We start from the raw sequence: 114705 nt of genomic DNA on the forward strand, positions 1-114705 counted from the left end.
GAGCGTCCCGGTCCGGATCGGCGTAGACGGCTACGCTCGCGATCCCGGCATCCCGGCAGGCACGGGCGACACGAACAGCGATTTCGCCACGGTTGGCGATGAGCACCTTGCGCACGATGGCTCCCTCACTCTCTTAGAGCCACAAGCCTCCTAGGAGCCCCATATCCGCTTCAATGGACCGCCCTCCAGAAATGGGACCGGATCGGCAAGAGAGCGCAACACTTCCCCACCGAGGACAGGGGAACGTCAAATTCTCGTCAAACGCGGAAAAAGAATCCGCGCAGGCCGAATTCCTCGCGGAAGCCGGCCTGCGCGGACGGGGGGCGGTGCGCACTCAGTAGCGGTAGTGGTCCGGCTTGTACGGGCCCTCGACCTTCACGCCGATGTACGCGGCCTGCTCGGGGCGGAGGGTCGTCAGCTTCACGCCGAGCGCGTCCAGGTGGAGGCGGGCGACCTTCTCGTCCAGGTGCTTCGGCAGCGTGTACACGTCCGTCGGGTACTGCTCCGGCTTCGTGAACAGCTCGATCTGGGCCAGCGTCTGGTCCGCGAACGAGTTCGACATCACGAACGACGGGTGACCCGTCGCGTTGCCCAGGTTCAGCAGACGGCCCTCGGACAGGACGATGACGACCTTGCCGCCCTCGAACGTCCACGTGTGGACCTGCGGCTTCACCTCGTCCTTCACGATCCCCGGGATCCGCGCCAGACCGGCCATGTCGATCTCGTTGTCGAAGTGACCGATGTTGCCCACGATCGCCTGGTGCTTCATCCGGGCGATGTCGGACGCCATGATGATGTCCTTGTTGCCCGTCGTCGTGATGAAGATGTCCGCCGTCTCCACCACGTCCTCCAGGGTGGCGACCTGGTACCCGTCCATCGCCGCCTGCAGCGCGCAGATCGGGTCGATCTCCGTCACGATCACACGCGCGCCCTGACCACGCAGCGACTCGGCGCAGCCCTTGCCGACGTCGCCGTAACCGCACACGACGGCCGTCTTGCCGCCGATGAGGACGTCCGTCGCACGGTTGATGCCGTCGATCAGCGAGTGACGGCAGCCGTACTTGTTGTCGAACTTCGACTTCGTCACGGCGTCGTTCACATTGATCGCCGGGAAGAGCAGGGCGCCGTCCCGGTGCATCTCGTACAGGCGGTGGACCCCGGTGGTGGTCTCCTCCGTGACACCCCGGATGCCGGCGGCGAGCGCCGGCCAGTCCAGCGGGCTGTTCTCCAACAGGGCGCGGACGACGGCGAGTTCCTCGTTCTCCGCCTCCGGAAGCGCCCCGGTCTTGCGGTACTCGACGCCCTTGTGGACGAGGAGGGTGGCGTCACCGCCGTCGTCGAGGATCATGTTCGGGCCGTCGCCGGCGGGCCAGGTGAGGGCCTGCTCGGTGCACCACCAGTACTCCTCCAGGGTCTCGCCCTTCCAGGCGAAGACCGGGATCCCGGCGGCGGCGATCGCGGCGGCCGCGTGGTCCTGGGTGGAGTAGATGTTGCAGGACACCCAGCGGACCTGGGCGCCGAGGGCGACGAGCGTCTCGATGAGGACGGCGGTCTGCACGGTCATGTGCAGGGAGCCGGTGATGCGGGCGCCCGCCAGCGGCTGGGACTCCGCGTACTCGCGGCGGATCGCCATCAGGCCGGGCATCTCGTGCTCGGCGAGGGTGATCTCCTTGCGGCCGAAGGCGGCCAGGGACAGGTCGGCGACCTTGAAGTCGGTGAAATCAGCGGGCGGCTGCGAGGACATGCGATGTGCTCCTTGGTTGCGTTGCACGGGAGTTCAGGACGTTGCGGTGGATCTCAAGCGTCGCCGTCGACTTGTTGAGCGTGATGTAGTGCAGGCCCGGAGCGCCCTCCCCGAGGAGGCGCTCGGCCATCGCGGTGGCGTGCTCGACGCCGATGCGGTGAGCGCGCGCCGGGTCGTCCTTGGCGGCCTCCAGGCGGTGCGCCAGGTCCTCGGGGAAGGCGGCGCCGCTGAGTTCGGCGAAGCGGCGGATCTGCCGGACGTCGGTGGCCGGCATGATCTCGGGGATGATCGGGGTGTCGCAGCCGGCGGCGGCGACCCGGTCGCGCAGCCGCAGGTAGTCCTCCGGGTCGAAGAACATCTGGGTGATCGCGTAGTCGGCGCCCGCCCCGCACTTGGCGACGAAGTGGCGGATCTCGCTCTCCCAGTCGGCCGAGCGCGGATGGCGCTCGGGGAAGGCGGCGACGCCGATCCTGAAGTCGCCGAGCGAGCGGACGAGTTCGACCAGCTCATGGGCGTAGGTGAAGCCCTCGGGGTGCGGGGTCCAGGGGCCCATGGGGTCGCCTGGCGGGTCCCCGCGCAGGACGAGCACGTCCCGGACGCCGGCGTCGGCGTACTGCCCGATGATGTGCCGGAGTTCGGCGACGGAGTGGCCGACGGCGGTGAGGTGGGCGACGGGCCGGAGCGTGGTCTCGGCGGCGATCCGCTTCGTGACCTCGACCGTCCGCTCCCGGGAGGAGCCGCCGGCGCCGTACGTCACGGAGACGAAGTCCGGCCCGAGCGCCTCCACGCGCCGGATCGCGTCCCACAGCGTCCTCTCCCCTTTGTCGGTCTTCGGCGGGAAGAACTCGAAGGAGAAGGTGGGTGTCGGATTCACAGGCGTCGGGTTCACAGACGCCGGGTTCACAGACGTCGGGTTCACAGGCGTCGGCCTCCCGCGTTGAAGTAGCTGGCCTCCGGGTGGTGGACGACGATCGCGTCCGTCGACTGCTCGGGATGGAGCTGGTACTCCTCCGACAGCTCGACCCCGATCCGCTCCGGCCGGAGCAGGCCGGCGATCTTCGCCCGGTCCTCCAGGTCGGGGCAGGCCGGGTAGCCGAGGGAGTAGCGGCAGCCCTGGTACTCGGTGCGGAGCATGCCGGCGAGACCCGCCGGGTCCGCGCCGCCGATGCCCCACTCGCGCCGCACCCGCGCGTGCCAGTACTCGGCCAGCGCCTCCGCCAACTGCACGGAGAGGCCGTGGAGTTCGAGGTAGTCGCGGTAGGCGTCGGCGGCGAAGAGCCGGGCGGTCTCCTCGCCGATCCGGGGACCGACCGTGACCACCTGGAGGGCGACGGCGTCGGTCTCGCCGGTCTCCTCCGCCCGGTGGAAGTCGGCGAGGCAGAGCCGACGGCCGCGCTCCTGCCGGGGGAAGGTGAAGCGGGTCCGCTCGCTCCCGTGCTCGTCCAGGACGATCAGGTCCTCGCCCTTGGACACGCAGGGGAACCAGCCGTAGACCACGGCCGCCTCCACCAGGCCCTCCCGCTCGACCCGGTCGAGCAGCGCCCGCAGCCGCGGCCGCCCCTCGGACTCGATCGACGCGGGGTCCTTCAGCCCCCACTGCCCCTTGAACAGCGCGCCCTCGTCGAGCCAGGAGGCGTAGTCCTTGAGCGGGATGCCCTGGACGACCCGGGTGCCCCAGAACGGCGGGGCGGGGACGGGGTTGTCGGTGGCCACGTCGGAGCGGCCGCCGGGCTCGGGCTCCCGCACCTCCAGGACCACCTCCCGCTTCGGCACCCGCCGCTGCTTCAGCTCGGGGAGTACGGCTCCGGGAACGCCCCGCTTGACGGCGACGAGGGCGTCCATGAGGCGCAGGCCCTCGAAGGCGTCGCGGGCGTAGCGGACCTCGCCCTGGTAGATCTCATGGAGGTCCTGCTCCACATATGCCCTGGTCAGGGCGGCGCCGCCGAGGATGACGGGGTACTTCTCCGCCAGCCCCCGGGCGTTCAGCTCCTCCAGGTTCTCCTTCATGATCACGGTGGACTTCACGAGGAGCCCCGACATGCCGATGACGTCGGCCTTGTGCTCCTCTGCCGCCTCCAGGATCGCGGAGACCGGCTGCTTGATGCCGATGTTGACGACGTCGTAGCCGTTGTTGGAGAGGATGATGTCGACGAGGTTCTTGCCGATGTCGTGGACGTCGCCGCGCACGGTGGCGAGCACGATCGTGCCCTTGCCGTCCGCGTCGGACTTCTCCATGTGCGGCTCCAGGTGGGCCACCGCCGTCTTCATCACCTCGGCCGACTGGAGCACGAACGGCAGCTGCATCTTGCCCGCGCCGAACAGTTCGCCGACCGTCTTCATCCCGTCGAGCAGCACCTCGTTGACGATCTCCAGCGCCGGCCGCACGCCGAGCGCCTCGTCGAGGTCGGCCTCCAGGCCGTTCTTCTCGCCGTCGATGATCCGCCGCTTGAGCCGCTCCTCCAGCGGCAGCGCCGCCAGCTCCTCCGCCTTGCCCGCCTTCAGGGACTTGGCCGTGGCACCCTCGAAGAGCGCCATCAGCTTCTGCAGCGGGTCGTAACCCTCGGCACGCCGGTCGTAGATCAGATCCAGCGCGGTGGTGACCTGCTCCTCGTCGAAACGGGCGATCGGCAGGATCTTCGAGGCGTGCACGATCGCCGAGTCCAGACCCGCCTTCACACACTCGTCGAGGAAGACCGAGTTCAGCAGGATCCGCGCGGCCGGATTGAGACCGAAGGAGATGTTCGACAGACCGAGCGTCGTCTGCACCTCCGGGTGGCGCCGCTTCAGCTCTCGGATCGCCTCGATCGTCGCGACACCGTCGCCCCGTGACTCCTCCTGGCCGGTACAGATGGTGAAGGTCAGGGTGTCGATGAGGAGATCCGACTCGTGGAACCCCCACTTCTCCGTCAGGTCGGCGATGATTCGCTCGGCGATCTCCACCTTCTTCTCGACGGTACGGGCCTGGCCCTCCTCGTCGATGGTGAGGGCGATCAGCGCCGCGCCGTGCTCCTGGGCGAGCCGGGTGACCTGCACGAAGCGGGACTCGGGGCCGTCGCCGTCCTCGTAGTTGACGGAGTTGATGACCGCACGGCCACCGAGCTTCTCCAGACCCGCCCGCAGCACCGGCACTTCGGTGGAGTCGAGCACGATCGGGAGGGTCGAGGCGGTCGCGAACCGGCCCGCCAGCTCCTCCATGTCGGCGACGCCGTCACGGCCGACGTAGTCCACGCACAGATCGAGCATGTGCGCGCCCTCGCGGATCTGGTCCCGGGCCATCTCCACGCAGTCGTCCCACCGGCCCTCCAGCATGGCCTCGCGGAACTTCTTCGACCCGTTGGCGTTCGTCCGCTCGCCGATGGCGAGGTACGAGGTGTCCTGCCGGAACGGGACATGGCTGTACAGGGACGCCGCGCCCGGTTCCGGCCGGGGCTCCCGTGCCGCGGGCTCCCTCCCCCGTACGCGCTCCACGATCGCCCGCAGGTGATCCGGAGTCGTACCGCAGCAGCCGCCCACCAGCGAGAGGCCGTACTCGCGCACGAACTGCTCCTGCGCGTCGGCCAGTTCGACCGGGCCCAGCGGGTAGTGGGCGCCCTCGGAGGTCAGTACCGGCAGCCCCGCGTTCGGCATCACCGACAGCGGGATCCGGGAGTGCCGGGACAGGTAGCGCAGGTGCTCGGCCATCTCGGCCGGGCCGGTGGCGCAGTTCAGGCCGATCATGTCGATGCCCAGCGGCTCCAGGGCCGTCAGGGCCGCCCCGATCTCGGAGCCGAGGAGCATGGTGCCGGTGGCCTCCACCGTGACCGAGACGATCAGCGGCACGTCGGCGCCGAGCGCCGCCAGGGCGCGGCGGGCGCCGATGACGGACGCCTTCGTCTGGAGCAGGTCCTGCGTGGTCTCGACGATCAGCGCGTCGGCGCCGCCGGTGAGGAGGCCCTCGGCGTTCTGCTGGTAGGCGTCGCGCAGCACCGTGTACGGGGCGTGCCCGAGGGTCGGCAACTTGGTGCCGGGACCGATGGAGCCCAGGACCCAGCGCTGCCGGCCGTCGACGGCCGTGAACTCGTCCGCGACCTCACGGGCGACCCGGGCCCCGGCCACCGACAGCTCGTGGACGCGGTGGGCGATGTCGTACTCCCCCAGCGCCGCGTGATTGGCACCGAAGGTGTTCGTCTCCACGCAGTCGACACCCGCGGCGAAGTACTCACGGTGCACCGAGGCCACGATGTCCGGCCGCGTGAGATTGAGGACCTCGTTGCAGCCTTCGAGGTTCTCGAAATCCTGGAGGCTGGGTTCCTGGGCCTGGAGCATCGTGCCCATGGCGCCGTCGGCGACGACGACCCGCTCGGCGAGTGCCTCGCGGAGGGCGGTCGCGCGGCTCGCGGTCATGACCGCGCTCCCCACGACGGTTCGACCTCCCGCGCGGCCTCCTGGCCGTACGCGGCGGCGAACACCTCCGTCAGCCGGGCCGCGTCGGTCTCGTACGCCTGCGAGCCGACCGTCTCCAGGGCCGCGCCCGCCACCACGCAGCCCAGCCTGGCGGCCGTCCGTTCGGACAGGCCGCGGCTGAGCGCGGTGAGGAACCCGGCCCGGAAGGCGTCGCCCGCGCCGGTCGGATCCAGCGAACGCACCCCGGGGACGGCGGGCACGACGAGCGGCTCCTCGCCCCGGCGGTCGATGCGGACTCCGGCCGCTCCCAGCGTGGTCACCCAGGCGCCGACCTTGTCGAGCACGTCGTCCTCCGTACAGCCCAGGCGCTCCAGGACCAGGGCCTTCTCGTACTCGTTGGTGAACAGCCACTCGGCGCCCTCGACCAGGCGGCGCACCTCCTCGCCGTTCAGCCGGGCCAGCTGCTGCGAGGGGTCGGCGGCGAAGGGCACGCCGTGGTCCCGGCACTCCTGCGTGAAGCGCAGCATGGCCGCGGGCTCGTTCGGGCAGACGAGCACCAGGTCGGGGCGGGCGGGGCCGGACAGCATGCCGTCCAGGCCGGTGTCCGCGGCCTCGGCCATGGCGCCGGCGTAGAACGCCGCGATCTGGTTGCCGTCCTGGTCGGTGAGGCACATGAACCGGGCGGTCTGCCGTGTCGTCGACACGTGGACCGCGCCGGTGTCGACACCGTGCCGCTTGAGCCAGAGCTCGTACTCGGCGAAGTCGTCGCCGACCGAGCCGACGAGCTGGGGGGTGAGGCCGAGGCTGCCCAGCCCGAAGGCGATGTTGGCCGCCACTCCTCCCCGGCGTACTTCGAGGTCGTCGACGAGGAAGGACAGCGAGAGGTGGGCGAGCTGGTCGGGGACCAGCTGGTCCGCGAACCGGCCGGGGAACACCATGAGATGGTCTGTTGCGATGGATCCAGTCACCGCGATGCGCACGTCGTCACTCCTGGGATAGGGGCTCTCAGGCCGTCAGGCACGTCACTGTCAAAGCCCTGCGGCGGCCTTCAGCTGCGCGGCCCGGTCGGTCCGCTCCCAGGTGAACCCGTCGTCGTCGCGGCCGAAGTGCCCGTACGCGGCGGTGGCGGCGTAGACGGGGCGCAGCAGGTCGAGGTCGCGGATGATGGCGGCCGGGCGCAGGTCGAAGACCTCGCCGATCGCCCGCTCCAGGTCCTTCTGGGGGACGGTGGCGGTGCCGAAGGTCTCCACGAAGAGGCCGACCGGCTCGGCCTTGCCGATCGCGTACGCGACCTGGACCTCGCAGCGCTCGGCGAGTCCGGCGGCGACGACGTTCTTGGCGACCCAGCGCATGGCGTAGGCGGCCGAACGGTCCACCTTCGACGGGTCCTTGCCGGAGAAGGCGCCGCCGCCGTGGCGGGCGTAGCCGCCGTACGTGTCGACGATGATCTTCCGTCCGGTGAGGCCGGCGTCGCCCATGGGGCCGCCGATCTCGAACTTTCCGGTGGGGTTCACCAGGAGGCGGTAGTCGTCGGTCGCCAGCTTGATGCCGTCGGCCGCGAGCTGCGCCAGCACGTGCTCCACGACGTGGAGCCGGATGTCGGGGGCGAGGAGGGAGTCCAGGTCGATGCCCGGGGCGTGCTGGGAGGAGACGACGATGGTGTCCAGGCGGACGGGCCGGTCGTCCTCGTACGCGATGGTGACCTGGGTCTTTCCGTCGGGGCGCAGGTAGGGGACGATCCCCTCCTTGCGGACCTCCGTGAGGCGGCGCGACAGCCGGTGGGCCAGGTCGATCGGCAGCGGCATCAAGGAGGGGGTCTCGGCCGACGCGTAGCCGAACATCAGGCCCTGGTCGCCGGCGCCCTGCTTGTCCAGCTCGTCGCCCGCGTCCTTCCGGGAGGCGCCCTCGACGCGCTTCTCGTAGGCGGTGTCCACGCCCTGCGCGATGTCGGGCGACTGCTGGCCGATGGAGACGGAGACGCCGCAGGACGCCCCGTCGAACCCCTTCGCGGAGGAGTCGTATCCGATGTCCAGGATCTTCTCGCGCACGAGGGTGGCGATGTCGGCGTACGCCGAGGTCGTCACCTCGCCCGCGACGTGCACCTGGCCGGTGGTGACCAGGGCCTCCACCGCGACACGGGAGTTCGGGTCCTGGGCGAGCAGCGCGTCGAGGATGGTGTCGCTGATCTGGTCGGCGATCTTGTCCGGATGTCCCTCGGTGACGGACTCCGAGGTGAAAAGGCGTCGGGACATGGCTCTCCTGAGTGACGAGGGCATGGGTGAGTCGGGGGACGGTGCGGTGAGCAGGGTCCGGCTCAAGCATGTGCGGGGAGTGCGGCCGGCCTCCAGACGATCCGTTGCAGGACTCTGTCGGGATCGGCAAGCGGCCGGTGGCACTTCCCGGTGCCGCCAAGTCGGGGTCAGATCTTTGCCAAGAGCTCCGGGTCCGGTGGCTGGTCCACCGGACCCGGAGCGTCGGTTCGCAGGCGGGGCGGTACGTCGTGGTGCCGGGGTTCGTCCGCCGGCGCCCTCACCCGAGTCGACGGCGTACTCGGCGACGGCGTACTCGGCGACGGGTACGCGTGCTGCGGGGCGGACGACGGATCAGCGGGTCCGGGGCGCCACGACGAGGTCGGTGGTGAAGACCGGCTTGCCCCGCTGGGTTCCTTCCACCCTGACCGGCACGCCGTCCGCGCGTTCGCCCGGAACGGTCCGGGCCTCGATCCAGCACGGCGCCTCGAACTCGGCGTAGCAGGTGAAGGTGCTCCTCAGGCCCAGCACCAGCGCGTCGGGCATGCCGCTGACCGCGTGCGCGGCCTGGCGGGCGGCCTCCAGGAGGACCATGCCCGGGACGTGGTCCACCGGGTGGTCGAAGTAGGTGGGGTGGGCGGTGTCGACCCGCAGTTGCCAGCGGCCGGCCGTGCCCGGCGCGGGCACGCCGAGCACGACGTGCCGGGGGCTGGTGTGCCCCACGAGGGCCGGCTCGACGGCCGGTGGCATCGGTTGATCGCTGTGGGTGGGCGTGTCGCCGCGCAGCCGCTGGAACACCTGCGGGCTCATGCACCTGAAGGACGCCTCGGCGGTGCCGAGTCTTCTGCCGTCCCGCTCCACGGTGACGACGTAACCCATGGAGGACAGCGCGCCGTTGCGGCGGACGATGTCCCGGCACTCGGTGCGCAGGACGACCTCGGTGGGCGTGTTCCCCGCCCGCAGCAGCTCGGGTTCGAGCGAGACCGACATGTCCCGCATCAGGAACTGGTGGCCGAAGGGGACGTCGAACTCGGCGTGGGCCAGCAGGGATCCGACCTGTCGCACCGACTCGATCAGGAGCAGCGGGTCCTGGAACTCGCCGTCGCGGGCGAACAGGGAGTGGCTGCGCGGCCATTGGGCGCGGACCACGAAGCTCTCGGAACCGCCCCGCGGGTCGACGGGGCCGATGGCGTCCCACCCCGTCAGGAAGACCTCGGAGACCGCCGCGCGGTGGACGTACTCCCGCGGGACCGTCGACGTCAGGCGCTGCGCCGGGACCCGGGTTAAGTCCTGCTCGACCACCGAGACCCGTCCCGTTCCCATGGCCCGTGCCGTGGACGACTGCTCAGCGAAGTGCGGCATGTGCAGGACTCCTGTCGTATGCGGGCAGGGGACACCTACGGCACGCCGTCGCCCCCCGCTGCGGCAAACCTTCCGTGCCCAACATACAGACAGGTCTGCGTGGTCCTGGTTAACAACTTCCCAAGCTTTTTGGATCACCTGTCCCAGACGCGGTGCCATCTAGCACGCCGCAGCCACTTCAGGGCACGTATTCACCCAACGGGGCCCTTGACACGCGGGGGTGGAAGCCCCTTGACATTCAGACACGTCTGTTTGTTATCTTCCTCGTCGCCGACTGCAGCGCCCCAGCCGCTGCGGCCACGCCACAGGAGGAACAGATGAATCGGCAGGCCGTGGATCTCCTCACTTCGCCGACCGAGCACGCCCGCCCCCGACATCCACAGGGCGGCCCCTCCCGGCCCCACTTCGCCGCCTCCCCGACCCCTCACCGGCAGGAAGGACTACGCGTCCTGGTCGTCGAGGCCAACACCCGGGACGCCGACACGCTCCTCCAGGGACTGACCAGGCAGGGATATGTGACGCAGAGTGCGAAGAACGGCGCCCAGGCGCTCCGCTCCCACTCCGACGCCGACCTCGTCCTGCTCGACCTCGACCTCCCGGACCTCGACGGGCTCGAAGTGTGCCGGGGCATCCGCACCGTCAGCGAGACGCCGATCATCACCGTGACGGCGCGCGACTCCGAGCTCGACCGCGTCCTCGGCCTGCAGGCCGGGGCGGACGACTACCTGGTCAAGCCGTACGGGTTCCGGGAGCTGCTGGCCCGGATGGAGGCCATCATGCGGCGGGTCCACCGCCAGACCACGCCGGCGCGCGTCGCCGTCCACCTGGGCCTGCGCGTCGACGCCGACGCGCGGACGGCCACGCTGGACGACGAGCCGCTGGACCTGACCCGCAAGGAGTTCGACCTGCTGTTCCTGCTCGCCTCGCAGCCGGACACCGTGATCTCGCGCCGCCAGATCATGGCCCAGGTCTGGGGCGACGCCTGGTCCCCCCGGGGCCGTACCATCGACACCCACGTCGGGACCCTGCGGGGCAAGCTCGGCTCCAGCGAGTGGATACACACCGTCCGGGGCATCGGCTTCCGCCTCGGGTGCCCGTAATCGGGCCGGGAGAGGCCGATCAGCGTCGATCCGCCTCCGTCCCGCCTCCACCCCACCGCAGCCCCGCGTCACGTTGCGTTAAGATACAGACAAGTACGTCAAAATTTTTCGCGGCGAGAGAGTGACATGGCCAAACAAGAACGGGCACAGCGGACGCGTCAAGCCATCCTCACCGCCGCGGCGGAGCTGTTCGACGAGCGCGGTTACGACTCGGCGAGCACCACCGACATCCTGGCGCGGGCCGGCCTCACGCGCGGGGCGCTGTACCACCACTTCCCGTCGAAGGAAGCGATCGCCCTCGCCCTGCTCGACACGCACATCGACGCGCTCCAGGTGGAGGAGCAGCCGGTGAAGCTCCAGAGCCTGATCGACCTGACCTTCAGGTTCGCCCAGCAGCTGCAGAGCGATCCGGCGCTCCGCGCCAGCGTCCGCCTCTCCGTGGAGCAGTCCTCGTTCGCCGCGTTCCAGACCGGCTACGAGCAGTCCATCGAGGTCATACGGAGCCTCCTGCGGCAGGCCATGGACCAGGGCGAGATGCTGCCCGGTCTCGACATCGACGAGGCGACACTCTTCATCGTCGGCGCCTACACCGGCGTCCAGACGATGGACCAGGCGTACAGCGGCCGCGCCGAGCTCATCGACCGGATCGGCTCCCTCTGGCGCTTCGTCCTGCCGGGCCTGGCCACCCCCGGCCTCATCAGCCGCCTGCGGACCACACCCCCGGCGGGCGCCCCGCGGCCTTCGTCGACCTGAAGGCCGCTCAGCCCTCCGCGGGCCGCGGCACCGACGGCCGAGCCCGCACCACGCCGCGACCGCCGGAATCACCGGAACCGCCATCGGAATCGAACAGCGCCTGCAGCATCGGCCACAGCCGGTCCACGCTGCGCCCCTCCCACCACCTGGGGTCACTGCGCCCCAGGGTCTCCACGCCCGCGGCGAGCAGCACGACGAGATCGGCGAGGTCCTCGACCGGGTACGCGGCCCGCCGCCCGGCGAGCACGAGGCGCTCGTGGAGCATGGCCAGCATCTGGTCCCGCAGCCGGGGCGACTGGAACGTCCCGTCGCCCGCCAGCTTCATCCCCGCCCGCACGATCGGATCCGTACGCAGCGACTCGCCCAAGGTGACGAGGAAACTCCGCAGGGCGTCCGCCGGCTCCCGGCCGAACGCCTCGTCGATGAGCGCGACGATCCGGTGGTGCGCCTCCTCGTAGACCGCGGCGGCCAACATCGCGGTGGAGGCGAAGTGGTGGTAGAGAGCACCCCTGCTCACCCCCGCCCTCTGGCAGACGTTGACCAGCCCCGCATCCGAGGCCGGCCCGTCCGCGACCAGCTCGGCCATGGCCCGCACAAGCGCTTGCCGGGTCCGGTGCGACCGGGTCTGCATGGCCCCTCATTTCATGGCATCAGTCGAATGTTCAACCCCCCGGGCGTGACAGCCACGCGGAATCATACAACACTGTCTCTTCTGTGGCAGCCCTCTCCCGCTCCTCCCCACCACCAGGCACAGCGACAGGACTCTTTCGCCGGAATCACGGCCACTTGTCGCCCGGCCTCCCCCCGATCCACCCCCTGCGCCGAGTAAACAAAACAGGGAAGTCGGTTTACACCCCTCCCCCACCGCCGCCAAGCTCCCCTCTCCGCCCCCAACCGACTGAACTCCCCCCGCTCGACAGCCCATCCCCACCCCCTACCCCCCCTCCAGCAAGCCTCAAGAACTCCTCAAGGGCGCCTCAAGCACAACTCCAGCGCGACACGACCACGCCACCCTCACGAGGCGGCCGAGGGCGGCGAACACGCCTTCGGAGACGGGGGCGACCCGACCTGGACGATGAGCCACCTCTCCCCGCCGTACCACCACCAAGGGCAGGGACTGGGACGCGGTTGCGGCGTCCCGGTTCAGGTCCCCGTACCGGATGCGCGGCCCGTTCCGGATCATCCTGTGGCGGCTCGCACTCGCCTTCGGGCTCATCGCCCTCGCCGCCGCCGTGGTCTTCCTCGGCCGGAGCGGCTACCGGGACTCGGCGGGGCACCCGGTCGGCCGGCTGACGAGCTTCTCCTACGCGGCGGTCACGCTCACCACGATCGGGTACGGGGACGTCGTTCCGGTCAGCGGGACGGCGCGGCTCGTGAACACTCTGGTGATCACACCGCTGCGGCTGGGCTTCCTGCTGATCCTGGTCGGCACCACGATCAGCGCGCTGACGGAGCGGACCCGGGCCGAGTGGCGTGAGCAGTCCTGGAGGCGCAAGGTGCGGGGACACACGGTGGTGGTCGGCTACGGCACCAAGGGCCGGGCAGCGGTGGTCACGCTGCGGGCCCGTGGAACCCGGCCCCGGGAGATCGTCGTGGTCGACGTCAGCGCGGCGGCGGTCGACGAGGCGAACCGCCACGGTCTGGTCGGCATCGTCGGCGACGGCACCCGTACCGACGTGCTCGAACGGGCCGAGCTCGGCCGGGCGGGGCACGTGCTGATCGCCACCACCCGCGACGACACCGCGGTCCTCGCCGCGCTGACCGCCCGCCGGATGAACGGCGCCGCCGTCATCACCTCCGCGGAGACCGCCGGCCATCTGCTCGGCGTCGCCTCGCTCAGCCCGGCGGTCGGCACCGTCCTGGAGGAACTCCTGTCCACCGGGCTGGGCCTGGAGATCGCCGAGCGGCCTCCGGCCCCGGCCGAGGTCGGCCACGCCCCCGGGCAGATCGCCGAGCCCGTCCTGGCCGTGGTCCGGGACGGCAGCCCGTTGCGCTACAACGACCCCCGGATCGGCGCGATCCGCCCCGACGACCGCCTGGTCACCGCCCGCGAACCGCGCCGGGGCCCGTCACCGGACTGAGCCACGGGCTGTTCCCCGGGCAGGGGCAGGGGGCAGGGGGCAGGGGGCAGGGAGTCGGCCGTGGAGGGGGCAGCCGTGGAGGGGGGTCAGCCGTGGAGGGGGGCGTCCGTGGCGTGTTCCCGTACCGCCCTTTCCGCCTCCTCCTCGGACACCCCGACGACGACGAGCAGGTCGCGTACCGAGAGTCCCAGGGCGAGTCGCGCCGCCTCGGCCCGCGTCCCCGCCTCCTGCCGAGCGCTTGCCCCGTTGCTCGTATCCGCACCGTTCCGCGTATCCGCCTCCGCGGGGAAGCGCGCGGCCACGGCGAGCGCGGACCGGACGCAACGGTGGCGCGCGGGGGCGTCGGGCGCCGCCGCCGCGTACGTCTCCAGCACATCGGCCAGCTCTTGGATGCCGGCGTCGAGCGGTCCCTCGGTGCCGGGTCCGGGCTCGGCGGCGAGACGGGCCAGGAGCAGGCAACTGTTGCCCAGCATGCCGAGCCGCAGCGCGGCCTTGCTCATGGCCTGGACCGAGCCCCGGTGCAGGCGCCAGCGCGGGGTGCGCCGGGCGACGTTCACCATGTCGGTACGGGCCTGGTCCACATCGCGCAGGAGCTGGTACAGCGTGCGTGATTCCAGCGGCAGCACCTCCTCGGGATCGCCGCCGTGGCCCCGGACACCGAGCCGCAGGAGCCTGGCCAGTCCCCGCAGGGCGGCGTTCTCCGCCCGGCGCAGCAGCTTCAGCGGGTGGACGGGGAAGAGGAGCTGGCTGAAGATCAGGGCGACCGCGGCCCCCACCAGCACGTCCTCGATCCGTTCGATCCCGGCCAGTTGCCCGGACGCGACGGCGATCACCGCGCTCACCCCGGCCTGCGCCATGGTCACCCGTTCGCCGTCGAGCACCAGGGCGGCCAGCAGGGCGACCAGCACCGCGCAGCCCACGGCCACGGCCCCCGCCGTTCGGCCGAGCAGTACGTACGCGGCCTGACCGATCAGCACGCCGCACACCACTCCGAACACCACACGCACGGCGTTGGTGCCGCGGCCGCCCAGCTGGGTGTTGAGCGCCACCAGCGTGGCGATCGGCGCGAAGAGCGGCACGTGGTGGTCGAAGAGGATGCGGGCGACCCACCACGACAGGCCGCACGCCACCCCCTGCTGCGCCACCGGCCACAGCTGGCCGCGGGCCCGCTCCCATGCTCCGGCGATCATGGTTCTCTGCCGCTCCGGTCCCACCGACGCCCTTCCCCGCGACCCCTCGGCCCGTCGCGGACGGACCTGGCACCAGAACCTTCCGCGTCCGCACCCCGGAACGCACCGGCCGGAAGCCGTACGGCCCAGGACGCTCACCCGATCTGTGGATGCCGGGCCCCGAGCCCGTGGGCACGCGGCCCTCCGGGATATCCATCGCTCCATGGACATAGCCACGACGGGGGAACAGTTCCGCCTGGAGGCGGGTGACTACCGGGCGACGATCACGGAAGCCGGCGCGGGCCTGCGTGAACTCAGCCATCAGGGGGAGCCCCTCCTGCTCTCCTACAGTGCCGACGAGCCGGCCCCGGCCGCGTTCGGCCAACTGCTGATCCCCTGGCCCAACCGTGTGGACCACGGCCGGTACACCTTCGACGGCGCCGAGTACCAGCTCGACATCTCCGAGCCCGAACTGGACTGCGCGATCCACGGCCTCGTCCGGTGGACGACCTGGCGCCCGGTCCAGCGGGATCCGCAGCGCGTCACCCTCACCTACGGCCTGCACGGGTCGACGGGCTACCCGTTCCGTCTCGACCTCGGCGTCACCTACTCGCTGGACGCCGACACCGGCCTCACCGTCCGGGTCGTGGCCCGCAACGTCGGCAGCCGTCCCGCCCCTTACGCGCACGGCATGCACCCCTATCTGACGGTCGGCGACCCCCTCGACGAGTGCGTGCTGACGCTGCCCGGCCGCCGCTACCAGCCGGTCGACGAGCGGATGATCCCTTCCGGCCCGCCGCTGGACGTGACCGGAACGAAGTACGACTTCACCACCGCGCGCCGGCTGGGGGCCCAGACGGTGGACCTCGCCTTCACCGACCTCGACCGCGATGCCGACGGCCGAGCCTGGGTCCGTCTGGAGGGTTCCCGGCGCAGCGTCCGCTTCTGGCTGGACGATGCCCAGCCGTGGTTGGAGATCTACACCGCGGACCGGGTGCCGGTCGCGTCACGGCGCGGTGGCCTCGGGGTGGAGCCGATGACCGGGCCGCCGAACGCGCTGGCCAGCGGCACCGACCTGATCCGCCTGGCGCCCCAGGAGTCGTACACGGGCAGCTGGGGCGTCGTCCACGGCTGACGCCGGCCAGGCATCGCAACCGCACGACGGCACAGAGTGTGAGGACACGAGATGGTGCAGGGCTTCTCCCGGGAACCGGGGACGCACGGACCGGTGACGACGCCGTCCCCGGCCGGAATCCGGAAGATCACATGGTGGGCGGCCGCGATCGCCGTGGGCGGCTTCCTGTTCGGCTTCGACACCGGCGTGGTCTCCGGCGCGCTGCTCTACATCCGGGACGACTTCGGCCTGAACTCCTTCCAGCAGGGCAGCGTCGTCAGCGTCCTGCTCATCGGCTCCGTGATCGGCGCCATGGGCGCGGGCAAGCTGGCGGACCGCTGGGGCCGTCGCCGCCTGCTCGGCGTGGCCGGCGGCGTCTTCCTGGCGGGGACGGCGGTGGCGGTGTTCGCGACCGGGTACGGGATGCTGCTGACGGCCCGCATCGTCCTGGGCCTGGCGGTCGGCACCGCGTCCGCGCTCGTACCGGTCTACCTGTCGGAGATCTCGCCCACGGAGATCCGCGGGCGGCTCCTGACGATGAACCAGCTGATGATCACCGTGGGCATCCTTGTGGCCTACCTGGTGAACCTGGTCTTCGCCGACGGCGGCGACTGGCGTGCCATGTTCGCCTGCGGGGCGGTACCGGCGCTGGTGCTCGTGGTGGCGGCAGCGTGGTTCCTGCCCGAGTCCCCGCAGTGGCAGATCGAGCACGGCCGGGCCGCCGAGGCCCGGGACGTGATCGCGTCGGTGTCGGATCCCGCCACGGCCGACCGGATCGTGGAACGGGTCCAGCGGCGCATCACGGACGACCGCGCCAAGCGGCCCGCGTCCGGGAACGGGAGCGGGAGCGGGAGCGGGAGCGGGCGGGGCCTGTGGGCGCCCGACTTCCGCCCCGCCCTGGTCCTCGGCCTGACGCTGGCGGCGGTGCAGCAGTTCGGCGGCATCAACACGATCATCTACTACGCCCCGACGATCATCGAGCAGACCGGCCTGAGCGCCTCGAACTCGATCTTCTACTCGGTCGCGATCGGCGCCATCAACCTGCTCATGACCCTGGTGGCGATCAAGTTGGTGGACCGGGTCGGCCGCCGGCCGATGGTGCTGGTCTCGCTGGCGGTGATGGCGGTCTCCGTCTTCCTGCTCGGCCTGGCGTTCGTCGCAGACTTCTCCTCGGGCCTCACGCTGCTGTTCATGGTGGTCTACATCGCGGCCTTCGCCGGCGGCCTTGGCCCTGTCTTCTGGACGCTGATCGGCGAGATCTTCCCGCCGTCGGTACGGGCCGAGGGCTCCAGCGCCTCCACCGCGGTCAACTGGGTCTCCAACTTCATCGTCAGCCTGGCCTTCCTGCCGCTCGCCAACGTGCTGGGACAGGGAGAGACCTTCTGGATCTTCGCCGGGATCTGCGCGCTGGCCTTCGTCTTCGTGTCGCGCTTCCTGCCGGAGACACGGGGGCGGGGCCCGGAGGAGATCGAACGCGACCTGGACCACCGCTTCGGCCGCGATCCGAACCCCCCGAAGACGGCCCGCGTCCCCTGACATCCCGCCCGTCCGGGCGGCCCGACATCGAGGAACGACCAGCCCATGACCGAAACCACCCTGCCCCCGGCCCGCCTGGAACCCTCTGACGCCCTGGTCCTTTACGGAATCTCCGGCGATCTCGCTCACAAGATGCTGCTGCCCGCGCTCTACCAGCTCGCCGCCGCGGGCCGGCTGGACGTGCCGGTGATCGGTGTGGCGGCGGCGGACTGGGACGACGAGACGCTGCGCACCAAGGCCCGCGAAGCCGTCACCGCCACCGGGACGGTCATCGACGAAGCGGTCTTCGCCCGCTTCGCCGCCGGACTGTCGATCGTCACCGGCGACTTCGCCGACGACGCCACCTTCGAGAAGCTGCGGAAGGCGGTCTCCGGCTTCGGGTTCGTCACCCACTACCTGGCGATCCCGCCGAGCCTGTTCACCACCGTCGCCGCCGCGCTCGCCCAGGCGGGCCTGAACCGCGACGCCCGTCTCGTCGTGGAGAAGCCCTTCGGTCACGACGGGGCGTCCGCCCGCGCCCTCCAGGCGGACCTCGGCCGGTACTTCGACGACGACCACCTGCTGAGGGTCGATCACTTCCTCGGAAACGCGGCGGTGGAGTCCCTGATGGTGGCACGGTTCGCGAACACCCTGCTGGCCCCGATCTGGCACCGCGCGTACGTCGACAACGTCCAGATCAGCCTGGCCGAGGACTTCGACGTCGCCGACCGCGGCTCCTTCTACGACGCGGTCGGCTGCCTCCGCGACGTCGTGCAGAACCACCTGCTCCAGGTCCTGGCCCTCCTCGCGATGGACCCGCCCAGCACCGCGAACCCGGCCGCGCAGGGCCTGGAGAAGTGGCGGGTCCTGCACGCGGTGCGGCCGATGGACCCGGCGACGACGGTACGGGGCCAGTACCGCGGCTACCTGGACGTCCCCGGCGTCAAACCGGACTCCACGACCGAGACCTACTTCGCCACCACCCTGTACGTGGACAACTGGCGCTGGGCGGGCGTCCCCTTCCATCTGCGCAGCGGCAAGTCCCTGGCCGTGTCGGCCACCGAGGTGGTGGTCGAACTGCGCCGGCCGCCCCTGGAGCTCTTCCGGGGCAGCGGCGAGCGGCAGGCCGCGCCGAACCTGGTCCGGTTCCGGATCGACGGGGACACCGGCATCCGGGCGGACCTGCTGATCCGCAAGGGCACGGAGGGCGCGGGCCCGGTCCAGGTCCCGATCGGGGTGGACTACGGAAAGCTCTTCGGACGCCTCGATCAGCCCTACGAGACCATCCTCGGCGGCGCCATCGGCGGCGATCCGGAACCCTTCGCGTTCTACCCGGCGGTCCTGGAGTGCTGGCGCATCGTCGACCCGGTGCTCGACCCGTCCGCTCCCCCGCTGCCGTACGACCCGGGCACCTGGGGCCCCGCCCCGGCGGCCCACCTCCCCGGCCCCTCCGGCTGGCACCCCCTGGGACCGACCCTCTTCCCCTGAACCGCCGACCCGCCTTCGCCCGGTGGATCACTGTTCGGGATCTCCGCGGCACGAGGGCACGCGCTCATTCACCGATGGCCGCGTCGCGAGGGCTTCCTCCAGCAGGGCCTTCCACCGCGCGCCGGGAAGCCTCGTCCGGGAAGTGGTAACCGTCTTCGATGGTGTGGTCGAGCGGAGCGCCGTGGGCTCCGAGCTGGTCGTAGAACTCCTGCGGAACGACCCAGTCCTCGGGGCTCAGGACGCCGACGTGCCGGCCCGCGTCGCGGAGGGCGAGCACCGCGAACGCCGCGATGCAGGCGCCGGTGGCCGCGGCCATCGAGTCCCAGGAGCCGGGCTTGGTGGCATCGGCGAATCCGCGCTTGTAGAGCGTGACCGGCTTGCCGTCCTTGAAGCCGGTGGCCCGGGCGACCAGTCCGCCGAGGAAGGGCGGGTGGTGTCCCCGCAGGCTGTCGGCGACGAACCGCAGCAAGGTGCCCCACGAGCTCTCCTTGTCCTTGACCTGTCGGCGCATCCCGCTCCAGGCGGCGCGCCAGCCCTGCACGCTGCCCTTCCCTCCGGCGAGGATGTCCTGCAGGAAGGCGACGCCCTCGTCCATGGTCATCCGGCCCTCGTGAACAGCTTTGGCCACGCCCTTCATCAGGCCGTTGACCGACTGGGGGTGGAAGCCGCCCAGGCAGCGGATGCTGCGGGCATCGGGGTAGCGGCGGGGCAGCGTCACGGACTCCGGGTGGCCGATCTCGTAGATCCGGAAGTCACCCAGGGCACGTCCCATCGGCCAGACCTCGCTGGCGACGTACGCCTCGACCGTGGTGGCCTTGCCGTCCCGCCAGGTCTCGATCGGGCCGGCGCAGGCGTGCAGGAGGTGTTCGAGGACGGCCGGCGCGAACGGTTTCTCCCCCTCGTCACCGGAACACCACACCGCGTCGAGCGTCTCGACGGTGTCCAGCCGGCCGGCGACATCGCCGGCGAAGACGTTGCTCAGCCCCGGGCTGGCGCCGCATCCGATGTAGCAGGCGATGCCGGCTTCACGGGCGCGCTGGTCCTGGGACATCGAGTGGATCGTGCTGCTGTTGTCGTCGTCGATGTCGAGGTAGTCGACTCCGGTCGCCAGGCAGACGTCCAGTACGGGCTGTGCCGTCCGCATGTAGGGACCGGCCGCGTTGATCACGAGGTCCGCCCCCTCGACGGCAGCCGTCAGGGCGGCGGCGTCGAAGAGGTCGACCCGAGCAGTAGTGGCCCGGCCCTGGGGCAGGGAGGAGGCCAGCGCGGCGAGCTTGGCGGTGTTGATGTCGCTCAGCGTGAAGTGCAGGTCCGGCTCGTACCGCACCATCTTCTTGATGGCCTCGCCGATCATGTCGCCGGCGGCACCGATCACGACCACGCGCTTGGGCTGGTTCTTCATGGCCTTCTGCTTCCTGTCACTGGTGGTCTCGTGCGGGACATGCGAGTTGGCCGAGGGCGGCATGCGCGGCGTTGTACCCGCACATGCCGTGCGCGCCCGGCCCGGGTGCGGTGGCGGCGGAGCACTGGAACATGCCCGGGATGCCGAGGGTGTACGGCGAGGCGGAGATCCGCGGTCCGAAGACGAGCCGGCGGACGTCCTTGGCGCCGGTGACGATGTCGCCGCCCACGTAGTTCTGGTTGTAGGCGGCCATCTCGGTGGTGCTCCGGACGGACATGCCCACGATCCGGTCGCGGAAGCCCGGGGCGAAACGCTCGAACTGCGCGATGATCGCCTCCGTGGCATCGCCGGTGTAGCCGTGCGGCACATGGGCGTAGCTGTAGACCGGGTGCACGTCCTGGGCCGAGCGCTGCGGGTCGGCGAGGTACTGCTGCCCCACCAGTACGAAGGGCCGCTCGGGCATCCGGCCCTGGGCGATTGCCTTCTCGGCGGCGAGCGTCGCCGCGAAGGATCCGACGAGGTGGACGGTGCCGGCCGAGCGGGCGGCGGTACTGGACCAGGGGACGCCGCCCTCGACGGCGAAGTCGACCTTGAAGGCCCCTGGGCTGCGGCGGAAGTGCCGAAAGGCGCGTGCGGTGCCACGCGGCAGCCGGTCGCCCAGGATGTCCGCGATCGACTCCGGGGTGAGGTCGAAGATCGTGATGTCGGCGCGGGGCAGTTGCTCGGCCCGCTCGATGCGGACACCGGTCTCGATCTTCGCTCCGAGGTCGTGGAGGAGAGCCGCCATCGCGTCCGGGATCGAACGGCTGCCGCCCGCGGCGACGACCCAGCCGTTGTGGTGGCCGCCGGTGATGATGCCGATGCCGATCGCCGAGCTGAGCGGGCGGGTCAACGGCTGGTAGGCGTGTGCGGCGATGCCGGCGAACAGCGCCCGGGCCTGCTCGGTACGGAACCCCCGGGCGAGCATCGCGGCCGGCAGCAGCGTGGGCAGCCCGAACCGGGCGAGCCGCACCGGGTGCCGGGGCACACGTACCAGCGGCCGCATGATGTCCTCGGCCAGGAGCTCGAAGTCCGCGGCGTTGCGCTCGAAGAGCCTCCTCCAGCGCGGACCGTCGACGCCGAGTCCCGCCGCGGTCTCTCGTACCGAGGTGCGCAGGACGCCCGCGGAGCCGTCGTCCAGCGGGTGCGCGCAGTCGATCTCCGGGCGAAGCCACCGCAACCCGTAGCGTTCGAGTCCCCGGGTCCTGAAGAAGGTGGAGGAGGGCGCCATCGGATGAAACGCCGCGCAGTGGTCGTGCAGCAGCCCGGGCAGGATGCTCTCTCCGCTGCGGGTGCCGCCGCCGATCTCGTCGGCGGCCTCCAGGACCGTGACCTCGATGCCCTGGGCGGCAAGCTCGACGGCCGCGGCGAGACCGTTGGGGCCGCTGCCCACGACCACGGCGGTCGTCATGCCGTCACCGTCCGGTCGGACCGCCAGGTGATGTCCAGGGGGATCGGGCCGTTGGGCAGCCACGGCTGCTCCGCCACGCAGTCGGCCACCTGCCAGGTGCCGCGCCGGGTCACCCCGAGCGCGCCGTCGAAGACGAACCACTCCTGATGGGACGCGTGCACCGGCTGGGACTCCACCCAGGCGACGACGAACTCTCCGGGCTCGAAACCGCAGTGCTCGCGCAACGCCTCCAGGAAGCGGATGCCGTGGAGGTGACCGTCGCCGAAGTTCCACCCCAACACCAGGTTCGCGCCCGTCTCGCCCTCCCAGACCTCCCGGGTGTCGAGGTCGTCCCCGAGGTAGTCGCGGAGCACCGAGATCAGGCCGCGTCCCTGGCTGTGCATCGAGCGCCAGGCCACGAACAGGTCGATCATGATTCTGGCCGTGTCCCGGGGGACGCGCAGGGCGGCGAGCTGCTCGGAATGCAGGGCCACGGGCATGCCGGCCTTCTTGAGCTTCTGGTCGGCCCCGGGCGTGAACGTCCAGACCGCGGAGGCCCAGTTGCCGGCGTACTGCCGCATCGACGGCAGGAAGGAGACCAGGTCGGGGCGCAGGTTGCCGAGAACCGGGAAGAACAGCAGAGCGGCCGCGAAGACCGGCAGCATCCAGGGCTCGCTGAAGTCGAGGATGCCGTAACCGTCGCCGTTCGGGTGTCCGGCGAACAGAGCGACCGCGATGAACCCGAAGAGGATGTTCCATTCGAGCGGGACCGCCAGCGGGAACGTCGAGGTGATGAAGAGGTGGAAGGCCACCATCGAAGCCACGCCGAGCAGCGTGACGGTCCGGTCGGTCGTGAACAGCAGCACCAGCGGCACCGCCCACTCGGCGATGGTGCCGAGGACATGAGCCATGAACCACCCCAGTCTTGAGGGGCGCAGGTCGCGGGGGAAGTCGCGGTAGTGCCGCCGCTTCAACGACTTCCACGCCCAGGGAGTGTTCGACACCATCGGGGGCACCACGTTCTCGAAGTGCTTGCCGATCTTGGAGAACGCGGCGCCGCACCAGATGACGACGATCAGCAGCTTGCCCGCGATCACCATGTCGTGCGGTGCGAGGATCGCGAAGAACACCATGGCGGGGAGGTACTGCTCGCCCCGGCCGCACAGGAAGACGACCTTGTCCCGCAGACCGAGGACGACGAGAAGCACGATCGGCGCGATCAGTGCCCCGTGCCGGATCACCCCACCGGCCGCGTCCGGGAGGGGCTCGCCGTACGGCACCCCGGGGAGGACGAGTGCGATCACGAGACTGGTCACGTACGCGACGTAGAGGACGGCATCGAAGCGGGTCCGACGCGTGCCGCCGGTGAACGGAACCCGGCCCGGCCAGGGCGCCATCCGCAGCAGGCCCGGCCGCACGAAGTAGCGCGCTCCCCCGTAGAACGGCTTGAAGTGGCCGGTCAGCGGCCCCCACGCGCCGCCGATGCCGACGACCTCGAGGAAGGCGGCCCAGAGCACCAGCTTCTGATAGACGATCGGCTCGTCCCACCAGGACCCGACGTCCAGGATGGAGCCGACGCCCGGAGAGGTGAGGGTGACCACGAGGAGACCGCCGAGCGACGACATCAGCAGGAACTTCGCGATGTAGATCAGGTGCAGGGCTTTCGGGCTCCCGTAGCCGTTCTCGGCCCAGAAGGTGGTCAGGATCCGCATCCGCTCGCCCAGCGGCAGCGTGACGAACTCGCCCGGGTCGACGGGCGGGAGGGTGGGCTTGGTGAAGGGCATGTCAGGCTCCTGCGCTCTCGGCCCGGTCCTGGACGAGTTCTCGACGCAGCGTCGGCTTGTCGATCTTGCCGATGGGGTTCTTCGGGAGGGTCTCGACCAGGTGGATCCGGACGGGGATCTTCACCCGGGTCAGGTGCTCCCGGCAGCGCTCCAGGAGAGCGGCCGTGGAGAGCCCGGCACCGGGCAGGCCGGCGACGAACGCGACCGGCACCTCCCCGAAGACCTCGTCGGGCTCGCCGACGACGGCCACCTCCATGACTCCCGGGTGGGCGCCGATGACGGTCTCGATCTCCTTGGGATAGAGGTTCTCCCCGCCGCGGATGATCATGTCCTTGATCCGGTCCACGATGCGCAGGTAGCCGTCCTCGTCCAACACACCGACGTCACCGGTATGCAGCCAGCCGTCCCGCAACGTCTCGGCGGTGGCATCGGGGCGGCCCAGGTAGCCGCGCATCACGATCGGTCCCTGGACGACGACCTCGCCACGCCGGCCGCGCGGCAGCAGCTCGCCCTCCGCCGACATCACCTCGACCCGCACTCCGGGAAGCGCCGGCCCGACCGTCCCGGCCTTGATCACCCCGTCGACGGGGTTCGAGGTCGCCGCACAGCTGCACTCGGTCAGGCCGTAGCCCTCCACCAGACGGAAGCCGAAGCGCGCCTCGGTCGCCTCGAGCAGCTCCTTGGAGGCCGGAGCGGCCCCGCAGACGCCGAAGCGCACCGAGGAGAAGTCGGCCTCGCGCTGCTCCGCACACAGCTTCGCGTAGATCGTCGGCACCGCCGAGAAATACGTCGGCCGCAGCTTCTCCACCGCGTCGAAGAACGTGTCCGGGGTGAACCTGCCCATGACGCTCAGCCGCGCTCCCACCCGGAAGGGCGCGAGGAAGCTGACGCAGATCGCGTTGACGTGGAAGAGCGGCAGGAACAGCAGGCAGTGGTCGTCCCGCGTCAGGCGCATCGACTCGACCATGATCCTGGTCATCGCGTCGAGGTTCGCGTGGTCCAGCATGACCCCCTTGGGCCGGCCGGTCGAACCGCTGGTGTACACGAGGAGCGCGAGGTCTCCGGGCTCGACGCCCGGCATCGGCAACGTGCCTGCCGACGTCCGCCGCAGGTCGTCGACCGCCAGTCGCCGGACGTTCGACGCGCACTCCAACCCGGACTGGGTCACCAGGAGCGCCGCACCGGCGTCCTCCACCTGGTATCCCGCCTCGCTGGGAGTGAAGGCCGGATTGACGGGGGTGACGGCGGCGCCCAGCCGCCAGGCCGCGACCATCGCGACCAGGAGCTCGACCCGGTTGGGCAGCATCACCGCCACGACGGAGCCCCGGCCGACACCGGCCTCGGCGAACTGCTCGGCGGCGGCCTCCACCCATCCGTCGAACTCGGCGAACGTGAGCGAGACGGAGCCGTCACCGGCACAGCGCCGCCGCGCGAGCCGGGCGGCGGACTCGGGGCTCCGCTGCCAGGGCAAATAGGCCAGGGAAGGCGAGTGGGACAAGGTCATCAGCACTCCACGTCTCGGAACGATGCCTCGACGGTAGGAGTCCGCCCTACGCGCAGCACTGTGCCAGCGGCACAGAATGAGCGGGGCCTCTTGTGTCAACGACGTATTCTTTGTGGTACCGGGTCAGTGGAAGGGTGCTGAGCATGATGGTGAACGCCGGCCTGCCCGAGGTGCCCGAGCCCGGCACCGCCCTGATCTCCCTGGGCGAAGAGCTGGCCGCCCAGACCGAGGCCTTCACCGAGACGTTGTGCTCGGCGATGCTCGCGGGAATCCCCGGACTCCCCCAGGACGAGCTCATGCACCGCCTGCTGTACGCCAGCGTGCGCTCGAACATCGAGAAGGCAGCGCAGATCTACCAAGGCACCGTGGACCTCGAAACGATCAGCGCGCCCTCTCCCGCACTCGAATACGCTCGCCACCTCGCCCGCAGGCAGGCACCGCCGTGGGCGCTGGCACGGGCCTATCGCTGGGGACAGTTCATGCAGACCCAGTGGGCCATCGACACCCTCGCCCGGATTCTCGACCACCCGTCCCGGGAGGTGGCCGCCTTGCGCGAGCTCAACGGGATCAACTTCTGGTACATCGACCGCGTCTCCGAGTTGGTCCTGGTCGAGTACCAGGCCGAGCGCGACCGCTGGCTGGCGCATCGCAGCACGGTGAAGGCGGAGGCAGTGACACGGCTGCTCGACGGCGGCGACATCGACGTAGTCGCAACGGAAGACGCCTTGGGCTACCGGCTGCGCGAAACCCACGTGGCGGGAATCATCTGGGTCGACGAGCGGCACGCCGGCTCGGCCGACATCGCCGGCATCGAGGGCGCGGCACGGAAGTTGGCCAGTGCGGTGGGCATGACGGCCGAGCCGCTGTTCTGGCTCCGGGACCCGACGACCGCGTGGTGGTGGATCCCGGTGAGCGGCGACCGTGCGGAGATGCTCGACGCGCTGCGCTCGGCCGTCAGCGAGATCGCTCCACACCTCCGCGTGGCCGTCGGTCCCCGGGGCCGCGGCGTCGAGGGCTTCCGCGAGAGCCACCGCGACGCGTTGCTGGCCGAGCAGGTGGCGCGCATCGCGGGCGACCGCGCGCCCACCCTCGTATCGGCGAGCGACCAGGGTGTCCGCGCCGCCGCCCTGCTCGCGGCCGACCTGGAGGGCACCCGCCGCCTGGTCCGCAGCACGCTCGGACCCCTCGCGGCCGACACTCGCGCGGCCGCCGACCTTCGAGCCACGCTCCAGGTCTACCTGGAGGAAGGCGGCAGTCACACAGCGACGGCCAAGCGACTGCACATCCACAAGAACACCGTCGGCTACCGCCTCACCAAAGTCGCCGACATCTGTGGCAGCGCCCTGCGGGACAGCCGGGTGGAGCTCGAACTGGCGCTGGTGGCCTGCCAGTGGCTCGGCGCCGCCGCCCTCGGCGAATGAGCACCGGAGGCGCTCCGGGCCCAACCGCCCGCACCGGTTGCGTCGACAAAGGCGCCCGGCGACGGCCCCCCACCAGCGGTATCTCCGTCTCCCTGACCGCCGGCACCCTGGCACCCTGGCATCGATCCGCGCGAGCGGGTCGGCAAGCGAGGCGTTCCCCATACTCGGGGAAAGCAGGGCGGCTCACGCCGTTGTGAGCGGTTGGTCCGGGGCGGCGCCGACGCAGGAGCGCGAGTCCACGCCGTGTGCGAGCAGGGCGTGGCTCTCGGCCACCACTCCGGTTCCGTCCCGGACGCGACTCCGCATGTGCTTTGGCTCGGCGAGCGCGTTGCGCAGGCGGTGGTACCGGCAGCCCGAAACGCTCCGGACGCCGCGGGGCCGTTCTCGGCGCCGGAGTTGCATACGAGCCCCTGCCCCGGCCCGCGCGTGGGCGGGGCGGCTCACGTCCCGGGGCGGAGAGCCACGCCGGACAGGCACCGGCGCCCGGGATTCGTTCCCCGGCGAGCGCTTGATCAGCTTCAGCGACATCGATACTCGGCCGAACGGCGCGCGGGGGGGGGGCGGGCGTATGCGCTGCGCATCAGGGATGCCGATACGGACCGATCCCCACGTGGTACCTGCCTCCAGAGTGCCGCGGTGGAGCCCGGCACGGACACCGGCGCGACGCCGTCGCCCGGCAGACGCCATGGCGCCGAACTCCCCCTGCGGACCGCCGCCCCCGTCTTCCTGCCCCTTCCCGAGCCCGCCGGGCCTCCGGCCCTCCGACGCGCTCGGTGCGACGACGAGGGCCAGCTGCCCCCGCCACTCGGTCTGTCCCCCGCGTCGCCCCTCGGGCCGATGGGCCGTCAGAGAAGGAGAGCGAGCTTTCCGCGCACCCGGCCCGTGCTGCTGATGCGGTGCGCCTCCGCGGCCTCCTCCAGGGGCAGGACCGCCTGGACCTCGACGTCGACGGCACCGGCGTCGATGAGCGCGCCGATCCGGCGCAGCGCCTGGCCGTCGGGCGTCACGATGATCCGGCGGGCCGCGATGCCGGGCAGGCGGTGTGCCTCGTCCACGGGTTCCGGGAGCGTGACGAGGCTGCCGCCGGGGCGCAGGAGCCGCCAGGACGCGTGCTGCACCGGGCCTCCGACGGTGTCCAGCACGATGTCGAACGGATCCGCGGCGGCGAGGTCCGTCGTCGCCCGGTCGACCGGCTCGTCGGCGCCGAGCCGGCGTACGAAGTCCAGGTTGCGTGCGGAGGCGGTGGCGGTCACGTGGGCCCCGAGGTGCCGGGCGAACTGCACGGCGAAGTGCCCCACGCCGCCGGCACCCGCGTGCACCAGGACGCGCAGACCCGCCCTCGCTCCGGCCGCCTCCAGCGCCTGCCATGCCGTCAGCGCGGCCAGCGGCACGGCGGCGGCCTCGGCGTAGGACAGCCGGGCCGGCTTGGGCGCCACGGCGGAGGCGGGCAGGGCGGCCAGTTCCTGGTAGGCGCCGCCGTAGGGCAGCGGCAGCATCCCGTACACGGCCTCGCCGACCGCCGGGCCGCCCGGCACGGTGGACCGCACCACGCCCGCCACGTCCCAGCCCATCCCCAGCGGGAACGGCCGGTCGTTGCGGACGGCTCCTTCGCGGTGCTTCCAGTCGACCGGGTTCACCCCCGCGGCCTTGACCTCCACCAGGATCTCGCCGTCCGCCGGGGCCGGCGCCGGCCGCTCCGTGAGGTCCAGAACGCTTTCGTCGCCGTACCGGGAGAAGACCACCGCGCGCATAGAGGATGCTCCTGTCGTCCGTGCATGTCGTGTGCCGCCCCACGGGGAAGGCGCGGGGCGGCGTGAAGTGCGGTCGCACTCCCCGTACCTTCGCGCCGCCGAGGACGCGGAGCCATGCCCCCGCGAGTACCTGGCACCGGGGACGGCGGGACCGGCGCTCCGGAAGGGGGTACCGGCAGGGACAGGCACGGGGCAGCCGCCTGTGCGCATACTGGCGCGCATGAACCCAGCCAGCGAACTCGGCAGCTTCTTGATGTCGCGGCGCTCCCGCGTGACGCCGGAGGCGGCCGGGCTCCCCGTCCTCGATCGGCGCCGGGTCGCGGGGTTGCGCCGCGAGGAGGTGGCCGAACTCGCGGGCGTCAGCGCCGTCTACTACACGCGCCTTGAGCAGGGCCGCGCCCGCCGCCCCTCCGACGCTGTACTGGAGGCCCTGGCCCGTGCCCTGCGGCTCGATGCGACGGAGCGCGTACACCTGTACGACCTCGCGCACGGGGCCCGCGTCGCCGGCCGTGTCCCGCCCGTGGCCGCCGACGCGGCGCAGGACGAGAAACCCGTACGGGACGGACTCCGGCGGCTCCTGGCCGCGGTGGGCGCCGTCCCGGCGTACGTCCTGAGTCCCGCGATGGACGTCCTCGACGCCAACCACCTGGCCGGTGCCCTTCTCGGGGCCCCGGACCGGACGCCCGCGGGGCGGCTCAACCTCGCCCGGCACGTGTTCCTGGACGCGGCCGCCCGGGGGCTGTACCCGCGGTGGGCCGACGTGGCCCGCCAGACCGTCGGCTTCCTGCGCTTCTCCGCCGGCCGCCGGCCCGGTGACGTGCGCTTGGCCGGGGTCGTCGGCGAACTGAGCCGTCACAGCCCGGAGTTCCGTTCGCTGTGGGCGTCGCAGGAGGTACGGGAGAAGTCGTACGGCACCAAGAGCTTCCGGCACCCGGTGGCCGGCGGTTTCGACCTGACCTACGAGACGCTCGCGCTGCCGGGCGGCGAAGGCTGGTCCCTGGTCGTCTTCACGGCCCTCGACGCTCGTTCGGACGCCGCACTGAGGTTGCTCGCCAGTTGGACGGCGCCCGTCCCGGCCCGCGCCGAGGGAACCGGCAGCGCTGTTCACGTACCCCGCTCATGAATTGACGGACCAAACGATAGGGCCGGCACGCCAGGGGGAACGCCCCGCGGCTCGTCGCGGGCCAGTCGTGCTGCCGCGCCTGTCATCGAGGAGAGTCGGTCGTGGACGGTAGGGGGGGCGGGGCAGGGCGGCTGTCGCGGAGCGCGCTACGGCCGCTGGGGCCCGGCGATCCGCGGGAGATTTCCGGGTACCGGCTGCTCGCCCGCATCGGCGAAGGCGGCATGGGTTCGGTCTACTTGACTTGCACGCGCGGCAAGCAGCCCCTCGCGCTGAAGGTGATCCGCCGCGAGTACGCAGGGGCACCGGAGTTTCGCCCTGCTGGTCGCCCCCCTAAAGGGCGCGCAGGTGCTGTGCCGGGCGAGCGGCAGCACGGAGGCCTTCGAACGAGCCGCCCGTGCCGCACTGACGCTCTTCGCGGAATCCTGACGCGCGACGCACACACCTGACCGCCGCCGAACTCCCCCCGACCGCCGACCCCCGACCGCCGATCGCCGACCACAGGGCCGCCGACACCCCCGTCGGCACGACGTGCACCCCGGCCGGCCGGTGAGCGCCGACTCCCCTCCTCATTCATCCGTGCGCCCCTTGACTGCCGGAAGGCCGGACGGCAGCCGCCCCGGGGGCGGCACATGTCACGCATTTGAAGAGCTAGTCCGTGACATATGCCAATCGAGAGATCTCATGCGCCCCGAGCGACCGGACAAGGGGGCCCTGCCCGTCGGCGAACTCGTCCGCAACACGCGACGCCGGTCGTGGCGCGCCCGGCGACCGGCGGGACAGGTGCAGGATCAGTCGATGCCGCCCGCCCGACGGGCGGCACGCGCCCGGTTGCCGCAGCCGATCGAACACCACGCCTGATCTCGCCTGCGCGCGAGGAAGAACATCCCACAGCTCGGTGCCGGGCACTGCCGCAACCGCGTCTGCTCCGGTCCGGCGGCCAGCACGAGCGCCTGCCGGGCGACCGACCCCGCGACCGGCCCGCCGGCCTCCCGCTCCGCGAGGTGGCCTGCGTCGTCGACCCGGAACGTCACCGGAGCCCGTGCGGCCAGCGCGTTGAGTCGCACCCTCGCCGGCTCCGGCAGCGGCGCCTGCCGCGCCGCCGCCTCCAGCACGGCCCGGACCGGCACGCGCAGCTCCTCCAGATCCTCCCGGGGCAGGCCGGCGAGTTCCCGGTCGAGCGCCTTCTCCCGCCAGGACGCCAGGAGCTCCGGGTCGGCCAGCAGGTCGACGTCCCCGCCCGCGCGACCGGCTCCGACGACGACCGTGTTGGCCAGGTCGAGGACCGGCCGCTCGCCGATCCACGGCATCTCGCGCAGGTTCTTGAGGGTCATGCCATCAACTTACCGGACCCACGGATTCCCAGCATCAAAACCGTGATAGCTTCCACTCACGGATTTGGCGACTCAAAGTCGTGAGTTGAGAGATGAAGAGGTTCCCATGAGCATGACCATCGAGTACGTCCGCTTCGCCTGCGCCGACCCCGAGCAGCTGGCCTCCCACCGGGACCGGCTGGTCTCCGTCCTGCGCGAGCGGTACGGGTCCGACTTCCTCGGCGCGCACCTCGCCCGCTACGAGGACGGCTCGCTGATCGACCTCATCCTCTGGGCCTCCCCGGAGGTCGCGGCCCGCGCGGCGAAGGAGATGCCCGGGGATCCGGCCGCCGGGGACTTCTTCCGCCTGATCGGCGAGGTCCACGAGATGCGGCACGCCGAAGTGCTGCACAGCAGCCGCCAGTAGCCGAACCGGCACCTGCGGCCTGCCGCCGCGTGGAGCGGCACGCCGCGGATGCCGCAGCCGGACGAGAAGGGAGAGCCGTGCCCACGGCCGACGAACTGATCAACCCTCGCACCACGGACCTGCTGGCCTCCGTCATGGCGGCGGCCGGCGCCGCACCGGCCACCGCCCTCCGCGGCTGCGGAGCCCTCCTGGAGGGCCTCGCCTTCAGCCGACGCGTCACCGCGGTGAAGGAAGCCGTCCTCGCCGACCTCCCGGACGCCTACCCGGCCTTCGCCGAGGTCGTCCGCACGGCCCTGAGCAGGTCCGACTTCACCGGATGGATGACCTTCCCCGTCAACGCGGCGGTCGCCGAACGCGCGCTGGCGTGCGACGTGTTCGAACCGGCCCTCGATCTGCTCACCGCGCTCACTCCGCGGCTCACCGCGGAGATGGCCGTACGTCCCTTCCTCCGCGAGGACCTTCACCGGGCCCTGCGACCGGCCCTCGCATGGACCGGCCACCCCGATCCCCACGTGCGACGCCTCGCAAGCGAGGGCACGCGCCCGCGCCTCCCGTGGGCGCCCCGGCTCACCGCGCTCGTCACGGACCCGACCCCCGCCCTGCCCCTCCTGGACGCGCTCCACCAAGACCCGAGCGAGTACGTGCGACGTTCCGTGGCCAACCACCTCAACGACATCAGCCACGACCATCCCGATACCGCGGTCGCCACCGCCGCCCGGTGGCTCGCCAGGCCCGCCCCCACCACACCGGCCCTGGTCCGGCACGGCCTGCGGACCCTCGTCAAGGCCGGCCGGCCCGACGCCCTGGCGCTCCTCGGACACGATCCCGACATCCGTGTCCAGGTCGTCGGCCCCGACGTCCACACGCCCGAGGTCCGCCTCGGAGAGCACCTCGTGTTCGGCCACGAGATCACCAACACCGGCACCCGTGACGCCCATCTCGCCCTCGACTACGTCATCCACCACCGCAAGGCGAACGGCGCCCTCACTCCGAAGGTCTTCAAGCTGACCACCCGCACCCTCGCCCCGGGAGAGCGCTGGTCGGCCGTCCGCCGGCACTCCTTCCGGGAACTCACCACGCGCCGCTACCACTTCGGCGTCCACCGCGTGCAACTCCAGGTCAACGGGCGGCCCCGAGGGTTCTCCGCCTTCACCCTCGGGCCTCCGTCGGACCCGGCCCTCGCCGCGCCGGACGGCAGCACTGATCATCGCCACGAGGGAGGGGCCCGATGAACGGCACGACCGAGACCTCCGGGGTGGGCGGAGTGATCTTCATGGCGGTGATGTCGGCCGTACTGTTCTGTGTCTTCGCCTTCGCGCATGTGGCCTTCTTCCTCACCCCCGAAGCCTGGCGGGAGAACTCGGCGGGGCAACGAGCCTGGGGCGTCGTCGGCGTCCTCGTCCTCGCCGCGATCGCCGTGCTCGCCGTGCTGTTCTTCGCCCACGGCATGGAAGCCTGCCGCGCGGACGAGGCAGCCTGCCCCCGGCCCGACTACCGGTGAGCGACGTGGCGGTCGACGGACCGCCCAGCCCCTGAACCGCGGTGACGCGCACCCGTACCACCGGCCGCGGAAGGACAGTGCCGGGCCGCCCCGTCGGGGTGGCCCGGCACTGTCCTTCCGGCTACGCCGCCTCGGTCACCATGACCGAAGCCCGGGCGGACGCCCGCAGCCGACGGGCGAAGACGGCCGCCAGCAGCCCCATGAGCAGCAGGATCGGCAACGCTTCCAGCGCGGCCAGTTCGGGACGGGCCACACCCGCGACGCTGACCAGCACGAAGGCGCCCGCCGCCACGATCGCCGCGCGGAGCAACCGGGTGCGCGCGGGAAGCCCCAGGGCGAGGAAGGCGACACCGGTGGTGGCGGCGGCCGTCTTGAGCTGAGCGATCACGTACAGGGTCATCATCGGCGCCGCCGGGACCGGTTCCATCACGGACGCCTGCGCCGCGTGAACGGCGAGAACGGCGTTCTCCACCATGTCCAGGGTGCCGGCCGTGACCATGGCGCCGAGGCTGAGCGTTCCGAGCGGGCGGGAGACGGTCAGAGCTCCGGCCGCGGCGAAGGTGGTCAGGTAGGCGACGACGAAGAGGGTGTCGACGGCCATCCACGACAACACGGCGTCCGCGCTGTGGTCGAGGGGCTCCATGAATGCGGCCGGGGACAGCGGCACGTCCGTGGGCTGAAGGTGCACATCCGCGTGAACGGCGGAAAGGACCGGGAAGACGACCGCGCACGCGAAGGTCACCAGAGCCCCGATCAGGCCGGCCCTATGGAGGGCACGGGCCGAGGGCGTCAAGGGTGTGCTCACCGGGCGTCCTCCGTCCCCGGGAGCGGCACGAGGCCGCCGGTGGTGAAGTCGTCGCCGTCCCGATGGGACTCCATCCGCTCGACGACGCGCACGAGCCGGTCGCGCAACCCGGTGAGTTCCTCCACCTGTCGCTCGACGGCCGTGATCCGCCCCCGCAGCACCTCGACGGCGTGCGTCACCGGGCAGTCCGGGACCTGCTCGCAGGCATCCGCCAGCTCCTTGATCTCTTCCAGCCTCAGACCCAGGCGTTGACCGACCCGGATGAAGTCGAGCCGGTCGAGCGCCTCGGGCGGGTACCGGCGGTGATCACCGGCGGTCCTCTCCACGGCTGGGAGAAGTCCCTCCCGCTCGTAGAAGCGGATGGCGTCCACCGAGACACCACCGGCGCGCGCCAGTGCTCCGATGCTGAACCGGGAAACTCCCGGCAGGATGGCTGTGGTCATGCACCCGACGCTAGATCCTGGACCGGACTCCAGATTCAACCCCTCCCCTCGTGACCTCCACCACACCGCATCGTGAACGAACCCCCTCCGACGCATGCCGGAGAGAGCCGCCGGGTCTTCGCGGACAGAGACTTGGACAGCAGATTCTCTGGAACCATGGCTCGATCGAGCCCGACCCGGTGCTCGGTTGTTCGTCGGCCGAAAGCGGAGGGCGAGGCGGCGGCGGAGGGCGAGCCGGCGGCAGCGTTGCTCGAGACGCTCTCCAGGACCAACCGGCTCCAGGATGATCTGGTGAAGGCCGGCCACCCTCAGGACCGACACGACGGCAGGGACGCCGCCCGTGCACGAGGCCGGCCTCACGACCGCACCGCCGCCCTGGCGCCCCGCGCCCCGAGCGACCTGGCCGACGCCCTCCTGATCTGCACTACTGGCAACGCGGTCGTCGGCAGAGGCACCACGCCCCTCTCCCTGCGGAGCATGGCGAGGGTCGCCGCCTTCGAGACGCTCACAGGCAAGCCTCACTCCGGCATGCTCGGCGGCACCATCCCGGACGCCCTCGCCGCCCCCGCCGCCCTCGTCGCCCAGGGCTGTCGGCGCTGATCACACCGGGACCATGGCTCCTTCGTCGTGTCCTACGTACGGGCCTCTGGTCCCGGCGCGCGCGACCCGGACCGGACCGGGAGGCCCTGACCACCGGGACCATGGTCCCGCGTCCTGCGTACACGAGGAGCAGGGCGGTCCTGAGCTGTTAAACCAGAGGGTGCCTGCCGCTGCCCAGCGGCAACTCTTCTCCGCTTCCTCTCTCAGGAGTGTCATGCTGTCTGCCGAGTCGGCCTCGCTGATCCGGGCCACCCTGCCTGCCGTCGGCGGGGCACTGGACGAGATAACCACCCGCTTCTACGCCGCGATGTTCGCCGAGCACCCCGAACTGCTGGACGGTATGTTCAACCGCGGGAACCAGGCCAGCGGCGCACAACGCCGGGCACTGGCCGGGTCGATCGCCGCCTTCGCCGGAGCGCTGCTGACCGACCCCGGCGCCCGCCCGGACACCCTGCTCGCCCGCATCGCCCACAAGCACGTGGCCGTCGGCGTCACCGAAGACCAGTACACGATCGTGCACAAGTACCTGTTCGCCGCCATCGCCGACGTCCTGGGCGAAGCGATCACCCCGGACGTCGCGGCCGCCTGGGACGAGGTCTACTGGCTGATGGCCGGGGCCCTCATCGCCCAGGAAGCGCGCCTCTACCTCGAAGCGCAGGTACGGCCCGGACACCCCTGGCGGCAGTGGACCGTCGTCGAGCGCCGCCAAGAGACCCCCGACACCGTCTCCTTCCTGCTGCGCCCCGCCGACGGCGCCCCCGCCCCTCGCGCCCGGGCCGGGCAGTACGTCAGCGTGCGCGTGCGGATGCCCGACGGAGTGCACCAACTCCGCCAGTACAGCCTCTCCTCGGCCCCTGGCGACCAGACGCGCCGCATCACCGTCAAGCGCGTGACCGGCGGAGGAGCCCCCGACGGCGAAGTGTCCAGCCTGCTGCACCACACCCTCCGAGCCGGCGACGAGCTCACCCTTTCCGCCCCCTTCGGCGACATCGTGCTGGACGATGCGGACACGCCGCTGGTACTGGTCTCCGCCGGCATCGGCTGCACCCCGATGGTCTCCATGCTCGAGCACCTGGCGTCCACCACACCCACCCGGCCCGTCACGGTCCTGCACGCCGACCGCTCACCCGCCGACCACGCGCTGCGCGCCGACACCCGCCGGCTGGTCGGCACGCTGCCGAATGCGCGCGCCACATTCTGGTACGAGCACGGCGCGGTGGAAGAGCCCGGCTCCCAGGCGGGGTTGATGGACCTCAGTACGCTCGAACTGTCCACCGACGCGAGCGTGTACCTGTGCGGCCCGCTCCCCTTCATGCGCGAGGTCAGGGCGCAACTGCTGCGCGGCGGAATCCCCGCCCGCACCATCCGTTACGAGGTCTTCGGCCCCGATCTGTGGCTGGCCGACGCCTGACGGCTGCCACCCGGATCGCGTTCCCGGCGAACGGCCCCCGGTGGACCGCTTCGGCCGCAAGGGGCCTGCAGGCCCCGAGCTGGTCCCCCACAGGTCCCTTGCCATCGTCTTGGGAAAGCGGAGGATCAGAGGGGGACAAGGAGGTGAGGACAGTGTCGCAACGCGTACTGATCACCTACGGGACGAAGGACTGGAGACGGGCCTGCGGCCACCCTCGGAGGTGGCGGACGGGACGCCCTACGACGCGGTTGTGATCGGTGGTGCCCTCTACACGGGCCGTTGGCACCGTGACGCCAGGCGCTTCTCGCGTCGGCACCGCCCTACGCTGCGGGGAAAGTCCGTCTGGCTGTTCAGCAGCGGCCCGCTTGCCCCTTCGGCATCGGAGCGGGAGATCCCGCCTGTGCCCGGCGCACGGCGCGCGCAGCGTCGTACCGGCGGACGGACCCGCTGGGGCGGCTCGGCTGCCCCGCCTGTCCTGGGCGCACGCGGAACGAGCGTGAATCGTCGGTGTGGGCCGCTCGGCCGACGGACCCGTTCAGTCGTGCGGGACGACCGCGACCGGGGCCAGGCAGTGGTGCAGGACCGCGTGCGTGACGGTGCCGATGTGGGTACCGATCCGCGCGCGCCGGATCCTGCGGCCGACGACGACGAGCCGGGCGTCGTGCGACAGCTCCATCAGGTCCTGCGCCGGCCGGCCCTGGCGGCAGTCGCGCACCACCGGCACGCCCGGGAACTTCTCGGTCCAGGGGGCCAGCGCCTCGTCGAGCGCCCGCCGCGCGTCTTCGGCGACCTCCGTCGTGAGCAGCGGCAGTACGCCGCCCATGTCGGGCCCGTAGAGCGCGGGGACGGCCCAGCTGTGGACCACCCGCAGGTCGCAGCCGTACCGGTCGGCCGCGGCGAAGCCGAAGGCGAGCACCTCGTCGCCGGGGGCGGACACGTCCAGACCGATGACCACCTCCCCCGTACGGTCCTGCTCGGGCTCCAGGGGGTCGTGCGGGCGGACGAGGACGACGGGGCGGCGCGTACGGGCGAGTACGGCCAAGGAGACCGACCCCGCGAGGAAGCCGGCCAGGCCGCCCAGACCGCGGGAGCCGAGCACCAGCGGTTCCGCTTTCTCCGCAGCGGCGCACAGCACCTCCACCGGGTCGCCGACCGCCCATTCCCCCTCGACGTCCAGGCCCGGGTGGTGGCGCCGCAGCCGCCTTTCGGCGATGGCGAGCGTCCGCTCGCCCCATCCGCGTGCCGTCGCCGGGTCGACCACACGGGTCCGGGGATCCTCGTCGACGCTCCAGGCGCGGAGCAGCCGCAGCGGCACGGCACGGCGCAGTGCCTCCCGGGCGGCCCACTGCGCGGCGGCGAGGCTTTCCGGGGATCCGTCGAGGCCGACGGTGACGGTACGGGACATGGGGACTCCGTGGGTGTGGCGGCCCGGGGGCCGGATGCGGCATACACGTGCGGCCTTCCGGGGCTCCCGAGGGAGATGGCCGGCCGGCACTTGAGGCGCCCTGTCGGGCTGGCCTGCCCCTCCACAGTGGTCGGCCCGGATGTCTTGCGCAGGGGGCCGAAGGTCCTGGTCGCGGGCCGGTGGACCTCGCGGCCGCGCATCACCGGCTGGACGGCCACGACGCCGTGACCGAACGGCCGGGAGACAGGGCCGATGGGCCCTCGGCGGATCGCTGCCCCTCACGGATGCTGAGGACAGGAAAGGGCGGCCGAAGCGGCCAGGCCCGTCGGACGTATGGAGGCACCCCCCATGACCAGCGTCATCACTGTAGGAGTGGACGGTTCCGCGGAAAGTCTGGCAGCGGCCGACTGGGCGGCGGGGGAAGCCGCACTGCGCGGGATGCCGCTGCGCATCGTGCACGCCTGGCTCTGGCAGCCGGTGGACGTCCCCGTCGTCCAGGACAAGGAGACGCAGGCCAAGTCCGCCCACACAGTGCTCCGCGAAGCCGAGACGCACGTCGCGGAACGGCACCCGGATCTCGAGGTCACCGCCGAAGTGGTCCAGGACACCGCGGTCGCCGCTCTCCTGAGGGAGGCCGAAGCGTCCGAGATGCTGGTGCTGGGTTCGCGGGGACACGGGGCGTTCGTCGGGTTCCTCCTCGGCTCCTACGGCCGGCAGGTGATCGCCGCCGCGAAGCGGCCCGTCGTCTCCGTGCGCACCCGTGACGGGCTGACGCAGACGGAAGGCGGCGAGGTCGTCGTGGGCCAGCAGGGCACGCCGGAGGACAGCGACGCGGTGCTCGGCTTCGCCTTCGAGGAGGCGGCCGCACGCGGCGCGGCCCTGCGGGCGGTACGGGCCTGGACCCTGCCGCCGATCTTCGCCTACAGCCCCGGCTCGATGATCCTCGCGAACGAGGCCGGAGCGCTGGAGCCGTTCGAGAAGAAGGCCCTGGCGGAGGCGCTCGCCCCATGGCGAACCCGGTTCCCCGACGTCCCGGTGACCGAGCACGTCGAGATCGGCAGCGCGGGGCAGGTACTGCTGTCGGCCGTGTCGAACGCGCAGCTGCTCGTGGTCGGCCGAAGGACGCGCCGCGCGCCCGTCGGTACCCGCATCGGATCGGTCGCCCACGCCGCCCTGCATCATGCCCCCTGCCCCGTCGCTGTCGTTCCGCACGACTGAGCCCGCCCGCTTCGGAGCGTGCCCCGGCCGGGGCGGTGGGCGGTGACGCCGCCGGACGGCCGAAAGGTGCAGAGGCCCGGCGGTCGCCCGCCGGGCCGGATGCGCACATCAGCCCCTGCTCGAGACCCGAGGGGTACCGAGGAGGGGCTTCGTCGTCGACTCGTCGCCGTGCGCGGAGGGCGACGTCAGATCCGCTGTCGGGCGTCGCGCCCGGCCGAACCCACCTGGTCGCCGTGGGCGGCCAGGGCCTGGGTGGCGATGACGGCGGCCTGCACGCGGCGTTCCACGCCCAGCTTGGCCAGCAGCCGGGAGACGTTGTTCTTGACCGTCTTCTCCGCCAGGTAGAGCCGCTTGCCGATCTGTCGGTTCGTCAGCCCCTCTCCCACCAGTGCGAGGATCTCCCGCTCCCGCTCCGTCAGCCCCGGAAGCCCCTGCGGCTGCTCCTCCTGAGGGGAGCCGCCACGAAGCCGGGCCATCACCCGGGCCGTGGCGCCGGGGTCCAGCATGGACTGGCCGGAGGCCACCGTACGGACGGCGGTGACCAGGTCGGTGCCGGTGATCTGCTTGAGGACGTACCCGGACGCGCCGGCCATGATCGCGTCGAGCAGTGCCTCTTCGTCGTCGAACGACGTCAGCATCAGGCAGGCCAGATCGGGCATACGCGAGCGCAGCTCGCGGCAGACGCTCACGCCGTCCCCGTCAGGCAGGCGGACGTCGAGGACGGCGACCTGCGGGCGCAGCGCGGGCACCCGCACCAGCGCCTGCTCGACCGTGCCGGCCTCTCCGACCACGGTCAGATCGGGCTCGGCGTCCAGCAGATCATGCACACCGCGGCGCACCACCTCATGGTCGTCGAGAAGGAAGACCCTGACCGGTTCCTTCTCGGTGAGGCCACCGCTGCTGTCTGTCATCGCATACTCCGTGTTCGCCGGATTCTCCGCCCCTAAGGGCGCGCCCCACGCATCGTGCCGTGCGCGTGGGACCATCGCCCAGGGCCGGATGGCCCTCATATCCCGGCCAGGCCCCGCGGATGCCGCGCCCGATGCCGCAGAGCCCCGTGCACCCCCCCCTGCGGCCGACGATCACGATCCGGGTGAACGGCGGGCGCCCGTCGGCGCCACCGTCGCGTCCGGCCCCATGTCCCCGCCGACACGACGAGGCACGGCCGCGAGGGACCTTCGACCCTCCGGGTACGGGCCCGCTTGGACCTGCTGCCCCCACCCGCGCTCTGGTGGACTTCCTCGCGTCGGTACGGCCGGGCCCATCAGGGCCCCGGGACGCCGCCTGGACCAAGAAAGCAGGGCTGCCGCCATGACGACGCCCCCGATCAGCCTGACCACGACTCCACTGGACCCCAGCACGACGACAGTCGCCCTGGCCGGGGAACTCGACGTCTACACCGTCGCCCATATCGAGGAGACGCTGACCCACCTCGCCGGAGGGACCGAGCGCGAATTGCTGCTCGACCTGGCGGACGTCACCTTCTGCGACAGTTCCGGCGTCGCCCTGTTCCTGCGCGTGCACCGCCGATGCGTGGCGGCCGGCGTGCGCTTGAGCCTCTGCCGCATCCAGCGGCTTCCCGCTCGCGTCATCCGCGGCCTGGGCGTGGACCGCGCCGTGTCCTGTTCCTTCGCCTGACCCATCGGAGGGATCCGGCCGGGGGCGGTCACGGAACCGCACGCCGAAAGGTCCGTTCGGCCCTACTGAGGCAGCGCGTGACGGGAGACGCTGGACGGAGGCGGCGAAGGCGCCCAGGACCGAGCTGGAGCAGAAGGTGGGCACGATGAAGGACGAAGCCACGCACACCGCGGTGGACGGCCGCCGTGAGGCGGTGGCGCCCCGGCGGATGCGACCGCTCGACCGTGCCGAGGCCCTGCGACTGCTCGGCAGCGTCTCGCTCGGGCGTATCGTCTTCACGCAAGCGGCCCTCCCCGCCATCCGCCCGGTCAACCACCTCATGGACGGCGAGGACATCATCGTCCAGCTGCACGACGGCGCCACGCTCGCCTCCATCGTGACGCCCACCCAGGCCACCGGCGTCGTGGTGGCCTACGAGGCGGATGCCATCGACCCCGAGACGCACATCGGCTGGAGCGTGGTGGTCACCGGATACGCCCACCGGGTCACCGACGAGGGCCAGCTCGCGCGCTTCGCCGCCCGTCTGCGCCCCTGGGTGCAACACCCCGCCATGAACTCCGCGTTGCGCATCCGGCCGGACCTGGTGACGGGCTTGCGGCTCACCGTATAGGGCAGGCCTGCCAGTCGTACCGGATGACCCGGTCCTGCGACGGCGGGACCGTCTCCGCCGCGATCGCTCACCCGCTCCGCGGCCGGGCCAGGACACCGGGTGAACCCTCGAGCGCGTCCCGCGCCCCGACTGCACCGGCTGTGCCCCGGCAGCACAGCCGGCGGTCACTCAGCGGGGCCGGAGGAGAGAGGCGCGCGCCACACCAGCCGGCTGCCGCCGCCGTCCGGACGTCCGATCTCCAGGGTCCCGCCCACGCCGCGGGCACGCTCTTCGAGGTTTCCCAGGCCGCTGCGCCTGCCGTCCGCGGGAATACCCCTGCCGTTGTCCGTCACGGTGAGGACGACTTCGTCGGAGGTGGCTTGCAGGGCGACCTCGACCCGCGTGGCGTGCGCATGGCGTGCGGCGTTGCTGAGCATCTCGGTCAGGGCCGCCGTGACGTGATCTGCCACCTGCGGGGGGACGTCGGTGTCCAGCAGGCCCTCCATGCTCAGGCGGGGCGGGAAGCCGAGCGTCGTCGCCGTCTCGCCCACGGCGCGGGCCACGCGTGCGCGCAGGCTCGGCCCGGTGTCCTCCTCACGTGCCCGCAGGCCGAAGATCGTGGAGCGAATGATCTTGATGGTTTCGTCGAGGTCCGCGACGGCCCGCGAGACCCGTTCGGCGGCGCCCTCGTGCTGCACGAGGCGGGCGGCGCTCTGCAGCGTCATGCCGGTCGCGAACAGACGCTGGATGGCCAGGTCGTGCAGGTCCCGGGCGATGCGGTCGCGGTCCTCGAGGAGCGCGAGCTGCTCGGCGTCGCTGCGGCGCTCGGCCAGCTCGAGGGCGAGCGCGGCCTGTCCTGCGAAGGCCAGCAGCGGCTCCAACTCCGCTTCGGTGAAGACCGGGTCCCCTTGGTGCCGGGCCAGCAGCAGGACACCACGGGTGTCCTTGGCGGCGGTGCCCAGGGGCACGGCGACCGCCGGGCCCAGTCCGTCGAAGCGGCGGGGCCCGGCGGTGTACCGGTCGTCCTCCGCGAGGCCGGCGGTGGTCACGGGCGCGCCGGCCTGGTAGGCGGCGCCGGAAAGGGTGCCTCCGACCGGTACCACCAGGCCGCGACGGGTTTCGCCGCCGGCGCCGATGGCCAGCTCGACGACGAGGTCGTCCGTCCCGGTGACGGGCACGGAGACGTCGGCGAGCGCTGCTCCGGTGATCTCCTGGGCGCGGCGGGCGATGAGTTCCAGCACCGCCAGCCGCGGGCTGCCGGAGAGCAGGCTGTTGGTGATCTCCGCGCTCGCCCGCAGCCATCGCTGCTGGCGCTGCGACGCCTCGTACAGGCGCGCGTTGTCGATGGCGACCCCGGCGGCGACGGACAGCGTGGAGATGACCGACTCGTCCTCGGCGTCGAAGTCCACGCCGCCGTGCTTGTCGGTCAGGTAGAGATTGCCGAAGACCTCGTCGCGGACGCGGATGGGCACACCCAGGAACGTCCGCATCGGCGGGTGGTGGGCGGGAAAGCCGTAGGACGCCTCATGGGCGCCGAGGTCCGTCAGACGCAGCGGCTCGGGGTTGCGGATCAACTCGCCCAGAATGCCGTGCCCGGCCGGCAGGGGACCGATCTTCGCGATCTCTTGCTCGGTCAGGCCGACGGTGAGGAACTGCGACAGCGTCCGACCGTCGGGCCCGATCACTCCGAGCGCGGCGTACTGGGCGTCGACGAGCAGCGCGGCGGCTTCCACGATGCGCCGCAGCACCTGGGCGAGGTCCAGTTCGCGGCCTACGGAGACGACGGCCTCCAGGAGGCTGTGCACACGGTCCCGGGTGCTGCGTGCGGCGTTGATGCGCGCCTGCAGCTCCTCCAGCAGCTCGTCGAGCCGCATCTGGGGCATCCGCGACAGCGGCTCCTCCACGCCCACTGGGCCTCCTCCGTCGATCACCCGCCCGTACCGTGACAGCCTAATGGCCGAGCGGGTGACCCGGAGCGTCAGATCGACGACAGTGGCCGGGGTCCGGCGTAGGAGGCGGTGCGCATGATGTCCTCCATGTCGGCCGGCATCGGCATGCGCGGGTCGCGCAGGTGTTCCACGGCGGCGTACGAGGCGACGCCTTCGGCGGCGTTCGAGGCCGGCAGTCCCAGGGCACGGGCGATGTCCTGGAAGCGCTCGGGCGCCCGGTGGCTCTCGTACTCGGGCCATCCCGTCAGTTCGGCGGGAACCGTGCCGTTGTAGCGGATCACGTGCGGCAGGAGGATCGCGTCGGTCCGCCCGTGGGCGACGTGGAAAGTGGCCCCCACAGGGGTCGGACGGGGGTGTCCCAGGGCCGTCGGGCCCTCGTCTCGCGCGCGCCGAGTGGCCCGCCGGAACACGGGCCGAACGGCCCGCGGTACAGGACCTGACCGGTTCTGTCTCCTCCTCGCGCCCCGCACCACTCTGGAAAGCAAGGACGAAACAGGAGGAGCGAGCCATGAAGGCTGCAGTGGTGAGGGCGCTGGGAGAACCGTTGGTGATCGAGGAGCGCCCCGATCCCGTGCCCGGCCCCGGGCAGGTCCGCATCCGCGTCGAGGCGTCCGGGTTGTGCCACACGGACATCCATGCCGCCCACGGCGACTGGCCCGTCAAGCCCACTACGCCGTTCGTTCCCGGGCACGAGGGCGTCGGCATCGTCGAGGAGCTCGGCGCGGGCGTCACGCACCTGTCCGTCGGGCAGCGCGTGGCCGTGCCGTGGCTGGGCTGGGCCTGCGGACGCTGTGAGCACTGCCTCACCGGCTGGGAGACGCTGTGCGAGAGGCAGGTCAACACCGGATACGGCACCGACGGCGCCTATGCCGAGAAGATGCTCGCCCACGCCGACTTCGCCCAGCCCGTCCCCGACGGCATCGACCCGCGCGAGGCGGCACCGCTCACCTGCGCGGGAGTCACCACCTACAAGGCCCTGAAGGTGGCCGGAGTCGGGCCGGCCGATCTCGTGGCGATCTCCGGCATCGGTGGTCTGGGGCACCTGGCCGTGCAGTACGCGAAGATCGCCGGCGCGACGGTGGCCGCGATCGACATCTCCGACGAGAAGCTGCGGCTCGCCGCCGACCTGGGCGCGGACATCCTCATCGACGCCCGCAAGGAGGACCCGGCCGCGGTGCTCCAGCGGCACGGCGGAGCCCACGCGGCCCTGGCGCTGGCGGTGAACGAGGAGACCTTCGCGACCGCCCTGGCCGGCCTGCGGCGTGGCGGCAAGCTCGTCATGGTGGCCCTCCCGGCCGACGGCATCGTCCAGGTACCGGTCTTCTCCACCGTACTCGGCGGCACATCGGTCATCGGGTCGATCGTCGGCACGCGGCAGGACCTGGCCGAGGTGTTCCGGCTGCACGCCGCCGGACGTACCCGGGTGGTCTACGAGACCCGGCCGCTCTCGTCCGTCAACGACTGCATCGACGAGGTCCTTCGCGGCGACGTCAAGGCCCGCATCGTCTTCGACATGTGAGGCGTCCCGGCTTCCCGCGGCAGCCGCATCGACGCCCCGACGCCCCGACGGTCGAGAAACGAGTGCCGAAGGCCCGTCGGGAGCGACGGGGCCGCCGCGGGCGGCGGCCGAGAACCACCCGAGCGGATGGAGATGAGAACCGTGGTGAAGCACCGGACCGTGGGCGAAGTCATGACCGGCGAAGTGGTCCAGGCGCACCCGGACACCCCGTTCAAAGAGCTGGCCCGCCTGCTCACGTCCCACCACATCAGCGGTCTGCCGGTGGTGGACGACGACGACAAGGTCATGGGCGTGGTCTCCCAGACCGACCTGACCCGGCGGCAAGCGGCACAGGGCCGGACCGGGTCCGGCCGGGGCCGCGTGCTCCGGGCCCTGAGACGGGTCGGCCTCGTTCACCCCACCGCCGCACCCTCCCTGACGGCCGGCGGGCTGATGTCGAGCCCCGCGGTCACCGTGCACCCCGAGCAGCGCGTGGTCGACGCGGCACGCATCATGGAACGCCGCCGCATCGACCGGCTGCCCGTCGTGGACGAGGAAGACCGTCTCATCGGCATCACCACACGCCGCGACCTCCTGCGCGTCTTCCTGCGCACCGACGAGGAGATCCGCGAAGACGTGGCCGGCGCCGCCGGCCTCCACGGTCCCGCTCACGACGCCGGCGAACTCCGCATCGACGTCCGGGACGGGATCGTCACCATCGAGGGTGTCTCCGGCCCGGAGATCGACACCACGGCGCTGATCCGGGCCGCATGGCGGGTCGACGGCGTCGTCGGCGTGGTCAACCGGCTGACAGCCGCCCGGCGTGACGTCCCGTCCGCACCGCCGAGCGGGCTGTAGTGGTCGAGCTTTCCGGAATGCCGGGGCAAACCGGCTCTGGCCGCTGGTACGTCACCCGTGGCGTCGCGTCTCGCCAGGGGATGTGCCGCTCTCGCTGACCACCGCGCGGTCGGCGGCCGTGTGCCGCTCCAGCAGGCTCCAGGTCCAGTCGGTGACTTCGGGCATGTCGGTGCCGTGTTCGCGGATCCACGAGTGGTGGCGGGTGCGGGCGTCCGCCATGGCCTGACGCACGCCCACGGCTCGTACGCCGAGCCCCGGCACGCGGTCGATCACGTCCATCACGAGGCGGTAGCGGTCGAGGTCGTTGCGCACGACCATGTCGAAGGGGGTCGTGGTGGTGCCCATCTCCTTGTAGCCGCGCACGTGCAGGTGGGGGTGGCCGGTGCGGCGGTAGGCCAGGCGGTGCACGAGCCAGGGGTAGCCGTGGTAGGCGAAGATCACCGGCTTGTCGCGGGTGAACAGGGCGTCGTATTCCGGGTCGGTCATGCCGTGCGGGTGTTCCTCGTGGGGCATGAGCCTGGTCATGTCGACGACGTTCACCACGCGTACGGCGAGCTGGGGCAGATGGCGCCGCAGGAGGCCGGCCGCCGCGAGGATCTCCTGGGTGGGTACGTCTCCGGCGCAGGCGAGCACGACGTCCGGGTCGCGCGTGCCGTCCTCGGTGCCCGCCCATTCCCAGACGCCGGCCCCTCGGGCGCAGTGCACGCGGGCCTCCTCCAAGGAGAGCCAGTCGAAGCACGGCTGCTTGCCTGCGATGATCACGTTCACGTAGTCGCGGCTGCGCAGCGCGTGGTCGGCGACGGACAGCAGGGTGTTGGCGTCCGGCGGCAGGTAGACGCGGACGACCTCGGGGCTCTTGTTCAGGACGTGGTCGACGAAGCCGGGGTCCTGGTGGGAGAAGCCGTTGTGGTCCTGCCGCCACACGTGGGAGGTGAGCAGGTAGTTGAGGGAGGCGACGGGTGCGCGCCAGTGCAGGGCGCGGGAGGTCCTGAGCCACTTGATGTGCTGGTTGACCATGGAGTCGACGATGTGGACGAAGGCTTCGTAGCAGGAGAACAGTCCGTGCCGGCCGGTCAGCAGATAGCCCTCCAGCCAGCCCTGACAGGTGTGCTCGGAGAGGATCTCCATCACCCGGCCGTGCCGGTCGAGGTGCTCGTCCGTGTCCAGGACCGGGGACTGCCATGCCTTGCCGCTCGCCTCGTACACGGCCTGGAGGCGGTTGGAGGCGGTCTCGTCGGGGCCGACGAGACGGAAGTCGCGGCGCTCACCGGTGGAGGCCATGACGCTTTCGAGGAGTCGGCCGAGCACCCCGGTCGGCTCGTGGAGGGTCGTGCCGGGCCGGTCCACGGGTACGGCGAAGCGTTCGAGGGGCGGCAGCGGCAGGTCCCGCAGCAGCAGACCGCCGTTGGCGTGCCGGGTCGCGCCGAGTCTCCGTTCGCCCTCCGGCACGCATTCCAGCACCTGGGGGCTCGGCCGGCCGGCCTCGTCGAAGAGCTCCTCGGGACGGTACGAGCGCAGCCACGCCTCCAGCTGGGCCCGGTGTCCGTCGTCGTCGCGGACGTGCGCCAGGGGCACCTGGTGGGAGCGCCAGGTGCCCTCGACAGGCAGGCCGTCGACCTCTGCGGGGCCGGTCCAGCCCTTCGGCGTGCGCAGGACGATCACCGGCCAGCGCGACCGTCCGGCGGGGGCGCCGGTGCGGGCTCGCCGCTGGATGTGCCGGATGCGGTCGAGGGCCGTGTCCATCGCGGCGGCCATGGCCCGGTGGACCTGGTGCGGGTCGTCGCCGGTGACGTGCAGGGGCTCGTGGCCGTAGCCGCGCAGCAGTTCGTCGAGCTCCGTCTCCGGCAGCCGCGCGAGCACGGTGGGGTTCGCGATCTTGTATCCGTTGAGGTGGAGGATGGGCAGGACCGCTCCGTCGTGGACGGGATCGAGGAACTTGTTGGAGTGCCAGGAGGCGGCGAGCGGGCCCGTCTCCGCCTCCCCGTCGCCGATGACGCACGCCACCAGCAGGTCCGGGTTGTCCAGGGCCGCTCCGTAGGCGTGCGACAAGGAGTAGCCCAGTTCGCCGCCCTCGTGGATCGAGCCGGGGGTTTCGGGCGCCACGTGGCTCGGCACCCCGCCGGGGAAGGAGAACTGCCGGAACAACCGGGCCATGCCCTCCTCGTCCCGGCTCACGTCCGGGTAGGTCTCGCTGTAGCTGCCCTCCAGCCAGGAGTTGGCGAGGACGGCCGGCCCACCGTGTCCAGGACCCCAGACGCACAGCGCGTCGACGCCGTGCCGCTTGACGACCCGGTTGAGGTGGGTGTGCACGAGGTTGAGGCCCGGGGAGGTGCCCCAGTGGCCGAGCAACCGCGGCTTGAGGTGCGCCGGTTCCAGCGGCTTCTTCAGCAGCGGGTTGTCCATCAGGTAGATCTGGCCCGCCGACAGGTAGTTGGCGGCCCTCCAGTGCGCGTCGAGCGCACTGAGCTCCTCGTCGGTCAGCGGTACGCCGTCCGGACTCTCGTCCTTTCGCATGCTTCCTCCGTCGTGTGTGGTCGCGGGCGGCGACCGGGCGCGGGGCCGGTCGGCCGAAGCGTGCGAGGCCCCGCGTCGCGGGGATCGAACCTCCTCGGCCCGCCCGGGGCATGGGGACTTCCCGCAATTCCGCGGGTCCTGGGTCCTGGGTCCTGGGTCCTGGGTCCTGGGTCCTGGGTCCTGGGTCCCATGGTCGTAAGCGCACCCGCCGCCCAAGACGCTGACACGGCAAAAGCGCCGCGGTAAGGGCCGGATGGCCCACTTCCGCAGCCCGTCCTCACACTGCCCCGGCAGGCCACGGGCCACCCGCGTCCCCGCTCTGCGCTGGTCCCTGGGCCGTGGGCCGAACGGCCCCTCTGGACGCCCGTACGTCCCTGATGGACAGGTGCTGCGGGGGCCGGTCGCACCGAGGCGGCGGCCCGGACGGCTCTGCCGGGAGCGGTCGGCGCCGGACAGGCTGAGAGCGACCGAGGAGGAGTTCCCATGAGCAGTCTCGAAACCAGCCGGGCAGTGGACGTCCAGGTCCGCAGCCGAGGGCGGGTGCCCCGCGGTGCGGACGTCTACGCACGGGAGAAGGTGCTCGCGGCCCTCGACCACGTCGGCGAGCCGGTGCTGGACGCCCAGGTGAAGCTCACTCAGGCGGTCAGTGGTTCGGCGGCTCGTCCCGCCGCGGCCCGAGCAGTGGTGGATGTGAACGGCCGGCTGGTACGGGCCCACGTGGCCGCGAGCACCATGTTCGAGGCGGTCGACCTGCTGCGAGAGCGTCTGACCGCGCGGCTGGCCCGGGTACGGCGGCACGGGCCGCGCGGGCTCCCCGGCACCGGCCGGGAGGCACGGTGGGACAGTGCGGGACACGACCACCGCCCGCATCGTCAGCACCTGCCGGTGGAGGAGCGCCGCATCGTGCGGTACAAGTCGTTCGGTCAGGCCCGGCAGACGCCCGAGGACGCCGTGATCGACCTGGAGGCCATGGACTACGACTTCTGGGTCTTCGTGGACCTGGCCTCCGGATGTGACAGCGTGGTCTACCGCGACGTCCCCACCGGCCGCCACCGCCTGGCGTCGCTGGGGCCCGTGACCCAGGAGCCGGAGTTCGAGGGGCTGTTGGGCGTGAGTACGGTGCCCGTGCCCGCGATGACGGTGCCCGAGGCCGTTCAGCGCCTGAACCTCGCCGGGCTGCCGTTCGTCTTCTTCGACGACACGGCCACCGGCCGGGGCAGCGTGCTCTACCACCGCTACGACGGCCACTACGGGCTGATCGCCCCGGCCCGTTAGAGCTCGCCCCGGGCCGGAAGCCCCGACCCGCTCCACCCCCGCCCTCGGCTTCCCGCTGTCGGCCGCCGCAGGATGCCGACTGCCGACGAGTGCCGCGGCCCGGCAGAGGGGTCCGGCCTTCGCCCCGGTCCGCGGCCACTTCCCCGACGAGAACGTCCCCTCACCCGGAGGATTCCATGTCACGACGTACTGTCATCGCCGCTGTGGACGGCTCGGCCGAATCACGGGCCGCCGCGCAGTGGGCTGCGCGAGAGGCGTTGCTGCGCGGTCTGCCCCTGCACCTCGTCCATGCCTGGCAGGACTGGTCACGGGGCTTCGCACACGCCCCGTTCACGGGCACGGACACCGCGCCCGGCGACACGGCCGTCACCCGGCACTGGGCCGAGCGTGTCCCGCGTGACGTCGCCGACCGGCTGCGTGAGGACCACCCCGGTCTGCAGCTCAGCGTCGAGCAGGTCTTCGGCCGTCCCGTCGACGTGCTGCTCTCCGCGGCCGGCAAGGCCGAGATGCTGGTGCTCGGTTCACGAGGGCTGGGTGCCTTGGGCGGCTTCCTGACCGGATCGGTGTCGATGCCCGTCATCGCGCACGCCGAACGCCCGGTCGTCCTCGTACGGGCCGGCGAGCGAGCCGAGGACGAGATGCGGACCGGGGATGGCGCGGCCCGCCCGGCGCAGTACCGCGATGTGGTGCTCGGTCTCGACCTCACCCGGCCGTGCGACGAGGTGATCGAGTACGCCTTCGCCACCGCCGCCGCACGCGGGGCCGCCCTGAGGGTGGTCCACGGGCGGGACGCACCCCTCGTGTACGGATACGACCCCGCAGCCGTCGATCCCGGACACGTCGTCGCGAGGGGACTGCGGGAAGCGAGCGCGCTCACCGACGCGCTGCGGCCGTGGCGGGGCAAGTTCCCTCAGGTCGACGTCAAGGAGCAGTGCGTGGTGGGCCGGGCCGCCGACCACCTCGTGGACGCCTCGAAGGACGCCTCGTTGCTGGTCGTGGGACGGCGTGTGCGCCGTGCGGCGATCGGCACGCACCTCGGCCCGGTCACGCATGCGGTGCTGCACCATGCTGCCGCGCCCGTCGCGGTGGTGCCGCATCTCTGAGCGTCGGTCGGAGTCGGCACGACAGAGCCGGACGACGTCTGCCGCACCCGGCCCCGGCCTTGGGGCGTTGCGGTTCGCGGATCCATCAGAAACCGTGCCGTCCGTGCGTCAGACGTGCGTCACGTGCGTCAGATATGCGTCACGATATCGCCCGTGACGCATATGACGCACCAAACGCACACCCGACAAAGTCGCAGGTCAGCGGCGCTTTTCAGCAGGCTCCAGGATCGCCACGCACTCCACATGATGCGTCATCGGGAACAGGTCGAAAGCCCGCAGCGTCCGGACCCGGTACCCCCGTTCCGCGAAGTACGAGATGTCGCGGGCCAGGGCGGCCGGGTCGCAGGCCACGTAGGCGATGCGGCGGGCGCCGAGGGCGGCGAGGTGGTGGACGGTCTGCTTGCCGGCGCCGGCGCGCGGGGGGTCGAGGACGATGAGGTCGACCTCGGTGATGCCGGTGCGCGGGAGGACCGACTCGACCTTGCCGTGTTCGACGCGGACGCGCGGGAAGGCGGCCAGGTTGTGGCGGGCGTCCTCGACGGCGCGCTTGCCGGACTCGATGCCGAGGACCGCGCCCTGCTCGCCGACGCGGTCGGCGAGGGCGCCGGCGAAGAGGCCGACGCCGCAGTAGAGGTCGAGGGCGGTGTCGCCCTTGCGCGGGAGGAGGCCCTGCATGACGGCCTTCATGAGGGTGTCGGCGGCCTTCGGGTGGACCTGCCAGAAGCCGCCGCTGCCGACGCGGTGGGTGCGCTCGTCGGCGCGCTCGCGGACGAAGGCGCGGCCGTGGACGCGGTGGACGCCGCCGTCCTTCTCGTCGACGCGCATCACCGAGACCGGCTTGTCGAGTTCGACGAGCGGGAGGCGGGCGCCGGGGCGGGGGGTGAGGATGACCTGGCGGTCGCTGGAGCCGGAGGCGGCGATCGCCTCGACGGTGGCCATGCCCTCCCACGTACGGGATTCGATGCCGAGCTCCGAGACGCCCGGGGCGGCGATCATGCAGTGGTCGATGACCTCGACCTCGTGCGAGCGGTGCTTGCGCAGGCCCGCGCGGCCGTCGGCGTCGATGGCGTACTGGACGCGGGTGCGCCACTGCGGGACCTCGCCCGCCGGGAGCTTGTCGCCCTCCGCGGGGACGACCGTGCCGTCCCAGCCGGCCTCCTCCGGGGTGAGGCCGGCGAGCCGCTGCAGCTGCTCGGCGATGACCTCGCCCTTGAGGCGGCGCTGGGCGCCCGGCTTGGCGTGCTGCCAGTCGCAGCCGCCGCACTTGCCGGGCCCCGCGAAGGGGCACGGGGCCTCGATGCGGTCCTTGGAGGCGTCGAGGACGTCGACGGCGTCGGCGCGCAGGAAGCGGCTGCTCTCGTCGCCCTCGGTGACGCGGGCCCGGACGCGCTCGCCCGGCAGCGCGTGGCGCACGAAGAGGACGCGGCCCTCCTCCGTACGCGCGATGCAGTGGCCGCCGTGGGCCACCGGGCCGACCTCGACCTCGTACTCCTCCCCGATCAGGGACTTCACAGGGGTGTTCTGCATGATCGGGGGCTCCAGAGACAGAGAGGGGCGAGAGGAAGAGAAGTGGGCTGCTGTTCGGACAGCAGCCCACCAGTCTAGTTGCTCTTCACGGCCGGTTCCTTCTTGGCCTTCTCGACCGGGCCGCGGCGGACCGAGCCCGGCGCGTTCCAGTCCTGCCGCTTCCGGGCCCGGCGCTTGGCGGCCTCGGAGGACTGGAGCTGGTACGGGACGGAGGTGACCATGACGCCGGGGGTGAAGAGCAGCCGGCCCTTGAGGCGGAGCGCGGACTGGTTGTGGAGCAGGTGCTCGTACCAGTGGCCGACGACGTACTCGGGGATGTAGACCGAGACGGCGTCGCGCGGGCTCTCCTTGCGGAGGCTCTTCACGTAGTCGATGACCGGCCGGGTGATCTCGCGGTACGGCGAGTCGAGGATCTTCAGCGGCACGTTGATGCCGCGCCGCTCCCACTCCTCCTTGAGCGCCTTGGTCTCCGCCGGGTCGACGTTGACGGTCAGCGCCTCCAGCTCGCTGGCGTGCAGCAGCTTCGCGTAGGCGAGGGCCCGGAGGGTGGGCTTGTGGAGCTTGGAGACGAGGACGATGGAGCGGACCCGGGAGGGGCGTACGTACTCGTCGGGGCGCTGCTCGGCGGCGGCGATCTCCTCGGCGACGGAGTCGTAGTGGCGGCGGATCGCGGTCATCGTCACGTAGAAGATCACCATGCCGAGCAGGGCGACCCAGGCGCCGTGGGTGAACTTGGTGGCGAGGACGACGACGAGGACGAGGCCGGTGAAGAAGGCGCCGAAGGTGTTGATCGCGCGGGAGCGGATCATGTGGCGGCGCTTGGCCGGCTCGCGCTCGGTCGTCAGGTGCCGGTTCCAGTGCCGGACCATGCCGATCTGGCTGAGCGTGAAGGAGACGAAGACGCCGACGATGTACAGCTGGATGAGGCGGGTGGAGTCCGCGCCGTAGACCCAGACGAGGAGGGCGGCGGCGCCCGCGAGCAGCACGATGCCGTTGGAGAAGGCGAGCCGGTCGCCGCGGGTGTGCAGCTGGCGCGGCAGGTAGCGGTCCTGGGCGAGGATCGAGCCGAGGAGCGGGAAGCCGTTGTACGCGGTGTTGGCGGCCAGGAAGAGGACGAGCGCGGTGGCGGCGGCGAGCAGGACGAAGAAGAACGTTCCGTCGCCGAAGACGGCGGCCGCGACCTGGGAGATGACCGGGTCCTGGACGTAGCCCGGGCCGACGGCGACGCCGTTGACGAGCAGGTCCTCGGCGGGCTCCTCGGCCATCCGCACGTCGGTGGCCAGGGCCAGGAAGATGATGCCGCAGAACATGGTGACGGCGAGGCCGCCCATGAGCGCGAGGGTGGCGGCGGCGTTCTTCGACTTCGGCTTGCGGAAGGCGGGCACGCCGTTGGAGATCGCCTCGACGCCGGTGAGGGCGGCGCAGCCGGAGGAGAAGGCGCGCAGCAGCAGGAAGACCAGCGCGAAGCCGGCGAGGCCCTGGTGCTCGGGCTTGATCTCGAAGTCGGCCGTCGGGGCCTTCATGGTGTCGCCGAGGACGAGTCCCCGCCAGGCGCCCCAGGCGATCAGGCAGAAGACGCCGAAGACGAAGACGTACGTCGGGATGGCGAAGAGGCTGCCGGACTCCTTCACGCCCCGGAGGTTCATCAGGGTGAGGATGACGATCACGGCGATCGCCGAGGCGACCTTGTGCTCGACGACGAAGGGGATCGCGGAACCGAGGTTCTCGATGCCGGAGGAGATCGACACGGCGACGGTGAGGACGTAGTCGACGAGCAGGGCGCTCGCGACGGTGAGTCCGGCCTTCGGCCCGAGGTTGGTGGTCGCGACCTCGTAGTCGCCGCCGCCGCTCGGGTACGCGTGCACGTTCTGCCGGTACGAGGCGACGACCGTGAACATCAGGACGACGACGGCCAGCGCGATCCACGGGCTGAAGTGGTAGGCCGACAGACCGGCGACGGAGAGGACGAGGAGGACCTCGCCCGGTGCGTACGCCACCGAGGACAGCGGGTCGGAGGCGAAGACGGGGAGGGCGATCCGCTTGGGGAGGAGGGTCTCGCCGAGCTTGTCGCTGCGCAGGGCCCGCCCGATCAGGATCCGTTTGGGCACGTCGGTCAGTTTGGACACGCAGAGGATCGTAAGCGTTCGAAAAGAGCCAAGCGCACCGGCACCCCCGATCGGCACCGAATCTCCCTGAGTATCACCTCGGATGAGGTCCGGGCCAGGGTTGCCGCTTAAGCTCGGACCGGGCAACCCGGCAGGGCGTTGTCCGCCACGGCCCGGGCCGATCGGGCGAGGAAAGTTGTGAGCAGGGTGTTTTCGCAGGTCAGCAAGGCGATCAGGAGTGCGGGGTAACGGGGACGTGCACATCGTCATCATGGGCTGCGGGCGAGTGGGAGCCGCTCTCGCGCAGACCCTGGAGCAGCAGGGGCACACGGTCGCCGTCGTGGACCAGGACCCGACGGCATTCCGCCGTCTGGGCTCCGGCTTCGGAGGCCGCCGCGTGACCGGCGTGGGCTTCGACCAGGACACCCTGCGCGAGGCGGGGATCGAGGAGGCCGGTGCCTTCGCCGCGGTGAGCAGCGGTGACAACTCCAACATCATCGCGGCCCGGGTGGCGCGCGAGATGTTCGGCATCGAGAACGTCGCCGCGCGGATCTACGACCCCCGGCGCGCCGAGGTCTACCAGCGGCTCGGCATCCCGACGGTGGCGACCGTCCGCTGGACCGCCGACCAGATGCTGCGGCGGCTGCTGCCCTCGGGCGCGGAGCCGCTGTGGAGCGACCCGAGCGGCCGCGTCCAGCTCGCCGAGGTGCACACCTCCCCGGCGTGGATCGGCCACAAGATCAGCCGGCTGCAGGACGAGACCGGGGTGCGGGTCGCCTTCCTCACCCGGCTCGGCGAGGCGGTCATCCCGACCTCGCAGACGGTCCTCCAGGAGGGGGACCTGGTGCACGTGATGATGCGGGTGGACGAGATCGCGAAGGTCGAGGCGGCCTTCGCGGAGGGCCCCGAGGAGGGCGGTCACTGATGCGGGTCGCGATTGCGGGCGCGGGCGCGGTGGGCCGTTCCATCGCCGGCGAACTCCTGGAGAACGGCCACGAGGTCCTGCTCATCGACAAGGCGCCGACCGCCATCTCGGTGGAGCGGGTGCCGCAGGCGGAGTGGCTGCTCGCCGACGCCTGTGAGATCACCTCGCTGGACGAGGCGGCGCTGCAGCGCTGCAACGTGGTCATCGCGGCCACCGGCGACGACAAGGTGAACCTGGTCGTCTCGCTGCTCGCGAAGACCGAGTACGGGGTGCCCCGGGTCGTCGCCCGGGTGAACAACCCGAAGAACGAGTGGCTGTTCAACGAGGCCTGGGGCGTGGACGTCGCCGTCTCCACCCCGCGTCTGATGTCGGCCCTGGTGGAGGAGGCGGTGAGCGTCGGCGACCTGGTCCGGCTGCTCCGCTTCAGCCACGGCGACGCCAACCTGGTGGAGCTGACGCTGCCGCCGGAGTCGGCGGTGGCCGGTACGCAGGTGGGCGAGGTCGCCTGGCCGCAGGACACCTCGCTGGTGACGATCATCCGCGGTTCGCGGGTGCTGACGCCGAGCCCCGAGGAGACCCTGGAGGCCGGCGACGAGCTGCTGTTCGTGGCGGCGCAGGCCCGCGAGGAGCAGCTGGAGGAGCTCCTCCAGGTCCGCCGGGAGCCGGCGGAGTAGCGCCGTACGGTACGCGGAAGGGCCCGGGACCCTCACAGGTCCCGGGCCCTTCCGCGTACCGGATGCGGCTACGCCTCGGGGGTGCGGGCGGCCGCGGCGCGGCGCTCCTTCTCGGCCTTCTCCTCCGCCTCCATCTCGGCGAAGACGTCGATCGGCGGCGGCGCCTTGGCCAGGAAGACCCAGGTGAGGTAGACCGCGAGCAGGAAGGGCGGGATCTTCAGGGCGACGAGGACCCAGCCGAGCTGGGTGGTGTCGGCCCACCAGTAGAGCGGGAAGAGGATCGCGCACTTGGCGAGCAGGATCAGGCCCCAGGCCCAGCTGGCCTTCGCGTAGGCCTTCTTCCGTCCGGGGTTCCGGGTCCGCCAGGAGAGGTTCTCCTTGAAGACCGGGCCGAGGATGAGGCCGATGAGCGGGACGCCGGCGAGCGTGGTGACGATGTACGCGAGGCCGAGGCCCAGCGTGTACACCATGCCGGGGAGGTAGAAGGCCTTGGCGTTCCCGGTCATCATCGCGAAGACGACGCCGAAGCCGACGCCGAAGACCCCGCTGAAGGCGTGCTTGACGGTGTCGCGGCGGACGAGCCGGACGACGACGAGCAGCAGGGAGACGGCGAGCGCGGCGACGGCCGAGCTCTTCAGGTCCTTGTTGATCGTGTAGACCGTGACGAAGAGCAGTCCGGGCAGGACCGTCTCGACCATGCCGCGGACGCCGCCGAACGCCTCGAAGAGCGCGGCCTCGGTCACCGCCCTGTCGGTCCGGGCGTCCTGGTCCGGGGGCGGCGCTGCGGTGGTCGGCTTGTCGACGGACGTCACCGGCTACTCCTGTCCGAGCGGTCGGAGCTCGTATTTGGGGTTGAAGAGGACCCGCCGGCCGTGGCTCATGGAGATCCGGCCGGAGGCGATCAGCTTGCGGCCCGGCTCGATGCCCACGATGGAGCGCCGGCCCAGCCAGACGACGTCCAGCGGCGCGGTGCCGTCGAACAGCTCGGCCTCCAGGGCCGGGACACCGGCCCTGGGGCGCAGCGTGACCGTGCGCAAGGTACCAGTGACCTTGACTATCTCGCGGTCGTCGCAGTCGGAGATCCGCGTGCAGCCCGAGGCGGCCGTGTCCTCCTGGAGCTCCTCCGACTCCAGGTCCTCCGTCGAGGAGGAGAGCCGGTCGAGCATCCGGCGGAACCGGCCTGCCGGCTTGTCGGTACGGGGTGCGGCACTCATACCCAAAAGCGTACCGGCCGCGGCCGACACGGGAGCCGGCCCGTCTCAACGTTCGAAGCGGTACCCCATCCCCGGCTCGGTGACGAAGTGGCGCGGGTGCGAGGGGTCGGTCTCCAGCTTGCGGCGCAGCTGGGCCATGTAGACCCGCAGGTAGTTGGTCTCGGTGCCGTAGGAGGGGCCCCAGACCTCCTGGAGGAGCTGCTTCTGGCTGACGAGGCGGCCGCCGTTGCGGACCAGGACCTCCAGGAGGTGCCACTCGGTGGGGGTGAGCCGGACGTCCCGCCCGTCGCGGTGGACCTTCTTGGCGGCGAGGTCGACGGTGAAGTCCGCGGTCTCGACCACGACGACCCCGTCCTCGGCGCCGCCGACGGGCTCGGCGCGGCGGACGGCGGCGCGCAGCCGGGCGAGGAGCTCGTCCATGCCGAAGGGCTTGGTGACGTAGTCGTCGGCGCCGGCGTCGAGGGCCTCGACCTTCTCGTCGGAGGTGTGCCGGGCGGAGAGCACGATGATCGGGACCCGGGTCCAGCCGCGCAGGCCCTTGATGACCTCGACGCCGTCGAGGTCGGGCAGGCCGAGGTCGAGGACGACGACGTCGGGGTGGCGCTCGGCGGCGAGCTTGAGGGCGGTGGCGCCGTCGGGGGCGGAGTCGACCTCGTACTTCCGCGCCTTGAGGTTGATCACCAGGGCGCGGACGATCTGTGGCTCGTCGTCGACCACGAGGACCCGGGTCATGTCGGGGGCCTTCCTTCTCTCTGTGCTGTACGAGGGCGGGTGCGGGCCGCTGGGACCGCTGGTACGGGAACGGGGGCGCGGGGTCAGGTCACCGCGTGGGCCGGCAGGTCGGCCGGGGGCGCCGGGGGCCCGCCCCCGGCGGCCCGCAGGGTGAGCACCATGGTGAGGCCGCCGCCCGGGGTGTCCTCGGCGCCGAGGGTGCCGCCCATGGCCTCCACGAAGCCGCGGGCGACGGCGAGCCCGAGGCCGACGCCGGAGCCGCGCGGGGCGTCGCCGAAGCGCTGGAAGGGCTCGAAGATGCCGTCCTTGGACTCGTCGGGGACGCCGGGGCCGCGGTCGACGACCCGGAGTTCGACCCGGTCGCCGAGGGTGCTGGCGGTGACGGCGACGGGGACGCCCTCGGGGCTGTACTTGACGGCGTTCTCGACGATGTTGGCGACGGCCCGTTCCAGCAGACCCTTGTCGACCTCGACCATCGGCAGGGTCTCGGGGACGTCGGCCTCGGCACTGCCGTCCGGGACGCCGCCCAGGGCCATGGGGACGACCTCGTCGAGGTCGACGGCGCGGATCAGCGGGGTGACCGTGCCGGTCTGGAGGCGGGACATGTCGAGGAGGTTGCCGACGAGGTGGTCGAGGCGGTCGGCGCCGGCCTCGATGCCCTCCAGGAGCTCGGCCCGGTCCTCCTCGGACCACTCGATGTCGTCGGAGCGCAGCGAGGTGACGGAGGCCTTGATGCCGGCGAGCGGGGTGCGCAGGTCGTGGCTGACGGCGGCGAGCAGGGAGGTGCGGATCTTGTTGCCCTCGGCGAGCTTGCGGGCCTCCTCGGCCTCGCCGACGAGCCGCTGCCGGTCGAGGACGACGGCGGCCTGGGCGGCGAAGGCGCCGAGCACCCGGCGGTCCTCGGCGGGCAGCACCCGGCCGTCGAGGGCGAGGGCGAGGTGGTCGCCGACCGGCATGTCCACGTCGGCGTCCTCGGGCCGGAGGGCGGGGTGGGGACCGACGGCGGCGGCCTGGGTCCAGGGCTCGGCGCCGTCGGCCCGTTCGAGCAGGGCGACGGACTCCATGGAGAAGGTCTCGCGGACCCGTTCCAGGAGGGCGTCGAGGCTGGTCTCGCCGCGCAGCACGCTGCCCGCCAGATAGGAGAGCACCTCGGACTCGGCCCGCAGCCGGGCGGCCTGGTGGGTGCGCCGGGCCGCGAGGTCCACGACGGAGGCGACGGCCATCGCGACGCCGAAGAAGACGGCGATGGCGACGATGTTCAGCGGGTCGGCGATGGTGATCCGGTGGATCGGCGGGGTGAAGAACCAGTTCAGGAGGAGGGAGCCGACGGCCGCCGAGGCGAGCGCCGGCAGGAAGCCGCCGAGCAGGGCGGAGCCGACGGTCAGCGCCAGGAAGAGCAGCATGTCGTTGGCGAGGCCGAGGTCCGCGTCGATGTGGGTGAGGAGCAGGGCGAGCGCCACCGGCCCCACGACGCCGACGACCCAGCCGCCGAGGATCCGGGAGCGGCCGAGGCGGGCGCCGCGGGCGACCGGGAGGCCGCGGCCCTTGGCGACCTCGCCGTGGGTGACGATGTGGACGTCCAGGTCGGGCCCCGACTCGCGGGCGACGGTCTGGCCGACGCCGGGCCCGAGGACGTACTGCCAGGTGCGGCGACGGCTGGAGCCGAGGACGATCTGGGTGGCGTTGACTCCGCGGGCGAACTCCAGGAGGGCGGTCGGTATGTCGTCGCCGATGACGTGGTGGAAGGTGCCGCCGAGGTCCTCGACGAGGGTGCGCTGGACGGCCAGCTCCTTCGGCGAGGCGGCGGTGAGGCCGTCGCTGCGCGCTATGTAGACGGCGAGGACCTCGCCGCCCGCGCCCTTCTCGGCGAGCCGGGTGGCGCGCCGTATCAGGGTGCGGCCCTCGGGGCCGCCGGTGAGGCCGACGACGATCCGCTCGCGGGCCTGCCAGGTGGAGCGGATGTTGTGCTCGCCCCGGTACTGCCGGAGGTACTCGTCGACCCGGTCGGCGGTCCAGAGGAGGGCGAGCTCGCGCAGGGCGGTGAGGTTGCCGGGGCGGAAGTAGTTGGAGAGGGCGGCGTCGACCTTGTCGGGGGTGTACACGTTGCCGTGCGCCATGCGGCGGCGCAGCGCCTGCGGCGACATGTCGACCAGCTCGATCTGGTCGGCCCTGCGGACCACCTCGTCCGGGACCGTCTCCTGCTGCCGGACCCCGGTGATCGCCTCGACGACGTCGCCGAGCGACTCCAGGTGCTGGATGTTCACGGTCGAGACGACGTCGATGCCGGCGGCGAGCAGTTCGGCGACGTCCTGCCAGCGCTTGGAGTTCCGCGAGCCGGGGACGTTGGTGTGGGCGAGCTCGTCGACGAGGGCGACGGCGGGACGGCGGGCGAGGACGGCGTCGACGTCCATCTCGGTGAAGACGGCGCCGCGGTGTTCGAGCTCACGGCGGGGCAGCTGCTCCAGGCCGTGCAGCAGCACCTCGGTGCGCGGCCGGCCGTGGTGCTCGACGAAGCCGACGACGCAGTCGGTGCCGCGCTCCACCCTGCGGTGGGCCTCGGCGAGCATCGCGTAGGTCTTGCCGACGCCGGGCGCCGCACCGAGGTAGATCCGAAGCTTGCCACGTCCCATGGACCGACCATACGTCCGGCTGATCGGACATTCCGCACCCGGAGGAACACCCCGATGCGGTATTGACGTGATTCTGATGCCCCTCGGCTCGGACGCGGCACCCGGCCCGGCCCGCCGCGCCGGCGGCGCGCCGCCGGCGGGCTCAGGCCTCGGCCATCTCCCCGTCGCGGAGTTCGAGCACCCGGTCGGCGAGGCCGAGGAGCTGGTGGTCGTGGGTGGCGACGAGGGCGGTGCAGCCCTCGCTGCGGACCACGGCCCGCAGCAGCTGCATCACGGCGAGGCCCGTCTCGGCGTCGAGCTGGCCGGTCGGCTCGTCGGCGATGAGCAGGGCCGGCCTGTTGGCAAGGGCGCGGGCGATGGCGACCCGCTGCTGCTGGCCGCCGGAGAGCTCTCCGGGGCGCTGGTCGGCGTGGTCGGCGAGGCCCACGAGGGCGAGCAGCAGGGCGACCCGCTCCTCCCGCTCGGCGGGGTCCGCCTTCCGCAGCCGCAGCGGGACGCCGACATTCTCGGCGGCCGAGAGGATCGGCAGCAGGCCGAAGGACTGGAAGATGAAGCCGATCCGGTCCCGGCGCAGCTCCAGGAGGCCCTCCTCGCCGAGGGTGGAGAGGTCGGTGCCGTCGATGACGATCCGGCCGCCGTCGGCGCTGTCGAGCCCGCCGACGAGGTTGAGCAGGGTGGTCTTGCCGGAGCCGGAGCGGCCCTTGAGGGCGACCAGCTCACCGCGCGGGATCTCGAAGGAGACGCCCTTGAGGGCGTGGACGGCGGCCTCCCCCTCGCCGAACGTGCGGCGCAGTCCCTCGACCCGGATCATCGGCCCCCCGGCCGGGTCCTCGACGACGGCCGTCGCGGACCGCGTGCTGTTCTCGCTCAACTGCGTCCCCCTCCTCGAACACCTGCGCACCAGTATGGTCGGCCGCCCGCACCGCGGCCAGAGCCGGGAACCCCGACCCGACCCCGATGCCCGGACGCCGCACCCCGCACTCCGGACGCCGGAAGGACCCGGGGGGCCCGGGGGGGGAACGCGGGGACCCCCGCGGAAACGGCCGGTGGGCCGTCACCCGTACGTCGTGCGTACGGGTGACGGCCCACCGGACCTCATGTTCTGCCAGGAGTCCTGGGATTCCCGGGCTCCTGGGAGTCCCGCGGTCCCCGGGACGCGTCAGCGGATCTCGGAGATCTCCGGGCCGCGCTGCAGCTGGCCCATGCCGCCGGAGAAGCGGGACCCGGCCTGCTCCTCCTGCTGGACGCCGTCCGGCACCATCTGCGCGTCGTTCGGCAGCTTGAGGACGATCGGGTCGCGCGGGGCCATCGGGCCGTCACCGCGGGCGACGACGGTGTCCCGGACGATCTGCTCCAGGAGGCCGGCCGCCTCGGGCTGCACCGCGCCCTGGCCGGAGATGACGCCGCGCAGGAACCAGCGCGGGCCGTCGACGCCGACGAAGCGCACGATCTGCACACCGCGGTTGCCGTCGGGCAGCTGGACGGGGACCTGCGCGCGCAGCTCCCAGCCGAGCGGGCCCTCGACCTCGTCGATCGCACCGCCCTGCTGGACGATGCCGGTGGCGATCTCCTCGCGGACCTCGCCCCAGATGCCTTCCTTCTTGGGCGCGGCGAACGCCTGGAGCTGTACGGCGCTGTCGCGCAGCACGACCGTCGCGGCGACGATCGCGTCGCCCGCCACCTCCACGCGGAGTTCCATGCCCTCGACACCGGGGACGTAGAGCCCGCCGAGGTCGACGCGCCCCTCCTCGGGCTTGGCGACCTCGGAGATGTCCCAGGGGCCGTCGGGCCGGGGAGCCGGCGGAAGGTTCACCTTGCGCGGCTGGTCGGCCGCCTCCGCGGCGTCCTCGCCGGCCACGGCGTCGACGACCTGCTCGGCCTCGCCCGCCGTGTCGGCGGCACCGCTCTTCTTGCGACGTCCGAACACGTCACTGTCCTTCCCGGTCGGATACGACCGAAGCGTATCGATTCCCACCCGTTGTGCCGTCCACGGCGGCATGACCGCCGGTGGACCCGAAGCCCCCCTCGGCCCGCGCCGAGCCGGGAAGCTCCGCCACCTCGTGGAAGCGCACCTTCTCGACCTGCTGGACGACCAGTTGGGCAATCCGGTCGAAGCGCTCGAACCGCACACTCTCGCGCGGGTCGAGATTGACCACGATCACCTTGATCTCTCCACGGTACCCGGCATCGACCGTCCCTGGGGCATTCACGAGCGCGACTCCGCAGCGCGCGGCCAGTCCGGACCGCGGGTGGACGAAGGCGGCGTAGCCGTCCGGGAGGGCGAGGGAGACCCCGGTGGGCAGCACGGCGCGCTCCCCGGGGGCGAGGACGGCGGCCTCGGTGGTGACGAGGTCGGCGCCTGCGTCGCCGGGGTGGCCGTAGGCCGGGATCGGCACGTCCGGGTCCACCCGGCGGATCAGCACGTCGACGGGAGGGCGCATCAGGGGTTCACCTCGAAGGCGCGGGCGCGCCGGAGCTGGTCGGGATCGGCCATGGCGGCCCGGATCTCCTCCGGCCGGCCGTTGTCGATGAAGTGGTCGACCTTGACCTCGACGAACATGGCGTCGGCGCGGACGGCGACGGGCCCGTCGGGGCCGCCGATCCGGCCGGTGGCGGTCGAGTAGATCTTGCGGCCGTGGACGGCGGTGACCTCGGCCTGGAGGTGGAGGACGGTGCCGACCGGCACGGGCCGGCGGAAGTCGGTCTCCAGGCGACCGGTCACGGCGATGACGCGGAGCAGCCAGTTCAGGGAGCCGAGGGTCTCGTCGAGCGCGGTGGCGAGCACGCCGCCGTGGGCGAGGCCGGGGGCGCCCTGATGGTCGGCGGTCACGGTGAACTCGGCGGTGACGGTCACGCCCTCTCCCGCGCGCGCGTCCAGGTGGAGGCCGTGGGGCTGTCCGTCGCCGCACCCGAAGCAGTGGCCGTAGTGCGAGCCGAGCGGCTCGCCGGGGGCGGGCGCGTCCGGGTGGCGGGTCGGCGCCACGGCGTCGGCCGGCGGGGTGAGGGCGGCAGATGTTGCAGTCACAGGCCCAGACCTTACCCGCGAGACCCGCGAGGCCGGAGGCGGGTCGCGCCGTGCCAAGCTTGGACGCATGCAGCCTTCCGTGCCGTCTCCCGCCCCCTCCCCCGAGTCCTCCGCGTCCCCGGCGGCGCCGCGCTTCGACGAGCGGCTGACCGTGCCCGGCTCGTGGTGGGTGATCGTCGCACTGCTCGCGCTCTCCGGCGGTCTCGTCGCCTTCCCGCTGGGGACGGTGCCGACGCTGGGCGGGCTGATCGTGGCGGGCGTGGCGGCCGGTGTGGCGGTGTCCTCGTACGGCTCGGCCCGGATCCGGGTGGTGGCCGGTTCGCTGGTGGCGGGCGAGGCCCGGGTGCCGGTGTCGGCCCTCGGGGCGGTCGAGGTGCTCGACGAGGAGGAGGCGCGCGCCTGGCGCTCGCACAAGGCCGATCCGCGCGCCTTCATGCTGATGCGGAGCTATGTGCCGCGGGCGGTGCGGATCGAGATCACGGACCCGGCGGACCCGACGCCGTACCTGTACCTGTCGAGCCGCGATCCGGAGGGCCTGGCGGCCGCCGTGGACGCGGTACGCGGCGAGGCCTGAGCCCGGGACGGGGCCGAGCGGGGACGGGGGCGAGCGGGGAACGGGGTGCGCGGGCCGCTCGTGGCGGCCCCGAGGGGCCCTGAGGGGTCTAGAAGCCCAGTTCCTTGGGGTTGTCGGGCTGCTCCAGCGGGGGCAGCTCCACCAGCTTGTCCCAGGGCACCTGGCGGGCTCTGAGGTCCTTGCGGATGTGCCCGGCGAGCTTCCTGGTGTCGCGCCGGTTCATGACCGCGCCGACGGCGGCGCCCACCATGAACGGGGTGAGGTTCGGCAGGTTGCGGACCATGCGCTTCATGATCTGCTGGCGCAGTTCGCGCTTGAGCTGCCCGCCGAGGGCCGCGTTGATCGTCGTGGGCTTGGTGGGGTCGATGCCCCGCTCCTCCGCCCAGGAGGTCAGATAGGCGGCCGAGCGCTGGGGCAGGGTGCCGGGCGGCCTCAGGCCGTAGACCTCGTGGAGCTCGGCGATGAGCTTGAGCTCGATGGCGGCGACGCCGGTGATCTCCGCGGCCAGCTCGGCCGGCATGGCCGGCGGTACGGGGAGCATGGCGGCGGCGCCGATGCCGGCACCGACGGTCGAGCTCGCGTTGGCCGCGCCGAAGACGAGCTTGTCGGCCAGTTCCTCGGGGCCGAGTCCGGGGAACTGCTTGCGCAGGGTCGCGAGGTCGCGGACGGGGACGCGCGGGGCCAGGTTGATCAGCCGGTCGGCGAGATAGCCGATGCCCGCCTTGGCTCCGTCGCCGCTCCGCTTCACTCCCTGTCGGACGCCCTCCACGCTCCGGCGGACGGCGTCGATGCGCGAGGCGTCGATCCTGATGCGGTCGAGCTGGGTGCGCGCCGGGTCGGCCAGCCGCCTGACGGCGCCGCGCGTTCCGCGCCGGCGGTCGTCACGGTCGTCCGTCACCTCGGGGTCCGCGGACCCTTCGGGGTCCCGCTCCGCGGGGAGCGGTGCCTGGTCCTGTCCGGGGGCAGCCGCAGCTTCGAGCGAGGCCGTGGGGCCTCGCTCGTCGTCCGCCACGCCGAGGGAGGGCAGAGGGGCGGCCCGCTCGCCGTCGGGAGCCTCCTGGGCGCCCTCCGTCGGGCCTGTGCCGCCCTTGTACGTCCGGGGCTTCAGGGGAAGCCTCAGACGCCGCTTCCGGGACGGTGTGTCGCCTGCCACGGCCGCGCCCTGCTCAGTCGCAGTCGCGGCAGATCGGCTGACCGTTCTTCTCGCGCGCGAGCTGGCTGCGGTGGTGCACCAGGAAGCAGCTCATGCAGGTGAACTCGTCGGCCTGCTTGGGCAGGACACGGACGGCCAGTTCCTCGTTCGAGAGATCGGCTCCCGGGAGCTCCAGGCCCTCTGCGGCCTCGAACTCGTCGACGTCGACGGTCGAGGTCGACTTGTCGTTCCGACGGGCCTTGAGCTCTTCAAGGCTGTCCGAGTCGACGTCGTCGTCGGTCTTGCGTGGGGTGTCGTAATCCGTTGCCATGTCGCTCTCCCCCTCTGGGTGGTTGCGGGTGTCTCAGCGCACGTAACGCGTGAGAGGTCGGACTTGTGCCCGACCTGAGGCGCAGATTTTGCCTCACATCAAGGTCTGTTACTCAATCGACACCCGTCCCGGGCACTTCACGAGTGATCGGTACGAGTGGCGAAGCGGACCGTACACGGTCCTCGGCGCGTCCGCGTGGACCGCCACCCCGTGTACTTTCCGCCGCCCGACGCCCGGGAAACCCGGACTTTTCCGGGTTTTCCCCCGGAATTCACGGTCACGGAGCGCGGTCGATCGGGCACTCGCGCTTGTGATCGATCACACATGACCGTCTCAGAACGGGGCTCACCGAATTCCGCTCAAAGCGAACAGATCGGGCTTCGTCCCTGCAGTGTGTCAGATCGGCAGAGTGACACGCATCACCAGCCCGCCGCCCTCCCGGGGCTCCGCGCTGATGCGCCCGCCGTGCGCCCGGGCCACCGAGCGCGCGATCGACAGTCCGAGCCCGACGCCCTTGTCGCTGCCGGTCCGCTCCTGGCGGAGCCTGCGGAACGGCTCGAAGAGGTTGTCGATCTCGTACGCGGGGACCACCGGCCCCGTGTTGGACACCACGAGCACCGCCTGGCCGTGCTCGGCCTCGGTGGTGACCTCGACCCAGCCGTCCTGGGGAACGTTGTACCGCACGGCGTTCTGGAGCAGGTTCAGGGCGATCCGTTCGAGCAGGACGCCGTTGCCCTGGACGACCACGGGGGCCCGCTCGCCGCGGATCTCCACGCCCTTCGCCTCGGCCTCCGCGTACACCTGGTCGACGGCCCGCTCGGCGACCTCGGCGAGGTCGACGGGCTTGCGCTCCACGATCTGGTTGTCGCTCCGGGCCAGCAGCAGCAGGCCCTCGACCAGCTGCTCGCTGCGCTCGTTGGTGGCCAGCAGGGTCTTGCCGAGCTGCTGGAGCTCGACCGGCGCCCCGGGGTCGGAGAGGTGGACCTCCAGGAGCGTGCGGTTGATCGCCAGCGGGGTCCTCAGCTCGTGCGAGGCGTTGGCGACGAAGCGCCGCTGGGCGGTGAAGGCCCGCTCCAGGCGGTCCAGCATCTCGTCGAAGGTGTCCGCGAGCTCCTTCAGCTCGTCGTCCGGCCCGTCCAGCTCGATCCGCCGCGCCAGGTCGGAACCGGCCACCTGGCGGGCGGTGCGGGTGATCCTGCCGAGCGGCGAGAGCACCCGTCCGGCCATGGCGTAGCCGAAGGCGAAGGCGATCACGCTGAGCCCGAGGAGGGCGAAGAGCGACCGGCGCAGCAGGTCGTCCAGGGCCTTGTCCTGCTGGTACTTGAGGCAGGCGGAGACCGCCGCGTTCAGCTGCTCGCCGGTGCCCTGGACGGGCAGCTCGCACCAGGAGGTGGTGGGCTGCACCTTGCCGGTGACGACCTTGAAGGGCAGCTCGGTGAGGTTGTGGGTGACGGCCTGCGCCGTGAAGACGTAGATGATCGACAGCAGCAGGATGCCGGCGATCAGGAACATGCCGCCGTACAGCAGCGTGAGCCGTATCCGGATGGTCGGCCGGAGCAGCGGTCTCACCGGGTCCCTGGGGTCCCAGGTGGGCTTCGGTGGCGCCTGCGGGTGCGGCGCCGGGGTCGCGGCCATCGGGTCAGATCCGGTAGCCGGAGCCGGGGACCGTGACGATGACGGGCGGCTCGCCCAGCTTGCGGCGCAGGGTCATGACGGTGACGCGGACGACGTTGGTGAACGGGTCGGTGTTCTCGTCCCAGGCCTTCTCCAGGAGCTGCTCCGCGGAGACGACGGCGCCCTCGGAGCGCATCAGCACCTCCAGGACGGCGAACTCCTTGGGGGCCAGCTGGATCTCCCGGCCGTCCCGGAAGACCTCGCGGCGGTTGGGGTCGAGCTTGATGCCGGCGCGCTCCAGGACGGGCGGCAGCGGCACGGAGGTGCGGCGCCCGAGGGCCCGCACGCGCGCGGTGAGCTCGGTGAAGGCGAAGGGCTTGGGGAGGTAGTCGTCGGCGCCCAGCTCCAGGCCCTCGACCCGGTCGCTGACGTCGCCGGCGGCGGTGAGCATCAGGATGCGGGTGGGCATCCCCAGCTCGACGATCTTGCGGCAGACGTCGTCGCCGTGGACCAGGGGCAGGTCGCGGTCGAGGACGACGACGTCGTAGTCGTTGACCCCGACGCGCTCCAGGGCGGCGGCGCCGTCGTACACGACGTCGACGGCCATGGCCTCCCGGCGCAGTCCGGTGGCCACCGCATCGGCGAGCAGCTGCTCGTCCTCGACGACGAGTACGCGCACGTCGTTCTTCCTTCCCTCGCGCGCCCCCGGTCCGGGCGGACCGGAGGCGATTCTCGAACACTGACTGTGCGTGTCCATCCTGCCCCGGACGCGCGTAAACCGGCTGTAAGGCGGGGGTGCGGGGGCACGGAGGGGTGCGGATGACGGGACGGCGAACGGCGGGGAACGCGACGGGGACGCGGCGCGGGCGGGACGGTTGCGTGGCGGGGACTCGCCACGGAGCACGGAGAATTCACCATGGATCACGGGCAAGTTGAGGTTTCCCGCCGGACGGCGCTGGGGAGGAGCACTGCACACCCCGCGATCACGCCCTGTCTGTGGCACGCCCACGGCTCTTCTCGTCCCCCGGGGAGCGTCGCAGAGCGTGATCCATCCATCCTCGGCACACCCCGTGCCGCCGGACCCACGAGGAGGGGCGCATGGACGCGTTCACCGCAGGACTGCTGCACCGCATCAGGACCACGCAGTCGGACCTCACGCGGGCCCGCGAGACCGGCGACGAGTACCTCGCGGAGGTCGAGCAGGCCGAGCTGGACGACCTGCACCGACTGGCCGCGGAGCACGGCGTGGAGGTCGCGGCGGCCTACGCACAGAGCGCCTGAGCGCAGGCGCTCCCCCGGGAGCGCCGACGGCGATGCCCCGGAGCCTTCCCGGCTCCGGGGCATCGCCGTGCGTGGGCCTCGGCGGCCGGTGTCAGTCGTGCCAGGCGCCGAGCCGGTCGAGCAGCTCCTGGAGGGGCCCGAAGAGCCCCTCGGGGGCCGCCACGGCCAGTTCGCCGGACTCTGGCTCTCCCGGACGCCCGCCGGTGCGCGCGCCCGCCTCGCGGGCGATCAGGGCCCCCGCCGCGTGGTCCCAGGGGTTGAGCCCGCGCTCGTAGTACGCGTCGAGCCGGCCGGCCGCCACGTCGCAGAGGTCGATGGCGGCGGAGCCGCCGCGCCGGATGTCCCGGACCAGGGGCAGGACCTCCCGGACGACCTCGGCCTGGCGGGCGCGGCGCGACTGGACGTAGCCGAAGCCGGTGCCCAGCAGGGCCTGGTCGAAGGGGGGTGCGGTACGGACCGCGAGCCGGCGCTCGCCCAGGTACGCGCCGCCGCCCCGGACGGCCCGGTAGGTCTCGCCGCGCAGCGGGGCCTCGACGACGCCGACGACGGTCTCGCCCTGGTACTCGGCGGCGATGGAGACGGCCCAGGACGGCAGGCCGTAGAGGTAGTTCACGGTGCCGTCGAGGGGGTCGATGACCCAGCGGACGCCGCTGGTGCCGGGGGTGGCGGAGCCCTCCTCGCCGAGGAGGCCGTCCTGGGGGCGGTGCTCGGTGAGGAAGCCGGTGATCAGCTTCTCGGCGGCGATGTCCATCTCGGTGACGACGTCGATGGCGCTGGTCTTGGTGGCGGCGACGGCCAGGTCGTCGGGCCGGCCGTCGCGCAGCAGGGCGCCGGCCCGCCGGGCGGCCTCCAGGGCCAGGGCGAGCAGTTCGTCGAGCGGCGGGGGCGTGGGTGCGGATGCGGGGGTCACGGCGTGGCTCCTCAGGCGTAGGGGCTGTCGGCTCCGGCGGCCGCGGCGCGCTCGGCGCGGGCCGGGCAGCAGCCGATCGGGCAGAGGTCGTGGGAGGCGCCGAGGGCGCCGAGGGCGCACCGCTCCGCGCGCGTGCCGCGCTCGGCGGCGGCCCGCTCCAGGACCAGCTCGCGGACGGCGGCGGCGAAGCGGGGGTCGGCTCCGACGGTGGCCGAGCGGCGGACCGGGAGCCCCAGCTCGGCGGCCTTGGCCGTGGCCTCGGTGTCGAGGTCGTACAGGACCTCCATGTGGTCGGAGACGAAGCCGATCGGCACCATGACGACGGCCGGGGCGCCGCCGGCGTGCAGCTCCTCCAGGTGGTCGCAGATGTCCGGCTCCAGCCACGGGATGTGCGGGGCGCCGCTGCGGGACTGGTAGACGAGCTGCCAGGGGTGGTCGACGCCGGTCCGCTCGCGCACCGCGTCGACGACGACCCGGGCCACGTCGAGGTGCTGCTTCACGTAGGCGCCGCCGGGGCCGTGGTCGGGGAGGGGGCCGGAGGTGTCGGCGGCGGAGTCCGGGATGGAGTGGGTGGTGAAGGCGAGGTGGGCGCCCGCCCTGACCGCCTCGTCGAGCTCGCCGAGGGAGGCGAGGACGCCCTCCACCATGGGCTCCACGAAGCCGGGGTGGTTGAAGTAGTGGCGGAGCTTGTCGACCCGGGGCAGCGGCAGGCCCTCGGCCTCCAGGGTGGCGAGCGCGTCGGCGAGGTTCTCGCGGTACTGGCGGCAGCCGGAGTAGGAGGCGTACGCGCTGGTGGTGAGGACGGCAATGTGGCGGCGGCCGTCGTGGACCATCTCGCGGAGGGTGTCGGTGAGGTACGGGGCCCAGTTGCGGTTGCCCCAGTAGACCGGCAGCCGCAGGCCGGCCCCGTCGAAGTCGGTCCGCAGCGCGTCGAGCAGGGCGCGGTTCTGGCCGTTGATCGGGCTGACGCCGCCGAAGAGGAAGTAGTGCTGCCCCACCTCCTTGAGGCGCTCCTTGGGGATGCCGCGGCCGCGCGTCACGTTCTCCAGGAACGGGACGACGTCGTCCGGGCCCTCGGGGCCGCCGAAGGAGAGCAGCAGCAGGGCGTCGTACGGGGCGGGATCGTGCTGATCGGACATGGCACCGATCCTGCCACCCGGAACCGGCGGGCCGGGTGGCGGCCCGTCCGGAAACACGGGGATGACCCGACGGCTTCGAACACTTAGGCTTTAGCTGTCAATTACACGTGTTGACCCTGAGGAACCGTGGCGAGCGGACGGCGCGCCGCGTCGCAGAGCCGGAGAACCACTTGCCCAGTCCCTACCGCGCGATCTTCTCCGCGCCTGGTACCGCCTCGTTCTCCGTGGCCGGTTTCCTCGGCCGGATGCCGCTGTCCATGACGGGCATCGGCATCGTCACGATGATCTCCCAGGTCACCGGCCGGTACGGGCTCGCCGGCGCCCTCTCGGCGACGCTGGCGATGTCCGCCGCCGTGCTCGGCCCCCAGGTCTCCCGCCTGGTCGACCGGTACGGGCAGCGGCGGGTGCTCCGCCCCGTCACCCTGATCTCCGTGGCCGCCGGCGCCGGACTGCTGCTCTGCGTGCAGCAGCAGGCCCCGGACTGGACCCTCTTCGCCTTCACGGCCGTGATCGGCGTCGTGCCCAGCGTCGGCGCGATGACCCGGGCCCGTTGGGCGGGCATCTACCGGGGCGACGCGCGCAAGCTGCACACCGCGTACTCGTGGGAGTCGATCGTCGACGAGGTGTGCTTCATCTTCGGCCCGATCATCTCCATCGGCCTGTCGACCACCTGGTTCCCCGAGGCCGGCCCGCTGCTCGCCGGCGTCTTCCTGGCGATCGGCGTCTTCTGGCTGACCTCCCAGCGGGCCACCGAGCCCGAGCCGCACCCGCAGCCCGCCGTCAAGCGCGGTTCGGCGCTCCGCTCCCCCGGCCTCCAGGTCCTCGCGCTGGCCTTCGTGGCGACCGGCGCGATCTTCGGCGCGGTGGACGTGGTGACGGTGGCCTTCGCCGAGGAGCGGGGCCAGAAGGCCGCGGCCAGTCTGGTCCTGGCCGTCTACGCGCTGGGCTCCTGCCTGGCCGGCATGGTCTTCGGGCTGCTGCACCTCAAGGGCGAGCCGTCCCGCCGGTGGCTGCTGGGCGTCTGCGCGATGGCCGTGAGTATGATCCCCCTCCTACTGGCCGGGAACCTGCCGTTGCTGGCCGTGGCGCTCTTTGTCGCGGGCCTCTCCATCGCGCCGACGATGGTGACCACGATGGCCCTCGTCGAGAAGCACGTACCGCACACCCAGCTGACCGAGGGCATGACCTGGACGGGCACCGGCCTCGCGATCGGCGTGGCCCTCGGCTCGTCCGCGGCCGGCTGGGTGGTCGATGCCTCGGGGGCGGAGGCGGCGTACGTGGTGCCCGTCGTCGCGGGCGCGCTCGCGGTCGCGGTGGCGCTCCTCGGCCACCGCCGGCTGCGTACGCCGGCGCCGAGCCGGGAGGGGCGAGATGAGCACGAGGACAGCGGGACCGGGGAGCGCCAGGACGGCGGGCAGCCCGTGGCGTAACTGGGCGGGGAACGTCACCTCGCGTCCGGTGCGGGAGGTGAGCCCCGCCTCGGCCGAGGAGCTGGCCGCCGAGCTCCGCCGGGCCGCCCGGGACGGGCTGCGGGTGAAGACGGTCGGCGCCGGCCACTCCTTCACCCCGATCGCGGCCACCGACGGCGTGCTGATCCGCCCCGGTCTGCTCACCGGGATCCGGCGGATCGACCGGGCGGCGATGACGGTGACGGTGGAGTCCGGCACCCCGCTGAAGCGGCTGAACGTGGCCCTGGCCCGGGAGGGCCTGTCGCTCACGAACATGGGCGACATCATGGAGCAGACGGTCGCCGGGGCCACCTCGACCGGCACCCACGGCACCGGCCGGGACTCCGCCTCGATCGCCGCCCAGATCCGCGCCCTGGAGCTGGTGACGGCCGACGGGACGGTGCTGACCTGTTCGGCGAGCGAGCACCCCGAGGTGTTCGCGGCGGCCCGGATCGGCCTCGGCGCGCTCGGCGTGGTCAGCGCGATCACCTTCGCCGTGGAGCCGCTCTTCCTGCTGACCGCGCGGGAGGAGCCGATGCGCTTCGACCGGGTGATCGCGGAGTTCGACCAGCTGCACGCGGAGAACGAGCACTTCGAGTTCTACTGGTTCCCCCACACGGACAACTGCAACACCAAGCGCAACAACCGCAGCGCCGGTCCCGCCGCCCCGCTGCCGCGCCTCGGCGGCTGGTTCGAGGACGAGTTCCTCTCCAACGGCGTCTTCCGCGCGGCCTGCGCGCTCGGCCGGGCGGTGCCGCCGGTCATCCCCTCGATCGCCCGGGTCTCCAGCCGCGCCCTGTCCGCCCGTACGTACACCGACATCCCGTACAGGGTCTTCACCACACCGCGCCGGGTCCGCTTCCTGGAGATGGAGTACGCGCTGCCGCGGGAGGCCGCGACGACGGCGCTGCGCGAACTGAAGGCGATGGTGGAGCGCTCGCCGCTGAAGGTGAGCTTCCCGGTGGAGGTGCGCACCGCGCCCGCCGACGACATCGCGCTCTCCACGGCCTCCGGCCGGGAGACGGCCTACATCGCGGTGCACCTCTACAGGGGAACGCCCCACCGCGGGTACTTCACCGCGGTGGAGCGCATCATGACCGCGCACGGGGGCCGGCCGCACTGGGGCAAGGTCCACACCCGGGACGCGGCCGACCTGGCGGCGGCCTACCCGCGCTTCGCCGAGTTCACGGCCCTGCGCGACCGGCTCGACCCGGAGCGTCTCTTCGCCAACGACCACCTGCGGCGGATCCTGGGCGACTGACGGGGGCTCACCCTGCCGTGTCCCCCGAGGGGTCCGTGGGGGCGTCCCCGAGTGCCGGGCCGGTGCCGGGGTCCTCGGTGGGCGAGGTGGGCGAGGCGGGCGAGGTGGGCCCGGTCGGGGACACGGGCGCCGTCGGCCCGGTCGTCGGCCCGCTCGTCGGCCCGGTGGGCTCCTGGCTGGGGGTCGTACCGCCGTCGGCGGAGCCGGTCGGGTCCGGGGTCGGGGCCGTCGTGGCCCCGCCGCTCGGCGTCCCGGTCCCGGGGTCGGGGGTGGCGCCGGTGGACGGGGTGTCCGCGTCCGGCTCGGCGCCGGGGCTCGCGGAGCCGGTCGGCGCGGGCGCCTCCGTCTGCCGCTCCCGCTCGGGCTGTTCGGGGCCGTGCTGCCGGCCCGCGCCGTCGCCGCGGACCACGGAGCCGAAGGTGGTGGTGCCCCGGGTGCCGCTGAAGTCCTCGCCGGAGACCAGTTCGTAGGCGGTGATGCCGCCCATGGTGACGCCGAAGACGAGCGCGGCGGCAAGGACGGGGCGTTTCCAGCCACGCACCCGCGTTCCGTGGGTGGTGGCCGAGCCGAACTCCTCGTCGTACGGGAAGGGGGCCGCGGCCCCGGGGACCGTACCGGGCATCAGGGTGTGGCAGTCGTCGCCGGCCTCCGCCGGGGCGGGGAGCGGGACCTGACGCGCCTTCGGCCTGCCGGCGGCGGTCGCGTCGCGCATCTGCTCGCCGGTCCGCTTGAGGAGCTGCTGGAAGAGCGGTCCGCCGCAGGTGGCGATGACGCTGATCACACCGGCGCCGAGGATCGTCCCGTAGACCCCGAGGGTGGAGGCGAGTTTGGCGGCGATCACGGCGGCGAGGGCGCTGCCGGCGACCTGCGGCACGCTCAGGTCGGTCTTCCGCCGCGCCTCCTCCCCCGGCTCCTGGGGTTCGTTCCCGGGGGCCGGCGCCCGTATCTCCGGGTCGTCCGTGCCGGTCGGCTGCCTGTGACGCATCTCCACCCTCTGTTCGCCCATCTGTTCCACCGTGCACCCAGAAGGGACAGATAGGCGAAGCGAATAGTTCCGGTTCAGGGGGTTCTGTGAAGAGTGCCACGCGGGAGGAATGGAGACGGAGGCTCAACTCCCGCGCACCCCCAGAAGTTGGGCGGCGCGCCGGTCCACCCGAGTGGCCCGAATGGAGTACATTGGCGAACCCTGGGTCCGGACGCCTTCCGGGGCGCCCGGGAACGGAACCGCTACACAGTGTGACACTCAGTCACTCCGGGTAGTGAACAGGTAACCGTGCCATAACGGCGGCTCCGGGTCCACGCCCGACACGCCGGGCAACTCGGCAAGGTAGTGGCAGGCTGCACCCGGGCAGGCCACACTCGACTAGCGGAAGCAGCGACGCACGTGACGTCGGCAGGCACCACCCGGGAGGTCCCCATGCCCGAACTGCGTGTCGTGGCCGTCTCCAACGACGGCACACGACTGGTGCTCAAGGCTGCCGACAGCACGGAGTACACGCTTCCGATCGACGAGCGGCTGCGGGCCGCCGTGCGCAACGACCGCGCGCGCCTCGGCCAGATCGAGATCGAGGTCGAGAGCCACCTCCGCCCCCGGGACATCCAGGCGCGGATACGAGCCGGTGCCTCCGCCGAGGAGGTCGCCCAGCTCGCCGGCATCCCCGTCGACCGCGTCCGCCGTTTCGAGGGCCCCGTCCTCGCCGAGCGCGCCTTCATGGCCGAGCGCGCCCGGAAGACCCCGGTCCGCCGGCCCGGCGAGAACAGCGGACCCCAGCTCGGCGAGGCGGTGCAGGAGCGGCTGCTGCTGCGCGGCGCCGACAAGGACACCGTGCAGTGGGACTCCTGGCGGCGCGACGACGGCACCTGGGAGGTGCTGCTCGTCTACCGCGTCGCCGGCGAGGTGCACACCGCCAGCTGGACCTACGACCCGCCGCGCCGGCTCGTCCAGGCCGTGGACGACGAGGCGCGGGCGCTGATCGGCGAGACCGACGACACCCTCGCCACCGCGCCGGAGCCGAGCTTCCCCTTCGTGCCGCGCATCGCCCGGCTGCCCCGGGACCGGCCGCTCGACCGGACCCTGGACCGGCCGCTGGACCGCGCCCTCGACCGGCAGCTCGACCGGGCCCCGCTGACGGCCTCGGCGGAGCCGGAGGAGGAGCGGGACTCGCTCACCAGCCTCCTGGAGGCGGTGCCCAGCTTCCGCGGCGACCTGGTCGTGCCGGAGCAGCCCGACAGCGAGCCGTCCGACGAGGTCGAGGCGGAGGAGCCGCCCGCTCCCGCCGCCTCCGCCGGGGCGGGCGCGGCCTACGCCGACGTCCTCATGCCCCGCTCCGTCTCCGGCCACCGCGACCGGCTGCACGGCGCCACCGACCGGCAGGCGGAGGCCGACGGCGTCCGCCCGGGCCGCCGCGCGGCGGTCCCCAGCTGGGACGAGATCGTCTTCGGGACACGCCGGAAGAAGCAGGAGTAGCCCCGGTACGCCCCGGGCAGGGCCCGCGCCGACGGTTCGGCGCGGGCCGCTCTGTACGCCCGTACGCCTCCGCTACCGCGGGTCCGGGCCGGTGGCCACCGGGCGGGACGGGTCCGAGGACCACTCCGACCAGGAGCCGGCGTAGAGGGCCGCCGGGATGCCGGCCAGCTCCAGGGCCAGCACCTCGTGGGCACCGGAGACGCCCGAACCGCAGTAGACGCCGACCTCCGCCGCCTCCACCGCGCCGAGGCCCGCGAACCGCTCCCGCAGCATGTCGGCGGCGAGGAAGAGGCCGTCCCCGGCCACGTTCTCCGTGGTCGGCGCCGAGTGGGCGCCCGGGATGTGCCCGCCGACCCGGTCGATCGGCTCCACGTCGCCGCGGTAGCGCTCGGCGGCCCGGGCGTCCAGGAGCAGCCCGGAGCGGGCGAGGGCCGCCGCCTCGTCCGCGTCGAGCAGCCGCAGCCCGCCCGGCTTCGGCGTGAAGTCGCCGGGATCCGGCTCCGGCACCTCGGCCGACAGCTCCCCCGGCCAGGCCGCCAGGCCCCCGTCGAGCACCCGCACGTCCTGGTGGCCCGTCCAGCGCAGCAGCCACCAGGCGCGGGCGGCGCCCCAGCCGAGCCCGCCGTCGTAGACCACCACCGGGCGGTCGGCGCGGACGCCCGCCCGGCGCATCACCGCCCCGAAGGCCTCCGGGTCGGGCAGCGGATGCCGGCCGCCCTCCCCCGGCGGTCCCGCCAGTTCGGCGTCGAGGTCCACGTAGACCGCGCCGGGCAGGTGCCCGGCCTCGTACGCGGGGCGTCCCGGCGGGCCCCCGAGGGTCCAGCGCACGTCCAGGAGCACCGGCGGCCGGGCTCCCGCCGACTCGCTCGCGAGTTCGCTTGCGGAGATGATGGGCTTCATGGGGCCATCCTCGCGCAGCCATGCCCGCTGCGGGGGACGGACCCGGCGTCCTCCCGGAGGATCGCGCCAGGCAGGGTGCGACCGGGGCGCGCCGTGCGCGACCCGGTCGAGTCACCGGCGGCGGAGCACGGTCACGACCAGGTCCGAGGAGAGGGTGACGATGACCGAGGCCGCTCGACGCAGCCCGGGAACACCCTGCTGGGTGAGTCTGATGGTGCACGGGATCGAGGCGACGCAGGACTTCTACCGGGAACTCTTCGGCTGGGAGTTCGTCCCCGGTCCGCGGCAGCTCGGCCCGTACGTGCGCGCGCTCCTCGGCGGCCGCGAGGTCGCCGGCATCGGGCAGCTGCCCCCCGACCGCCATCTCAGCACCGCCTGGACGACCTATCTGGCCACCGACGACGCCGGGGAGACCGCCGAGTCCATCCGCTGCTGCGGAGGGACCGTGGCGGTGGGCCCGCTGGACGCCGGCGAGGCGGGCCGCCTCGTCATCTGCGCCGACCCGGCGGGCGCCGTCTTCGGCGTCTGGGAGGCGGAGGCCCACCATGGCACCGCGCTCGCCGGTCCGCCCGGCACACCGGTCTGGAACGAACTGCTCACCTACGAGACGGCCACGGTCGCCAAGTTCTACCGGGCGGTCTTCGGGTACGAGGTCGAGCCGGTCGTCTCGGCCGATTTCGACTACGCCACCCTGCACGTCGACGGGCGCCCGGTCGCCTCGCTGCACGGGGTGGGCGAGGAGCTGGCCCGGGACCGGGGCCCGCACTGGATGACGTACTTCGAGGTCGACGACACGGACGCGGCGGCCCGGCTCGTGGTGGAGCTGGGCGGCCACGTGCTGCGGCCGCCCCGGGACGGCACGGCCGGGCGGCTCGCCCTGGTGGCGGACCCGGAGGGCGCGGTGTTCACCCTCGTGAGGTCACGCTCCCGTTGACGGCACCGCCCCGGGTGGCCTCCTCAGCGGCGACCGCGCGCCAGACTCCGGCGGAGCAGCGAGGGCCCGGCCGGGGCGGGCTCGCCGCCCGGGAGGCCCAGCTGGGTGAGGCGTACGGTGCCGAAGTGGTGGGCGACCTCCGGATCGGCGTGGTGCGCCGCCAGGTACAGCTCGGTCTCGGCCCGCAGGCCGGGGTGGGCCTTGTGCCGCATGCAGTAGCCCACCGCGCGGACGAGCGGGGCGAGGGACTCGGGCGCGGGCCCCGGCACGGCGGGTGCCGCGCCGCCCTCCAGGGCGGGGACGAGGTGGTCGACCACGGTGAGCGGGATCCGGTTGCTGTTCTCGAAGGGGGTCAGCCGTTCGAGGAGTTCCTCGGTGCCGACCCGGGCGACGGGGACCCCGTAGTAGACGGCCGCGGTGAGCATCGCCGTGGAGAAGCAGCCGACGACGAGCCGCAGCTCGCAGCGCTCGTAGAAGGTCTCGGCGAGCAGCGGCACGTCGAGGACGGTGAGCCGGACGCCCGCCTCCTCGGCGGCCTCGCGCAGCACGGTCGAGTATCCGGCGGGCGCGGTGGGGTGCGGCTTGAAGACGATGCTGCGGTGGCCGAGGGCGGCGGCGCCGCGGACCATCCGCACGTGCAGTTCCTCCTCCTCCTCGACGGTGAGGAGGCCGAGGGCGGCGAGGTACTGGCCGAGGAGGAGCGCGGTGGGCGCGGCGGCGACCGCCTCGGCGACCGCCGGGTCGTCGCCCGCGTCGGCGGCGATCTCGGCGAGCACCGCGCGGAAGGCGGCGTCGGGGACCAGCGCGGAAGGGGTGCCGTACTCGGTGAGGAGCATCGGGGTGAGGCCGGGCACCAGGTCGAGGTGGAGCAGCCGGCGGATGCGGCAGGCCAGGGACTGGGCGACGTCCGTGCGGGTGGGGCCGTAGCTCATCAGCCCGTCGGCGTACACCTCGACGGAGCTCTCCGGGAAGCAGGCGCCGAGCGCCTTGGCCGGGTTGACCTGGATGGATTCGACGATCAGCTCGACGCGGGCGCTGCCGAGGTCCCAGGCGGTGCGCAGCACCCGCTGCCAGAGCGGGGCCTCCTCGGGGCGGGGGGCCCAGGCGGCCGGGTGGTAGGGGTGGATCGTCTCGTTCCAGTCGAGGACGCCGTCGAAGCGGGCGGCGATCCGCGCGTAGCCGGTCATGGACTCCAGACGGAGCGCGGTCTCCGGGATCTCGGCGTTGTGCGAGAGCAGCAGGAGGCGGCGGGCGTCGCCGGGGGCGCCGTAGAGTCCGGCGTCGATCGCGGCGGCGACGGTCGCGGCGCCGTAGAGGGTGGAGACCTGGAAGATCTGGACCGGGCGGGGGGTGTCGGTGGTCACGGTCGGACGGTCCTTCCGGTCTCGCGCAGGCTCCGCAGGAGGGTGGCGCGGGGGGTGTCCATGGTGGCGAGGGTCTCTTCGAGGACGTCCTGCGGCATGCGGTGCAGGGCGTCGGCGACGTCGGCGCGCAGCCGCTGGGCGACCTCGGGCTCGTACTTCCCGGCCTTGTTCACGTGGAAGGCGATCATGGCGCAGTAGGTGCGGACGGCCTTGGGCAGGAAGCGGTCGGCGTCCCGGTCCCGGGAGACCTCCTCCAGGAGCAGGTCGTAGGAGGGGATGAAGTCGAGCTGGCGGTTGTCGCTGATCTGGGTCAGCGAGGTGGTGACGCCGCGGCGGTAGAAGACGCCGTGCAGGGAGAGGGCGGCGTAGGTGCGGGCCTTGAGGTGGAGGCGCCAGACCCAGAGCCGGTCCTCGGCGGTGCGCAGCTTGGTCTCGAAGCGGGACTCGCCGTTCTCGAAGAGGGTGCGGCCGTAGACGCCGAAGGGGACGAAGGGGTAGTCCACCATCGTGATCATGCTGGCCGGGGCGATGCCGTCCCGGGGGTCCATGACGGCGTCGCGGACCTTGGCGGGGGCGTACTTGATGTTCCGCTTGCGGCCCTCGGCGAGGACGTGGTCGGTGCGGGCGAAGTCGCAGCCGAGTCGCTCTGTGCCGTCGACGGCGGCCCGGAGGTGGCCGGGGGCGTACCAGTCGTCGCCGTCGAGGAAGGTGAGGTAGTCGCCGGTGGCGGCGTCGATGCCGGTGTTCCGGGCCTGGGCGACGCCGAGGTTGGTCTCGTGGCGGATGACCCGGGCGTTCGGGATGCGGTCCTTCCAGCGGTCGAGGACGTCCGGGGTCTCGTCGGTGGAGCAGTCGTCGATCAGCAGGAACTCGAAGTCCGGGTCCGCGTTCTGGGCGAGGCTGCGCACGGTGTCGGGGGCGTACGGCCCGACGTTGTGGAAAGGGACGACGACGGAGAGTTTGGGCACGCGGAGAATCCCCACACTGGATCGGAGACGGACTGGGTCGAGGACGGACTGGGTCGAGGACGGATGGGATCCGGGACGGACGAGATCTGGATCCGGGGTGTCGTCCGGCTGTCAGGCGCCGGTACGGCGGGCAGCGTAATCGGCGTCCTGAGCACGCGAACGAGCCTCGTGTGGACGCCCGGTGAACTCTTGTCGTCCCTCGTGCGAACCGCCCCCGGGCCGCCGGGCACGCCGCCGGGCGAGGAGCGCGGTGCCGGCGAGCGCGAGGAGCGCGGCGGCGCCGACGGCGGCGCCGAGCCGGACGCCCGGGGGCCGGAAGGAGCAGCTCACCCGGGTCGCGCGGCCGTCGAGGGGGACGGCGAGCAGGCCCCGGTGGGAGCGGGCGGAGACGGGCTCGGCGTCCCCGGCGGCGCACCGCCAGCCGGTGGCACGCGGCACGGCGACGACGGCGAGGCCGGTGCTGCCGGGGGGCAGTTCGGCGGTGAGGGCGTGGCCGGTCGTGGTGACGCGGGTGGCGCCGGTGGCGGTGAGCCGGGTGACGGCGGCGGCGAGCCGGGCGCGGTCGAGGCAGCCGACGGACTGGCGCGGCAGGGCCGGCTTCCGTTCGGGGACGAGCCGGATGCGGACCTCGCCGCCGGCCGGGACGGTGCCGAGGGGGCGCATGGGGGCTCGGGTGGTGGGCGGGCGGCCGTCGTAGGCGGCGGGGGCCGCGCCGGCGAGGGCGGCGGTGCCGTGGTACTCGGGCGCCCAGAACCAGACCTCGGCGCCGGCCGGGCAGCGGGCGGTGAGGGTGGTGCCGGTGCGGCGCACGGCGGGCAGCGCGTAGACGGAGGAGCCGAGGAGCAGTTCCTGGTTGCGGAAGGCGGAGTCGGCGGGGTCGACGGCGGCCGGCCGGCCCGGGTGGACGGTGACGAGCGGCGGTACGGGGGTGGTCGTGGCGGTCGCGGTGCCGCGGGGTGCCGCGTCCTGGCGTACCGGCCCGGCGGCCTCGGAGCGGATCCGGGTGCCGATGGAGAAGATCGCGTCGGTCACGGGGTTGTCGAGGGTCTCGGGGTGCCGGCCCTTGGCGTAGTGGCCGAAGCCGAGGGAGTCGAGGGTGCGGGAGGTGTTCTCGGTGGTGAGGCTGGAGTAGGCGTCGGCGCCCTGGCCGCCGAGGAGGAGGGGTTCGTTGCCGCCGGGCAGCGGGCCGGGGTCGGTGCGGTACGCGGGCCAGGCGTCGGCGCGGGCCACCTCGGCGCCCACCGCCCGCTGCCAGCCGCCGATCCGGGGCGCCCAGGACACGTCGGCGCGCTGCTGCCGCTCGACGCGCGCCCCGCTGACGGCCGCCTCGCCCGCCTGCGCGGCCAGCAGGAGAGCGGCGGCGACGACGGCGAGCGCGGGCGGCCGCGGGCGGCCGCGGAGAAGGAGGAGGAGCAGCGCGGCGACGACGGCGAGCAGCAGGGCGGCGCCCGCGACGGGGTAGGTCCAGGCGTCGATGTCGGTGCTGGTGCGGGCGGCGAGGGCGAGCGCCCCGAGGAGGGCGGCGGCACCGACCAGGGGGGCGGGGCGGGGCACGCCGGGGGCGCCGGAGAGCCAGGCGGCGATCAGGAGCAGGCCGCACAGGACGAAGGTCTGGCGGTACGGGTTGCCGTTGGGCGAGGCGCCGGCGTGCCAGAGGAGGTGGGTGGGCCCCCACTGGAGGGAGAGCGTGACCAGCACGACCGCCGCCGTCCAGCCGTACCGCACGCGCGGGGCGACGGCCCGGTTGAAGGGCAGCGTGAGGGCGAGGAGGAGCGCGGGCGTGCCGACGAAGAGCGCCGGCGTCTCCACGTGGACGGTGGCGGGCAGGAAGCGCCCGAACAGCTCGGTCCAGGAGGCGGGCGCGAAGACCGTCTCGGGCGTCGGGTCGGCGTACCCGGTGCCCCTGAAGACGACCAGGACGACCGGCGCGGCGAGCCCGACACCGAGACCGACGGTCCACACGGCCCGCAGGAGCGCGGCGAGGCGCGGCGGGACGGGGGAGGTTCCGGCGGCTCCGGCGGCTCCGGCAGCTCCGGCAGTGTCGGCCGGGTCGGTGGTTCCGGTCGATCCGGCGGTTCCGGCGGCTCCGGCCGTGTCGGCCGCTCCGTCGGTTCCTGCCGCCCCCGCGGTTCCTGCCGTTCCGGCCGCTGCGGTCGTTTCGGCGGTAAGGAGCCGGACGGCGAGGAAGAGCGCCGCGCCGAGGGTGGCCATGTAGGCGGTGTAGAAGTTGGCGATCCAGGCGACGGCGACGACCAGCGGTCCGAGCACCGGCCGACGGCCGGTCCTGGCCCACTCCGCCACCAGGCAGAGCAGCGGGAAGGCGATGAGCCCGTCCAGCCACATGGGCACGGAGGCGCCGTGGTTGAAGGTCCAGCCGGAGAGCGCGTACGCGGCGCCGAGGAGGGCGGCGAGCGGCCAGGGGCCCGCGGACCCGCCTCCGGGCCCTCCCGCCGGGCGGAGCCGGATCAGCAGCGCGGCCATCGCCGCCCCCGCCGCGGTGATCTTGAGCGCGGTGATGACGTACAGCGCGAGCTCCGGCCGGTCAGCCGGGAAGAGGACGACGAGGAGGGAGAAGGGGCTGCTCAGATAGGTGCCGATGTCGCCGAGGAAGCCCGCGCCGAAACCGGAGTTCCAGTTGAGGAAGGCGTCGCCGTGGGTGTCGCCGAGCAGGAAGGCGCGCCAGTAGGCGTGATACGGCAGGTACTGCTGGCCCAGGTCGACGACGTTCCGGGTGTACGGCCCGAGCGGGTGGCTGCGGGCGAGCGCGGTGGCCAGGACGAAGACCAGGGCCGTGAGCAGTCCGGCGCAGGCGGGGGCGAGCAGCAGCGGGTTCCGGGCCGCGCGCGGTCCCCGTACTCCCTCCCGGGCAGGGGTGGGCGCGGGCGGGGCGGCGGGTGGCACGGATCCTCCAGGGAGCGCACGGCTCGTCGGTCACCCGCGGCGAACACACGGCGGGACGAACCCATTACTCCCGGTTGGAGCGTCCCGGAGTGGATCACCGGGCGAGGTCGGGGCAGCGCCCAGGTGAACACCCGGTGTCACCGCCCGGAGAAGCACCGCCTCGGACAGGCATCAGAGCGGAAGCCGATCCGCCGGTCGCCTCCGGCAGGCAGCACGGCGGGCACCCGCCCGCCGGTCGCCTCAGACTGAGGTCAGGGCCGACGCCCGCCCGCCGGTCGCCTCCGGCAGGCGTCACGCCGGACACCCATCCGCCGGGAGCCTCAGACCAGGTCACGTCGGGACGCCCGTCAGCCAGTCCCCTCAGACCGGGGTCACGGCGGACACCCGCCCGCCGGTCGCCTCAGACCGAGACCAGGGCCGACGCCCGCCCGCCGGTCGCCTCCGGCAGGCGTCACGCCGGACACCCGCCCGCCGGGAGCCTCCGGCAGGCAGCACGGCGGGCACCCGCCCGCCGGTCGCGTCAGGCCGGGGTCACCGGCAGCACGTCCGGTGACAGGGCCGCCGCGCGGGCGCTCGCGCTCGTCATCCGTCGGCGGTGGTGGCGCCGGCACAGCACCTCGTACCCGACGACCTCCGTGGCGGTGTTCACATCGCCGACGACGACCTGCTCGCCCTCGACGACCATGTGGCCGTCGACGGTCCGGGCGTTGTGGGTGGCGCGGGCGCCGCACCAGCAGAGCGCCTCCACCTGGAGCTGCTCGATCCGGTCGGCGAGCTCGATGAGCCGCTGCGAGCCGGGGAAGAGCTTGGTCCGGAAGTCGGTGGTGATGCCGAAGGCGTACACGTCGAGCCCGAGGTCGTCGACGATCCTCGCGAGCTGGTCGATCTGGACCGGTGCGAGGAACTGCGCCTCGTCGACGATCACGTAGTCGGCCTTGCCGCCCTGGGAGAGCTGGTCGACGAGGTACGCGTACAGGTCAAGGCCGTCCGGCGCCTCGACGGCCTCGGTCACCAGGCCGAGCCGCGAGGACAGCTTCCCGGCGCCCGCCCGGTCGTCCCGGGTGAAGATCACGCCCTGGAGTCCGCGCGCGTCGCGGTTGTGCGCGATCTGGAGCGCCAGCGTGCTCTTTCCGCAGTCCATCGTTCCGGAGAAGAACACCAGCTCGGGCATGACGGGTCGCAGACCTTTCGGGTCGGAGGGAAGAACAGGACAGGAACAGGAACAGCGGAGAGGGGTCAGGACCGGACTTCGAGCAGCGGTACGAACTGTTCGGCGGGGGTCATCGACCCGTGCATGCCGGTCATCCGGGTCTCCAGCGGCTCGCCGACGGACGCGACGAGGGCCACGTCGTCGTGGGCCGCGGCGACGACGTCGCCGATCCGGCCGTACACCCGCTCGTCGACCGTGTCGCCGAACCAGCCGAGGGCGATGGCCTCGTCGCGGCCCGCCACCCAGAACTGCTCGCCGAGGACCTCGCGCCAGCAGGTGAGGACGTCGGCCTCGGCGCCGGGGACGGCGTAGACGTGCCGGGCGCGGCCCTCGCCGCCGAGGAGGGCGACGCCGGCGCGCAGCTCCCAGTCCTCGTCGACGTCGATGCGGTGCTCCTCGTCGAAGGGCACGTCGACCATGCCGTGGTCGGCGGTGACGTACAGCGCGGACCGGGCGGGCAGCTGCTCGGCGAGCCGCTGGACGAGCCGGTCGACGAGCATGAGCTGGCCGCGCCAGGCGTCGGAGTCGAGGCCGAAGCGGTGCCCGGCGCCGTCGAGTTCGCTGTAGTACGTGTAGACCAGCGAGCGGTCGCCGCCGGCCAGCTGCTCGGCGGCGAGGTCCATGCGCTCCTCGCCGGAGAGGCGGCCGTGGAAGGCGCCGCCGCTGAGCGCGATCTGGGTGAGCGGGGTCTGCTCGAAGATCGGGGAGGACACCTGCGCGGTGTGGATCCCGGCCTCGTGGGCCTGCTGGAAGACGGTCGGGTACGGCTGCCAGGCCTTGGGCGGGGTCCAGGGGCGCCACTTGAGCTGGTTCATCAGCTCGCCGGTCTCGGGGTTGCGCACCGTGTAGCCGCCGAGGCCGTGGGTGCCGGGGGCGCGGCCGGTGCCGACGGAGGCGAGCGAGGTGGCGGTGGTGGCGGGGAAGCCGGCGGTGAGGGGCCGGCCGGTGCCGCCGCGCGAGGAGCCGAGCAGCGAGGTCAGGTACGGGGCCTCGTCGGGGTGGGCCTTGATCTGCTCCCAGCCGAGCCCGTCGACGAGGAAGACGCAGACGCGGTCGGCGGGGGTCAGCTCGGTGATCCGCGCCTCGAAGCCGGGCACGCCCTGGCCGGCGACGAGGGTGGGCAGCAGGTCGGCGAGGGAGCCGGTGCCGTACTCGGGCAGCGGGGCGGACTCGGGCGCGAGCGGGACCGGGTCGTCCGGCCAGCCGTGGGCGACGGAGGTCGGCTGCGCCATCAGCGGCCGGCCGTCGGCGCGGTGTCGGCGGTGGCCTCGGAGAGCGCCTGGGCGAAGACGAGGGTCTGCCGGACGGTGTCCGGGCCGTCCCCGGCCTCGCTGACGCGCAGGCTGAGGTCGTCCGCGGTGGCGTTGCCGGTGTAGCCGTGGTCGGCGTCGCAGTTCGGGTCGCCGCAGGCGGCGGGCTCCAGGTCGATCCGGGAGACGGCGCCCCAGCCGATGGTCAGGACGACCTCGCGGGGCACGCTGCCCGGGGTGTACGACTCCGGGTTGGCGACGACGCGGCTGACCACGACCGAGGAGATCCGGTCCAGCTTCACGGACTCGGTGGACGTGGTGGCGTACGGGCTCGGCGAGCTGTTGTCGGCCGCCTGCTCGTCGGTGTGGCTGACGATGAAGCGGCTCGGGGTCAGCACGAGGACGGTGACGTGCCGCCGGACCTCGTTGGCGTCGAAGGTGGTCTCCTGGTGGACCACGTACGACGCGACGTCCTCACCGCCGACGGCGGCCTCCACCGCCTCGGACACGAGGGCGGGGTAGTAGCCGCTGCGCTCGATCGCCGCGCGCAGCCCCTGGGTCGTCGTACCGCTCTTCACCATGGACTCCATCCTACGGGGCCGCGGGCCCCCTCCGGCCCTTCAGTAGCTGGGCAGGCGGCGGGGGCCGAGGTCGGTGGTGGGCGCGGGCGGGGCGAGGCGGACCGAGGCGCCGAGGACGGAGACGCCGGAGGGGGCGACGACCGCCGGTTCGAGGGCGACGGAGACGATCTCCGGGTGGTCGTCGACCAGCCGGGAGACCCGGAGCAGCAGCTCTTCCAGGGCGGGGGTGTCGACGGGGGCCGAGCCGCGCCAGCCGAAGAGCAGCGGGGCGGTCCGGATGGAGCGGACCAGCTCGGCGGCGTCCCGGTCGGTGGCCGGGACGAGGCGGTGGGCGGTGTCGCCGAGGAGTTCGGAGGCGGCGCCGGCGAGCCCGAAGGAGAGGACGGCGCCGACGGCGGGGTCGATCGCGGCGCGGATCACCGTGTCCACGCCGCGGGGCGCCATCGCCTGGACGACCGGCTGGAGCTCCTCGGGCTTGCCGAGGGCCTCGGTCAGCTCCGCGTAGGCGGTCCGCAGCTGCTGCTCGGTCGCCAGGTCGAGCCGGACGCCGCCGAGGTCGGGGCGGTGGCGCAGGTGCGGGGCGGTGGTCTTGAGCGCCACCGGGTAGCCGAGCCGGGCGGCGGCCGCGACGGCGGCGTCGGGTCCGGGCGCGGGCAGGGTGGGGCGCGGCGCGATGCCGTACCGGGCGAGCAGTTCGGCGGTCTCGTCGGCGGTGAGGGTGACGCCCCGGGATTCCTGTCCGGCGCCGCGCTCGCCGAGCACGCGGTCGATGAGCGCGGCGGCGCCGGCCTCGTCGATGGAGTCGTACTCCGGTACGCGTCCCGGGTCGGCGGCCTGCCGCCGCCACTGCGCGTACCGCACGGCCTCGGCGAGGGCGCGGACGGCCCGCTCGGCGGCGGGGTAGGCGGGGATGTTCCGGGCGGGGGCGGCCGGGCCCGGGGTCTCGGGCGTGTCCCGCGCGTCCTGTGCCGGTCGCGCCTCGGGGGGCGCGGGTGCGGCCGGGCGGCGGGGGCGGGCGGGCGCGGGGCGGGTGCTGGTGGCGGCGGAGAGGGCCTCGGCGAGGCCGCCCATCTCGACGTGGACGACGACGACCGGCTTGGCGGCGCCCGCGGCCCCGCTGCCGGCGACGGCCTCGCGGAGGGAGGCGGCCAGAACCTCGGTGGTGCCCTCGATGCCGACCCAGGGGATCGCGGTGACGACGACGGCGTCGCAGGAGTCGTCGGCGAGCGCGGCGGCGAGCGCGTCCCGGAAGTCGGCCGGGGTGGCGCCGGTCGTCAGGTCGAGGGGCCGCTGCGGGCGCAGTCCCTCGGTGAGGCAGGCGTCGTACGCGAGGAGGCCGAGGGACTCGGAGTTCCCGAGGATCGCGACGCGCGGGCCCGCGGGCAGCGGCTGCCCGGCGAGCAGCACCCCGGCGTCGACGAGTTCGGTGACGGTGTCGACGCGGATGACGCCGGCCTGGCGCAGCAGCGCGGAGACGGTGGCGTGCGGGATGCGGGTGACGGGGACCCGGTGTCCCGGCGGGGCGCTGCCGCTGTGCCGGGCGCCCTTGACCACGACGACGGGCTTGACGGCGGCGGTGCGGCGGGCGAGCCGGGCGAACTTGCGGGGATTGCCGAGGGACTCCAGGTAGAGGAGGACGACGTCGGTCGCCGGGTCGTCGTACCAGTGCTGGAGGACGTCGTTGCCGGAGACGTCCGCGCGGTTGCCGGCGGAGATGAAGGAGGAGAGGCCGGCGCCGCGCCGGTGCAGCCGGGCGAGGAGGGCGACGCCGATGGCGCCGGACTGGGTGAAGAGGCCGATGCGCCCGGCGGCGGGCAGCTCGGGGGCGAGGGAGGCGTTGAGCCGCACGTCCTCGGCGGTGTCGATGATCCCGAAGGCGTTGGGGCCGATGATCCGCATGCCGTACGAGCGGGCCTGGCGGACCAGGGCCCGCTGCCGCTCGCGGCCTTCGGCGCCGCCGCTCTCGGCGTACCCGGCGGAGAGGACGACGAGGCCGCGCACCCCGTGTTCGCCGCAGTCGGCGACGACCTCGGGGACCCGCTCGGCGGGGACGGCGACGATCGCGAGGTCGACGGGGGCTCCGATGGCGGCGACGGAGGGGAAGGCGGGCACGCCGTCGAGTTCGGCCTCCGCGTCCGCGCCGAGCGCGGGGTTGACCGCGTACACCTGCCCGGTGAAGCCGCCCGCGAGCACGTTCCGCAGCACGGTCCTGCCGACGCCGCCGGGGGTGCGGCCGGCGCCGACGACGGCGACCGAGCGGGGGGCGAGGAGCCGCTGCACGGAGCGGGCCTCGGCGCGCTGTTCGCGGGCGCGCTGGACGGCGAGGGAGCGGTCGGTCGGTTCGAGGTCGAGGTGGAGGCGGACGGAGCCGTCCTCGAAGCTGCGCTTCTGGGTGTAGCCGGCGTCCGTGAACACCTTGATCATCTTGGTGTTGGCGGGGAGCACCTCGGCGGCGAAGCGACGGATGCCGCGCTCGCGGGCGACGGCCGCGATGTGTTCGAGGAGGGCGGAGGCGACGCCGCGGCCCTGGTGCGCGTCCTGGACGAGGAAGGCGACCTCGGCCTCGTCGGCGGGGAAGGAGGCGGGGCGGCCGAGGTCGTTGATCCGGTCGTAGCGGACGGTGGCGATGAACTCGCCGCCGACGGTGGCGGCGAGGCCGACCCGGTCGACGAAGTCGTGGTGGGTGAAGCGGTGGACGTCCTTGGCGGAGAGCCGGGGGTAGGGGGCGAAGAAGCGGTAGTACTTCGACTCGTCCGAGACCTGCTCGTAGAAGCTGACGAGCCGGTCGGCGTCGTCGGCGGTGATGGGCCGGATGCGCGCGGTGCCGCCGTCCCTGAGCACGACGTCGGCCTCCCAGTGGTCGGGGTAGGCGTGCTCCTCCGGCGCCGGACGACCGCCCGCCGCCCCGTCTCCGGCCCCGCCCGGTCCGTCCGTCTGCTCCGACGCGCTGCGCATGGGCAAAGCCTACGGCCGGGGTCCGACACCGGCACCGCCCGTGCGCCCACTCCCTGGCGGTACACGGCTCGCGCGGCCTTGCGGCCCCGTGCAAGGTAGGAGGGCCGAACGTCGCACGGATGCGGGGCTAGAGTCGTGTCTTCCGGATCAGGCCGCGGCCCGGCGTGGTCCGGAAGACACGACCCGGGTCGGCAGGAGCATGCCGCAACCCGTGAGAGACTGGTCTAGACAACCCGCTGAAGACCTGAAGGGCAACACCATGGCTGAGCGCCGCGTCAACGTCGGCTGGGCCGAGGGCCTGCACGCCCGCCCCGCCTCCATCTTCGTCCGTGCCGCCACGGCCTCCGGTGTCCCGGTGACCATCGCCAAGGCCGACGGTAACCCGGTCAACGCCGCGTCCATGCTCGCGGTCCTCGGCCTGGGCGCGCAGGGCGGCGAGGAGATCGTGCTCGCTTCGGACGCCGAGGGCGCGGAGGCCGCGCTCGAGCGCCTCGCCAAGCTGGTCGCCGAGGGCCTCGACGAGCTCCCCGAGACGGTCTGACCCGGCGGGTCGATCCACGCCTTTCTTCGGACGGCCGTGTTCCCGGAATTCCCGGTGGACACGGCCTTCCGGCATTTCCGGAGCCATTCCGATCCCTTTCCTGGCAGCTTTCGGGCAGCACAGAAAGGCGCCTGGGAATAGCTATTCTTTGTATACGGTGCCCGTGTTAATTCCGGACGCTCGCCGTGTTGACGGCATGTTGCGAAACCCTCACACGGCCCCGCTCGGGCCTTTTCAGGCGGTGCAGCGGAAGCGTGTGCTCGGCGTGCTGCGCGGTGAGCGCGCGGGCCCGTTCGGCGTCACCGCGGGCGATCGCGTCGACGATCGCGCCGTGCTCGGCCCAGGCCTCGACGGGCCGGTCCGGCTGGTCCACCACGTACATCCAGGCGATCTTGTGGCGCAGCTGGGTGAGGAGCGCGGCGAGCGCCGGGGAACCGGAGGCCTGCGCGAGCGTCTCGTGGAACCAGCCGCCGAGCGCCCGCAGGTCCTCGCCCTGCCCCCGCCGGGCCCGCTCCTGCCCCAGCCTGACCAGGCCCCGCAGCACCTTGAGGTGGGCGTCGGTGCGCCGCTGGGCGGCCCGCGCGGCGCCGAGCGGTTCGAGCAGCGCCCGTACGTCGAGGAGGTCGGCGGCCTCCTGGTCGGTGGGCTCGGCGACATGGGCGCCCGCGTGCCGGCGGCTGACGACGAAGCCCTCGGACTCCAGGGTGCGCAGCGCCTCGCGGACCGGGACGCGGGAGACGCCGTAACGGCGGGCGAGCTGTTCCTCGGTCAGCCGGCTGCCGCGCTCGAAGACCCCCGAGACGATGTCGTCCCGGATCGCCGTGCATACCGATTGCGCGGGAACCCGCATGTCCGACCTCCGTATTCACTCCGCGCGCACCTAATTCGAGCAGCGCCGTTCACGCGACTCTATTGCAGGGCGCCGGAAATTCCGATGCCCCCTCGGAATTCGTCCGGTTCGCGACGGAATCACCAGGACGCCGAAAGGCCCCGGCTCACAGGAGCCGGGGCCTTTCGATTCGATGGGACGCGGGGCGTCGGAGACCTCAGGACCTCAGGGCTTCAGGGCCTCAGGGACCTCAAGGGCCTCAGAGGCTGACGCCGCGGGCGCGGAGGTACGCGACGGGGTTGATGTCGGAGCCGTACTCGGCGGTGGTCCGGGCCTCGAAGTGGAGGTGCGGGCCGGTGGAGTTGCCGGTCGAGCCGGAGACGCCTATCTGCTGGCCGGGCTCGACGGCCTGGCCGACGTAGACGCCGATCGACGACAGGTGGCCGTACTGGGTGTACGTGCCGTCGTTCATCCGGATCACGATGTTGTTGCCGTACGCGCCGCCCCAGCCGGCCTCGACGACGGTGCCGGAGCCGACGGAGACGACCGAGCTGCCGTAGGAGGCGTGGAAGTCGACGCCGGAGTGGCTGCCGGAGGACCAGAGCGAGCCACCGGCTTTGTAGCCGGTGGAGACGTACGAGCCGGCGACCGGGAGGTTGAAGGAGGCGAGCCGGCGGCGCTCGGCCTCACGGGCGGCGCGCTCCTTGGCCTCGCGGATCTCCTTGGCGCGGGCCTCGGCCTTGCGCTTCGCCTCGGCGCGCGCCTTGGCCCGGGCCTCGGCCTCGGCGGCCTCCCGCTCCTGGGCGGCGGCCTGCGCGCTGACCTGGTCCGCGATGGACTCGTCGGCGATCACCTGGGTGAGGCCGGTGTCCTCGGGGGAACGGTCGTCCGTGTCGGCGGCGAGCGCCGGGGAGGCCAGGGCGCCGACGACGCCGGTGGTGGCGAGGGCGGCCACGCCGGCGATGCCGGCGCTGCGGCGAGCCAGTCGGCTCGCACCACGATGCTTCCCGGTGGCACGGGTGAACGCCAAGACGGTTCCTTTCCTTCCTTCTCGCCTACCGGGTTAGCTGACGGGTTCGGAGCAGGAAGGTCTCCTACGGGCCCCTCCGCGTGGCGAAGGCGTCCGATTCACCCCAGGGACTGCGTGGGTCCCCGGCTCCCCAGGCTCGCGCCTGACGGGGACTCGGCGATGTCTGTCCGGTTGCCGCGGGTGCGGCGCGTGCGTCGGGTCGAACAGACGGATCGACGCTAGGCCGGACGGATGTCGATCGCCAAACAGACGCACCCATTTGTAAGACATGCCACAGGGCATACGATCACCCTTATCCCTATAACGGACAAAGCGGAGGCCTCCGGCGTTTCCACGCATCGGAGACCTCCGCCGGAGCCGACGAGGCGTCAGCTCACCACGCTCACCTCGCCGATGCCGAGGGCCCGCACGGGCTCCTCGATCTGCGACGCGTCGCCCACCAGGACCGTGACGAGCCGGTCCACCGGGAAGGCGCTGACGACGGCGGCCGTGGCCTCGACCGTGCCGGTCTCGGCGAGCCGCGCGTACAGCCGGGCCTGGTAGTCGTCCGGGAGGTGCTGCTCGACCTGGTCGGAGAGGGTCGCGGCGACCGACGCGGCCGTCTCGTACTTGAGCGGGGCCACGCCCACCAGGTTCTGCACCGCCACGTCCCGCTCCGCGTCGGTCAGACCGCCCTCCGCCAGGGTGCGGAGCACCTTCCACAGGTCGTCGAGGGCCGGACCGGTGTTGGGGGTGTCGACCGAGCCGCTGATCGCCAGCATCGAGGCGCCGTGCCCCTCGCCGTCCGAGCGGAGCACCTGCCCGAAGGCGCGCACGCCGTACGTGTACCCCTTCTCCTCGCGCAGGACGGCGTCCAGACGGGACGTCAGGGTGCCGCCGAGGCAGTAGACGCCGAGGACCTGCGCGGCCCACACGGAGTCGTGGCGGTCCGGGCCGATCCGGCCGATGAGCAGCTGGGTCTGGACCGCCCCGGGGCGGTCGACGATGACGACCCGTCCGGTGTCGTCGGCGGTGATCGGTGCCATCGGGCGCGGCGCGGCCGGCTTGCCGCTCCAGCCGCCGAGGGTCTCGGCGAGGACCTTGTCGAGGTCGACGCCGGTGAGGTCGCCGACGACGACCGCGGTGGCGGCGGCGGGCCGCACGTGCGCGTCGTAGAAGGCGCGGACGGCGGCGGCGTCGATGGCCTTCACCGTCTCCTCGGTGCCCTGGCGGGGCCGGGACATCCGGGTGGCGGCCGGGAAGAGCTCCTTGTAGAGCTGCTTGGCGGCCCGGCGGCTCGGGTTGGCGGCCTCGTGCGGGATCTCGTCGAGGCGGTTGTCCACCAGTCGCTTGACCTCGTCGGCGTCGAAGGCCGGGGAGATCAGCGCCTCGGCGACGAGGCCGAGCGCCTTGGGGAGCCGGGAGACCGGGACCTCCAGGGAGACCCGGACGCCGGGGTGGTCCGCGTGCGCGTCGAGGGTGGCGCCGCAGCGCTCCAGCTCGGCCGCGAACTCCTCGGCGCCGCGCTCGGTGGTCCCCTCGGAGAGGGCGCGCGCCATGATCGTCGCGACGCCGTCGAGGCCCTCGGGCTCGGCTTCCAGCGGGGCGTCGACGAAGATCTCGACGGCGACGACCTGCTGGCCGGGGCGGTGGCAGCGGAGCACCGTCAGGCCGTTGTCGAGCGCGCCGCGCTCGGGGGCCGGGAAGGCCCACGGCCTGGCCGGGCCGGCCAGCGGCTGCGGGTGGAAATCCATGCTGGTCAGGGACACGGCGGCGTCGGTCACTGGTCCGCTCCTTCCTCGTCGTCGCCGTCGGCGCTCTCGTCGGTGGTCACCGGCTCGTAGACCAGCACCGCGCGGTTGTCGGGGCGCAGCCGGGCCGCGGCCACCTCGCGCACCTCGTCGGCGGTGACGGCGAGGACGCGGTCGACCGCGGTCAGGGCGAGCTGCGGGTCACCGAACAGCACGGCGAAGCGGCACAGTTCGTCGGCGCGGCCGGCCACCGTCCCGAGCCGGTCGAGCCATTCGCGCTCCAGCTGGGCCTGGGCGCGCTCCATCTCCTCGGCGGTCGGGCCCTCGGCCGCGAAGCGGGCGAGCTCCTCGTCGACGGCCGCCTCGATGGCGGGGACCTCGACGCCGCCGGAGGTCTTGACGTCCAGCCAGCCGAGCGAGGGGGCGCCGGCGAGCCGCAGCAGGCCGAAGCCGGCGGCGACCGCGGTGCGGTCGCGCCGCACCAGCCGGTTGTGCAGGCGGGAGGACTCGCCGCCGCCGAGCACGGTGAGGGCGAGGTCGGCCGCGTCGCACGCGCGCGTGCCGTCCTCGGGCAGCCGGTAGGCGGCCATCAGGGCGCGGGCCGGGACGTCCTCGACGAGGACCTCGCGCAGCTGCTCGCCGATGACCTCCGGCAGGGCGCCGTCGCGTGGGGCGGGCTTGCCGTCGTGGCCGGGGATGGAGCCGAAGTACTTCTCCACCCAGGCGAGCGTCTGCTCCGGGTCGATGTCGCCGACCACCGAGAGGACCGCGTTGTTGGGCGCGTAGTAGGTGCGGAAGAAGGCCCGCGCGTCCTCCAGGGTGGCCGCGTCCAGGTCCGCCATCGAGCCGATGGGGGTGTGGTGGTACGGGTGGCCCTCGGGGTACGCGAGCGCGGTGAGCTTCTCGAAGGCGGTGCCGTACGGCACGTTGTCGTACCGCTGGCGGCGCTCGTTCTTCACGACGTCGCGCTGGTTCTCCATCGACTCGTCGTCGAGGGCGGCGAGCAGCGAGCCCATCCGGTCCGCCTCCAGCCAGAGCGCGAGCTCCAGCTGGTGGGTGGGCATCGTCTCGAAGTAGTTGGTGCGCTCGAAGCTGGTCGTGCCGTTGAGCGAGCCGCCGGCGCCCTGGACGAGTTCGAAGTGGCCGTTGCCGTGCACCTGCTTCGAGCCCTGGAACATCAGGTGCTCGAAGAGGTGGGCGAGGCCCGTGCGGCCCTCGACCTCGTGGCGCGAACCGACGTCGTACCAGAGGCAGACCGCGGCGACCGGGGTCAGGTGGTCCTCGGAGAGGACCACCCTCAGGCCGTTCGCCAGGCGGTGCTCGGTCGCTGTCAGGCCGCCGGAGCCGGCCTCGGCCGTGGCCGTGTGACCCATGGGCATGTACATCCCTTCGATCGCGATCTGGAAAAGTGCTGCCACTGTATGCAAGCGCGCCGACACCTGGCGAAGTTCCCGGAGTACTCCGATGTCCCTCGTCCGGGTCGCGGTCGGCGTTGTCGGTGGCACGGTCCACAATGGTCCGCGTCAGATCAAGCTTTGTCGGAGAAGGAGCCGCAGCCGCGATGGCCCGCCGCAGCACGAAGACACCGCCGCCGGACGACGCGTACGAGGAGAGGATCCTCGACATCGACGTCGTCGACGAGATGCAGGGCTCCTTCCTCGAGTACGCCTACTCGGTCATCTACTCGCGCGCCCTGCCCGACGCCCGCGACGGCATGAAGCCGGTCCAGCGGCGCATCGTCTACCAGATGAACGAGATGGGCCTGCGCCCCGACCGCGGCTTCGTCAAGTGCGCCCGCGTGGTCGGCGAGGTGATGGGCAAGCTGCACCCGCACGGCGACGCCTCGATCTACGACGCCATGGTCCGCATGGCGCAGCCGTTCTCCATGCGCGTGCCGCTGGTCGACGGCCACGGCAACTTCGGCTCGCTGGGCAACGACGACCCGCCGGCCGCCATGCGGTACACCGAGTCGCGGATGGCCCCGGCCGCCCTGCTGATGACCGAGTCCATCGACGAGGACACGGTCGACTTCGCGCCCAACTACGACGGCCAGGAGCAGGAGCCGGTCGCGCTCCCCGCCGCGTACCCGAACCTGCTGGTGAACGGCGCCTCGGGCATCGCGGTCGGCATGGCCACCAACATGCCCCCGCACAACCTCGGCGAGGTCGTCGCGGCCGCCCGCCACCTGATCCGGTACCCGAACGCGGACCTGGACGCGCTGATGCGCTTCGTCCCGGGCCCCGACCTGCCGACCGGCGGCCGGATCGTCGGTCTGAACGGCATCCGGGACGCGTACGAGACGGGCCGCGGCACCTTCAAGATCCGCGCCACCACCTCGGTGGAGACCGTGACGGCCCGCCGCAAGGGCATCGTCGTCACCGAACTGCCCTTCACGGTCGGCCCCGAGAAGGTCATCTCCAAGATCAAGGACCTGGTCGGCTCGAAGAAGCTCCAGGGCATCGCCGACGTCAAGGACCTCACCGACCGGGCCCACGGACTCCGCCTGGTCATCGAGATCAAGAACGGCTTCGTGCCCGAGGCCGTCCTGGAGCAGCTCTACAAGCTGACGCCGATGGAGGAGTCCTTCGGCATCAACAACGTGGCCCTGGTGGACGGCCAGCCGCTCACCCTGGGCCTCAAGGAGCTCCTGGAGGTCTACCTCGACCACCGCTTCGAGGTGGTCCGCCGCCGCTCCGAGTACCGCCGCGGCAAGAAGCGCGACCGGCTCCACCTGGTCGAGGGCCTGCTCGTCGCCCTCCTCGACATCGACGAGGTCATCCGGCTCATCCGGGAGAGCGAGAACTCCTCGGAGGCCAAGGCGCGCCTCATGGAGCGCTTCTCGCTGAGCGAGATCCAGACGCAGTACATCCTGGACACCCCGCTGCGCCGGCTCACCAAGTTCGACCGCATCGAGCTGGAGACCGAGCGCGACCGGCTCACCGGCGAGATCGACGAGCTGACCGGGATCCTGGACTCCGACTCCGAGCTGCGCAAGCTGGTCTCGGCCGAACTGGCCGCGGTCGCGAAGAAGTTCGCCACCGACCGGCGCACGGTCCTCCTGGAGTCGGCGGGCGCCCCGGTGGCGGCCGTGCCGCTGGAGGTCGCGGACGACCCGTGCCGGGTGCTGCTCTCCTCGACCGGCCTGCTGGCCCGGACGGTCGCGGCGGAGCTGCCGCCGGCCGACCCGGACGCCAAGCGGGCCAAGCACGACGTGATCGTCTCGTCGGTGGCGGCCACCCAGCGCGGCGACGTGGGCGCGGTGACCTCGACGGGCCGCCTGCTGCGGGTCGCGGTCATCGACCTGCCGCAGCTGCCCGACACGGCCGCGGCGCCGAACCTGGCGGGCGGGGCGCCGCTGTCCGAGTTCCTGTCCCTGGAGGCGGACGAGACGGTGGTCTGCCTGACCACCCTGGACGAGGCCTCCCCCGGCCTGGCGCTCGGCACCCTCCAGGGCGTGGTCAAGCGGGTGGTGCCCGACTATCCGGCGAACAAGGACGAGCTGGAGGTCATCACCCTCAAGGACGGCGACCGGATCGTCGGCGCGGTCGAGCTGCGGACGGGCGAGGAGGACCTGGTCTTCATCACCTCGGACGCGCAGCTGCTGCGCTACCCGGCCTCCCAGGTGCGGCCGCAGGGCCGCCCGGCCGGCGGCATGGCGGGCATCAAGCTGGCGGCCGGCGCCGAGGTGCTGTCCTTCGGCGCGGTGGACCCGGCGGCGGACGCGGCCGTGTTCACGGTGGCGGGCTCGACCGGCACCCTGGACGGCTCCGCCGCGACCTCGGCGAAGCTGACCCCCTTCGACCAGTACCCGCGCAAGGGCCGGGCGACCGGCGGCGTGCGCTGCCAGCGCTTCCTGAAGGGCGAGGAGGTCCTGCTCCTGGCCTGGGCGGGCGCCCTGCCGGCCCGCGCCGCGCAGAAGAACGGCACACCGGTGGACCTGCCGGAGGCCGACCCGCGCCGCGACGGCTCGGGCACTCCGCTCCCGAAGCCGGTCGACGTGGTGGCGGGCCCGGCGGAGTAGCCACCGCGCACGCCCTCACACGCCTTCGTACGCCTTCGTACGCCCCGTACGCCTTCGTACGCGCGAAGCCCCCGCTCCGGCCGGAGCGGGGGCTTCGTCGTGCTCGGGTTCAGGTCCGCGGGGCGGGGGCGTACACCGTCTCGATCCCCGCGATGATCAGCCGCAGCCCCTCCTCGAAGCGCTCGTCGTAGCCGGCGAAGATCTCGGCGCCGGCCGCGGCCGCCAGGGGGTAGTCGGCGAGGCGCCGGGCGCGTTCCTCGACGTCGAAGCCCTCCCGGGGCTCGCCGGGCTGGGACTCGGTGCCCTGCTCCTCGGTGACGAAGCCGAGCGTGTACATGTACGCCGTCGTGCTGGCCCGCACCGCCTCGCGCAGCGAGAACCCGGCGTCGACGAGGGCACCGAGCTGGCGCTCCATGTCCTGGGCGTGGTCGCTGCCGGTGAAGCGGGCGCCGCTGTAGACCTTGGCGCCGTCGCGGTAGCGCAGCAGCCCGGCACGCAGCCCCCGGTTGGCGGTGAGCATGAGCTCCTGCCAGCTCTGCCCGGCGACCGGCCGGGCGTCCGGGTCGGCGACCATCCGCCGGTACATGACGGTCGCCATCTCGTCGAGCAGTGCCTGCTTGTTCTTGAAGTGCCAGTACAGGGCCGGGGCCTGGACGTGCAGCTCCTGGGCGATCGCGCGGAGCGTGAGCCCCTCCAGACCGCGCTCGTTCAGCAGCCGCAGGGCGGTCTCCGCCACCTGGCCGGGTTCCAGCTTGCTCGTCTTCTTGGTCGCCACACCGTCACGGTATCCCCTTGACTCCTTAACGCCGTTAAGTCCATCCTTGACGCATCACTCTTTAACGACGTTAAGGAAGCGAGGCGGTCACCCATGGGCGCGACCGGGGACAGGCACGCGGACAGCCGCAGGAACGGCCGGGGGGACAGCCGCGGGGACGCGGACGTCGTCATCGCGGGGGCGGGCCCGACGGGACTGGTGCTCGCCCTCGACCTCGCCCGCCGGGGCGTGCGGGCGCTCCTCCTGGAGCGCGCCGGCGGACTCTTCCCCGGCTCGCGCGGCAAGGGACTCCAGCCCCGCAGCCAGGAGGTCCTGGACGACCTCGGGGTGCTGCCCGAGGTGCTGGCGGCGGGGGCCTCGTACCCCAGGATGCTGGCCTGGGAGGGCACCGAGCGGCGCGGCGAGTGGGACATGGTCGAGCGCTCCGAGCCCACCGAGCAGGTGCCGTACGCGAACACCCTGCTGATCCCGCAGTCCCGCGTCCAGGAGCTGCTGTACGCCCGGCTGACGGAGCTCGGCGGCGCCGTCCGGTTCGGTGCCGGGCTGGCCGGACTCGACCAGGACGAGGACGGCGTGACGGTGGAGCTGACCGGCGGCGGGACGATCAGAGCCGGCTGCCTGGTCGGCGCGGACGGCGGCCGCTCGACCGTCCGCAGGGCCCTCGGCATCGGCATGACCGGCGAGACGGTCGACCCGCGCCCGATGCTCGTCGCCGATGTGCGGATCGCCGCGGGCGCGCTGACCGATCGGGACCACTGGCACGTCTGGCGGGCCCCCGACGGCGGTGTGGCGCTCTGCCCGCTGCCGGGCGGCGACGGCCTCTTCCAGCTCGCCGCCACCTTCGAGGACGCGGCAGCCGCCGTGGACACCACCCCGGAAGGCGTCCGCGCACTCCTCACCGCACGCACCCCCCTCGCAGCGGACGAGATCACCGGCGTGACCTGGGCCTCGGACTACCGCGCCCGGGCGGCCCTGGCGGACCGCTTCCGGGAAGGCCGTGTCTTCCTGGCGGGCGACGCGGCCCACGTCCACTCCCCCGCCGGCGGCCAGGGCCTCAACACCGGCGTCCAGGACGCGTACAACCTCGGCTGGAAGCTCGCCCAGGTCCTGCTCCACGGCGCGCCGGCCGCGCTCCTCGACTCCTACGAGGCGGAGCGCCGCCCGGTGGCGGCGGAGGTCCTCGGCCTCAGCACCCGCCTCCACAGGGCGACCGTCGACGGCGAGGCCACCCGGCGGGGCAAGGAGGTCCAGCAGCTGGGCCTCGGCTACCGGGACTCGGCACTCGCGGTGGACACCCGCCCGGAGACGCCCGGGGACACCCTGCGCGCGGGCGACCGCGCCCCGGACGGCCCCTACGGCGAGGCGCGCCTCTTCGACCTCTTCCGGGGCCCGCACTTCACCCTGCTCACGATCGGCGCCACCGCACCGCCGCCGCCCCTCCCCCCGTCCGTCCGCACGGCCGCACTGGCGGCCTGCGCCCCGTACGGCCCCGGCGTGTTCCTCATCCGCCCGGACGGCTACCTCGGCTGGGCCGGCACCGGCGGCGACCCGACCCTCGGCACCTACCTGGCGGCGGTCGGCCTGATACCGGCGGAGGCGCCAGCGGCGTGAAAGCCGCCTAGGCCTCCGCGGGCGGCTCGTCGCCCTGGGGGACATACCGCAGGACGCCCCACATGCTGTGCTCGTCCGGGGCGTCCCCGGGGCCGTCCTGCTCGCAGGCGGCGAGTTCCTTGCGGAGAGCGCCCGCGTCGACGCCCGAGCCGATCAGGACGAGCTGCGAGAGCCGCTCCTCCCCGGCCGGCCAGGGCTCCGGGTAGAAGCGCAGGAAGCGGCCGACGGCGTGCACCAGGTAGCGGTGCCCGGGGTCGGCGACGCCGAAGTCGACGAAGCCCTTGAGGCGGTACAGCCCCTCGGGGCGCGAGTCGAGGAAGGCCATCAGCCGCCGCGGATGCAGCGGCACGGCGGTGGACAGGGAGACGGTGTCGTAGGCGGCGTGCGGGTGCGCGTGGCCGTCCTCGTCGGCGTAGAGAATGTCCTCGATCGACATCTGCCCGGCGATCTCGTCCTCCGGGACGACCCGGTCGAAGAGCAGCTCGGGATCGATCCGGCCGTGCGCCGCCTCGATCACCGCGGCCCGCCCCGCGAGCCCGGCCACGGTCTCCCGGACCGCGCTCAGCTCCTCCCGGGACACCCGGTCGGCCTTGTTGACGACGACGAGGTCGGCGAGGGCGAGGTGGCGGTCGGTCTCGGGGTGCCGCTCCCGCGTGGCGGCGAACTCGGCGGCGTCGACGACCTCGACGAGGCCGCCGTACACGGCCCGCCGGTTCTCGCTGGCGAGCACCATCCGCACCAGCTCCTGCGGCTCGGCCAGCCCGCTCGCCTCGATCACGATCACGTCCAGGCGCAGCTCGGGCCGGGTCAGCACCTCCAGGTACTCGTCCAGCTCGCTCGCGTCCACGGCGCAGCACAGGCACCCGTTCCCCAGGGAGACCGTCGAGCCCACCTGCCCGGCGACGGTCATCGCGTCGATTCCGATGTCCCCGAAGTCGTTGACCATGACCCCGATCCGGGTCCCCCGCGCGCCACGCAGCAGATGGTTGAGGAGCGTGGTCTTCCCGGCCCCGAGAAACCCGGCGAGAACGACGACGGGAATCTGCTGCGCACTCACGGAACGGACCTTTCACTGAACGACGCCGGACACGGCCCGGGACGGCACTCGGCGCGGTCCCCGGACCGGCCCCCAGGATAGGCAGCCCGCCCCCACCCCCTTCCTTGCACACGCACACGCAGACACGCCCCGGGGGCTGTCGGTCGCCGAGTCCGGCGTCCGCGGCCCGCACGGCGCCCACGCACCCGTACACGCACGCCCCGGGGCGTGCCCGGCCGATCATGGTCGCGGACCCGGCCTCGGTCCGGCCGCCGGGCCCCGGTGCCCGCCCCCGGCATTTCCGGTCGCGCGGGCCGTCCCCGTACCGTTTCGGGCATGACCGGCACCGCTTCGCTCCCCTCCGCGCGGTCGGCCGTGCGCCGGCGGCGCCGACTGGGATGGCCGCGGCGGGTGTTCTCGCAGGTGCTGCTGATGCAGCTGGCCGTCGCCACCGGCGTGACCGTGCTGGCCACCGGCCTCTTCCTGGCCCCGCTGAGCGCCCAGCTCGACGACCAGGCCATGCGGCGGGCCCTGGCCATCGCCGAGACCATGGCCTCCACGCGTACCGCCGCGGACCTGGCCGGCGGGCCGCCGTCGGCGACGGGCCCGGTGCAGCGCGAGGCCGAGCGGATCCGGGCCGCGACCGGCGCCGAGTACGTCGTCGTCATGGACACCCGCGGCGTGCGCTGGTCGCACACCGACCCCGCCCAGATCGGCCGGACCGTCTCCACCGACCCGAGCGAGGTGCTCGCCGGCGCCGAGGTGATGGAGATCGACAGCGGCACCCTCGGCCGCTCGGCGCGCGGCAAGGCGCCGCTGCTCGACGCCGACGGCGGGATCGTCGGCGCCGTCTCCGTCGGCATCGAGTACGACAGCGTCCGCGACCGGCTCCTCTCCGCCATCCCCGGCCTCCTGGCCTACGCGGGCGGCGCGCTCGCGGCCGGCGCCCTGGCGGCGTACCTGATCTCCCGGCGGATCCAGCGCCAGACCCGTGACCTGGCCTTCTCCGACATCTCGGCGCTGCTCGCCGAGCGCGAGGCGATGCTGCACGGCATCCGCGAGGGCGTGGTGGCGCTGGACCGGAAGGGCTCCGTACGGCTCCTCAACGACGAGGCGCAGCGGCTGCTCGGCCTCGGCCCCGAGGCGGCCGGGCAGCCGCTCGACGCGCTCCTCGGCCCGGGCCGCACCGCGGACGTGCTGACCGGCCGGGCGGCCGGCGCCGACCTCGTGACCGTCCAGGGGCACCGCGTGCTCATCGCCAACCGGATGCCCACGGACGACGGCGGCGCCGTGGCGACCCTGCGCGACCGCACCGAGCTGGAGCGGCTGGGCCGGGAGCTGGACTCCACCCGCGGCCTGATCGACGCCCTGCGGGCCCAGGACCACGAACACGCCAACCGGCTGCACACCCTCCTCGGGCTGCTCGAACTGGAGCTGTACGAGGAGGCGGCCGACTACGTCACCGAGGTCGTCGGGGTGCACCGGGCGACCGCCGAGCAGGTGACCGAGAAGGTCCACGACCCGCTGCTCGCGGCGCTCCTCGTCGGCAAGGCGACGGTCGCCGCCGAGCGGGGCGTCTCCCTGCGGATCGCCCCGGACTCCCTGCTCCCCGACCGTCTGGTCGACCCGCGCGAACTGGTCACCGTCGTCGGCAACCTCGTCGACAACGCCCTGGACGCCGCCGCCGGCACCGAGGACGCCCGGGTCGAGGTGGCGCTGCGCGCCGAGGGCCGGACGGTCGTCCTGCGGGTCGCCGACAGCGGCCCCGGCGTCCCCGAGGACCGCCGGGAGCTGATCTTCACCGAGGGCTGGACCACCAAGGAACCGCCCTCGCACGGCCGCCGGGGCCTCGGCCTCGCCCTCGTACGCCGCCTCGCCGAGCGACGCGGCGGCTCCGCGCGGGTGGCGACGGCCGGGACCGGCGGCGCGCAGTTCACGGTGGTCCTCCCGGACGCCCTCACCGAACGGTCTCCAGCAGCCCCGGCCGAGCGGTCTCCGGCAGCCCACGCCGGGCGGTCCCAGGACGTCGAGGCCGCCCCGGACACCCCGGCGGAGGCCCCGCCCGCGACCCAGGAGGTGCCCCGATGATCGACGTGCTCGTCGTCGACGACGACGTCCGCGTGGCGCGGGTGAACGCCGCGTACGTGACCAAGCTGCCCGGCTTCCGGGTCGCGGCCACCGCCCACTCCACCGCCGAGGCGCTGGACGTCCTCGACGGTCACCCCGTGGACCTGGTCCTCCTGGACCACCACCTCCCCGACGAGAACGGCCTCGCCGCCATCCGCGAGCTGCGGGCGAGGGGCCACCAGTGCGACGTGATCATGGTGACCGCCGCCAGGGACGTGGCGACCGTGCAGGCGGCGATGCGGCACGGCGCCCTCCAGTACCTGGTCAAACCGTTCAACTTCGCCGGACTGCGTTCCAAGCTGGAGGCGTACGCGACGCTCCGCCGCACCCTGGAGAACGGCGGCGAGGCGGAACAGGCCGAGGTCGACCGCATCTTCGGCACCCTCGCGGCCGGCTCCGTCGCCCCCGACCTGCCCAAGGGGCACTCCCCGACGACGGCCGAGCTGGTCCGCCAGGCGCTGCTCGCCGCCGGCGGACCGCTCTCCACCCAGGAGCTGGCCGAGCGGACCGGCGTGAGCCGCCAGACCGCCCAGCGCTACCTCAAGCTCCTCGAACGGACCGGGCGCGTCCGGCTCTCCCTCCGGTACGGCGAGACCGGCCGCCCCGAGCACCGCTACACCTGGGTCTCCTCCCCCTGACGCGCCCGCCCCGGGGAGCTCAGACCGCCCCGGCCCCCGTCAGCGCCCGCACCTCGGTCTCGGCGTGCCGCGCCTCGTCGGGCGGTTCGGCGGAGGTGACGGTGCCGAGCCAGCCGGCGAGGAAGCCGAGCGGGATGGAGACCACGCCCGGGTTCTGCAGCGGGAAGAGCTGGAAGTCGACGCCGGGGAAGAGCGCCTCCGGGCCGCCGGAGACGACCGGCGAGAACAGCACCAGGAGCACCGCGGGGACGAGTCCGCCGTAGACGGACCAGACCGCGCCCCGGGTGGTGAAGCGGCGCCAGAAGAGCGAGTACAGCAGCACCGGCAGGTTGGCCGAGGCGGCGACCGCGAAGGCGAGGCCGACGAGGAAGGCGACGTTGAGGTCGCTGGCGAGCAGTCCGAGGCCGATCGCGACGGCCCCGATGACCGCGGCGGCCACCCGCGCCACCGCGACTTCGCTGTACTGCTTCCGGTCCGGCCGGCGCAGCGAGGCGTAGAGGTCGTGGGCGACGGAGGCCGAGGAGGCCAAGGTGATCCCGGCGACGACGGCGAGGATGGTCGCGAAGGCGACGGCCGCGACGACCGCGAAGAGCACCGTGCCGCCGGTGGAGCCCGCTCCCCCGCCGAGGTCGAGCGCGAGCAGCGGGACGGCCGTGTTCCCCGAGGCGTTGGAGGCGCGGACCTCGGCGGAGCCGATGAGGGCGGCGGCGCCGAAGCCGAGGACGATCGTCATCAGGTAGAAGCCGCCGATGAGGCCGATGGACCAGACGACGGAGCGGCGGGCGGCCCGCGCGGTGGGCACGGTGTAGAAGCGGGACAGGATGTGCGGCAGTCCGGCGGTGCCGAGGACGAGCGCGAGCCCGAGGCTGATGAAGTCGAGCCGGGCGGTCCAATCGCCGCCGTACTTCAGTCCCGGGCCGAGGAAGGCGCTGCCGTGCCCGCTGCGTTCGGCGGCGGTGTTGAGCAGGCTGTTCACATCGCCGTGGAAGCGGACGAGGACCAGGACGGTGAGCGCGACGGTGCCGGCCATCAGCAGCACCGCCTTGACGATCTGGATCCAGGTGGTGGCCCGCATCCCGCCGAGCGACACGTAGATCACCATCAGCGCGCCGACGCCGACGACGGTCCAGGTGCGCGCCGCCTCGCCGGTGCCGCCGAGGAGGAGCGCGACCAGGCTGCCGGCGCCGACCATCTGGGCCACCAGGTAGAGCACCGAGACGGCGACGGAGGAGGTGCCGGCCGCGATCCGTACGGGCCGTTCGGCCATCCGCGCGGCGACGACGTCGGCGAGGGTGAACCGGCCGCAGTTGCGGACGAGTTCGGCGACGAGGAGGAGCACCACCAGCCAGGCGACGAGGAAGCCGACCGAGTAGAGCATGCCGTCGTAGCCGTAGAGGGCGATGAGGCCGGAGATGCCGAGGAAGGAGGCCGCCGACATGTAGTCGCCGGCGATGGCGAATCCGTTCTCCATCGGCGAGAAGAGCCGCCCGCCGGCGTAGAACTCCTCGGCCGAGCCGTGCCGGTCGCGGCTCACCCAGGTGGTGATGGCGAGCGTCACGGCGACGAAGACGCTGAAGAGGACCAGGGCGAGGGTCTGGTGGTCTCCGGTCACCACTGTCCGGCTCCTCTCGTCATCTCCTGGGTGTCCCAGCGCAGTTCGAGCGCCGCCCGGTCCCGGCGCAGGCGGGCGTGCCGCGCGTAGGCCCAGGTGAGGAGGAAGGTGGTGAGGAACTGGCCGAGTCCGGCGACCATCGCCACGTTGACCGCGCCCGCCACCGGGCGGGCCATCAGGCCGGGGGCGGCGGTGGCGGCGACGACGTAGGCGAGGTACCAGAGCAGGAAGGCGAGGGTCGCGGGGAAGGCGAAGCGGCGGTAGCGGCGCCGTACCTCCTGGAAGGCGGGGCTGCGCTGGACCTCCAGGTAGACCCCGGCCGTCCCCGGCGCGCCGTGCGCGGCCTCGTCGTACCGCTGGTGCGGTAGCCCCGGCGGGATCCCGCCCGCCCCGTCGTCCCGCGCCCCCGCGCGCTCCTGCTCGTCCAGCTGCTCCACCGGTCAACTCTCCTTGTCAGCGAACCGTTTCGGCCGCGTGCCCAAGGATGGACAGAGCGGGCAGATCCCGGACTCTTCTCCCTCCGCTCTTCACCCCATCAGGTGACTCTGCGGCCCGGCGCCTGACCGGACCGGACCGATATGCGTATGGACGCCGAACGCCGACCGGCCCGGCCCCCGTGGTGCGGGGGCCGGGCCGGTGCGGTGTGCGCGAGGGGCGGCGGTGCGGCTCAGGCGTCGATGCGCGAGCGGTCGAGCGTCGCCGCCGAGCTGGTGATGAACTCCTTGCGGGGCGCCACGTCGTTGCCCATCAGCAGGTCGAAAACCGTCTCGGCCGCGTCCAGGTCGCCGATGTTGATCCGGCGCAGGGTGCGGTGGCGCGGGTCCATCGTGGTCTCCGCGAGCTGGTCGGCGTCCATCTCGCCGAGGCCCTTGTAGCGCTGGATGGAGTCCTTGTAGCGGACCCCCTTGCGCTGGAGCTCCAGGAGCGTCTGCCGCAGCTCGCTGTCGGAGTACGTGTACACGTACTTGTCCTGGCCCTTCTTGGGCTGGACCAGCTCGATCCGGTGGAGCGGCGGCACGGCCGCGAAGACCCGCCCCGCCTCGACCATGGGCCGCATGTAGCGCTGGAAGAGGGTGAGCAGGAGCGTCCGGATGTGCGAGCCGTCGACGTCGGCGTCGGTCATCATGATGACCTTGCCGTAGCGCGCCGCGTCGATGTCGAAGGTGCGGCCCGAACCGGCCCCTATGACCTGGATGATCGCGCCGCACTCGGCGTTCTTCAGCATGTCCGAGACGGACGACTTCTGGACGTTGAGGATCTTGCCGCGGATCGGCAGCAGCGCCTGGAACTCGCTGTTGCGGGCGAGCTTGGCGGTGCCGAGCGCGGAGTCTCCCTCGACGATGAAGAGCTCGCTGCGCTCCACGTCGTCGCTGCGGCAGTCGGCCAGCTTGGCCGGCAGCGAGGAGGACTCCAGGGCGGTCTTCCGGCGCTGCGCCTCCTTGTGCTGGCGGGCGGCGATCCGGGTGCGGGCCGCGGCGACGGCCTTCTCCAGGACGGCCCGGGCCTGCGCCTTGGCGTCCCGCTTGGTGGAGGTCAGGAAGGCCTTGAGCTCGCGGGCGACGACGGTGGCCACGATCCGGCGGGCCGCCGAGGTGCCGAGGACCTCCTTGGTCTGGCCCTCGAACTGCGGCTCGGCGAGCCGGACCGTGACGACGGCGGTCATGCCCTCCAGGGCGTCGTCCTTGACGATGTCGTCCTCGGCGACGCGCAGCAGCTTCGCCGAGCGCAGCACCTCGTTGACCGTCTTGGTGATGGCCTGCTCGAAGCCGGAGACGTGGGTGCCGCCCTTGGGGGTGGCGATGATGTTCACGAAGGACCGGACCGTGGTGTCGTACCCGGTGCCCCAGCGCAGCGCGACGTCCACGCCGAGCTCGCGGGTGACCTCCGTGGGCGTCATGTGGCCGCGGTCGTCCAGGACGGGGACGGTCTCCTTGAAGGTGCCCTGGCCGGTGAGGCGCAGCACGTCGCAGACGGCCTTGTCCTGCGCGAGGTACTCGCAGAACTCGCTGATGCCGCCGTCGAAGCGGAAGACCTCCTCGCTCTTGCCGATCCCCTCCAGGTCCCGCTCGTCGCGGACGACGATGGTGAGGCCGGGCACGAGGAAGGCGGTCTGGCGGGCGCGCTGGTGCAGCGTCTCCAGGGCGAGCTTGGCGTCCTTGAGGAAGATCTGGCGGTCGGCCCAGTAGCGGACGCGGGTGCCGGTGCGGGTCTTGGGCACCCGCTTGCCCTTGATCAGCCCGCTCGACGGGTCGAAGGGGCTGTCCGGGCCCTGCTCGGTGAAGATGCCGGGGACGCCGCGCCGGAAGCTGATCGCGTGCGTGGCGCCGTTCCGGTCGACCTCGACGTCGAGGCGGGCCGAGAGGGCGTTGACCACGGAGGCGCCGACGCCGTGCAGACCGCCGGAGGCCGCGTACGAGCCGCCGCCGAACTTTCCGCCGGCGTGCAGCTTGGTCATTACGACCTCGACGCCGGAGAGGCCGGTCTTGGGCTCGACGTCGACCGGGATGCCCCGGCCGTTGTCCCGGACCTCGACCGAGCCGTCGTCGTGGAGGATGACGTCGATGTGGTCGCAGTAGCCACCCAGGGCTTCGTCGACCGAGTTGTCGATGATCTCCCAGAGGCAGTGCATCAGGCCACGGCTGTCGGTGGACCCGATGTACATTCCGGGGCGTTTGCGGACCGCTTCGAGCCCTTCGAGGACGAGCAGGTGCCGCGCGGTGTAGTTGGAACCGTCACGGTCTGCGGTCAGCAGCGCACTGGACGGCACGGACGTTTCGGCGGTCACGCGGTTCGCTCCTCGCTGAATTTGAAATCTTGCCCGATGGGGTGAGTACCGGCATCGCTCACCGCTCAGAGGGTACCGATGCCTGGTGGGGCCGCTGAAACGCCACCCACTCGGTTTCCTCATGCTAGTCCAGACTCGTATGGATGTTCGATCCCTCGAAGGGGTGACGCGAACATCACGTTCCCTTCCGCGCATGAACCATCTAGGCTCCGGGCACGTCCTCATGAACAACCGGCAACCCCGCCGGGAGGACGACCGACACACCACAGCAACGCGAAACCCGTAGAGCGACGCAATACGGCTCATTCGCCGCCAACCGGCAACAGACAGCCACCTTGGGAAAAAGTTTCAAGGGAAAGCCACGAGCGGGAACGTTTTCGGCCTGGTTGGATGTTGACCCTGGTACGACAGCTCGTCGAGCTAGAGAAGAGGCGACGTGACTACTGTTCTGACCCCCGCGAGCCCCCTGACGGCCGCTGACCGCTGCGACCGCTGCGGCGCCCAGGCTTACCTGCGTGTCGTCCTGGCCAGCGGAGGTGACTTGCTCTTCTGCGCCCACCACGGTCGCAAGTTCGAGCCGGAACTCAAGAAGATCGCCGTTGAGATACAGGATGAGACGGACCGGCTGACCGACGTGCCGGCCCGCACGGTGGGCGACGAGCACTGACGCCGCGCATCCACGACGAGCTCAGGGCCGGCCCCTAGACGGCCGGACGACGGGCGGCCATCCCCTGGACCAGGGGATGGCCGCCCGTTCTCGTACCCCCACGGCCCCGGGAGACCCCCGCGGGCCCCGCCCGCGGGCCCCGCCCGCGGGCCCCGGCCAGGGGCGGGCCGCCGTCCCGTCAGAGCCGCTCGGGCAGCACCGCGGACACCCGCGTGTAGACCCCGGGGTTCTCGGCCTGCCCGCAGCCGCTGCCCCAGGACACCAGGCCCACCAGCACCCCCCGGGCCACCAGCGGCCCGCCGCTGTCGCCCTGGCAGGCGTCCCGGCCACCCCGGGGGTCCCCGGCGCAGAGCATCGTCTCCTTGCGGTACGAGACGCCACCGAAGCCGCCCGGGTACGCCCGCTCGCACGCCCCGTCCGGGAGGACCTGGACGTGCGCGGAGCGCAGCGAGGTGGCGTAGCTGCCGTGGCCGCTCGTGTCGCCCCAGCCGTACACCTCGGCCGCCGTGCCCGGGTTCTCGGCCGCGTCCCCCCGCGCCGCCACCTTGATGACGTAGGAGCTCGGCAGGGACTCGGCGAGGGTGAGCACGGCGAGGTCGCCGGAGTTGGTCGTCGGGTCGTAGTCGGGGTTCACCCAGGTGTCCGAGATCCGCACCTCCTGCCCGCCCTGCCCGCGCAGCGCCGCCCGGCCGGCGATCACCGAGAGGTCCCGCAGCTGCCAGGGGGCGCCGCCGAGCGCCTCCCGGCTGAGGCAGTGGGCGGCGGTGAGGACCTTGGTGGGCGCGACGACGACACCGCCGCAGAACTGGCCCGCGCGCGTACCTCCGAACCGGTCACGGCTGGACAGCGCCACCACCCAGGGCGCGTCGGTGATCTCGGTCGGGCTGCCGCCCACCACGACGCTGTCGGCGGTGGCCGGGGCCGCGCCGGCCACCGCTCCGGCCACCGCCGTGATCACACCCAGGGCACCCGTCAACGCTCGGGCGAAGGGAGCACGCATGGAGCCTCCTGACTCTCCGCTGATATCCGTTCACCCAGCGTCCGGCACGGAGGGGTCCGCTGCACCCGCGAACGGCCGAAGGGCCCGGCTCCCGAGCGGGGAACCGGACCCTTCGTCCACTGCCGTGTACCTCGGACGGATCAGTCGAGGTAGTCCCGGAGGACCTGCGAGCGCGACGGGTGCCGCAGCTTCGACATCGTCTTCGACTCGATCTGGCGGATCCGCTCACGGGTCACGCCGTAGACCTTGCCGATCTCGTCGAGCGTCTTCGGCTGGCCGTCGGTGAGACCGAAGCGCATGGAGACCACGCCGGCCTCACGCTCGGAGAGCGTGTCGAGGACGGAGTGCAGCTGCTCCTGGAGGAGCGTGAAGCTGACCGCGTCGGCCGGCACGACCGCCTCGGAGTCCTCGATGAGGTCACCGAACTCGCTGTCGCCGTCCTCACCCAGGGGGGTGTGGAGGGAGATCGGCTCGCGGCCGTACTTCTGGACCTCGATGACCTTCTCGGGGGTCATGTCGAGCTCCTTGGCCAGCTCCTCCGGGGTGGGCTCGCGGCCCAGGTCCTGGAGCATCTGGCGCTGGACGCGCGCGAGCTTGTTGATGACCTCGACCATGTGCACCGGGATACGGATGGTGCGGGCCTGGTCGGCCATGGCGCGGGTGATCGCCTGACGGATCCACCAGGTGGCGTACGTGGAGAACTTGTAGCCCTTGGTGTAGTCGAACTTCTCGACCGCGCGGATCAGACCGAGGTTGCCCTCCTGGATCAGGTCCAGGAAGAGCATGCCGCGGCCGGTGTAGCGCTTGGCCAGCGAGACCACCAGACGGAGGTTGGCCTCCAGGAGGTGGTTCTTGGCGCGGCGGCCGTCCTCGGCGATGATCTCCAGCTCGCGCTTGAGCTTCGGGGCGATCTTGTCCGAGTTGGCGAGCTTGTCCTCGGCGAAGAGACCGGCCTCGATGCGCTTGGCGAGCTCGACCTCCTGCTCGGCGTTGAGGAGGGGGACCTTGCCGATCTGCTTCAGGTAGTCCTTGACCGGGTCCGCGGTGGCACCGGCGACGGCGACCTGCTGGGCGGGAGCGTCGTCCTCGTCCTCGTCGGACAGCACGAAGCCCTTGGCCTCGCCCTCGGTCTCCTCCTCGTCCTTGCCCGGCGCGACGTCCTCGATGAGCTCCTCGCCCTCGATCAGTTCGTCGTCGGACTTCTTGGACGCGGTCTTCTTGGCCGCCGTCTTCTTGGCGACGGTCTTCTTGGCCGCCGTCTTCTTGACGGCGGTCTTCTTCGCGGCCGCCTTCTTGGCGGGCGACGCGGCCTCGTCGGCCGGGTCGCCGCTCTCGGCCGCGGGGGCCGCCGAGCCGGTGGCGACGGTGGTCCTCGTCACCGTCGCCGCCCTCGCGGTGACGGTGGTCTTGGCGGCGGTGCGCTTGGCCGGGCTCTTCGCTGCTGCGCTCTTGCGGGCGCGCTTCGGCGACTCCGCTGCACTGACCATCAGCGTCACACCCTCTTCCTCGAGGATCTGATTGAGGCTGCGCAGAACATTCTTCCACTGGGTTGGCGGAATCTGGTCAGCCTCGAAGGCCCGACGCACGTCATCGCCGGCGATCTGCCCATCAGCCTTTCCCCGCTCGATGAGCGCCATCACAGACTCGGACTCGGCGATCTCCGGCGGGAGCGTACGGGATGTGCTGGCCGACACGAACAACCTCTCGGAACGATGGAAACGGCTTCCGGCCCCGCCCGAAGATCGGACCGGAGCCGACGACCGTCGACGGGGAATGTGCCGACGGCGCGGGCTGGACCGGGGAACTGCACAGCGCCTGCACCGGCTGCTGTATTCCTTCCTCGGCTGTCACCTCTTAGGTCATCGCACGGCTCGGAGGAGTGTTACGCCCAATCTTCGTGTCCCGAGTCACACCGCATACGCGACGAAAGGGGCGGAACAGTTATCAAGCGTACATTCGGCGCCGCCGGCACCCTGGCGCGGTCCGGGGAACCCGGACGGGTCCCCGGACCGCGCTCGGACCCGGCGGCACTCCGCGTGCACGCGCCCGTGCGCTTCCGACCACGGCCCGCGGGTCAGTGTTCGCGGGGGGCGGGAACGACGCGGGGCTCCACCTCGGGATGAACCGTGAGCAGCTGGCGCATGGCGGTTTCGGCGCCGACGGGGTCGCCCGCGGCGAGGGCGTCGACGATCCGGCCGTGGTGCGCCAGGCAGCTCTCGCCGGGGCGGTCACAGGCCGTGACGGGCCCGCCGGAGACCTGGAGGGCGGCGGCGACGATGCCGGAGAGGTGCTCCAGCATGCGGTTGCCGGCGAGCTGGATGAGCAGGGAGTGGAACTCGGTGTCGGCACGGGTGAAGGTGATGCCGTCGCCCTGGGCGTACGCGTGCCCCATGATCTGGACCATGTCGGCGAGGCGCTGCTGCACGTCCTCGCGGCCGTGTCCGGCGGCGAGGCGGGCGGCGAGCGGCTCGATGGTCCAACGCAGCTCGTTGAGCTCGCGCCGCTGGTCGTCGCGCTGCGGGCCGAAGGCGCGCCACTCGATGATGTCGGGGTCGAGCAGGTTCCAGTCGCTGACCGGGCGGACCCGGGTGCCGACATTGGGGCGGGCGCTGACGAGGCCCTTGGCCTCCAGGACGCGGAGCGACTCGCGCACGACGGTCCGCGAGACCTCGAAGCGCTGGCCGATCTCCTCCGGGACGAGGGGGCGGTCCGCGCCGAGGTCGCCGGAGACGATCATCTGGCCGAGCTGCTGGACGAGCTGGCCGTGCAGTCCGCGGCCCCGACTGCCGGCGGTGCGGCGGCCGACGCGGCCGAGATCCGTGTCCACCCCCTCCCAGGCGGGTGGGCCCACGCGGTCGGCGGCGGGCGCCTCCGTGTAGGGGTAGCGATCGAGATCGCCCGTGGCGCCGAGGCCGGAGTCGACGGAGCGGGCGGCGGTCATCATCGTGTGCGCAAGGGTACTCACGCATCCTTTGTCGGCGTGGCCTCCGTGGCCCTTGAGGTCTTTGGTGAAAAGCACACGAAAGGGTGATCGGCACCCCCTACACAATTGACGATTATTGGGACATAAACGGCATTACGCAAGGGAGTTGCAGCCCAAGCGGAAGACATCGGTCCGCAAGTGATCACCAACGGGCCTGCCGGCGAAGCCCGGTGAGCACATAGGTGCAGAGGAGGACCGTCAACGTGAGCGCGAGGGCCACTCCGGCGGGCTGCGCGACCACCTCGAGGACCCCGGAGATCCACCGGTCGAGCGGCGGCGCCCACCGGGGCCCGGCGAACTCGCCGAGGCGGGCCGGGAGTCCGGCGACGGACCGGACCGCGGGGCCGCTCATCACCTGCCGCAGCAGGGGGACGAAGGCGACCGGGACGAAGAGGACGGCGGCCACTCCGGCCGCCGCGGCCCGGAAGACCCCGGCACCCAGCACCCCGGCCCACGCGCAGCCGACCGAGAGTCCCAGCCAACTCGCGCCCAGCGAGGTCCAGTTGTCGGGTACGGCGATCAACTCCGGGCCGTAGAAGAGGCGGAGGGCCGCCAGATCGGCGCCCGCCACCAGCGCGCCGAGGAGCAGGGCGGCGCCCGCGGAGACGGCGAGCTTGGCGAGGAGCAGCGCCAGCCGGCGCGGCACGGCGCCCCGGCCCGCGGCGAGGGCGGGGTAGCGGTACTCCTCCCCGAAGGCGAGTGCGCCGATCAGGCCCGCGCCGAGCGCGGCGGGCGGCAACGGCAGGAGCTCGGGCCAGGCGGCGAGCACCGCCGGGAGCGGGGTGCCGCCGCCCCGCCCGAGCAGCACGGCGAGCACGGCCGACACCGCCAGGGTCCCGGTGAGGATCAGCCCCGTGGACGGTACGCCGGTGATCCGGCGCAGCTCGTACCGGAGCGGCCGCAGCGGGGAACGCACCGGCCGGCGCGCCCTGGGGAGAGGCGCGGGCGCGCCCTCCGCCGGACGCCCCACGGGCCCGGTCGCGACCGGGGCGGGGCCGTCGTCGCCCGTCTCCTCCACGAGCCGGTGGACGGGGACGCCGTGCCGGAACGCGGTGTCCCCCACCTGCGCGCAGTCGCCGCCGTAGACGAGGAGGTGGGTGCCGTCCTCCGTGTCGACCTCGACCGGGCGGCGCGCGGCCCTGGCCTCCTGGGTCACCGCGGCGGCGAGGCGGGCGGCGTGCGGGGTGCGGACGGCGACCCTCGGCCGCAGCCGGGTGCGGGCGAAGTCGCCCGCCTCCTGGGCGGCGACGAGGCGGCCGCCGTCGAGGGCGACGATGTGATCGGCGTTGCGGGCAGCGTCCTTGGGATCCCTGGTGGTGTAGAGGACGGTGCCGCCGGCCTCCGCGTGCGCGCGCAGCAGTTCGTGCAGCCGGAGCCGCTCCGCCGGGGACAGCCCGGCCCCGGGGGCGTCCAGGAGCAGGGTGTGGGGCTCCCCCAACAGGGCGGCGGCCAGGGCGAGTCTGCGATCGGCCCCGCGCGGCAGGGTGCCGAGCCGCGCCCCCTCCAGTCCGCCGAGGCCCACGTCGCGGATCACGGCGTCGGCCCGGGCGACGGGAACCCCCGCGCCCGCGGCGAGCATGCGCAACTGCCCCCGGACGGTACGGGACGGATGGCCGGGCACATCGCCGAGGACGACGCCGACCTCGCGCGCCGGCTGCGCGATCCGGCGCAGCGGCCGTCCCCGGAAGTAGGTGAGTCCGCGCCCCGGGTCGAGTTCGAGGAGCCGGCGCAGGGCGGTCGTCTTGCCGGAGCCCGGGGGGCCGACGAGGGCGGTCACGGCCCCGGTCGGGGCCTCGAAGGTCAGATCGTCCACGGCGGGCGGGCGATCGCGGCGGGGGGCACTGGTCAGTCCGATGGCCTGGAGCATCGCTTCTCTCGCGGTAGGAGTCACCGCTCCGCGGCAGGGCGGCGCTATCGCAGCAAGATAACGTTAGATTTCGGACTTTTCCCGCAGGGTTGCCGCCCTGGGGCGGCGGAGGGACTTGCTCCTCAGACCTCGGGGCGCAGCATCGGCGGGTTGAGCAGGGTCGCGCCCCCGGCCCTGAACAGCTGGGCGGGGCGGCCTCCCTGACGGGTCGTGGTTCCTCCGGTCGGGACGAGGAAGCCGGGGGTGCCGGTGACCTTGCGGTGGAAGTTGCGGGGGTCGAGCGTGACGCCCCAGACCGCCTCGTAGACCCGGCGCAGCTCGCCGACGGTGAACTCCGGCGGACAGAACGCCGTGGCGAGCGAGGAGTACTCGATCTTCGAACGGGCCCGCTCCACCCCGTCGGAGAGGATCTGGCCGTGGTCGAAGGCGAGCGCGTCCGGAGAGTCCGGGTCGGCGACCCAGGCCTGGTCGAGCAGTTTCTCCACGGGTGCCCAGCGGGCGCTGTTGGCGTCGCCGCCCGGCCGGGGCGCGGGCAGGTCGGGGGCGAGCGCGAGGTGGGCGACGCTCACCACCCGCATCCGCGGGTCGCGCCCGGGCGCCCCGTAGGTGGCGAGCTGTTCCAGGTGCGCGCCGTTGTCCGGCACCGGGGACGGCGCCGAGGGGTCGTGGGCGCGCAGCCCGGTCTCCTCGGCCAGCTCGCGCGCGGCGGCGGCGCCGAGGTCCTCGTCGTCACGGACGAAGCCTCCCGGCAGGGCCCATCTCCCCTGGAAGGGCTCCTCTCCCCTGCGGACGACCAGGGTGCACAGTGCGTGGTTCCGCACCGTGAGGACGACCAGGTCGACGGTGACAGCGAAGGGCGGGAAGGCCGACGGGTCGTAGGGCATGCCGCGATCATAGTCGTCCCTTTGACGATAAACACGCCTCGTGTGTTCTCCGCCTTCGGCCTCCTTCCCCGGTCGGGCGGGCTTCCCCGTCTCCGTGTCCGGCATGCGTCACACCCCCAGTTGCAGGGACTCGGCGGCCTCCTCGACCATACCGAGCCCGAGACGACTGACCCGCACGGCGAAGGGTTCCCCGGCGACGACGAGACCGGAGAGCCGGAGCGCTCCCAGCGGCGCGGAGGCCATGGGGTGCACGGCCACGGTCCGGCCGGGGGCGTCGGGACGGATCCCGGCCAGGGCGGCGAGCGCGTGGACCGCTCCGGCGGCGGCGACGGCCGCGGGCCGGCAGGCGGCCGGGTGCGGCACGGGGCGCGTACCCGCGGTGCGCTGCTCGCCCGCGTACATCTCGGGCAGTCGGTGGCCGAAGATTTCGGCGGCGTCGAGGAGGCCGCGCAGCAGGGAGACGGCCTCCTTCTCGTATCCGGCGGCGGCCAGTCCGGCGACGGCGACGGCCGTCTCGTGGACGCGGACGGCTCCGGCCCGGTGGCCGAAGGGGTTGTGGCCGGCTTCCTTGGCGCCGAGGCTGCGCAGTCCCCAACCGGAG

General features: G+C 72.6%; 95 protein-coding genes, 2 pseudogenes and 1 riboswitch (1 of these 98 only partly in view). Of the genes and pseudogenes, 35 read left to right on the forward strand and 62 right to left on the reverse strand.

The genetic code is table 11. The annotated features are described in order from the left end of the window. The 7 genes from HHL19_RS38315 to HHL19_RS33070 all read right to left on the reverse strand — a co-directional run. A partial coding sequence (locus tag HHL19_RS38315; RefSeq protein ID WP_161198291.1) for a biotin carboxylase N-terminal domain-containing protein occupies positions 1-115 on the reverse strand: 115 nt, incomplete at its 3' end. A gap of 219 nt (positions 116-334) precedes the next feature. Continuing rightward, positions 335-1744: an adenosylhomocysteinase gene (ahcY, locus tag HHL19_RS33045; RefSeq protein ID WP_169094075.1), complete on the reverse strand. Its 1410-nt coding sequence runs from the start codon at positions 1742-1744 to the stop codon at positions 335-337. Next, positions 1722-2618, reverse strand: coding sequence for a methylenetetrahydrofolate reductase [NAD(P)H] (gene metF, locus HHL19_RS33050; protein ID WP_346768510.1), 897 nt, complete (start codon positions 2616-2618; stop codon positions 1722-1724). The genes ahcY and metF overlap by 23 nt, the downstream gene beginning before the upstream one ends. Before the next feature lie 41 nt (positions 2619-2659). Then, a complete protein-coding gene (gene metH / locus HHL19_RS33055; protein ID WP_169094076.1) occupies positions 2660-6127 on the reverse strand; it encodes a methionine synthase in 3468 nt (1155 codons plus the stop codon). Further along, positions 6124-7107, reverse strand: a complete 984-nt coding sequence (locus HHL19_RS33060; protein WP_169094077.1) for a carbohydrate kinase family protein — start codon at positions 7105-7107, stop codon at positions 6124-6126. Before HHL19_RS33060 ends, metH begins: the two co-directional genes overlap by 4 nt. A 48-nt stretch (positions 7108-7155) precedes the next feature. Continuing rightward, positions 7156-8379, reverse strand: coding sequence for a methionine adenosyltransferase (gene metK / locus HHL19_RS33065; RefSeq protein ID WP_169094078.1), 1224 nt, complete (start codon positions 8377-8379; stop codon positions 7156-7158). A 351-nt stretch (positions 8380-8730) separates the two neighbouring features. Beyond that, positions 8731-9738 (reverse strand): ScbA/BarX family gamma-butyrolactone biosynthesis protein, encoded by a 1008-nt coding sequence (locus tag HHL19_RS33070; protein WP_240982031.1) that lies wholly within the window; start codon positions 9736-9738, stop codon positions 8731-8733. 317 nt (positions 9739-10055) lie between these two features. On the opposite strand from HHL19_RS33070, the gene HHL19_RS33075 reads away from it, so the two are divergent. Next, positions 10056-10838 carry a response regulator transcription factor gene (locus HHL19_RS33075; protein WP_169094079.1) on the forward strand — a complete coding sequence of 261 codons (783 nt, stop codon included), beginning with the start codon at positions 10056-10058 and terminating at the stop codon, positions 10836-10838. A 126-nt stretch (positions 10839-10964) separates the two neighbouring features. After that, a complete protein-coding gene (locus HHL19_RS33080; RefSeq protein ID WP_169094080.1) occupies positions 10965-11591 on the forward strand; it encodes a ScbR family autoregulator-binding transcription factor in 627 nt (208 codons plus the stop codon). A 7-nt stretch (positions 11592-11598) separates the two neighbouring features. Here the strand turns inward: HHL19_RS33080 and HHL19_RS33085 are convergent, their stop codons facing one another. Then, entirely contained in the window at positions 11599-12177 is a 579-nt protein-coding gene (locus HHL19_RS33085) for a TetR/AcrR family transcriptional regulator (protein ID WP_240982032.1), read from the reverse strand. Between the two features lie 574 nt (positions 12178-12751). Between HHL19_RS33085 and HHL19_RS33090 the strand changes: the two genes are divergently transcribed. Beyond that, a complete protein-coding gene (locus HHL19_RS33090; protein WP_169094082.1) occupies positions 12752-13672 on the forward strand; it encodes a potassium channel family protein in 921 nt (306 codons plus the stop codon). 86 nt (positions 13673-13758) lie between these two features. Here the strand turns inward: HHL19_RS33090 and HHL19_RS33095 are convergent, their stop codons facing one another. Beyond that, positions 13759-14862, reverse strand: coding sequence for an FUSC family protein (locus HHL19_RS33095; RefSeq protein ID WP_169094083.1), 1104 nt, complete (start codon positions 14860-14862; stop codon positions 13759-13761). A gap of 202 nt (positions 14863-15064) precedes the next feature. On the opposite strand from HHL19_RS33095, the gene HHL19_RS33100 reads away from it, so the two are divergent. The 3 genes from HHL19_RS33100 to zwf are packed head-to-tail and all read left to right on the forward strand — an operon-like array spanning position 15065 to position 18958. Further along, a complete protein-coding gene (locus HHL19_RS33100; protein ID WP_169094084.1) occupies positions 15065-15976 on the forward strand; it encodes an aldose 1-epimerase family protein in 912 nt (303 codons plus the stop codon). 51 nt (positions 15977-16027) lie between these two features. Further along, a complete protein-coding gene (locus HHL19_RS33105) occupies positions 16028-17491 on the forward strand; it encodes a sugar porter family MFS transporter (protein ID WP_169094085.1) in 1464 nt (487 codons plus the stop codon). A gap of 45 nt (positions 17492-17536) precedes the next feature. Then, positions 17537-18958, forward strand: coding sequence for a glucose-6-phosphate dehydrogenase (gene zwf, locus HHL19_RS33110; protein WP_169094086.1), 1422 nt, complete (start codon positions 17537-17539; stop codon positions 18956-18958). A 64-nt stretch (positions 18959-19022) separates the two neighbouring features. Here the strand turns inward: zwf and HHL19_RS33115 are convergent, their stop codons facing one another. The 4 genes from HHL19_RS33115 to HHL19_RS33130 are packed head-to-tail and all read right to left on the reverse strand — an operon-like array spanning position 19023 to position 25077. After that, positions 19023-20423, reverse strand: a complete 1401-nt coding sequence (locus HHL19_RS33115) for a saccharopine dehydrogenase NADP-binding domain-containing protein (RefSeq protein WP_240982033.1) — start codon at positions 20421-20423, stop codon at positions 19023-19025. Next, entirely contained in the window at positions 20377-21810 is a 1434-nt protein-coding gene (locus HHL19_RS33120) for an NAD(P)/FAD-dependent oxidoreductase (RefSeq protein ID WP_169094088.1), read from the reverse strand. Before HHL19_RS33120 ends, HHL19_RS33115 begins: the two co-directional genes overlap by 47 nt. Then, positions 21807-23573 (reverse strand): DUF3556 domain-containing protein, encoded by a 1767-nt coding sequence (locus HHL19_RS33125; protein WP_169094089.1) that lies wholly within the window; start codon positions 23571-23573, stop codon positions 21807-21809. The genes HHL19_RS33120 and HHL19_RS33125 overlap by 4 nt, the downstream gene beginning before the upstream one ends. 1 nt (position 23574) lies before the next feature. Next, positions 23575-25077 (reverse strand): AMP-binding protein, encoded by a 1503-nt coding sequence (locus HHL19_RS33130; RefSeq protein WP_169094090.1) that lies wholly within the window; start codon positions 25075-25077, stop codon positions 23575-23577. A 143-nt stretch (positions 25078-25220) separates the two neighbouring features. Between HHL19_RS33130 and HHL19_RS33135 the strand changes: the two genes are divergently transcribed. Then, positions 25221-26498 carry a helix-turn-helix domain-containing protein gene (locus HHL19_RS33135; RefSeq protein WP_169094091.1) on the forward strand — a complete coding sequence of 426 codons (1278 nt, stop codon included), beginning with the start codon at positions 25221-25223 and terminating at the stop codon, positions 26496-26498. A gap of 845 nt (positions 26499-27343) precedes the next feature. Here the strand turns inward: HHL19_RS33135 and HHL19_RS33140 are convergent. Continuing rightward, positions 27344-28249, reverse strand: a complete 906-nt coding sequence (locus HHL19_RS33140) for an NADP-dependent oxidoreductase (RefSeq protein ID WP_169094092.1) — start codon at positions 28247-28249, stop codon at positions 27344-27346. Between the two features lie 220 nt (positions 28250-28469). On the opposite strand from HHL19_RS33140, the gene HHL19_RS33145 reads away from it, so the two are divergent. Further along, on the forward strand, positions 28470-29372 hold the full coding sequence (locus HHL19_RS33145) for a helix-turn-helix transcriptional regulator (protein ID WP_169094093.1): 903 nt from the start codon (positions 28470-28472) through the stop codon (positions 29370-29372). 788 nt (positions 29373-30160) lie between these two features. On the opposite strand, the gene HHL19_RS33155 is transcribed toward HHL19_RS33145, so the two are convergent. Beyond that, a complete protein-coding gene (locus HHL19_RS33155) occupies positions 30161-30703 on the reverse strand; it encodes an ABATE domain-containing protein (RefSeq protein ID WP_169094094.1) in 543 nt (180 codons plus the stop codon). A gap of 106 nt (positions 30704-30809) precedes the next feature. Between HHL19_RS33155 and HHL19_RS33160 the strand changes: the two genes are divergently transcribed. From HHL19_RS33160 to HHL19_RS33170, 3 genes are all read left to right on the forward strand, one after another. After that, complete coding sequence (locus HHL19_RS33160; RefSeq protein ID WP_169094095.1) at positions 30810-31109, forward strand: hypothetical protein; 300 nt, start codon at positions 30810-30812, stop codon at positions 31107-31109. 77 nt (positions 31110-31186) lie between these two features. Then, complete coding sequence (locus tag HHL19_RS33165; RefSeq protein WP_169094096.1) at positions 31187-32341, forward strand: DNA alkylation repair protein; 1155 nt, start codon at positions 31187-31189, stop codon at positions 32339-32341. Continuing rightward, on the forward strand, positions 32338-32610 hold the full coding sequence (locus HHL19_RS33170) for a hypothetical protein (RefSeq protein WP_169094097.1): 273 nt from the start codon (positions 32338-32340) through the stop codon (positions 32608-32610). The genes HHL19_RS33165 and HHL19_RS33170 overlap by 4 nt, the downstream gene beginning before the upstream one ends. A gap of 121 nt (positions 32611-32731) precedes the next feature. Here HHL19_RS33170 and HHL19_RS33175 read toward each other — a convergent pair whose 3' ends face one another. Both HHL19_RS33175 and HHL19_RS33180 read right to left on the reverse strand, forming a co-directional pair. Further along, the gene (locus HHL19_RS33175) at positions 32732-33277 is read right to left on the reverse strand and encodes a hypothetical protein (protein ID WP_240982034.1); all 546 of its coding nucleotides are present in this window, start codon (positions 33275-33277) and stop codon (positions 32732-32734) included. 134 nt (positions 33278-33411) lie between these two features. Further along, the gene (locus HHL19_RS33180) at positions 33412-33858 is read right to left on the reverse strand and encodes a MerR family transcriptional regulator (protein WP_169094099.1); all 447 of its coding nucleotides are present in this window, start codon (positions 33856-33858) and stop codon (positions 33412-33414) included. Positions 33859-34104: 246 nt separating this feature from the next. On the opposite strand from HHL19_RS33180, the gene HHL19_RS33185 reads away from it, so the two are divergent. From HHL19_RS33185 to HHL19_RS33195, 3 genes and pseudogenes are all read left to right on the forward strand, one after another. After that, on the forward strand, positions 34105-34458 hold the full coding sequence (locus HHL19_RS33185; protein ID WP_169094100.1) for a hypothetical protein: 354 nt from the start codon (positions 34105-34107) through the stop codon (positions 34456-34458). A 214-nt stretch (positions 34459-34672) separates the two neighbouring features. Further along, positions 34673-35869: a globin domain-containing protein gene (locus tag HHL19_RS33190; RefSeq protein ID WP_169094101.1), complete on the forward strand. Its 1197-nt coding sequence runs from the start codon at positions 34673-34675 to the stop codon at positions 35867-35869. Between the two features lie 124 nt (positions 35870-35993). Next, a pseudogene (locus tag HHL19_RS33195) lies at positions 35994-36290 on the forward strand (flavodoxin domain-containing protein); the annotation flags it as partial. Positions 36291-36404: 114 nt separating this feature from the next. On the opposite strand, the gene HHL19_RS33200 reads toward HHL19_RS33195, so the two are convergent. Further along, complete coding sequence (locus tag HHL19_RS33200) at positions 36405-37274, reverse strand: universal stress protein (RefSeq protein ID WP_169094102.1); 870 nt, start codon at positions 37272-37274, stop codon at positions 36405-36407. Positions 37275-37622: 348 nt separating this feature from the next. On the opposite strand from HHL19_RS33200, the gene HHL19_RS33205 reads away from it, so the two are divergent. Beyond that, the gene (locus HHL19_RS33205; RefSeq protein ID WP_169094103.1) at positions 37623-38492 is read left to right on the forward strand and encodes a universal stress protein; all 870 of its coding nucleotides are present in this window, start codon (positions 37623-37625) and stop codon (positions 38490-38492) included. 185 nt (positions 38493-38677) lie between these two features. Here the strand turns inward: HHL19_RS33205 and HHL19_RS33210 are convergent, their stop codons facing one another. Continuing rightward, positions 38678-39403 (reverse strand): response regulator transcription factor, encoded by a 726-nt coding sequence (locus HHL19_RS33210; RefSeq protein WP_169094104.1) that lies wholly within the window; start codon positions 39401-39403, stop codon positions 38678-38680. 400 nt (positions 39404-39803) lie between these two features. Between HHL19_RS33210 and HHL19_RS33215 the strand changes: the two genes are divergently transcribed. Then, entirely contained in the window at positions 39804-40130 is a 327-nt protein-coding gene (locus tag HHL19_RS33215) for an STAS domain-containing protein (RefSeq protein WP_169094105.1), read from the forward strand. 145 nt (positions 40131-40275) lie between these two features. Then, a complete protein-coding gene (locus HHL19_RS33220) occupies positions 40276-40740 on the forward strand; it encodes a pyridoxamine 5'-phosphate oxidase family protein (protein WP_169094106.1) in 465 nt (154 codons plus the stop codon). Positions 40741-40904: 164 nt separating this feature from the next. Here the strand turns inward: HHL19_RS33220 and HHL19_RS33225 are convergent, their stop codons facing one another. After that, positions 40905-42593: a GAF domain-containing sensor histidine kinase gene (locus HHL19_RS33225; RefSeq protein WP_169094226.1), complete on the reverse strand. Its 1689-nt coding sequence runs from the start codon at positions 42591-42593 to the stop codon at positions 40905-40907. 104 nt (positions 42594-42697) lie between these two features. After that, entirely contained in the window at positions 42698-43141 is a 444-nt protein-coding gene (locus tag HHL19_RS37915; RefSeq protein ID WP_346768516.1) for an iron-containing alcohol dehydrogenase, read from the reverse strand. A gap of 35 nt (positions 43142-43176) precedes the next feature. Here HHL19_RS37915 and HHL19_RS33235 point away from each other — a divergent pair, with 35 nt between their 5' ends. Further along, positions 43177-44187 (forward strand): zinc-dependent alcohol dehydrogenase, encoded by a 1011-nt coding sequence (locus HHL19_RS33235; RefSeq protein ID WP_169094107.1) that lies wholly within the window; start codon positions 43177-43179, stop codon positions 44185-44187. 171 nt (positions 44188-44358) lie between these two features. Then, on the forward strand, positions 44359-45024 hold the full coding sequence (locus tag HHL19_RS33240; RefSeq protein ID WP_169094108.1) for a CBS domain-containing protein: 666 nt from the start codon (positions 44359-44361) through the stop codon (positions 45022-45024). Between the two features lie 129 nt (positions 45025-45153). Here HHL19_RS33240 and HHL19_RS33245 read toward each other — a convergent pair. After that, positions 45154-47538, reverse strand: a pseudogene (locus HHL19_RS33245) (phosphoketolase family protein); the annotation flags it as partial. A gap of 483 nt (positions 47539-48021) precedes the next feature. Between HHL19_RS33245 and HHL19_RS33250 the strand changes: the two are divergent. Together HHL19_RS33250 and HHL19_RS33255 are read left to right on the forward strand one after the other, a co-directional pair. Beyond that, positions 48022-48813, forward strand: coding sequence for an HPF/RaiA family ribosome-associated protein (locus HHL19_RS33250; RefSeq protein WP_169094110.1), 792 nt, complete (start codon positions 48022-48024; stop codon positions 48811-48813). A gap of 176 nt (positions 48814-48989) precedes the next feature. Continuing rightward, positions 48990-49916 (forward strand): universal stress protein, encoded by a 927-nt coding sequence (locus HHL19_RS33255; RefSeq protein WP_169094111.1) that lies wholly within the window; start codon positions 48990-48992, stop codon positions 49914-49916. A 198-nt stretch (positions 49917-50114) separates the two neighbouring features. Here HHL19_RS33255 and HHL19_RS33260 read toward each other — a convergent pair whose 3' ends face one another. Continuing rightward, positions 50115-51443: a TRAM domain-containing protein gene (locus HHL19_RS33260; protein WP_169094112.1), complete on the reverse strand. Its 1329-nt coding sequence runs from the start codon at positions 51441-51443 to the stop codon at positions 50115-50117. Positions 51444-51517: 74 nt separating this feature from the next. After that, complete coding sequence (locus HHL19_RS33265) at positions 51518-53569, reverse strand: APC family permease (protein ID WP_169094113.1); 2052 nt, start codon at positions 53567-53569, stop codon at positions 51518-51520. A gap of 235 nt (positions 53570-53804) precedes the next feature. Between HHL19_RS33265 and HHL19_RS33270 the strand changes: the two genes are divergently transcribed. Together HHL19_RS33270 and HHL19_RS33275 are read left to right on the forward strand one after the other, a co-directional pair. After that, positions 53805-54473 (forward strand): TrkA family potassium uptake protein, encoded by a 669-nt coding sequence (locus HHL19_RS33270; protein ID WP_169094114.1) that lies wholly within the window; start codon positions 53805-53807, stop codon positions 54471-54473. Next, positions 54473-55147 (forward strand): TrkA family potassium uptake protein, encoded by a 675-nt coding sequence (locus HHL19_RS33275; protein WP_169094115.1) that lies wholly within the window; start codon positions 54473-54475, stop codon positions 55145-55147. Before HHL19_RS33270 ends, HHL19_RS33275 begins: the two co-directional genes overlap by 1 nt. A 68-nt stretch (positions 55148-55215) precedes the next feature. Here HHL19_RS33275 and HHL19_RS33280 read toward each other — a convergent pair whose 3' ends face one another. The 8 genes from HHL19_RS33280 to HHL19_RS33315 form a co-directional block, all read right to left on the reverse strand. Further along, positions 55216-55959, reverse strand: a complete 744-nt coding sequence (locus HHL19_RS33280; RefSeq protein WP_169094116.1) for a DUF3159 domain-containing protein — start codon at positions 55957-55959, stop codon at positions 55216-55218. 3 nt (positions 55960-55962) lie between these two features. After that, positions 55963-56361 carry an OB-fold nucleic acid binding domain-containing protein gene (locus HHL19_RS33285; protein ID WP_169094117.1) on the reverse strand — a complete coding sequence of 133 codons (399 nt, stop codon included), beginning with the start codon at positions 56359-56361 and terminating at the stop codon, positions 55963-55965. A 45-nt stretch (positions 56362-56406) separates the two neighbouring features. Further along, the gene (locus HHL19_RS33290) at positions 56407-57093 is read right to left on the reverse strand and encodes a response regulator (protein WP_169094118.1); all 687 of its coding nucleotides are present in this window, start codon (positions 57091-57093) and stop codon (positions 56407-56409) included. Between the two features lie 83 nt (positions 57094-57176). After that, positions 57177-59723 (reverse strand): sensor histidine kinase KdpD, encoded by a 2547-nt coding sequence (locus HHL19_RS33295; protein WP_169094119.1) that lies wholly within the window; start codon positions 59721-59723, stop codon positions 57177-57179. Between the two features lie 142 nt (positions 59724-59865). Next, positions 59866-60534: an ABC transporter ATP-binding protein gene (locus HHL19_RS33300; RefSeq protein ID WP_240982038.1), complete on the reverse strand. Its 669-nt coding sequence runs from the start codon at positions 60532-60534 to the stop codon at positions 59866-59868. A gap of 348 nt (positions 60535-60882) precedes the next feature. Next, positions 60883-61650 (reverse strand): DUF3710 domain-containing protein, encoded by a 768-nt coding sequence (locus HHL19_RS33305; protein WP_169094121.1) that lies wholly within the window; start codon positions 61648-61650, stop codon positions 60883-60885. A 1-nt stretch (position 61651) separates the two neighbouring features. Then, entirely contained in the window at positions 61652-62164 is a 513-nt protein-coding gene (dut, locus tag HHL19_RS33310; RefSeq protein WP_169094122.1) for a dUTP diphosphatase, read from the reverse strand. After that, positions 62164-62748: a PaaI family thioesterase gene (locus HHL19_RS33315; protein WP_169094123.1), complete on the reverse strand. Its 585-nt coding sequence runs from the start codon at positions 62746-62748 to the stop codon at positions 62164-62166. Before HHL19_RS33315 ends, dut begins: the two co-directional genes overlap by 1 nt. Before the next feature lie 67 nt (positions 62749-62815). Between HHL19_RS33315 and HHL19_RS33320 the strand changes: the two genes are divergently transcribed. Further along, positions 62816-63322 (forward strand): DUF3093 domain-containing protein, encoded by a 507-nt coding sequence (locus HHL19_RS33320; RefSeq protein ID WP_169094124.1) that lies wholly within the window; start codon positions 62816-62818, stop codon positions 63320-63322. Positions 63323-63410: 88 nt separating this feature from the next. On the opposite strand, the gene HHL19_RS33325 is transcribed toward HHL19_RS33320, so the two are convergent. The 4 genes from HHL19_RS33325 to HHL19_RS33340 form a co-directional block, all read right to left on the reverse strand. Beyond that, positions 63411-64475 (reverse strand): hypothetical protein, encoded by a 1065-nt coding sequence (locus HHL19_RS33325; RefSeq protein WP_169094125.1) that lies wholly within the window; start codon positions 64473-64475, stop codon positions 63411-63413. Positions 64476-64488: 13 nt separating this feature from the next. Beyond that, positions 64489-64785, reverse strand: a complete 297-nt coding sequence (locus HHL19_RS33330; protein WP_003955561.1) for a DUF4193 domain-containing protein — start codon at positions 64783-64785, stop codon at positions 64489-64491. Between the two features lie 396 nt (positions 64786-65181). Continuing rightward, positions 65182-66420, reverse strand: a complete 1239-nt coding sequence (locus tag HHL19_RS33335; RefSeq protein WP_169094126.1) for a HAMP domain-containing sensor histidine kinase — start codon at positions 66418-66420, stop codon at positions 65182-65184. A 4-nt stretch (positions 66421-66424) separates the two neighbouring features. Further along, positions 66425-67078: a response regulator transcription factor gene (locus HHL19_RS33340; protein WP_169094127.1), complete on the reverse strand. Its 654-nt coding sequence runs from the start codon at positions 67076-67078 to the stop codon at positions 66425-66427. 419 nt (positions 67079-67497) lie between these two features. Between HHL19_RS33340 and HHL19_RS33345 the strand changes: the two genes are divergently transcribed. Beyond that, a complete protein-coding gene (locus tag HHL19_RS33345) occupies positions 67498-67680 on the forward strand; it encodes a hypothetical protein (RefSeq protein WP_169094128.1) in 183 nt (60 codons plus the stop codon). A gap of 91 nt (positions 67681-67771) precedes the next feature. Here the strand turns inward: HHL19_RS33345 and HHL19_RS33350 are convergent, their stop codons facing one another. Both HHL19_RS33350 and HHL19_RS33355 read right to left on the reverse strand, forming a co-directional pair. After that, a complete protein-coding gene (locus tag HHL19_RS33350; RefSeq protein ID WP_169094129.1) occupies positions 67772-68590 on the reverse strand; it encodes an inositol monophosphatase family protein in 819 nt (272 codons plus the stop codon). Positions 68591-68601: 11 nt separating this feature from the next. Further along, positions 68602-69729 carry a ferrochelatase gene (locus tag HHL19_RS33355; RefSeq protein ID WP_169094130.1) on the reverse strand — a complete coding sequence of 376 codons (1128 nt, stop codon included), beginning with the start codon at positions 69727-69729 and terminating at the stop codon, positions 68602-68604. A 170-nt stretch (positions 69730-69899) separates the two neighbouring features. Here HHL19_RS33355 and HHL19_RS33360 point away from each other — a divergent pair, with 170 nt between their 5' ends. Together HHL19_RS33360 and HHL19_RS33365 are read left to right on the forward strand one after the other, a co-directional pair. Next, complete coding sequence (locus tag HHL19_RS33360; RefSeq protein ID WP_169094131.1) at positions 69900-71159, forward strand: MFS transporter; 1260 nt, start codon at positions 69900-69902, stop codon at positions 71157-71159. Continuing rightward, positions 71101-72438, forward strand: coding sequence for a D-arabinono-1,4-lactone oxidase (locus HHL19_RS33365; protein ID WP_169094132.1), 1338 nt, complete (start codon positions 71101-71103; stop codon positions 72436-72438). Before HHL19_RS33360 ends, HHL19_RS33365 begins: the two co-directional genes overlap by 59 nt. A 7-nt stretch (positions 72439-72445) precedes the next feature. On the opposite strand, the gene HHL19_RS33370 is transcribed toward HHL19_RS33365, so the two are convergent. Then, positions 72446-73444, reverse strand: a complete 999-nt coding sequence (locus HHL19_RS33370) for a hypothetical protein (protein ID WP_240982035.1) — start codon at positions 73442-73444, stop codon at positions 72446-72448. Between the two features lie 411 nt (positions 73445-73855). Between HHL19_RS33370 and sepH the strand changes: the two genes are divergently transcribed. Further along, complete coding sequence (sepH, locus tag HHL19_RS33375) at positions 73856-74905, forward strand: septation protein SepH (protein WP_169094133.1); 1050 nt, start codon at positions 73856-73858, stop codon at positions 74903-74905. A 72-nt stretch (positions 74906-74977) separates the two neighbouring features. Here the strand turns inward: sepH and HHL19_RS33380 are convergent, their stop codons facing one another. Beyond that, complete coding sequence (locus HHL19_RS33380) at positions 74978-75805, reverse strand: sulfurtransferase (RefSeq protein WP_169094134.1); 828 nt, start codon at positions 75803-75805, stop codon at positions 74978-74980. Positions 75806-75965: 160 nt separating this feature from the next. Here HHL19_RS33380 and HHL19_RS33385 point away from each other — a divergent pair, with 160 nt between their 5' ends. Further along, positions 75966-76739, forward strand: coding sequence for a VOC family protein (locus HHL19_RS33385; protein WP_169094135.1), 774 nt, complete (start codon positions 75966-75968; stop codon positions 76737-76739). A gap of 23 nt (positions 76740-76762) precedes the next feature. Here the strand turns inward: HHL19_RS33385 and HHL19_RS33390 are convergent, their stop codons facing one another. The 7 genes from HHL19_RS33390 to HHL19_RS33420 form a co-directional block, all read right to left on the reverse strand. After that, positions 76763-78103, reverse strand: a complete 1341-nt coding sequence (locus HHL19_RS33390; RefSeq protein WP_169094136.1) for a polysialyltransferase family glycosyltransferase — start codon at positions 78101-78103, stop codon at positions 76763-76765. Then, positions 78100-79071, reverse strand: a complete 972-nt coding sequence (locus tag HHL19_RS33395; RefSeq protein WP_169094137.1) for a glycosyltransferase family 2 protein — start codon at positions 79069-79071, stop codon at positions 78100-78102. Before HHL19_RS33395 ends, HHL19_RS33390 begins: the two co-directional genes overlap by 4 nt. 111 nt (positions 79072-79182) lie before the next feature. Beyond that, a complete protein-coding gene (locus HHL19_RS33400) occupies positions 79183-81894 on the reverse strand; it encodes a YfhO family protein (protein ID WP_240982041.1) in 2712 nt (903 codons plus the stop codon). Between the two features lie 598 nt (positions 81895-82492). Continuing rightward, a complete protein-coding gene (locus HHL19_RS33405; RefSeq protein ID WP_169094138.1) occupies positions 82493-83143 on the reverse strand; it encodes a thymidine kinase in 651 nt (216 codons plus the stop codon). Positions 83144-83208: 65 nt separating this feature from the next. After that, positions 83209-84414, reverse strand: a complete 1206-nt coding sequence (locus HHL19_RS33410) for a nucleotide pyrophosphatase/phosphodiesterase family protein (protein ID WP_169094139.1) — start codon at positions 84412-84414, stop codon at positions 83209-83211. Further along, positions 84414-85013, reverse strand: a complete 600-nt coding sequence (locus HHL19_RS33415; protein WP_169094140.1) for a DUF5998 family protein — start codon at positions 85011-85013, stop codon at positions 84414-84416. Before HHL19_RS33415 ends, HHL19_RS33410 begins: the two co-directional genes overlap by 1 nt. Positions 85014-85052: 39 nt before the next feature. Next, on the reverse strand, positions 85053-87968 hold the full coding sequence (locus HHL19_RS33420) for a bifunctional GNAT family N-acetyltransferase/acetate--CoA ligase family protein (protein WP_169094141.1): 2916 nt from the start codon (positions 87966-87968) through the stop codon (positions 85053-85055). A 259-nt stretch (positions 87969-88227) separates the two neighbouring features. Between HHL19_RS33420 and HHL19_RS33425 the strand changes: the two genes are divergently transcribed. Then, positions 88228-88509, forward strand: coding sequence for an HPr family phosphocarrier protein (locus HHL19_RS33425; RefSeq protein ID WP_043227291.1), 282 nt, complete (start codon positions 88228-88230; stop codon positions 88507-88509). Positions 88510-88675: 166 nt separating this feature from the next. Here the strand turns inward: HHL19_RS33425 and HHL19_RS33430 are convergent, their stop codons facing one another. The 4 genes from HHL19_RS33430 to HHL19_RS33445 all read right to left on the reverse strand — a co-directional run bounded on the left by HHL19_RS33430 (position 88676) and on the right by HHL19_RS33445 (position 93477). Beyond that, the gene (locus tag HHL19_RS33430) at positions 88676-89359 is read right to left on the reverse strand and encodes a GntR family transcriptional regulator (protein WP_169094142.1); all 684 of its coding nucleotides are present in this window, start codon (positions 89357-89359) and stop codon (positions 88676-88678) included. A 238-nt stretch (positions 89360-89597) separates the two neighbouring features. After that, on the reverse strand, positions 89598-90368 hold the full coding sequence (locus HHL19_RS33435; protein WP_169094143.1) for a M23 family metallopeptidase: 771 nt from the start codon (positions 90366-90368) through the stop codon (positions 89598-89600). Positions 90369-90376: 8 nt separating this feature from the next. After that, positions 90377-90537: riboswitch (cyclic di-AMP (ydaO/yuaA leader) on the reverse strand. Positions 90538-90736: 199 nt separating this feature from the next. Further along, positions 90737-92101, reverse strand: coding sequence for a pitrilysin family protein (locus HHL19_RS33440; protein ID WP_169094230.1), 1365 nt, complete (start codon positions 92099-92101; stop codon positions 90737-90739). A gap of 26 nt (positions 92102-92127) precedes the next feature. Next, entirely contained in the window at positions 92128-93477 is a 1350-nt protein-coding gene (locus HHL19_RS33445) for a pitrilysin family protein (protein WP_169094144.1), read from the reverse strand. A 182-nt stretch (positions 93478-93659) separates the two neighbouring features. Here HHL19_RS33445 and HHL19_RS33450 point away from each other — a divergent pair, with 182 nt between their 5' ends. Further along, positions 93660-96119, forward strand: a complete 2460-nt coding sequence (locus tag HHL19_RS33450; protein ID WP_169094145.1) for a DNA topoisomerase IV subunit A — start codon at positions 93660-93662, stop codon at positions 96117-96119. Between the two features lie 109 nt (positions 96120-96228). Here the strand turns inward: HHL19_RS33450 and HHL19_RS33455 are convergent, their stop codons facing one another. Further along, the gene (locus HHL19_RS33455; protein WP_169094146.1) at positions 96229-96894 is read right to left on the reverse strand and encodes a TetR/AcrR family transcriptional regulator C-terminal domain-containing protein; all 666 of its coding nucleotides are present in this window, start codon (positions 96892-96894) and stop codon (positions 96229-96231) included. 93 nt (positions 96895-96987) lie between these two features. Here HHL19_RS33455 and HHL19_RS33460 point away from each other — a divergent pair, with 93 nt between their 5' ends. Beyond that, complete coding sequence (locus tag HHL19_RS33460; protein WP_169094147.1) at positions 96988-98505, forward strand: FAD-dependent monooxygenase; 1518 nt, start codon at positions 96988-96990, stop codon at positions 98503-98505. 7 nt (positions 98506-98512) lie between these two features. On the opposite strand, the gene HHL19_RS33465 is transcribed toward HHL19_RS33460, so the two are convergent. Beyond that, positions 98513-99562: a GTP-binding protein gene (locus HHL19_RS33465; RefSeq protein ID WP_169094148.1), complete on the reverse strand. Its 1050-nt coding sequence runs from the start codon at positions 99560-99562 to the stop codon at positions 98513-98515. Positions 99563-99877: 315 nt separating this feature from the next. Between HHL19_RS33465 and HHL19_RS33470 the strand changes: the two genes are divergently transcribed. Together HHL19_RS33470 and HHL19_RS33475 are read left to right on the forward strand one after the other, a co-directional pair. Next, a complete protein-coding gene (locus HHL19_RS33470; protein WP_169094149.1) occupies positions 99878-101629 on the forward strand; it encodes a sensor histidine kinase in 1752 nt (583 codons plus the stop codon). After that, entirely contained in the window at positions 101626-102306 is a 681-nt protein-coding gene (locus HHL19_RS33475) for a response regulator (protein ID WP_169094150.1), read from the forward strand. The genes HHL19_RS33470 and HHL19_RS33475 overlap by 4 nt, the downstream gene beginning before the upstream one ends. 19 nt (positions 102307-102325) lie before the next feature. On the opposite strand, the gene HHL19_RS33480 is transcribed toward HHL19_RS33475, so the two are convergent. The 3 genes from HHL19_RS33480 to HHL19_RS33490 form a co-directional block, all read right to left on the reverse strand. Further along, the gene (locus HHL19_RS33480) at positions 102326-103918 is read right to left on the reverse strand and encodes a cation acetate symporter (protein ID WP_169094151.1); all 1593 of its coding nucleotides are present in this window, start codon (positions 103916-103918) and stop codon (positions 102326-102328) included. Further along, a complete protein-coding gene (locus HHL19_RS33485; RefSeq protein WP_346768517.1) occupies positions 103915-104298 on the reverse strand; it encodes a DUF485 domain-containing protein in 384 nt (127 codons plus the stop codon). Before HHL19_RS33485 ends, HHL19_RS33480 begins: the two co-directional genes overlap by 4 nt. A gap of 287 nt (positions 104299-104585) precedes the next feature. Then, the gene (locus HHL19_RS33490) at positions 104586-106703 is read right to left on the reverse strand and encodes a DNA topoisomerase IV subunit B (protein WP_169094153.1); all 2118 of its coding nucleotides are present in this window, start codon (positions 106701-106703) and stop codon (positions 104586-104588) included. Positions 106704-107139: 436 nt separating this feature from the next. Between HHL19_RS33490 and HHL19_RS33495 the strand changes: the two genes are divergently transcribed. Then, positions 107140-107370 carry a hypothetical protein gene (locus HHL19_RS33495; protein WP_030495106.1) on the forward strand — a complete coding sequence of 77 codons (231 nt, stop codon included), beginning with the start codon at positions 107140-107142 and terminating at the stop codon, positions 107368-107370. Between the two features lie 178 nt (positions 107371-107548). On the opposite strand, the gene HHL19_RS33500 is transcribed toward HHL19_RS33495, so the two are convergent. The 6 genes from HHL19_RS33500 to HHL19_RS36910 all read right to left on the reverse strand — a co-directional run. Then, on the reverse strand, positions 107549-108370 hold the full coding sequence (locus HHL19_RS33500; RefSeq protein ID WP_169094154.1) for a serine protease: 822 nt from the start codon (positions 108368-108370) through the stop codon (positions 107549-107551). Between the two features lie 140 nt (positions 108371-108510). After that, positions 108511-110064 (reverse strand): RNA polymerase sigma factor, encoded by a 1554-nt coding sequence (locus HHL19_RS33505; RefSeq protein WP_169094155.1) that lies wholly within the window; start codon positions 110062-110064, stop codon positions 108511-108513. A gap of 380 nt (positions 110065-110444) precedes the next feature. Beyond that, a complete protein-coding gene (locus HHL19_RS33510) occupies positions 110445-111335 on the reverse strand; it encodes a FadR/GntR family transcriptional regulator (RefSeq protein ID WP_169094156.1) in 891 nt (296 codons plus the stop codon). A 160-nt stretch (positions 111336-111495) separates the two neighbouring features. After that, positions 111496-113220, reverse strand: a complete 1725-nt coding sequence (locus HHL19_RS33515) for an ATP-binding cassette domain-containing protein (protein ID WP_169094157.1) — start codon at positions 113218-113220, stop codon at positions 111496-111498. 122 nt (positions 113221-113342) lie between these two features. Further along, positions 113343-114104: an NUDIX domain-containing protein gene (locus tag HHL19_RS33520; RefSeq protein WP_169094158.1), complete on the reverse strand. Its 762-nt coding sequence runs from the start codon at positions 114102-114104 to the stop codon at positions 113343-113345. Positions 114105-114212: 108 nt separating this feature from the next. Next, positions 114213-114705 carry the end of a glycogen debranching N-terminal domain-containing protein gene (locus tag HHL19_RS36910; protein ID WP_206325659.1) on the reverse strand. Its footprint extends 1565 nt past the window's final position, so the window shows 493 of its 2058 coding nt (coding positions 1566-2058); its start codon lies beyond the right edge, outside the window; its stop codon occupies positions 114213-114215.

The sequence above is a fragment of the Streptomyces sp. R302 genome, assembly GCF_012927245.1.
Classification (GTDB): domain Bacteria; phylum Actinomycetota; class Actinomycetes; order Streptomycetales; family Streptomycetaceae; genus Streptomyces.

Bases quoted from the DNA above. Each gene is read 5' to 3' on its own strand.
- ahcY (WP_169094075.1), bottom strand. From the start codon at position 1,744: ATGTCCTCGCAGCCGCCCGCTGATTTCACCGACTTCAAGGTCGCCGAC.
- metH (WP_169094076.1), bottom strand. From the start codon at position 6,127: ATGACCGCGAGCCGCGCGACCGCCCTCCGCGAGGCACTCGCCGAGCGG.
- metK (WP_169094078.1), bottom strand. From the start codon at position 8,379: ATGTCCCGACGCCTTTTCACCTCGGAGTCCGTCACCGAGGGACATCCG.
- HHL19_RS33070 (WP_240982031.1), bottom strand. From the start codon at position 9,738: ATGCCGCACTTCGCTGAGCAGTCGTCCACGGCACGGGCCATGGGAACG.
- HHL19_RS33075 (WP_169094079.1), top strand. From the start codon at position 10,056: ATGAATCGGCAGGCCGTGGATCTCCTCACTTCGCCGACCGAGCACGCC.
- HHL19_RS33080 (WP_169094080.1), top strand. From the start codon at position 10,965: ATGGCCAAACAAGAACGGGCACAGCGGACGCGTCAAGCCATCCTCACC.
- HHL19_RS33085 (WP_240982032.1), bottom strand. From the start codon at position 12,177: ATGGCCGAGCTGGTCGCGGACGGGCCGGCCTCGGATGCGGGGCTGGTC.
- HHL19_RS33090 (WP_169094082.1), top strand. From the start codon at position 12,752: ATGCGCGGCCCGTTCCGGATCATCCTGTGGCGGCTCGCACTCGCCTTC.
- HHL19_RS33095 (WP_169094083.1), bottom strand. From the start codon at position 14,862: ATGATCGCCGGAGCATGGGAGCGGGCCCGCGGCCAGCTGTGGCCGGTG.
- HHL19_RS33100 (WP_169094084.1), top strand. From the start codon at position 15,065: ATGGACATAGCCACGACGGGGGAACAGTTCCGCCTGGAGGCGGGTGAC.
- HHL19_RS33105 (WP_169094085.1), top strand. From the start codon at position 16,028: ATGGTGCAGGGCTTCTCCCGGGAACCGGGGACGCACGGACCGGTGACG.
- zwf (WP_169094086.1), top strand. From the start codon at position 17,537: ATGACCGAAACCACCCTGCCCCCGGCCCGCCTGGAACCCTCTGACGCC.
- HHL19_RS33115 (WP_240982033.1), bottom strand. From the start codon at position 20,423: ATGCCGCCCTCGGCCAACTCGCATGTCCCGCACGAGACCACCAGTGAC.
- HHL19_RS33120 (WP_169094088.1), bottom strand. From the start codon at position 21,810: ATGACGACCGCCGTGGTCGTGGGCAGCGGCCCCAACGGTCTCGCCGCG.
- HHL19_RS33125 (WP_169094089.1), bottom strand. From the start codon at position 23,573: ATGCCCTTCACCAAGCCCACCCTCCCGCCCGTCGACCCGGGCGAGTTC.
- HHL19_RS33130 (WP_169094090.1), bottom strand. From the start codon at position 25,077: ATGACCTTGTCCCACTCGCCTTCCCTGGCCTATTTGCCCTGGCAGCGG.
- HHL19_RS33135 (WP_169094091.1), top strand. From the start codon at position 25,221: ATGATGGTGAACGCCGGCCTGCCCGAGGTGCCCGAGCCCGGCACCGCC.
- HHL19_RS33140 (WP_169094092.1), bottom strand. From the start codon at position 28,249: ATGCGCGCGGTGGTCTTCTCCCGGTACGGCGACGAAAGCGTTCTGGAC.
- HHL19_RS33145 (WP_169094093.1), top strand. From the start codon at position 28,470: ATGAACCCAGCCAGCGAACTCGGCAGCTTCTTGATGTCGCGGCGCTCC.
- HHL19_RS33155 (WP_169094094.1), bottom strand. From the start codon at position 30,703: ATGACCCTCAAGAACCTGCGCGAGATGCCGTGGATCGGCGAGCGGCCG.
- HHL19_RS33160 (WP_169094095.1), top strand. From the start codon at position 30,810: ATGAGCATGACCATCGAGTACGTCCGCTTCGCCTGCGCCGACCCCGAG.
- HHL19_RS33170 (WP_169094097.1), top strand. From the start codon at position 32,338: ATGAACGGCACGACCGAGACCTCCGGGGTGGGCGGAGTGATCTTCATG.
- HHL19_RS33180 (WP_169094099.1), bottom strand. From the start codon at position 33,858: ATGACCACAGCCATCCTGCCGGGAGTTTCCCGGTTCAGCATCGGAGCA.
- HHL19_RS33190 (WP_169094101.1), top strand. From the start codon at position 34,673: ATGCTGTCTGCCGAGTCGGCCTCGCTGATCCGGGCCACCCTGCCTGCC.
- HHL19_RS33200 (WP_169094102.1), bottom strand. From the start codon at position 37,274: ATGTCCCGTACCGTCACCGTCGGCCTCGACGGATCCCCGGAAAGCCTC.
- HHL19_RS33205 (WP_169094103.1), top strand. From the start codon at position 37,623: ATGACCAGCGTCATCACTGTAGGAGTGGACGGTTCCGCGGAAAGTCTG.
- HHL19_RS33210 (WP_169094104.1), bottom strand. From the start codon at position 39,403: ATGACAGACAGCAGCGGTGGCCTCACCGAGAAGGAACCGGTCAGGGTC.
- HHL19_RS33215 (WP_169094105.1), top strand. From the start codon at position 39,804: ATGACGACGCCCCCGATCAGCCTGACCACGACTCCACTGGACCCCAGC.
- HHL19_RS33220 (WP_169094106.1), top strand. From the start codon at position 40,276: ATGAAGGACGAAGCCACGCACACCGCGGTGGACGGCCGCCGTGAGGCG.
- HHL19_RS33225 (WP_169094226.1), bottom strand. From the start codon at position 42,593: ATGCGGCTCGACGAGCTGCTGGAGGAGCTGCAGGCGCGCATCAACGCC.
- HHL19_RS33235 (WP_169094107.1), top strand. From the start codon at position 43,177: ATGAAGGCTGCAGTGGTGAGGGCGCTGGGAGAACCGTTGGTGATCGAG.
- HHL19_RS33240 (WP_169094108.1), top strand. From the start codon at position 44,359: ATGACCGGCGAAGTGGTCCAGGCGCACCCGGACACCCCGTTCAAAGAG.
- HHL19_RS33250 (WP_169094110.1), top strand. From the start codon at position 48,022: ATGAGCAGTCTCGAAACCAGCCGGGCAGTGGACGTCCAGGTCCGCAGC.
- HHL19_RS33255 (WP_169094111.1), top strand. From the start codon at position 48,990: ATGTCACGACGTACTGTCATCGCCGCTGTGGACGGCTCGGCCGAATCA.
- HHL19_RS33260 (WP_169094112.1), bottom strand. From the start codon at position 51,443: ATGCAGAACACCCCTGTGAAGTCCCTGATCGGGGAGGAGTACGAGGTC.
- HHL19_RS33275 (WP_169094115.1), top strand. From the start codon at position 54,473: ATGCGGGTCGCGATTGCGGGCGCGGGCGCGGTGGGCCGTTCCATCGCC.
- HHL19_RS33285 (WP_169094117.1), bottom strand. From the start codon at position 56,361: ATGAGTGCCGCACCCCGTACCGACAAGCCGGCAGGCCGGTTCCGCCGG.
- HHL19_RS33290 (WP_169094118.1), bottom strand. From the start codon at position 57,093: ATGACCCGGGTCCTCGTGGTCGACGACGAGCCACAGATCGTCCGCGCC.
- HHL19_RS33295 (WP_169094119.1), bottom strand. From the start codon at position 59,723: ATGGGACGTGGCAAGCTTCGGATCTACCTCGGTGCGGCGCCCGGCGTC.
- HHL19_RS33300 (WP_240982038.1), bottom strand. From the start codon at position 60,534: ATGATCCGGGTCGAGGGACTGCGCCGCACGTTCGGCGAGGGGGAGGCC.
- dut (WP_169094122.1), bottom strand. From the start codon at position 62,164: ATGCGCCCTCCCGTCGACGTGCTGATCCGCCGGGTGGACCCGGACGTG.
- HHL19_RS33320 (WP_169094124.1), top strand. From the start codon at position 62,816: ATGCAGCCTTCCGTGCCGTCTCCCGCCCCCTCCCCCGAGTCCTCCGCG.
- HHL19_RS33330 (WP_003955561.1), bottom strand. From the start codon at position 64,785: ATGGCAACGGATTACGACACCCCACGCAAGACCGACGACGACGTCGAC.
- HHL19_RS33335 (WP_169094126.1), bottom strand. From the start codon at position 66,420: ATGGCCGCGACCCCGGCGCCGCACCCGCAGGCGCCACCGAAGCCCACC.
- HHL19_RS33345 (WP_169094128.1), top strand. From the start codon at position 67,498: ATGGACGCGTTCACCGCAGGACTGCTGCACCGCATCAGGACCACGCAG.
- HHL19_RS33355 (WP_169094130.1), bottom strand. From the start codon at position 69,729: ATGTCCGATCAGCACGATCCCGCCCCGTACGACGCCCTGCTGCTGCTC.
- HHL19_RS33365 (WP_169094132.1), top strand. From the start codon at position 71,101: ATGAGCACGAGGACAGCGGGACCGGGGAGCGCCAGGACGGCGGGCAGC.
- HHL19_RS33370 (WP_240982035.1), bottom strand. From the start codon at position 73,444: ATGGGCGAACAGAGGGTGGAGATGCGTCACAGGCAGCCGACCGGCACG.
- sepH (WP_169094133.1), top strand. From the start codon at position 73,856: ATGCCCGAACTGCGTGTCGTGGCCGTCTCCAACGACGGCACACGACTG.
- HHL19_RS33380 (WP_169094134.1), bottom strand. From the start codon at position 75,805: ATGAAGCCCATCATCTCCGCAAGCGAACTCGCGAGCGAGTCGGCGGGA.
- HHL19_RS33385 (WP_169094135.1), top strand. From the start codon at position 75,966: ATGACCGAGGCCGCTCGACGCAGCCCGGGAACACCCTGCTGGGTGAGT.
- HHL19_RS33405 (WP_169094138.1), bottom strand. From the start codon at position 83,143: ATGCCCGAGCTGGTGTTCTTCTCCGGAACGATGGACTGCGGAAAGAGC.
- HHL19_RS33410 (WP_169094139.1), bottom strand. From the start codon at position 84,414: ATGGCGCAGCCGACCTCCGTCGCCCACGGCTGGCCGGACGACCCGGTC.
- HHL19_RS33415 (WP_169094140.1), bottom strand. From the start codon at position 85,013: ATGGTGAAGAGCGGTACGACGACCCAGGGGCTGCGCGCGGCGATCGAG.
- HHL19_RS33420 (WP_169094141.1), bottom strand. From the start codon at position 87,968: ATGCGCAGCGCGTCGGAGCAGACGGACGGACCGGGCGGGGCCGGAGAC.
- HHL19_RS33425 (WP_043227291.1), top strand. From the start codon at position 88,228: ATGGCTGAGCGCCGCGTCAACGTCGGCTGGGCCGAGGGCCTGCACGCC.
- HHL19_RS33430 (WP_169094142.1), bottom strand. From the start codon at position 89,359: ATGCGGGTTCCCGCGCAATCGGTATGCACGGCGATCCGGGACGACATC.
- HHL19_RS33440 (WP_169094230.1), bottom strand. From the start codon at position 92,101: ATGGATTTCCACCCGCAGCCGCTGGCCGGCCCGGCCAGGCCGTGGGCC.
- HHL19_RS33445 (WP_169094144.1), bottom strand. From the start codon at position 93,477: ATGCCCATGGGTCACACGGCCACGGCCGAGGCCGGCTCCGGCGGCCTG.
- HHL19_RS33450 (WP_169094145.1), top strand. From the start codon at position 93,660: ATGGCCCGCCGCAGCACGAAGACACCGCCGCCGGACGACGCGTACGAG.
- HHL19_RS33460 (WP_169094147.1), top strand. From the start codon at position 96,988: ATGGGCGCGACCGGGGACAGGCACGCGGACAGCCGCAGGAACGGCCGG.
- HHL19_RS33470 (WP_169094149.1), top strand. From the start codon at position 99,878: ATGACCGGCACCGCTTCGCTCCCCTCCGCGCGGTCGGCCGTGCGCCGG.
- HHL19_RS33475 (WP_169094150.1), top strand. From the start codon at position 101,626: ATGATCGACGTGCTCGTCGTCGACGACGACGTCCGCGTGGCGCGGGTG.
- HHL19_RS33500 (WP_169094154.1), bottom strand. From the start codon at position 108,370: ATGCGTGCTCCCTTCGCCCGAGCGTTGACGGGTGCCCTGGGTGTGATC.
- HHL19_RS33515 (WP_169094157.1), bottom strand. From the start codon at position 113,220: ATGCTCCAGGCCATCGGACTGACCAGTGCCCCCCGCCGCGATCGCCCG.
- HHL19_RS33520 (WP_169094158.1), bottom strand. From the start codon at position 114,104: ATGCCCTACGACCCGTCGGCCTTCCCGCCCTTCGCTGTCACCGTCGAC.